This is a genomic window from Pantoea sp. KPR_PJ, from assembly GCF_041386365.1.
Lineage (GTDB): Bacteria > Pseudomonadota > Gammaproteobacteria > Enterobacterales > Enterobacteriaceae > Pantoea.
Genome location: NZ_JABMIK010000003.1, coordinates 284804 through 400146, shown reverse-complemented (window position 1 = coordinate 400146; position 115343 = coordinate 284804). Strand labels below are relative to the sequence as shown.

Genomic DNA, 115343 nt, shown 5'->3' with positions numbered 1-115343 from the left:
AGCTGGCGTTTGGTTTCCGGCACCGTGCCGCTTTCCACCACGCGCCAGACGCCATACAGCTGGTTATGGCTGTAAAGCGTCAGGCCGTTGGAGAAGTGCGTCAGCAGCGCTTTACCGCGCGTCTCGATCGCATTGACCTGCTCACCCACCAGCGCGGGCTCATAGGTTTTGAGTTCAGGAAAGGCAAACCAGACGTCCGTCAACGGTTTGCCCACAATGGCTTCTTCAAGCTGATCCGCCGCGCGGCGGATCTCCGGTCCTTCTGGCATAATTGTCCTCTTAGTGGGTCGCGCCACCCGCGATTTTCAGGTCAGTGTCACTCTCCAGCGAGACGCGGATCGCAATCTCCAGCGCCTGCATCACGTTATCGCGCGACATGCTCGGTGCGCCGGGATGCTGCGCCGCCTGCTCCGGCAAATAGGGAATATGCACAAAGCCGCCGCGCACGCGGTTGCCCTGGCTATGCAGCCGGTGCAGCAGGCCGTACATTACCCGATTGCAGGTAAAGGTACCGGCAGTCTGCGACACCGAAGCGGGAATGCCAGCCGCGCGCACCGCCGCGACAATCGCCTTAATCGGCAGCGTGGAGAAATAGCCTGCCGGGCCGTCCGCCACGATCGGCTCATCCACCGGCTGCTGCCCTGCGTTATCGGCGATGCGCGCGTCGTCGACGTTAATGCCGATGCGTTCGACGGTGATGTCACTGCGCCCGCCCGCCTGGCCGACCGACAGAATCAAATCGGGCTCGACCTCATCCATAGCGGCGTAGAGCACGCCCAGCACGTCGCTGAAGACCACCGGCAGCTGACGCGCCACGATGCGCGCGCCGCCAGTCTCCTTGCCCTCAAGCGCCCGTACCGCTTCCCACGAGGGATTAATGCTCTCGCCGCCAAATGGTTCGAACGCCGTCACTAATACCGTCTTCATACTGACCTCACCGGAACATCAGGAAATAGAGCAGAAATACGTTAACGATTAACAGTAGCACACCGGTTGGCACCTGGGCCTTGATCACCGCGTTGCGATCCGGCAGCTCCAGCAGCGCGGCCGGCACGATATTGAAGTTGGCCGCCATTGGCGTCATCAGCGTGCCGCAGTAGCCCGAGAACATGCCAATCGCCGCCATCACGGCGGGATCGCCATGGTGCTGCAGCACCAGAATCGGAATGCCGACGCCGGCGGTAATAATCGGGAACGCGGCGAAGGCGTTGCCCATTACCATGGTCAGCAGCGCCATGCCGACGGCGTAGACCGTGACGGCGACAAAGCGGTTGTCGACGGCCAGATAGTTCGCCGTCAGATGAGAAATGGCGCTGCCAACGCCGGCGCTGGTGAACAGCAGGCCGAGGGTGGCGAGAATTTGCGGCAGAATAAAGGCCCAGCCGATGGCATCCAGCAGACGGCGCGTCTCCTGCATCGACTGCACCGGCTTCTCGTGCGTCATTTTCAGCGCAATCAGCCAGCCCAGCAGACAGCCGATCATCATGGAGAACAGCGTGACCAGCGTCGCATGATTCCCTGCGCCAAATACCGCGTCCTGCAGGCCGGGGATATGGTTAAAGGCCAGTACGCCAATTACCGTTACCACCGGGATTGCCAGCGCGGGCAGGAAGAGCCGGTTGCCGAGGCGGCGGGCGCTGACCTGCTTCTCCTCGTCGCTGCGCTGATGGTAGCGGCCAAGGCGGACGCCGCCGCAGCCGGCGATCAGCGCCATCGCCACGACCAGCACGCCGACGCCAATATGCAGATAGCGCACGCCCAGTTCCGGCGTGCCGCTCAGCGCGCTTACCAGCTGCGTTGTCCAGTCGCCGACCAGAAATATCAGGCCGTAGAGCGCCCAGAACAGGCCGGTGGTAAAGCGGCGCGGGTTATGGCTGTCGCGCCAGGAAAGCACAGCGACCACCAGCAGAATCAGGCCCGCCAGCCACATCAGATATTGTTGCTGGAACATTAGCGGCCCCCTTTCGCTTTCAGCGCGGCGCCGTTCAGCGCCTGCAGCTCGCGCGCCAGCTGGCGGTCGAGCCGCACCATGCGCGCCGAATGGATAAGAAAGGCGGCCACGGCGGTGGGAATGCCCCAGACGGCAATATGCAGCGGCTCGGTCTGAATATTGGCCGACTCCAGCATAAAGTTGTGCATAAAGATAATCGCGCCAAAGGCGACAAAAATATCCTCGCCGAAAAACAGCCCGACGTTGTCCGTCGCGGCTGACATGGCACGCAGGCGATGGCGCACCGCTGGAGAGACCTCACCATAACGGTTCTCGGTGGCGCCCTCAGCCATCGGTGCCAGCAGCGGGCGCACCATCTGCGGATGTCCGCCGAGGCTGGTGAGGCCCAGCGCCGCCGTGATCTCACGTATAAAGAGATAGACAATCAGCAGGCGACCCGCCGTGGCGGTTTTGATCTGGGCAATCCAGGCCTGCGCCCGCTCTTTCAAGCCGTGCCGCTCCAGCAGACCGATAACTGCCAGCGGCAGCAGCAGGATCAGCGGCAGGTTACGCGTGTTGAGGAAGCCCGCCCCCAGCTTCTCCAGAATATCGCCCAGCGGCATTAGCGCGGCGAAGCCCGTAACGAAACCGGCGACGATGACCACCAGCACCGGATTAAAACGCAGCAAAAAGCCCACGATAATTGCCGCAATACCCAGAAGCGGCCAGAGGTTTATCACGTTATCCATGTTTACCCTTGATGTTGAAAAGCCCGGCTGCAAGGCCGGGCAAAAAATGAAAATTTACGCGCTGGTCACCGTTACCTTCTCGGCGGAAAAGCGCTCGCGCAGGCGCTGCGCAAACAGTAGCGCATGTGCTCCGTCGCCATGCAGGCAGACAGTCTCGGCATTGACCGCCACCCACTCGCCGCTGATGCTCTGCACCTTCCCCTCTTTTACCATCGTCAGGGTTTGCGCCATGGCGCGCTCTGCCTCCTCAATCATTGCGCCGGGCTGGCTACGCGGCACCAGCGCTCCGCTGCTGAGATAGCCGCGATCGGCAAACACCTCTTCGCGCGTGCGCAGCCCATGATGCACGGCGGCACGCACCAGCTCGCTCCCCGCCAGCCCTACCAGAATCAGATGCGGGTCAACCGCTTTTACTGCCCGGGCGATGGCATCCGCCAGGGTTGCGTCAGCCGCCGCCTGGTTATAGAGCATGCCGTGCGGCTTAACGTGCACCAGCTTTTCGCCTTCGCTCTCGGTCAGACTCTTCAGTGCACCGGTCTGATAGATCACCTGCGCATAGACCGTTTCTGGCGGCAGTTGCATGGCGGTACGGCCAAAGTTTTCCCGATCGGGAAAGCCTGGATGCGCGCCAATGGCGACGCCTGACGCCTTCGCCCAGCGCACCGATTGCAGCATGGTTTGTGCATCGCCTGCGTGAAAGCCGCAGGCGATATTGGCCGAACTGACCAGCTGCAACAGCGCGCGGTCGCTGCTGCTGCCTTCGCCCAGGTCAGCATTCAGATCAATTTTCATTGGCTAGTCCCCACGCCATATGGTCGAGCGCGCGCCGCTGATGCATGCGAGCCTGCATCGCGACCGGCAGCGACGTCTGGATAAAGTGAATCGGCTCGCCCAGGCGGATCTGCGCAAGCTGGTAAAGGTCAGCATCAATAACGCAGGCAATGCGCGGATAGCCGCCCGTGGTTTGCGCGTCAGCCATCAGCACAATCGGCTGTCCATTCGGCGGCACCTGCACTACGCCGGGTACCAGACCGTGCGACAGCAGTTCACGCGCGGTATCGCGCTTCAGCTCGGGCCCCTGCAGGCGATAGCCCATCCGGTTGCTTTGCGGGCTGAGCAGCCAGGGGGTGCGCCAGAAGGCCATCTGCGCCTCACGGCTGAACTCGTGATATTCAGGTCCCGGCAGCGCGCGGATGCGGTTGCTCCAGAGCAGCTGGCGTACTCCCGCTTTGCGGGTAAAGTTCAGGGTTGGCTTGCCGAGCGGTAAGCGATCCCCATCTTCCAGCTTGCGTCCCCTGAAGCCACCAAACCCGGCGTTCAAATCGGTGCTGACCGAGCCAAGCGTTGGCGCGATGTCGAAACCGCCGTGGATGGCCAGGTAGCTGCGCATGCCATGCACCGGCATCGACAGCGTCAGCACCTGCCCCCTCTTTACCGGCAGGCGCCAGCCGGTCCAGACCGGTTTATCGTCCAGCTCGGCATTGCAGGCTGCTCCCGTCAGGGCAAACCAGCCGTCGCGCATAAACTCCGCCTTGAACTGTCCCAGCACAATCTCCAGCACGGCGCTGTCGGGGTCGTTACCGACCAACAGATTCGCGGTACGCATGGCAGGCAGATCGAGTACACCGCCCACGCTGATACCGGACTGACGCCAGCCGGGTCGGCCGCTGTCCTGAAGGGTGGTCGACAGCCCTGCACGCAGAATTCTCAGCATACGCCCTCCTTTTGCGGCACAAAGCGCACGCTGTCACCGGGACGCAGCAGCGTCGGGGGCTGCTGCCGGGGATTAAAGAGTGCGACAGGCGTCTGACCGAGCAGCTGCCAGCCGCCTGGCGTAGCGAGTGGGTAAACGCCGGTCTGACTGCCACCAATGCCAACCGAACCGGCTGGCACGCTGACGCGTGGCTCTGCGCGGCGCGGCGTATGCAAACGGCTGTCAAGACCGCCAAGATAGGGAAAGCCCGGCTGAAAGCCGATAAAGTAGACGATGTAGTCCGTGCCGCTGTGCAGCTCGACAACCTGTTTCGGCGTCATACCTGCGTGATCAGCCACTACCTGGAGATCCGGACCGGCCTCATTGCCATAAATAACCGGGATTTCGACCAGACGGGAAGCAATCTCCAGCGTCTCACTCTCTTCCCACCAGCGCTGTAAGCGTTCGATGGCATCCAGCGGGCTCTGCTGCGGATCGCGCAGCAACAGCGTAATGTTGTTCATGCCCGGAATGACGTCTACCACCTGCTGATGCTGTTGCAGGCGCTGCGTTAACCCCCAAATGCGCTGCTGGCTTTGCAGCGATACCGGTGGTTCAAGCTCCAGCACCACTGCCTGTTCGCCAAGCAGATAACATCGTGCTCGTTGCAAATTCCACCTCCCGTTCCCGCAGTGCGAACTGCACGGCGGCTGACGTTTATCAGAATAAAACGAATAGTTATGCGAAAGTGTCGTAAAAGAGTCAACAGATTTGCGCCCGGCAGTGGGCGCAGAGAGGCAGAGTGATTAGGCAGGATTGGGAATATCGATAAAAGTCACGTCGAGATCATACTGTTCAGCCAGCCATTCACCCAGCGCTTTAATGCCGCCGCGCTCGGTAGCGTGGTGGCCCGCTGCAAAGAAATGGATGCCCTGCTCGCGGGCGCTGTGGATAGTCTGCTCAGAGACTTCGCCGGTGATATAGGCGTCAACACCAAAGGCCGCCGCGCTGTCGATAAAGCCCTGTCCCCCTCCGCTGCACCAGGCAACACGACGGATTTGCGCAGGGGCGTTGTCACCGCAGTGCAGCGGCGCGCGTCCGAGTTTTTCTTCAATACGCTGCGCCAGTGCTTCGCCGCTCAGCGGCGTAGCCAGTTCTCCCCATAACACCAGGGGTTCCACTTCCCCTTTGACTTCAATATCCAGCAGCTTCGCCAGCTGAGCGTTATTGCCCAGCACGGGATGGGCATCGAGCGGTAAATGCCAGCCGTAGAGGTTAATGTCGTTAGCCAGCAGTGCGCGCAGGCGGTTGCGTTTCATCCCTTTGATAACAGCAGGTTCGCTTTTCCAGAAATAGCCATGGTGCACCAGAATAGCATCGGCATTGCGCGCCACCGCCTCATCGACCAGCGCCTGGCTGGCCGTCACGCCAGCGATCAGCGTTTTTACCTGCGTTCGCCCCTCTACCTGCAATCCGTTTGGCGCATAGTCGCTGAAGGCGCTGCTGTTTAGCTGCTGGTTAACGATTTTTTCAAGTTCATAATGATTCATAACGGCTCCGTGCCGCCTCAGGCCGCGCGCTTTGCGCGCTCAAAGGCGTCTAATGTCTTTTTACGTGCCTGCTTATGTTCCACGATTGGCGACGGATAATCGAGTTTCTTGTGGTTTTTCTCCGCCCAGCGCTGCGGCTGATGAATGTCACTGTCTGGCACCTCTTTCAGCTCAGGCAGCCACTGGCGAATAAACTCGCCCTGCTTGTCAAAGCGCTCACCCTGCGTGGTGGGATTGAAAATGCGGAAGTACGGCACAGGATCGGTGCCGGTTGATGCCGCCCACTGCCAGCCACCGTTGTTGGCTGCCAGATCGCCATCAATCAGGTTTTGCATAAAATAGCGTTCGCCTTCATGCCAGTCGATCAGTAGATCTTTGACGAGAAAGCTGGCGGTGATCATCCGCAGACGGTTATGCATCCAGCCCAGCTCTCTCATCTGACGCATGGCGGCATCCACAATGGGATAGCCGGTTTTGCCCGCTTTCCAGGCGTCAAAATGCGCTTTATTGCGCTGCCAGTCGACATTGCGCGTCCACTCGACAAAGGGCTGATGCCGACACAGCGCAGGAAAGGCCACCATCAGATGACGGTAAAACTCACGCCAGATAAGCTCATTCAGCCAGGTGAACGTTTTTTCATTGTCCAGCGCGCGCGGATGCTCTTTCAGGACGCGATGCAGACACTGGCGCGGTGAGAGAACCCCGGTGGTGAGATAGACCGATAACCGACTGGTGCCGTCAACGGCGGGGGTGTCGCGCTGCTGGCTGTAATCCAGTACCGGCTGTCGGGCGAAATGCCGTAGCCGCTTTAACGCCGCAGTTTCGCCGGGAGGAAAGCGTTCGCGATCAAAATCGTCCATCGGATAGTCAAATCGCGGCACGCGCTTTTTAACCTTTACAGCCCCGCCGCTGCGCACCTTTGGTGCCGCAACACACTCCGGCAACGCCTGATGCAGGCGACGGACACAGGCTTTACTGAACGGGGTGTAGACCTTGTACATTTTGCCATCACCGGTCTGCACGCTTCCCGGAGCCAGCAGCAGGCTGTCATCAAATCCCTGACACACTATGTCTGCTTTATTAAGGCGTTTCTCCGCCTCCGCATCGCGTTTGCGCTCGTTCAGCTCGTACTGGTAGTTATAGAACAGCGCATCCACCTGCTCTTTTTTACAAACGTCCATCAGCACGTCGAGCGAAGCGGCAAAATCGTCACACTGCGCCGTATGCAGCACAATGCCACGCTCGGCCAGCGACTGCTGCAGCTCCAGCAGGCTTTCGTAAATAAAGGCAGCCTGCCTGGGAGCCATATCATGCTGGTGCCACTGCTTCGGCGTCGCTATGTAGAGTGCGATAACCTGCGCATCCGCATCGCGGCAGGCGGCGTTCAGCGCCAGGTTATCATGAATGCGCAGGTCGTTGCGCAGCCAGACCAGATGGGTACGCATATTACTGACCATAGCGCAGACGCAGCGCTTCCGGGTAAGGATCGAAATAGCGCTGCTGAGTCAGCCAGGGGTGCGGATATTGCGTCATATAGTGTTTCAGCATGGTGATCGGCGCCAGCAGCGGCTGAACGCCGCAGCGGTAGCGGTCGATCAGCTCCGCCAGCTCCTGACGCTGGGGCGAGCTAAGCTGACGACGGAAGTAGCCCTGCGCATGCATCAGCACGTTTGTGTGGTTGCGGCGCGTGGCAGGCTGCGAGAGCAGCGCCATCATGCGATTACGGTATTCAAAGGCGTACGCTTCCAGCGAGTCCCACTGGCTCATCGAGGCGACAAAGGGGCCAAGCTCGCGATATTTTTCCTGCGAGTGCGCCAGCATCAGCAGCTTATAGCGGCTGTGAAAGGCGATAAGCTGCGCGCGCGTCAGGCCACGCTTCCACATCTGGTTAAACTCATGCAGTGCACAGATGCGCCCGACGAAATTCTCGCGCAGCACCGGGTCATGCAGGCGTCCATCCTCTTCAATCGGCAGCCAGGGCATTTCCGCCTGCAGTTTTTCAGCAAACAGCCCCATGCCCGACTTACGGTTATTGTTTGTATCGGGTTCATAGACGCGCACGCGTTCCATACCGCAGCTGGGCGACTTAGCACAGAGGATATAGCCGCACAGGTGATGCAGAGATTTAACGCGCTCAGCCGACCAGTCACGCATCTGCTGCGTCATCTCCTGACCGCCATCTTTACTGAAACAGAGATGGATCTCTTCATCCTCCTGCTTAACCAGACGCAGCGCCGGACGCGGGGTCGGCAATCCTATCGCCATTTCGGGACACACCGGCTCGAAACGTACAAAGGGCGCAAGCTCGTTGACAGCAAAGGCGAGCCGTTTATGGCCACCATCAAAACGCACTTGTTCTCCCAGCAGGCAGGCACTGATACCCAGCGGAATTTTTACGCTCATACTTGTACAACCTCCGAAATCTTGTAGAGGTTTAAGTGTAGCTGAAAAACAGACGAATGACAGCCTCAGGCCAGCGATGGAAAGGGTTTTCTCTGTGACGATCTTCAGAAACAACAAAGCCCGCTTGAGAGAGCGGGCTTTGTTCTGCCTGGCAGGCGGGTTACCAGAAAACGCCGCCTGCTGATTCGGTCTGCGCCAGCCAGACCGGCTTTGCGCTGGTCTTGCACCAGATTCGGTGCAGATAGCTGTAGAAGCGCGCGCGATCTTTGCGAAACAGCATAACCGGCAAAGCAGTAACGCCAATGAAGATAACCAGCGCACGGCGCAGGATGATTTTATACAGCGGATAAGCCTGATACATATTCTGCCTCCCTGGAAGCGAGAAGTGGATAATGTGATCCTGGTCAGATATTACGCTGATGACTGTCGTTTTACTACTCATCAGACCACTATTTTTTGCTGGCGGGCCAGCCCACGCTCGACAGAGGAGAGTAAGTTACAGAAAAGTTAACAAGAGCACTTCTACTACGCTAATAGGGCTTCGGCAAAATTGCTGATAGAGTGACGACACGTTATCAGGCATGGAGCATCACGACGTGGCCACCGTATTGATCGTTGAAGACGAAAAAGAGATCCGCCGCTTTGTCCGCCTTGCGCTGGAGGGCGAAACGCTAAAGGTGTTTGACGCCGATACGTTACAGCGAGGATTAATTGAGGCAGCAACGCGCAAACCCGATCTGGTGATCCTGGATTTAGGATTGCCCGACGGTGACGGACGCGATTTTATTCGCGATCTGCGCCAGTGGAGCCGGGTTCCGGTAATCGTCCTGTCGGCGCGCGTAGATGAGCAGGATAAGATCGACGCGCTCGATGCCGGCGCAGACGACTACCTGACCAAACCTTTCGGTATTGGCGAACTGCTGGCACGCGTGCGTGTCGCCTTACGTCGCCATGCTGCACAGCAGCCTGAGCCGGTGATTGAGTTTGCGGATGTGACCATCGACCTGGCAGCGCGGCGCGTGGTACGCGACGGGCAGGAAGTCCATCTGACGCCCATCGAATTTCGCCTGTTAAGCCTGCTGTTAAATAATGTTGGCAAGGTGCTGACGCAGCGGCAGTTGCTGAGTCAGGTATGGGGGCCTAATGCGGTAGAACACAGCCACTATTTGCGCATCTATATGGCACACCTGCGACAGAAGCTGGAGACCGATCCGACGCAGCCACGTCATTTGCTGACGGAAACCGGCATTGGCTACCGTTTTATGCCATAAAAAAGCGCCCGAAGGCGCCTGATGCGTACAGTAAAACCGGTTTCCTGAAGGACTTGTGCTGAGCAGCAAAGGCGCTGGCGGGCTTCAACACGCCGCGCACGAGCGCCTTAACGCACGCCTCTCACAAGTGAAGTGCGTTCTGCCAGAAACGGCCCTGAGCGAAAATGTTATCAGCCCCTGACCGCTTTCAGACGCGCCTGTTCAGAAGAACCTGATACGCCACGCCAGCCCGACATTAATCAGGCGTTTTTCAGCACTTCGCTCACAATCTCTACCGCTTCTTTCTCAATCTGCGCACGATGTTCTGCACCCAGGAAGCTCTCGCAGTAAATTTTGTAGGCGTCTTCGGTGCCTGATGGACGCGCAGCGAACCAGCCGTTTTCCGTCATCACTTTCAGACCGCCAATCGATGCGCCATTGCCCGGTGCCGCCGTCAGACGAGCGGTAATGGGATCGCCCGCCAGCGTGTCGGCACTGACCATCTCAGGTGAGAGCTTAGAGAGCGCGGCTTTCTGGGCAGACGTTGCCGGTGCCTGCAAACGGTTGTAGCTCGGCGCGCCGAAGCGCTGTGCCAGCTCGTCGTAGTGCTGCTGCGGGTTCTTGCCGGTCACTGCGGTAATCTCCGCTGCCAGCAGGCAAAGGATGATACCATCTTTGTCGGTTGACCAGGCTGAGCCATCGAAACGCAGGAAAGAAGCGCCTGCACTCTCTTCGCCACCGAAGCCAAAGCTGCCGTCAAACAGGCCATCCACAAACCACTTGAAGCCAACCGGCACTTCTACCAGCTTGCGACCAATGTCGTTGACGACGCGATCTATCATTGCGCTGGAGACCAGTGTTTTACCTACAGCCACCTCTTTGCCCCACTGCGGGCGGTGCTGGAACAGGTAGTTGATGGCCACAGCCAGATAGTGGTTCGGGTTCATCAGGCCAGAAGGCGTAACGATGCCGTGACGGTCATAGTCGGGATCGTTACCGAAAGCCAGATCGAACTTATCTTTGTACGCCAGCAGACCCGCCATTGCGCACTCAGAAGAGCAGTCCATACGCACGACGCCATCTTTATCCAGATGCATAAAGCGGAAGGTCTGATCGACAGCGTCGTTCACGATGGTCAGATCGAGCTGATAATGCTCGGCAATGCGCTTCCAGTACTCGATCCCGGACCCTCCCAGCGGATCGACACCCAGCTTCAGGCCCGCTTTCTGGATAGCCGCAAAGTCGATCACCTGCGCCAGGCCTTCAACGTAAGGCTGGATCAGATCTTTTTCGACAATGCGACCGCTTGCCAGCGCCTGATCCAGCGGCAGGCGTTTGACGTCCTGCAGACCCGCTTTGATCAGCTGGTTAGCACGATCTTCTACCACTTTCGTCACGTTGGTATCAGCCGGGCCACCGTTCGGCGGATTGTATTTGATGCCGCCATCTTCTGGCGGGTTGTGCGACGGCGTAATGACGATGCCATCCGCCTGCGCTCCACCCTGCTTGTTGTGCTCCAGAATAGCGTTGGAGATCGCGGGCGTCGGGGTGTAGCCGTTGTCCTGCTGCACAATCACGTCTACGCCATTGGCGGCCAGGACTTCCAGCACAGAAAGGATCGCCGGCTCAGAGAGCGCATGCGTGTCTTTGCCAACGTAGCAAGGGCCGGTAACACCGTTTTTCTTGCGCTCTTCCGCGATAGCTTGCGCAATCGCCAGAATGTGATGTTCGTTAAAGCTCTGACGCCCTGCGCTGCCGCGATGACCGGAGGTGCCAAATTTCACCGCATGGTCCGGGTTCGCCACGTCGGGCTGCAGGACATAATACTGTGAGGTTAACTGTGCAACGTTAATCAAATCGCTCTGCTGGGCGGGTTGCCCGGCACGGGGGTGACTGGCCATTGGCGCTTCTCCCTGACGCTTCGGTTTAAATGGTGCCGCAAACTTTCTCAGCCAGTTCCTGCGGGAACTGCATTGAGACCATGATGTGTTCCACCATGCTGCATTTACGGCCGGTATTGGTGTTAGTGATCACCCAGTACGGCGTGCCGGGAACGTGCTTCGGCTTGGTATGGGTGCCATTTTGCAACAGCGTTTGCTCGTCGCCCGCAAAATAGACGCGGGTACGGCCCTGCAACGAAGCAGTGGCGTCGGCAAATGCTGAAGGATCAAGACGATAGAGGGTTGACAGAATCATCATAAAGCGATTAACCGCTTTCTTCTGTTCGGCGTACTCGTCGGACAGCAGCAGCTCACGCACCGCGCGCACACGATCCTGCGGACGGTTTTCCACACGCACTGGCTGAATGGCTTTTTGCGCCGTATCGCCTGCGGCTAACGGGGCCGCCGTGGTGGCAGAGGCGCTTTGACCGGCAGTAAATTTCAGCATCCGCCGTAAAATGTCAGAGGCACTTTCGCCGATGTGCTGCGTGTGGCTGGCGATATAGCGATAAAGGTCTTCGTCAACTTCGATCGTTTTCATCTTTTTCCGTACGGTTTCGACTCATGACAGAACCATGCCAGCCTGAAAAATGCCTGGGCACATTTCACGAATCCGCTGGCCGGACAGGTTCTAACATAAGGATTATAAAGTTAAATCCAGACGGGCTGATAGCATTCGCACGTTCTGACCGCAAAAGTCAGAATATGCCCTAAAGCCTGGCCTGTTGGCACGCCTGAAAAGGTGAAAGCATGATAACCTAAGCCGAGGTCCCCATCTTAAGAACTTTGCCATGATTTTAAATGCTCGTCTGCAAACTGACCAATCTGTTGCTGATTCCCTGCCCATCCTGCTTATTCACGGCCTGTTTGGCAGCCTTGATAACCTCGGCGTGCTGGCGCGAGGCCTGAAAGAGGCGCGTCCGCTCATTCAGGTCGATGTGCGTAACCATGGCCTGTCGCCACGTGCTGATGAGATGAGCTATCGCGCGATGGCACAGGATATGTTCGATACGCTGGATGCGCACCATATCGATCGCGTCGCCGTGATTGGTCATTCGATGGGCGGCAAGATTGCGATGGCCATGAGCGCGCTGGCTCCCGAGCGTCTTGAACGTCTGGTGCTGATTGACATCGCGCCCGTCGATTACCAGACGCGCCGCCATGATGAAATTTTTGCTGGCATTCGCGCCGTGAGCGAAGCGGGCGTGCGCCTGCGCAGCGAGGCGGCGCAGGTGATGCGTGCGCATATTCATGAAGAGGGCGTTATCCAGTTTATTCTTAAATCTTTCCAGGAAGGCGAATGGCGCTTCAACGTGCCTGCACTCTGGGAGAATTACGCTACACTCTCTGGCTGGGAAGAGGTACCCGCCTGGCCGCATCCGGCGCTCTTTATTCGCGGCGGCGATTCGCCCTATCTCGACAATCAGTACCGTGATGCGCTGCTGCGTCAGTTCCCGGCCGCCCATGCACACGTTATCACCGGTGCCGGTCACTGGGTGCATGCCGAGAAACCTGATGCCGTATTGCGCAGCGTTCGCCGTTTTTTTGCGCTTTAAAAGCAAAAGCTTGCCGTTCGCGGTTTAGCATTGGCGTCATCCCTCCGGCTGGAGTATGATGGCGCGCTAAATTTTGCCGCTGCCTGTTTTTGCTACGGCAATAGCCCATTTCGTTATAAACGCGCCTGTTCGCGCCTTCAGTTTTATTAAGCCATGGCAAAAGAACACACTGACCGCACTACGCTGGATCTGTTTGCAAATGAGCGTCGTCCCGGTCGACCGAAAACCAGTCCGCTATCGCGTGATGAACAGCTGCGCATCAATAAGCGCAATCAACTGAAACGTGACAAAGTGCGCGGGCTGCGCCGTGTCGAACTCAAAATGAGCAGCGAGGCTGTGGATGCCCTGAACACCCTGGCTGAGCAGCGCAATATCAGCCGCAGCGAACTGATTGAACAAATGCTGCTGGCGCAACTCAAACTGGACTGAATCGCGCAAAGCGCACGCAGAAGCAAATGTAGCGGCTTTTCAAGTTCCGCCCTTTTGCCCGCTCTGCTATCATTCGCTTAATTGTGCGCACCGCGCATGCATCTCATTATCAGGATTTAAGAGGTTATTTACCCCATGGCAATCGTAGGCATCTTCTTTGGCAGCGATACCGGCAACACCGAAAACATTGCAAAAATGATCCAGAAACAGCTGGGTAAAGACGTTGCGGAAGTTCATGACATTGCCAAAAGCACGAAAGAAGATCTGGAAGCATTCGACATTTTGCTGCTGGGCATTCCGACCTGGTACTATGGTGAAGCGCAGTGCGACTGGGATGACTTCTTCCCGACGCTGGAAGAGATTGATTTCAACGGCAAGCTGGTGGCCCTTTTTGGCTGCGGCGACCAGGAAGATTATGCCGAATATTTCTGCGACGCGATGGGCACTATCCGCGATATCATCGAGCCAAACGGCGCGGTTATCGTGGGGCACTGGCCGACCGAAGGCTATCATTTCGAAGCATCTAAAGGCCTGGCCGACGATAAACACTTCCTCGGTTTAGCGATCGACGAAGACCGCCAGCCTGAACTGACCAACGAGCGCGTTGATGCCTGGGTTAAGCAGATTTATGATGAGCTACAGCTGCAGGCCATCATCGAAGCGTAAGTGTCCGCTCCTCAATGTGGGCGCTGGCTCACATTGAGGGAGTGGTTTTTCCTATAGAAATAATAGCTACAGATTTTTAACTTTCATCTGCAATTCTGTACAATACCCACATCGGTTATCTGCTTATTTCTCCCGCGAGGTCAGGAAGTTAGCGAGATGATGACGAACCTCCTGCATTTTTCCACCCGGCGCCGTTATGTTTTCCCTGACAGCCCGTGTTGATTTCAGGCGTTTCCCTCGGTTTTCATTTCAAAGCTTCGCCTCTATAATGAGACGCAAATGAGAATAGACACCGAACGACATTCAAGGCAAGGCGCCTCAAGTAACCAGCAAAGTAACAGGACAATATCCGCATGACTGACAACAATACCGCATTAAAGAAGGCTGGCCTGAAAGTCACGCTGCCCAGACTCAAAATTCTGGAAGTGCTTCAGGAACCTCAGTGCCATCACGTCAGCGCGGAAGATCTGTATAAACGCCTGATTGATATGGGCGAAGAGATTGGTCTGGCTACCGTTTATCGTGTTCTTAATCAGTTTGATGATGCAGGCATCGTAACGCGTCACAACTTTGAAGGCGGGAAATCGGTTTTCGAACTGACCCAGCAGCATCATCACGATCACCTGATCTGCCTTGACTGCGGCAAAGTTATCGAATTTAGCGACGAGTCTATCGAAACGCGCCAGCGTGATATCGCTACCCGTCACGGTATTAAGCTGACTAACCACAGCCTTTACCTCTACGGTCACTGCGCGCTGGGCGATTGCCGCGAAGACGAAACGCTCCACGATCAGTAAAAACAGTGTGCTATGCAGTAATGCTAAAAGCCGGTACAGATACCGGCTTTTTTTATGGCTGTCAGGCGACGAGGGTTTCGTGCAGATAGCGCCAGCGAGGGATGGACGTACTGCAATCCAGGATAGCCAGTGAAATGCGCGTCTGATCCTGACCGTTCATCATTTGCAGTTCGCGATACTGAATGGTGATTTCATTCTTCTGCTGGGAAATAACAGCGTGCTCGCTGGTGGCAATACGCATTCCTTCACGCTTCCCCTGCAGCTGACGAAAGAGATCTTCAGTCTGGTTGAAATCAAGCAGTTTGCCCTGCGGCGTCACCATGCGGAAATCGGGGTGAAAATGCGAGAGGAGTAAATGGAAACTGTCATCTTCACCTGACGGCTGATTAAAGATACGTTCGATTAACTGATGCAAAACTACTACGCTGTGTCTTGCTTCCTGAGCGAGAGCTGTCATTTTATTTCCTTGTTATGCCCGCATAGCCTTTTTAAGAGCGAATAGCCTACCTCAAAATAACAAATTCACATCTGGAAATTGATTAAATTTAATTAACTCAGACAACTCTCAATGTGGTCCGACAAGTTAATATTATCCTCTGAAGAATAAAAACGTGTATAAGCGCAGATAACAGCCATAAAAAAGGGCGATTGCTCGCCCTGTTGTCATAAAGTGATGCGGTTAATGCAAAAATTTAATCGCCGATTTTTGCCCAGGTATCACGTAGTCCAACGGTGCGGTTAAACACCAGATGATTTGGACGAGAGTAGTGGCTGTCAGCGCAGAAGTAGCCTTCGCGTTCAAACTGATAAGGCGCTTCCGGCATGGCATTTTGCACGCCAGGCTCAACAAATCCCTGGCGGATCTCCAGCGAGCCGGGATTGATGGTCGTCAGAAAATCGTCTGCTGCGCCCGGATTCGGCACGCTGAACAGGCGATCGTAAAGGCGGAATTCTGCTGGCAGCGCATGGTCGGCTGAAACCCAGTGGATAACGCCTTTGACCTTGCGGCCGTCAGCGGGATCTTTGCTCAGGGTATCAACATCGCAGGTGCAGTAGATGCAGGTGATATTACCCGCTTCATCTTTCGCCACGCGTTCAGCGCGAATCACGTAGGCGTTACGCAAACGCACCTCTTTGCCCAGCACCAGTCGCTTGTACTGCTTGTTGGCTTCCTCACGGAAGTCGGCACGATCGATCCAGACTTCGCGACCAAACGGCACATCACGCGTGCCCATCTCCGGCTTGTTGGGGTGGTTTGGCATAGTGATGGTTTCATGATGGCCTGCTGGCAGGTTCTCAATCACCACCTTCAGCGGATCCAGCACGGCCATGGCACGCGGCGCGTTTTCGTTCAGATCGTCACGGATGCAGGACTCCAGCGACGCCATCTCAACCACGTTATCCTGTTTGGTTACGCCAATGCGGCGACAGAATTCACGAATAGAGGCTGCAGTATAGCCGCGACGGCGCAGGCCAGACACGGTCAGCATGCGTGGGTCATCCCAGCCTTCCACCACTTTTTCGCTCACCAGCTGCGTCAGCTTGCGCTTCGACATCACCGCGTATTCGAGGTTAAGGCGTGAAAACTCATACTGGCGCGGGTGTACCGGGATGGTAATGTTATCCAGCACCCAGTCATACAGGCGACGGTTATCCTGGAACTCCAGCGTGCAGAGCGAGTGAGTAATGTTTTCCAGCGCATCGGAGATGCAGTGGGTAAAATCGTACATCGGATAGATGCACCACTTGTTACCGGTCTGGTGATGTTCGGCAAACTTAATGCGATAGAGCACCGGGTCGCGCATCACGATGAAGCTGGACGCCATATCGATTTTTGCACGCAAACAGGCTTTGCCTTCAGCAAACTCACCGTTACGCATTTTTTCGAACAGCGCCAGGTTCTCTTCCACGCTGCGATCGCGATAGGGGCTGTTTTTACCCGGCGCGGTCAGCGTACCGCGATATTCGCGGATCTCTTCCGGCGTCAGTTCATCAACATAGGCCAGGCCTTTATTGATCAATTCAACCGCATAGAGATAAAGCTGATCGAAGTAATCTGAGGAATAACGAACGTTGCCACTCCACTCAAAGCCCAGCCATTGCACGTCGCGCTTGATGGATTCAACGAATTCCATGTCCTCTTTAACCGGGTTGGTATCGTCGAAACGCAGGTTGCACTGCCCCTGATAATCCTGAGCAATGCCGAAGTTCAGGCAGATGGATTTAGCATGGCCAATATGCAGGTAACCATTGGGCTCCGGCGGAAAACGGGTGTGCACGCTGTTGTGCTTGCCGCTCGCCAAATCTTCGTCAATGATCTGACGAATAAAGTTAGTTGGGCGGGCTTCAGCCTCACTCATCTCTCAATCCTCAATACGTATAGCGGGTGATTTGTACCACGAAGTAACGGAGTATGATCCACAAAGCGTCGAAGGGAAACAACCGGTTTGTTAAGGCGATAAAACGAAAAAGGCAGGAATCGCTTCCTGCCTGCTTTATTTTACACCGTGATAACGAAAGCCTCAGGCTTTTACCTCATAGAGCGGCGTTTCACCCGCTACAACCGAACCCGTTGCCAGCAGCGTAAGTCCGGCAAAGTCTTCACTGTTACTGACCACCACCGGGCTTATCATTGAGCGCGCACTGGCGTTCAGGTAATCGAGATCCATCTCCAGTACCGGCTCTCCGGCCGCAACGGTTGCGCCCTCCTCCGCCAGGCGGGTAAAGCCTTTGCCTTCCAGCGCCACGGTATCCAGCCCCATGTGCACCACAATCTCGACGCCGTTGCTGGTTTCCAGACAGAAGGCGTGATTCGTGGCAAAGATTTTTACCAGCGTACCCGCTATCGGCGCGACCACGGTTTTTCCGGTCGGCTTGATCGCCAGCCCCTCGCCCACCGCTTTGCTGGCGAAAGCTTCGTCAGGCACGCTCTCCAGCGCAACCACGTCACCGCTTACGGGTGCCACCAGCGTGGCGATCGCGCGTTTTTCGCTGTTGAGCACCGCCTGTGGTTTAGCCACAGGCGCAGCCGGTGCTGCCGTGGCACCACCCGCCGACGCGACAGGTCCTTTTGTTAAAACCTTTTTCATCGCCGACGCGATGCTCTCAGCCTGCGTGCCCACAATCACCTGCACGCTCTGTTTGTTAAGACGAATCACGCCTGAGGCGCCCAGACGTTTAGCGACCGACTCATTCACCTGCCCTGCATCTTTGACGTTAAGACGCAGACGGGTAATACAGGCGTCAATGCCGGTTAAATTGTCTGAGCCTCCTACGGCCCCAATATAACGCCGTGCCAGCGACTCTGTTTCGCTCTCGCCATCGCTGGTTTTATCGACATTGACGTCATATCCGTCGCTCTCATCCCCTGCCACCGCCAGCTCACGGCCCGGCGTCATCAGATTAAATTTCTGGATGGTAAAGCGAAATATCACATAGTAGAGCGCAAAGAACACGATGCCCTGCGGGATAAGCATCCACCAGTGTGTGGCCAGCGGGTTACGGCTCGACAGGACCATATCCACCAGCCCCGCACTGAAGCCGAAACCGGCAATCCACTGCATGCTGGCCGCGATAAAGACAGAGATACCCGTCAGCACGGCGTGAATCACATAAAGCACCGGTGCCACAAACATAAAGGAGAATTCCAGCGGCTCTGTAATCCCGGTGAAGAAAGCCGCAAATGCCGCAGCCAGCATGATGCCGCCCACTTTGGCACGGTTTTCCGGGCGGGCGCAGTGGTAAATGGCCAGTGCTGCGCCAGGCAGACCGAACATCATAATGGGGAAGAAGCCTGCCTGATAACGGCCAGTAATGCCCACAATGCCAGTGCCGTTAGCGATAGACTGCGCACCGCCAAGGAATTTAGGAATGTCGTTGATGCCCGCCACGTCAAACCAGAATACGGAGTTGAGCGCATGGTGCAGGCCAACCGGGATCAGCAGGCGGTTAAAGAAGGCGTAAATGCCCGCCCCGACAGAGCCCAGTTTCTGAATGTGTTCGCCAAAGTTAACCAGACCGTTAAAGATCACCGGCCAGACATACATCAGAATAAAGGCCACGATAATCATCAGAAAGGAGACGAGGATCGGAACAAGGCGTCGCCCGCTGAAGAAAGAGAGTGCCTTAGGCAGTTCAACATGGCTAAAGCGGTTATACACCTCAGCCGACAGGATACCGACCATAATGCCGACAAACTGGTTTTCAATTTTACCGAAGGCGGCGGGCACCTGATCAACCGGGATCTTCTGGATCATTGCCACCGCCGCTGGCGAGCAGAGCGTGGTGACCACCAGATAGCCGACAAAGCCGCTCAAGGCGGCTGCACCGTCTTTGTCTTTGGACAGGCCATAGGCGACGCCAATCGCGAACAGCACTGACATGTGTTCGATGATGGCTGCCCCTGACTTGATAAGCAGCGCCGCCAGCGCATTGCTTGCGCCCCACGCATTGGGATCGAGCCAGTAGCCGACCCCCATTAATATCGCTGCCGCTGGCAGGGTTGCAACCGGCACCATGAGCGCGCGGCCAACTTTTTGTAAGTAACCTAACATTTGCCCTTTCCCCCTATGAGACTGGCTTGTCGCCCTGCTGCCGCTTGCTTATTTTTGTCAGCCGCAGGGGTTTGAATGACACTACACTTCACGTTGCGCAGTGTAATGACAAATTAATTCGCCTCGCAAATTAAAAGCGTCTCTTCTGTGATACTTCTCACCAAAAAGCACTATTTTTAGCCGAGGCGTATGGCGATTGCTTGCCACTTATTTTAAGATGCAAAATATCAGGATGCAGTGTTGCCTAAGAACGTGTTTTAACCCGCCCTGCCAAGGGTGGCCACAAAGCGCACTGCATCACCCCTTTTCTTTTCTCAGAATGAGGTGAACTATGCGACTTATTCCTCTGGCTACCCCAACCCAGGTGGGCAAGTGGGCAGCCCGTCATATCGTCAATCGCATCAACGCTTTTAACCCTACAGCGGATCGCCCCTTTGTTTTAGGGTTGCCAACCGGAGGGACTCCGCTGGAGGCTTATAAGCATCTTATCGAGATGCACAAAGCGGGCCAGGTCAGCTTTAAGCACGTTGTCACTTTTAACATGGATGAGTATGTTGGCCTGCCGAAAGAGCACCCGGAAAGCTATCACAGCTTTATGTACCGAAACTTTTTTGATCATGTTGATATTCAACCAGAAAACATCAACCTTCTGAATGGTAATGCTGCCGATATTGACGCAGAATGTCGCCAGTATGAAGAAAAGATTCGCGCGCTGGGCAAAATTCATCTGTTTATGGGCGGCGTCGGTAACGATGGCCATATTGCCTTCAACGAACCCGCCTCTTCGCTGGCATCCCGCACCCGCATTAAAACACTGACGCACGATACGCGCGTGGCGAACTCCCGTTTTTTCAATGGCGATGTCGATCAGGTGCCAAAATATGCGCTGACTGTCGGGGTAGGCACGCTGCTTGATGCCGAAGAAGTGATGATTCTGGTGACGGGTCATGTTAAAGCGCAGGCGCTTCAGGCGGCGGTTGAAGGCAACGTTAACCATATGTGGACCATTAGTTGCCTGCAGCTGCATGCCAAATCGGTAGTGGTCTGCGATGAGCCCGCTACGATGGAACTGAAAGTGAAAACCGTCAAATATTTCCGCGAAATGGAAGCGGAAAATATGAAGGGTGTGTAAGACAATGTTGTAAATGCTCGCCATGATGTTCTGGCGGGCTTAGCCGGGAGAATGACAATGTACGCATTAGTAAACGGCCGTATTTATACCGGCCATGAAGTTCTGGATAACCATGCGGTGGTTATCAATGACGGGCGCATTGCACGCGTCTGTCCACGCGACGCGCTGCCTGCTGATATGACGCTAAACGATGTTTCAGGCGCGCTGATTGCTCCCGGCTTTATCGATTTACAACTGAATGGCTGTGGTGGCGTGCAGTTTAACGATGATATTGATGCGCTAAGCGTGGAAACGCTGGAGATTATGCAGCGCGCCAATGAAAAATCGGGCTGTACCAGCTTTCTTCCAACATTGATTACCAGCAGCGATGCACTGATGAAACGCGCCATTGAGACGATGCGCAGCTACAAGCTGAAACATCAGCATCAGGCGCTGGGTCTGCACCTGGAGGGGCCGTGGCTCAACAAAGCGAAAAAAGGCACGCATAACCCTGACCTGATTCGCCTGCCCGACCCGGCGCTGGTGCGCTACCTGTGCGACAACGCCGATGTGATTACCAAGGTCACGCTGGCACCGGAAAACGCCGGCGATGAGGTAATCCGTCAGCTGACGCAGGCGGGCATCATTGTCTCTGCGGGCCATTCCAGCGCAACCTATGACGAGGCCAAAGCGGGATTCCGCGCCGGCGTCACCTTCGCAACCCATCTCTATAATGCCATGCCTGCCTTTGCCGGGCGCGAACCGGGCCTAATCGGTGCGTTGTTTGATTCGCCTGATGTATACTGCGGCATCATTGCAGATGGTTTACACGTCCATTACGCTAATGTACGCAATGCGAAACGAATCAAAGGTAACAAACTGGTACTGGTTACCGATGCCACTGCACCGGCAGGTGCTGATATCGATAAATTTATTTTCGCAGGTAAAACAATATACTATCGCAATGGCCTGTGCGTTGATGAAAACGGAACGCTGAGCGGGTCGGCCATCACGATGATTGAATCGGTGCGCAATGCCGTCGAGCATGTTGGTATTGCGCTGGATGAAGCGCTGCGCATGGCGACGCTCTATCCGGCACAGGCAATGGGCGTGGATAAGCAGCTGGGTACGGTTGAAGCAGGAAAAGTCGCCAACCTCACTGTTTTTTCGCGTGACTTCACCATCATTAAGACGTTTGTCAACGGAGACGACGTCCTGAGCGAGTAAGCACTGAATGACCACTGGCGGCCAGACACAAATAGGAAATGTCGATCTTGTCAAGCAACTCAACAGCGCAGCCGTTTATCGGCTAATCGACCAGCAGGGTCCGATTTCACGCATACAGATTGCTGAACTCAGCCAGCTTGCGCCCGCCAGCGTTACCAAAATTACCCGTCAGCTTATTGAGCGCGGCCTGATCAAAGAGGTGGATCAGCAGGCATCCACCGGCGGTCGCCGCGCCATCTCCATCGTGACTGAAACCCGCAACTTCCATACTATTGGCGTCAGGCTTGGGCGCAACGATGCCACGCTGACGCTGTTTGATTTAGGTGGAAAGTCGCTGGCTCAGGAGGATTATGAGCTGCCGGAGCGCACCCAGGAGACGCTGGAGCATGCCCTTTTCGCCGCCATCGGCCGTTTTATCGAGGCCCACCAGCGTAAAATTCGCGAACTGATTGCTATCTCAGTGATCCTGCCTGGCCTGGTGGATCCGGTTAACGGGGTAATCCGCTATATGCCCCACATCGCCGTCAGCCACTGGCCACTGGTCGCTGCGTTACAAAATCGCTTTAACGTCACCAGCTTTGTGGGGCATGACATCCGCAGCCTGGCGCTGGCGGAGCACTACTTTGGTGCAAGCCGCGACTGCGCCGATTCCATTCTGGTGCGGCTCCATCGCGGCACTGGCGCAGGCATCATTGCCAACGGCCATATCTTCCTTGGAAGCAACGGTAACGTGGGTGAAATTGGGCATATCCAGGTCGATCCCCTGGGTGAGCGCTGCCACTGCGGTAACTTTGGCTGTCTGGAAACCATCGCCGCTAATGGCGCGATTGAAAACCGCGTGCGCCATCTGCTCAGCCAGGGTTATCCCAGCATCCTGACGCAGGACGCCTGTCAGATTACGCAGATTTGCAAAGCCGCTAATCAGGGCGATGCGCTGGCCTGCGAAGTGATTGAATATGTTGGACGCTATCTTGGCAAAGCCATTGCCATCGCGATTAACCTGTTCAATCCACAAAAAGTGGTGCTGGCAGGAGAGATCACCGATGCCGAGAAAGCACTTCTTCCGGCGATTGAAGGCTGTATCAACACGCAGGCACTCAACGCTTTCCGCAGAAATCTGCCGGTCGTGCGTTCCGAGCTCGATCATCGTTCAGCAATAGGTGCATTTGCACTGGCAAAACGCGCCATGCTTAATGGCATTCTGCTGCAACATTTACTGGAAGAGTCAACGCCCCAGGACTGACCCTATGACGATAAAAAGCGTAATTTGTGATATTGACGGCGTGTTGATGCATGACAACACTGCCGTGCCCGGTGCGCAGGAGTTTTTACAGCGCATTCTGCAAAAAGAGATGCCGCTGGTGGTCCTGACCAACTATCCGTCGCAGACGGCGCAGGATCTGGCAAACCGCTTTGCTAACGCCGGCATCGACGTGCCTGATTCGGTGTTTTATACCTCGGCAATGGCGACCGCCGATTTTCTACGCCGGCAGGAAGGCAAAAAAGCCTATGTGATTGGTGAGGGTGCACTGATTCATGAGCTCTATAAAGCGGGCTTTACCATCACCGACGTCAATCCAGATTTCGTTATCGTGGGCGAAACGCGATCGTTCAACTGGGAGATGATGCATAAGGCGGCCTTTTTTGTCGCCAGCGGTGCCCGCTTTATCGCCACCAATCCCGATACGCATGCTCGCGGTTTCGTTCCCGCCTGCGGCGCGCTCTGCGCCGGTATTGAGAAAATCTCTGGCCGTCGCCCGTTTTATGTCGGTAAACCCAGCCCCTACATTATGCGCGCCGCGCTGAATAAGATGCAGGCTCACTCCGAGCAGACGGTTATCGTCGGTGATAACCTGCGCACCGATATCCTTGCTGGTTTCCAGGCAGGGCTGGAAACCATTCTGGTGCTCTCAGGCGTTTCAACGTTAAGCGATATTGACGCGATGCCCTTCCGCCCCGACTGGATTTACCCTTCTGTAGCAGATATCGATCTGTTTTAATCCGCAGTTAGCGTCGTGCCGCCCGCTTCCGGGCGGCAGACGTTTCCTCTTACCCCGCTGCACCGTCGCTGCTTTTTTCACCTCAAATCGCCCTTTATTGAACATCCATCAATAAAACAGCGAAAAAATTAGATAAAATTCAAACTTTCAGCCATAGCAACAGGCTTTTTATCATTAAAAAGCAAATATGCTTGCATTGAATGTATGAAATAGCGCATTTTCTTATACATCACGCAGCCACGGGCTGCCGGACAAGGCAACGATAACATCGCCGACAGGCGAGCTCAGGAGTCAGAATATGTGTTCTATTTTTGGTGTGTTGGATCTGAAAAGCGATCCGGTTGAATTGCGTAAAAAAGCGCTGGAGAGTTCTCGCCTGATGCGTCACCGCGGACCAGACTGGTCGGGCGTGTACGCCGACGATAAAGCCATTCTCGCGCATGAGCGTCTTTCCATTGTTGACGTTAACAACGGCGCACAGCCGCTCTATAACGCCGACCACACCCATGTTCTGGCTGTAAACGGCGAAATTTATAACCATCAGGCGCTGCGCGCAGAGCTGAGCGATCGCTATCAGTTCCAGACCGGCTCGGACTGTGAAGTTATCCTCGCGCTCTATCAGGAAAAAGGCGTTGATTTCCTGGATGACCTGGAAGGCATGTTCGCCTTTATCCTGTGGGACAGCGTGAAGCAGCAGTACCTGATTGGTCGCGATCACATCGGCATTATTCCGCTCTACATGGGCAACGATGAGCACGGGAACCTGTTTGTCGCATCTGAGATGAAAGCACTGGTACCCGTTTGTCGCTCAATTAAAGAATTTCCGCCGGGAAGCTACCTTTCCAGCACCGATGGCGAAATCCGTCGTTACTGGCAGCGTGACTGGATGGAGTATGCCGCAGTCGAGCATAACACGACTGATGCCGCTGGCCTGAAACATGCGCTGGAAGAGTCGGTGAAAAGCCACCTGATGTCAGACGTGCCTTACGGCGTGCTGCTCTCTGGAGGCCTGGACTCCTCAATTATCTCAGCCGTGACCAAGCGCTTTGCCGCGAAACGCGTTGAAGACCAGGACAAAAGCGACGCCTGGTGGCCACAGCTGCACTCCTTTGCTGTGGGTCTGGAAGGCTCGCCCGATCTGAAAGCCGCGAAATCGGTCGCCGATCATCTGGGCACCGTGCATCATGAAATCCACTTCACCGTCCAGGAAGGGCTGGATGCGATTCGCGATGTGATTTATCACATTGAAACCTATGATGTCACAACCATCCGCGCTTCGACGCCGATGTACCTGATGTCGCGCAAGATTAAAGCGATGGGCATTAAAATGGTGCTCTCCGGCGAAGGCGCAGATGAAGTATTTGGTGGCTACCTCTACTTCCATAAGGCACCGAATGCCAAAGAGTTTCATGAAGAGAACGTGCGCAAACTGCTGGCGCTGCATATGTATGACTGCGCCCGCGCCAACAAGGCGATGTCTGCATGGGGTGTGGAAGCGCGCGTGCCTTTCCTTGATAAAAAATTCCTCGACGTGGCAATGCGTATCAACCCGCAGGACAAGATGTGTGGCAGCAACGGTAAAATGGAAAAGCACATTCTGCGTGAATGCTTCTCTTCTTACCTGCCAGAGAGCGTGGCCTGGCGTCAGAAAGAGCAGTTCTCAGACGGCGTAGGCTATAGCTGGATCGATACGCTGAAAGAGGTCGCGGCGAAGCAGGTCAGCGATCAGCAGCTGGCGACCGCGCACTTCCGCTTCCCGTACAACACACCTGCGTCGAAAGAAGCCTATCTCTATCGCGAGATCTTTGAAGAGCTGTTCCCGCTGCCGAGCGCAGCAGAGTGTGTGCCGGGTGGTCCTTCTGTGGCATGCTCGTCCGCGAAAGCGATTGAGTGGGACGAAGCGTTTAAGTCGATGGACGATCCATCAGGCCGCGCAGTTGGCGTCCACCAGTCCGCTTATAAATAAGTAAACTATGTCATAACAGAATGGGCCTTGCAGGGCCCATTTTTTTTAGCTTTGATGCGCTTACGATCAAAACCTGCCGAATTATTCATCAGCCTGGTCACAAGCCAGACAAACAGGCGCGTGAAGGCGAAAATCGACAAAAAATGTGTTGACGCTCCAGAGCTCAATACGCATAATGCGCCCCGCAACGCCGATGAAGGTACGCGAAAAAAAAGATGGCTACGTAGCTCAGCTGGTTAGAGCACATCACTCATAATGATGGGGTCACAGGTTCAAATCCCGTCGTAGCCACCATATTTTTTTCTGCGGGAGTGGCGAAATTGGTAGACGCACCAGATTTAGGTTCTGGCGCCGCAAGGTGTGCGAGTTCAAGTCTCGCCTCCCGCACCATATACGTCTTCGGCAGCCGGATGGGGTATCGCCAAGCGGTAAGGCACCGGTTTTTGATACCGGCATTCCCTGGTTCGAATCCAGGTACCCCAGCCAATCCGATGTATTCTCGTGGATACGAGATCGACAGATGGGATATCGCCAAGCGGTAAGGCACCGGTTTTTGATACCGGCATTCCCTGGTTCGAATCCAGGTATCCCAGCCATCATTGGAAGCAGTAAGCAGTATCTGGCTACGTAGCTCAGCTGGTTAGAGCACATCACTCATAATGATGGGGTCACAGGTTCAAATCCCGTCGTAGCCACCAAATTATTGGGGTATCGCCAAGCGGTAAGGCACCGGATTCTGATTCCGGCATTCCGAGGTTCGAATCCTCGTACCCCAGCCATACAAGACAATTTGACAAGACACTATTGGGGTGTCGCCAAGCGGTAAGGCACCGGATTCTGATTCCGGCATTCCGGGGTTCGAATCCCTGCACCCCAGCCAAATTGACAACAGGCCCGCTTTTGCGGGCTTTGTTGTTTTTGTCGTCTGGAAAAACCCGCTAAGCCCTCTTTCACTGTCGGTCGTCTGAGCCGCGCGTCCGGGATGCAAAGCCGCCCGCGCACTATCCTGCGCGGGCGGTCAGAAATGCCAACCGGCCGCGTTGCTGCTTATCCTGCACTGACTGCGCCTCCCGGTTAGCGCCACTCACGCAGGAACGCGGTAGCGGCGTCTCCTGTTTACAGCCCTAACGCGTAACGCAATACCTTGCGCTTCAGCACGCCTGAACGCTCTGCCGCCATCAGCGCCAGATTGCGCGCAAATTTTAGCGGCGGCAGACGGTTGCTGAAGGCGAAATAGAAGAGATCCATACCGCTCTGCATCAGCAGGTTGTCGCGGCGGCGCTGCGACTGATACCGACGCAGCACGCTTTCCGACGCCCAGTCCTGTGCCTGACTGCGCGCTTCTGTCACTACGTCTACCAGCGCATCAACGTCGCGGTAACCGAGGTTGACCCCCTGCCCCGCCAGCGGATTAATGGTGTGCGCGGCATCGCCAATCAAAGCCAGCCCCGGCAAAACATAGCGCTGGGCATGGCGACGCACCAGGGGAAAACCGCCGGCCGCGTGCGCCTTAAAGCGTCCCAGCCGCGCCGGGAAGGTAGCAGCAATCTCTTTTTCCAGCTGCGGCAGCGGCATCGCCTGCAGCTGGCGGATGCGTGCAGGCGCGTCATACCAGACCAGCGAGGCACGATTATCATACAGCGGCAAAAAAGCACGCGGCCCCTGCGGCGTAAACTGCTGCCAGGTGGAATCGCCCGCCGGATGCTCACAGGCTACGCTGATCAGCAAGCAGGACTGCGCATAGCTCCAGCCGTCAATACCAATGCCCGCCATCTGCCGCACCTGCGAATTTGCGCCATCAGCGCCCACCACCAGTCGCGTGTGTAACGTGCCGCCTTCGCTGAGATCGAGACGCCAGCCGCCATTCTCCGCCTCCAGCGTGGCCAGCGTTGCCGGGCAGCAGAGATGAATATTCAGCTGCTGCATTCGCTCCCACAGCGCGCGCTGCAACACACTGTTCTCCACCATAAAGCCCAGCTCGGGCAAGCCCAGCGAAGCGGCGTCAAAGCTGACGTGCGATGTCTGCCACTCCCAGGTCTCCAGCTTACGGTACGGCGCATAGCGCATCGCCTCGACACGCGGCCAGACGTCAAGTTGTTTCAACATACCTGCCGACGCGCTGCCAATCGCAGAGATACGCACATCGGGATCGCTGGCGGCGTCAAAAGGTGCAGGCTCTGCGCGCTCAACCACGGCAACGCGAAACTGCTGTAGTGCCAGACCACATGCCAGCGCCGCGCCGACCATGCCGCCCCCCACCACCACTACATCAAAGCGATTATCCTGCATTGCTCATCTCCTTCTGATCTCTCCGTCGTCAGAGACGGATCTACTGGCGCAAAGTGTACCGGAAAAACTGCTGCCCGGCAGAAAAGCCCGGCAAAGCGTGAGAGAATAGCCAGATGCGCTGCCTCATCCAGGGAAGTATGGCGGCTGTACGCTGGTCACAACAGCGTCAAAGCATTACAATACGCGCCCTGCACTCCACTGCACTGAATCAATGGCTAGTTCGACAATGAAAAAACTGCACATCAAAACCTGGGGCTGTCAGATGAACGAATACGATTCATCCAAGATGGCTGACCTGCTGAACAGTACTCATGGCTATACGCTGACTGAGGAAGCTGACGAGGCAGACGTACTGCTGCTCAACACCTGTTCCATTCGTGAGAAGGCGCAGGAGAAAGTTTTCCACCAGCTTGGCCGCTGGAAAACCCTGAAAGAGCGCAACCCTGATTTGATTATCGGTGTCGGCGGCTGCGTGGCGTCGCAGGAAGGGGACCATATTCGTCAGCGCGCCAGCTACGTTGATATCGTATTTGGCCCGCAAACCCTGCATCGCCTGCCGGAAATGATCAACAGCGTGCGCGGCAGTAAAAGCCCGATTGTCGATATCAGCTTCCCGGAAATCGAAAAGTTTGACCGCCTGCCGGAACCGCGCGCTGAAGGGCCTACCGCCTTTGTTTCTATCATGGAAGGCTGCAACAAATACTGCACCTTCTGCGTGGTGCCCTACACCCGCGGTGAAGAAGTCAGCCGCCCGTGCGACGACATCCTGCTGGAAATCGCGCAGCTGGCCGCGCAGGGCGTGCGTGAGGTCAACCTGCTGGGTCAGAACGTTAACGCCTACCGCGGCGCAACCTTTGACGGCGAGATCTGCACCTTTGCTGAGCTGCTGCGTCTGGTCGCGGCGATTGACGGCATCGACCGCATTCGCTTCACCACCAGCCATCCGATCGAATTCACCGACGATATCATCGATGTCTATCGCGACACGCCTGAGCTGGTGAGCTTCCTGCACCTGCCCGTTCAGAGCGGCGCGGATCGTATCCTGACGCTGATGAAGCGCGCGCATACTGCGCTGGAGTACAAAGCGATTATCCGCAAGCTGCGCGCTGCGCGCCCGGATATTCAGATCAGCTCCGACTTTATCATCGGCTTCCCTGGTGAAACCCAGCAGGATTTTGAGCAGACCATGAAGCTGATTGCCGATGTTAACTTCGACATGAGCTTCAGCTTTATCTACTCTGCTCGTCCGGGTACGCCAGCGGCCGATCTGCCGGATGATGTTACGGAGGAGGAGAAGAAGCAGCGTCTCTATATCCTGCAAGACCGTATCAACCAGCAGGCAATGGCCTGGAGCCGCCGTATGCTCGGCACCGTGCAGCGTATTCTGGTAGAGGGCACCTCACGTAAAAATGTGATGGAACTCTCTGGCCGCACCGAGAGCAACCGCGTGGTGAACTTCGAAGGGTCACCTGAGATGATTGGTAAGTTCGTTGACGTTGAAATCGTTGACGTTTATACCAACTCTCTGCGTGGCAAAGTGGTTCGCACCGAAGATGAAATGGGGCTGCGCATTGTTGAAAGCCCCGCGTCAGTCATTGCGCGCACGCGCAAAGAGAACGACATCGGCGTTGGCACTTTCCAGCCTTGATATTGCCTCTGAAGAGCGACAGCGCACGCTGTCGCTCTTTTCTCTCCCTGCCCTTGGTTTCTGGACGCGCTGCCCAAATATCTTTAGCTGCGCTTGCGCCCTGGCGACATGCCATAAATAATTCTTAGACATGCCGTCGTTAGCCAACCCGGCATCGGACACACATTCCAACTGGCCCTGAGTGACCCAAAGGATTCGTTTGAATATCGAAACTCGTGAAATCGCCCTTGAACCGGCTGATAACCGCCGTCTGATGAGCCTGTGCGGTCCGTTTGACGACAATGTAAAACAGCTTGAACGTCGTCTGGGTATTGAGATCAACCGTCGCGACAATCACTTCAAGCTGGTTGGCCGCGCGCTCTGTGTGAAGGCCGCAGAAGATATTCTGCGCACGCTCTATGTCGATACCGCGCCGGTGCGCGGCACCATACCCGATATTGAGCCAGAGCAGATCCACCTGGCGATCAAAGAGAGCCGTGTCCTGGAGCAGACCGCCGACAGCGTGCCCGATTATGGCAAAGCCGTGCATATTCAGACCAAGCGCGGCGTGATTAAGCCCCGCACGCCAAACCAGGCGCAATACATCGCCAATATTCTCGATCACGACATTACGTTCGGCATTGGGCCAGCGGGTACGGGTAAAACCTATCTGGCGGTCGCTGCGGCAGTCGATGCGCTGGAGCGCCAGGAAATTCGCCGTATTTTGCTGACGCGCCCGGCGGTGGAAGCGGGTGAGAAACTCGGCTTTCTGCCCGGCGACCTGAGTCAAAAGGTCGATCCTTACCTGCGTCCGCTTTACGATGCGCTGTTTGAAATGCTTGGCTTTGAGCGTGTTGAAAAGCTGATGGAGCGCAACGTCATTGAGGTGGCTCCCCTTGCCTATATGCGCGGACGCACGCTCAATGACGCCTTTATCATTCTCGATGAGAGTCAGAACACCACCATCGAACAGATGAAGATGTTCCTGACGCGTATCGGCTTTAACTCGAAAGCCGTAATCACCGGCGACGTTACGCAGATCGATCTACCGCGCAGCACCAAATCGGGCCTGCGCCATGCCATTGAAGTCCTCTCCGAGGTCGAAGAGCTCAGCTTTAATTTCTTCCAGAGCGAAGACGTAGTGCGTCACCCAGTGGTGGCACGCATTGTCACCGCCTATGAAGCCTGGGAAGAAGCCGATCAAAAACGCCGCGATAAACTGGCGGAAGAGCGTAAACGTGAAGCAATGGCAGCACAGACTGAGGCGCAGGAGAGTAAATGAGTGCGGTAATTCTTGACCTGCAGCTGGCCTGCGAAGAGACCAGCGGCCTGCCTGACGAGGCCGCTTTTCAGCGCTGGCTGGAGGCTGCGGTAACCCCTTTCCAGCCAGAAAGCGAAGTGACTGTTCGCCTGGTGGATGAGGCGGAGAGCCATGAGCTTAATCTGACTTATCGCGGCAAAGACAAACCCACGAACGTGCTGTCGTTTCCTTTTGAAGCACCGCCAGGCATTGAGCTCCCGCTGCTGGGCGACCTGATTATTTGTCGTCAGGTTGTTGAGCAAGAGGCAGACGAGCAAGGGAAAAGCGTTGAGGCGCACTGGGCTCATATGGTGGTGCACGGCACCCTGCATCTGCTTGGCTATGACCACATTGAAGACGATGAAGCTGAAGAGATGGAAGCCTTAGAGACAGAGATAATGCTTGCTCTCGGCTATCCCGATCCGTACATTTCGGAAAAAGAAGACGCCTGAGCCGCTGGCTCAGTTTATCCTGCTGTCGGCGCGGACGCTGACAGCGACCACTCCCTGAAAGAGAGATCTGTAAAAAAACGCCATGAGCGACGACCATTCTCAAAACAGCGATGCACCCAGTAGTAAAAAGGGATTTTTTTCCCTGCTTATCAACCAACTGTTTCACGGTGAACCTCAAAACCGTGATGAACTACTGGGGCTGATCCGCGACTCCGAGCAAAAAGATCTGATCGACGAAGATACCCGCGACATGCTTGAAGGGGTACTGGATATTGCCGATCAGCGCGTGCGCGACATCATGATCCCGCGCTCGCAAATGATTACCCTGAAGCGCAACCAGACGCTGGATGAGTGTCTGGATGTCATTATCGAGTCAGCGCACTCACGCTTCCCGGTGATCAGCGAAGATAAAGATCACGTTGAAGGTATTTTGATGGCAAAAGATCTGCTGCCCTTTATGAGCAGCGAATCTGAGCCGTTCAGCATGGAAAAAGTGCTGCGTCCGGCGGTGGTAGTGCCGGAGAGCAAGCGCGTTGACCGCATGCTGAAAGAGTTTCGTTCTCAGCGCTATCACATGGCCATCGTCATTGATGAGTTCGGCGGCGTCTCAGGCCTGGTCACTATCGAGGATATTCTCGAGCTGATCGTTGGTGAGATTGAAGACGAATATGATGATGAAGAAGATCGCGATATCCGTCAGCTGAACCGTCAGACCTACACGGTGCGCGCCCTGACCCCCATCGAAGATTTCAACGACATCTTCGGCACGCAGTTCAGCGATGAGGAAGTGGACACGATTGGCGGACTGGTCATGCAGGGATTTGGCCACCTCCCCGGACGGGGAGAGAGCATTGACATCGACGGGTATCATTTCAAGGTCGCTATGGCCGACAGCCGTCGAATCATCCAGGTGCATGTAAAAATTCCGGAAAATTCGCCGTTACCCCAGCTGGATGACGAATAACACTATGTCTTTTGCCTCACTTTACCCGCGCCAGCGGGTACGTTTGTTGCTGGCATTATTAACGGGTGCGCTTGGCACCCTCTCTTTCTCTCCCTATGATTTCTGGCCTGCTGCCCTGCTTTCACTGGGCGGGTTGCAGCTGCTGACGCTGGATCGTCGCAGCAGCCAGGCAACGGCCATCGGCTTTGCCTGGGGCTTTGGTTTGTTCGGCAGCGGCATTAACTGGGTCTACGTGAGCATCGCCACTTTTGGCGGTATGCCAGGTCCGGTTAACGTCTTTCTGGTGATCCTGCTGGCGGCCTACCTGTCGCTCTATCCCGCCCTGTTTGCTGGCGTGCTTAATCGCTTCTGGCCGCGCGCCACGCTCTGGCGCCTGGCACTGGCAGCGCCTGCCCTGTGGCAAATAAGTGAGTTTCTGCGCGGCTGGGTGCTGACCGGTTTTCCCTGGCTTCAGTTTGGCTACAGCCAGATTGACGGTCCGCTGAAAGGCCTGGCCCCGCTGGCGGGCGTGGAAACCCTGACGTTTATCCTGATGAGTGTGGCGGGCTTGCTGGCCTACGCTATTCACCAGCGCAGCGCCAGCAGTGCCCTCGTCGCGCTGCTACTGCTCGCCCTTCCCTGGCCGCTGCGCTATATCCACTGGACTCAACCGCAGCCAGCCCGCAGCCTTGACGTTGCGCTGGTGCAGGGCAATATCCCGCAGTCTATGAAGTGGGATCCGCAGCAGTTGATCAGCACGCTACGCGCCTATACGGGTCTGAGCCAGCCGCTAATGGGTAAAGCGCCGCTGATTATCTGGCCTGAATCGGCAATTACCGATCTTGAAAGCAATCAGCAGCCCTTTCTGCGTTCGCTGGATGGCCTGCTGCGTGAGCGCGGCAGTGCGCTGATTACCGGTATTGTTGATTCACGCCTTGAGCAGAACCGCTATCACGACTACAACTCGGTGATCGTGCTGGGCGGCAGCGAGCCTTACCGCTATCAAAGCATGAACCGCTATCAGAAAAACCATCTGGTGCCCTTTGGTGAGTTTGTCCCGCTGGAAAGTTTGCTGCGTCCGCTGGCTCCTTTCTTCGACCTGCCAATGTCGTCATTCAGCCGCGGCGACTATCTGCAACCGCAGCTGCGCGCGGCGGGCTATCGCCTGACTACGGCCATCTGCTATGAGATTGTGCTGGGCGAGCAGGTGCGCGCTAACTTTCATCCGGACACCGATTTCCTGCTGACCGTCTCCAACGATGCGTGGTTCGGCCACTCTATTGGCCCCTGGCAGCACTTCCAGATGGCGCGTATGCGTGCGCTGGAGCTGGGCCGTCCGCTGCTGCGCGGCACCAACAATGGTGTTACTGCCGTAGTGAATGCTCAGGGTGACGTCGAGAAGATCCTGCCGCAGTTTACTCGCGGCGTTCTGCTGTCCAGGGTGACCCCCACCACCGGCGCTACCCCCTATGCGCACGCGGGTCTGTGGCCGGTCTGGCTACTGACCCTGGGTGCTGCGCTGCTGGCGCTGTGGCGTCGTAAAGCCTGATGCACTGACGGGCGGCGAACTGTTTTTCGCCGCCCCCTCTCCCCCTGTTTCGTTCAGCTTTCTCCTTTCCTGCCCGATTTTCTGCTGATTCCATACGTTGGCACGCTGATTGCTTCCAGTTACCCGGTTTCCTGTAAACCCGGCGGTCTGACGTCATTACGCGAACTGGCCTGCACCGTTAAAAGGCAGTCCGACGCACCTCTGGCGCGCAACGGGCAAAATACGCCTCAATTTGGTGCGGAACACTTCGCAAAATAAGAAACTTTTTCGTTTCATAACGTTAACAATCCGCTATGTTAGTGAATATTCTTAGCGCCATGGCGCGGTGAGAAAACAAAAAAAGCAGCAGGAAATAGACACAACATCACACATCTGCGCAGTTTATATTCTGTGCAATATCTCTTGAAGGAGTTGGACCATGCAGATTCGCAAAGTGGCATTATCGCTTTTGCTGGCAGGCGTAGCAGCAGCGGGAGCAGCCCAGGCGGAAGATCTCAGCGGCACCCTGAAAAAAATCAGCGACAATGGCGTCATTGTTGTCGGGCACCGCGAGTCATCTGTTCCTTTTTCTTATTATGACAACCAGCAAAAAGTCGTGGGTTATTCACAGGCGTATTCCAACGCCATCGTTGATGCCATTAAAGCGAAGCTGAATAAGCCGGATCTCCAGATCAAGATGATCCCTATTACGTCGCAGAACCGCATCCCGCTGTTGCAGAACGGCACCTACGATTTCGAATGTGGCTCAACCACCAACAACCTTGAACGTCAGAAGCAGGCCGCCTTCTCCGATACCATTTTTGTTATCGGCACGCGCTTGCTGGTGAAAAAAGGCGGCGACATCAAAGATTTCGCCGATCTGAAAGGCAAAACGGTGGTGGTGACCTCCGGTACGACCTCCGAAGTACTGCTGCACAAGCTGAACGATGAGAAGAAAATGGAGATGCGCATTATCAGCGCCAAAGATCACGGCGACTCCTTCCGCACGCTGGAAACGGGCCGTGCCGTGGCCTTTATGATGGATGATGCGCTGCTGGCAGGTGAACGCGCCAAGGCGAAGAAGCCTGATAACTGGGAGATCGTCGGCACACCACAGTCGCAGGAAGCCTACGGCTGTATGCTGCGCAAAGATGACCCACAGTTCAAAACGCTGGTAGACGATACCATCGCGAAAGCCCAGACCTCAGGCGAAGCCGCGAAATGGTTCGACACCTGGTTTAAACAGCCGATTCCGCCGAAAAACCTGAACCTGAATTTCGATCTGTCAGCGGATATGCAGGCGCTGTTTAAGTCGCCAAACGACAAAGCACTGAACTAACAACGACAACAAGGGCAGCCCCGCTGCCCTCTCGATTGCTGAAAACCCGGCGCGGACAGACAAACTGCTCAGGTCGTTCCCCTGAAGCAGGCCATACAGACGCCGTTCATCAATCTTCAGGGTAGCTTAGCTACCCTTTTTTACCGGAGCTCGTTATGGGTATCGACTGGAACTGGGGCATCTTTCTTGAACAGGCCCCGTTCGGCAACACGACTTACCTCGGCTGGCTGTGGTCCGGATTTCAGGTGACCGTTGCGGTCTCCTGCTGCGCCTGGATTATCGCCTTCCTGGTAGGATCCTTTTTTGGCATTCTGCGTACCGTGCCTAATCGTCTGCTTTCGACGATCGGCACCTGCTACGTTGAGTTATTCCGCAATATTCCGCTGATTGTACAGTTTTTCTTCTGGTACCTGGTGGCGCCAGAACTGGTGGGCGAGAAGCTGGGCATGTGGTTTAAATCGGAGCTGGACCCTAATATCCAGTTTTTTACCGCCTCGGTAATCTGTCTCGGCCTGTTTACTGCCGCACGCGTCTGCGAGCAGGTGCGTGCCGCGATTCAGTCGCTGCCGCGCGGGCAGAAAAATGCGGGGCTGGCGATGGGCCTGACGCTGCCGCAGACCTACCGCTACGTGCTGCTGCCGAATGCATACCGCGTTATCGTGCCGCCGATGACCTCGGAAATGCTTAACCTGGTGAAGAACTCGGCCATCGCCTCAACCATCGGACTGGTGGATATGGCAGCGCAGGCTGGCAAACTGCTTGATTACTCAGCGCATGCTTACGAGTCCTTCACGGCCATTACGCTGGCCTATATTGCCATTAACCTGGTGATCATGCTGATTATGAGTCTGGTAGAGCGCAAGGTGCGTCTGCCGGGGAACCTGGGAGGCAAATGATGTACGAATTTGACTGGAGCTCTATTCCTCCCAGCCTGCCCTACCTGCTTAACGGTCTGGGGATTACGCTGAAGATTACCGTCACCGCCGTGATATTTGGCATTATCTGGGGCACCCTGCTGGCGGTGATGCGCCTCTCCACCTTTAAGCCGATCAGCTGGTTCGCCCGACTTTATGTCAACCTGTTCCGCTCGGTCCCCCTGGTGATGGTACTGCTGTGGTTCTATCTGGTGGTACCGAGCTTTTTGCAGCAGGTACTGGGACTGTCACCGAAAACGGATATTCGCCTGATTTCGGCCATGATCGCCTTCTCGCTGTTTGAAGCGGCCTACTACTCCGAGATTATTCGTGCCGGTATTCAGAGCATCTCACGCGGTCAGTCCAATGCCGCGCTGGCGCTGGGAATGACACAGTGGCAGTCAATGAAGTTGATTATTCTGCCGCAGGCGTTTCGCGCCATGGTGCCTCTGCTGCTGACGCAGGGCATCGTGCTGTTTCAGGATACCTCTCTGGTTTACGTGCTGAGCCTGGCGGACTTCTTCCGCACCGCCTCAACCATTGGTGAGCGTGACGGTACCCAGGTAGAAATGGTTCTCTTCGCCGGTCTGGTCTATTTTGCGATCAGCCTGAGCGCGTCGCTGTTGGTCAGCTATCTAAAAAGAAAAAGGACGGTTTAAATGATTAACCTGAAAAATGTTTCTAAGTGGTATGGTCACTTTCAGGTGCTGACCGACTGTACGACCGAGGTCCAGAAAGGCGAAGTCGTCGTTGTGTGCGGCCCCTCTGGCTCAGGTAAATCGACCCTGATCAAGACCGTCAACGGCCTGGAGCCGATTCAGCAGGGCAGCATTCTGGTGAACGGCACCGAGGTGAGCAACAAAAAAACTAACCTGGCGCAGCTGCGCAGCAAGGTCGGCATGGTGTTTCAGCACTTTGAGCTGTTTCCCCATCTCAGCATCGTGGATAACCTGGTGCTGGCGCAGGTGAAGGTGTTAAAGCGCGATAAAGCCGCTGCGCGTGAAAAAGGGCTAAAGCTGCTCAATCGCGTTGGCCTCTCTGCACATGCCGAGAAGTTTCCTGGTCAGCTGTCGGGCGGCCAGCAGCAGCGTGTGGCGATTGCACGCGCGCTCTGCATGGATCCTATCGCGATGTTGTTTGATGAGCCGACCTCAGCACTCGATCCCGAGATGATCAATGAAGTACTCGACGTAATGGTGGAACTGGCCAACGAAGGCATGACGATGATGGTCGTGACGCACGAGATGGGCTTCGCGCGGAAGGTTGCAAACCGCGTCATCTTTATGGATGAAGGCAAAATCATTGAAGACACGCGCAAAGATGACTTCTTTAATCATCCTCAGTCAGACCGCGCGAAGGATTTCCTGGCGAAGATTCTGCACTGATTAATGCGATGCGCACAGATAATGCCTGGCCTGGCCCACGCAAAGCGGTGGGGCGGACAGGCTGCATCAAGGCGCAAAACGTCAGACGGTTAACAGGCGCACCTCAGACGTGAGGTGCGTCTCAACGCGGGCCGTGAGGCGTAATGCACTTTTGCTGCGCTCGCGCAGTCACCGCTTTTACGGCTCAAACGGCTGCCGCTGGAACTGATCGTGACCACATTCAGGACAGCGCGTTAACGTCTCGGGCGTATAGATGGCACGCGTAAAATGACACTTCTCGCACACCAGATTGCCTAGCCCGACCACCTCTCCGCTCTGATAGACACCATGATGGTGCAGATCCTGAAACACTTCGCGCCACTCCAGCTGGCTTTTATCCGTAATGTCCGCCAGCTCTTTCCATAGACTCTCGCGGATGATGCGCATAAACAGTGAATCGTTAACGCTTTCGGGCTGGTGAACCTCCTGATAGCTGCGTGCAAACTCTGCTAAATCGCGTCGGACGGCGGTGAGCGCCTGGTCGATCTGGCCCGGCGTTGCGGACTCGCTGGCCATCAGTTCCTGACGTCGCGAGGCCACCAGTGCATCGATATCCCGATCGCCATGGCGCAGACGCTCAGTGAGCACGGCCAGAGATTCGCGATAAATGTGCGCCACTTTATTCATTTTATTCTCCTTTCTGCGCGAGTAAGTCAGCTTTAAGTTTAGCCGCTTTGTGCCGTTTGCCTTGCCGTTCAGGAAAGAGAATTGGAATAACCAGCGCAAGGCAACGTTGCGTGAGAAATCGCGGCAACAGGATGGCGAAGTGTTGTTGACCGGCAGCCATATGGGTATGCTATGCGGATCGTAAAGTAAGCTAAGCGTTATTCATTAAGGACCACAGGCTGCCATGCAAGAGCAATACCGCCCGGAAGAGATAGAATCCCGCGTCCAGCAACACTGGGACGAAAACCAAACGTTCAAAGTGACCGAAGATGAGAGCAAAGAGAAATATTACTGCCTCTCCATGCTGCCCTATCCTTCTGGCCGCCTACATATGGGCCACGTACGCAACTACACCATCGGCGATGTGATTGCCCGTTACCAGCGTATGCTTGGTAAAAATGTGCTGCAGCCGATTGGCTGGGATGCATTTGGCCTGCCCGCTGAAGGTGCTGCGGTTAAAAACAACACCGCGCCCGCGCCCTGGACCTACGACAATATCGAATACATGAAGAACCAGCTGAAATTGCTGGGCTTTGGCTATGACTGGAGCCGTGAGCTGGCCACCTGCAAACCAGAGTACTACCGCTGGGAACAGTGGTTCTTCACAAAGCTGTATGAAAAAGGGCTGGTTTATAAAAAAACCTCTGCGGTGAACTGGTGCCCAAACGATCAGACGGTGCTGGCAAACGAACAGGTTATTGACGGCTGCTGCTGGCGCTGTGATACCAAAGTTGAGCGCAAAGAGATCCCTCAGTGGTTTGTCAAAATCACCGATTATGCGGATGAACTGCTTAACGACCTCGACACGCTGGAGGACTGGCCTGAGCAGGTCAAGACCATGCAGCGTAACTGGATTGGCCGCTCTGAAGGTGTAGAGATCACTTTTGATGTCGCCGACAGCGAAGAAAAAGTAACCGTTTATACTACGCGTCCCGACACCTTCCTCGGCGCCACCTATGTTGCCGTTGCCGCAGGCCATCCGCTGGCTACGCAGGCCGCGATGGGCAATCCAGTACTGGCTGACTTTATTGCTGAATGCCGTAACACTAAAGTGGCAGAAGCCGATATGGCGACCATGGAGAAAAAGGGCATGGCCACTGGCCTGTTCGCTATTCATCCGCTGACGGGCGATAACGTGCCGGTCTGGGTCGCTAACTTCGTCCTGATGGAGTACGGCACCGGTGCGGTAATGGCGGTGCCGGCACACGACCAGCGCGACTGGGAATTTGCCACCAAATACAATCTGCCCATCCAGCCGGTTGTGCTGAACCTCGACGGCAGCGAACCGGACGTCAGCGAAGCCGCGATGACCGAGAAAGGCACGCTGTTCAACTCTGGCGAATTCAGTGGCCTGAGCCATGAAGCGGGCTTTAACGCTATCGCCGACGCGCTGGCTGCCAAAGGCGTTGGCGTCCGCAAAGTGAACTACCGCTTGCGCGACTGGGGTGTCTCCCGTCAGCGTTACTGGGGAGCCCCCATTCCGATGGTGACGCTGGAAGATGGCACCGTGATGCCTACGCCAGAAGATCAGCTGCCGGTGATCCTGCCAGAAGATGTGGTGATGGACGGCATTACCAGCCCCATCAAAGCTGATCCGGAGTGGGCGAAGACGACCGTCAACGGCCAGCCAGCGCTGCGCGAAACCGATACCTTTGACACCTTTATGGAGTCCTCCTGGTACTACGCACGTTATACCTGCGCCAACTATGATGAAGGTATGCTGGACCCGGCGGCAGCCAACTACTGGCTGCCGGTCGATCAATATGTGGGCGGTATCGAACACGCCATCATGCACCTGATGTATTTCCGCTTCTACCACAAGCTGCTGCGTGACGCGGGCCTGGTGAACTCAAACGAACCGGCGAAACGTCTGCTCTGTCAGGGTATGGTGCTGGCCGACGCATTCTACTACCTGGGCGCAAACGGCGAGCGTAACTGGGTGTCACCGGTAGACGTGACCGTTGAGCGCGACGAAAAAGGCCGCATCGTAAAAGCGACCGACACGCAGGGCCGCGAAGTGGTCTATGCGGGCATGAGTAAAATGTCGAAGTCGAAAAACAACGGCATTGACCCGCAGCTGATGGTGGAGCGTTACGGCGCAGATACGGTCCGTCTGTTTATGATGTTTGCCTCACCGGCCGAAATGACGCTGGAGTGGCAGGAATCTGGCGTTGAAGGGGCTAACCGCTTCCTGAAGCGCGTGTGGAAACTCGCCTATGAGCACACGGCAAAAGGTGCCACGGCCGCGCTGAACATTGACAGCCTCAACGATGAGCAGAAAGCGCTGCGTCGCGATCTGCACAAAACCATCGCAAAAGTTTCCGATGACATCGGCCGTCGTCAGACCTTTAACACCGCTATCGCTGCCATCATGGAGCTGATGAACAAGCTGGCGCGTGCTCCTCAGGAGAGCGAGCAGGATCGTGCGCTGATGCAGGAAGCGCTGCTGGCGGTGGTACGTATGCTCTACCCGTTCACCCCGCATGCCAGCTATGTGCTGTGGCAGGCGCTGGGCGGTGAAGGCAGCGTAGACAATGCCGTGTGGCCGGTGGCAGACGAGGCCGCAATGGTCGAAGACTCACTGCTGGTGGTGGTGCAGGTCAACGGTAAAGTACGTGGTAAAATTACCGTGGCTGCCGACGCAACGCAGGAGCAGGTTCAGGCTCGTGCAGCCCAGGAGCACCTGGTGGCGAAGTACCTTGACGGCGTCACTATCCGCAAAGTGATTTATGTACCTGGCAAACTGCTTAACCTGGTCGTAGGTTAAGTTCAGGAGGAACTGTGCGACATCTGATTATCAGGCTGTTTGTCCTGCTGGCGGTGACCCTCATCGCTGGCTGCGGTTTTCATCCACGCGGCACCACACAGGTGCCCAGTGAGCTGAAAACCCTGATTGTTAACAGCAGCGATCCTTATGGCCCACTGGCTCGCACGGTGCGCCAGCAGCTGCGTCTCAACAACGTCACCATCGTTGAAGATACGAAGCAAAATCGCACCGACATCCCGACGCTGCGCCTTGGCGCAGAAGTGCAGGGCCGTGATACCGCATCGGTGTTTATTAGCGGCACCACAGCGGAATATTCGCTGGTGATGAACGTGTCGGCACAGGTTCTGCTGCCGGGCAAAGGCATCTATCCGATTAGCACCGCGGTTTATCGTTCATTCTTCGATAACCCGAATGCGGCGCTGGCAAAAGATGCTGAGCAGGACATGATCGTGCAGGAGATGCGCCAGCGCGCCGCCGAACAGCTGGTGCGTAAACTTCTGTCCGTCCATGCTGCGCAGATGAACAGCAAAGAGACGCTGCCCGCCACAGCCAGCGACGCTGCGCTGCCTGCGGAACGCCCCTCCTCTTCCACTACTGGCCTGCAATGATCAGGATCTATCCTGAACAGCTTGGCGCGCAGCTCCGTGAGGGGCTGCGCGCTTGCTATTTGTTGGCCGGAAACGAACCGCTGCTGTTGCAGGAGAGCGCCGATGCCGTGCGCGCCGCCGCAACCGCACAAGGATTTGAAGAACACTTTAGTTTTACGCTGGATGCGCAAACTGACTGGGAGAGCCTGTTTGCCAGCTGCCAGTCGCTCAGCCTGTTTGCCCAGCGTCAGACCCTGACCCTGCTTTTCCCGGAAAACGGCCCCAGTGCGGCGATGGCTGAACAGCTGAGCAAACTGGCGGGGCTGTTGCACAGCGATATTCTGCTGGTCTGCCGTATGGCAAAGCTCACCAAAGCGCAGGAGAACAGTGCCTGGTTTAAGGCGCTTTCCGCGCATGGCGTGCTGGTACCCTGTCAGACGCCGGAACAGGCACAGCTGCCGCGCTGGGTGGCAACCCGCGCCAAAAGCATGAAGTTATCGGTAGACGATGCGGCTATCCAGCTGCTGTGCTACTGCTATGAAGGCAATCTGCTGGCGCTGGCACAGGCGCTTGAACGACTGTCGCTGCTCTGGCCGGACGGAAAGCTTACGCTGCCGCGTGTCGAAGAAGCGGTGAGTGACGCCGCACACTTTACGTCCTTCCACTGGGTGGATGCGCTGCTGGCAGGTAAAAGTAAACGTGCCCTGCATATTCTGCACCAGCTGGAAAAAGAGGATAGCGAGCCGGTGATCCTGCTGCGCACCCTGCAGCGCGATCTGATGACGCTGCTGCATTTACAGCGACATCAGGCGCAACAGCCACTGCGCACGTTAATGGATCAGCAGCGTATCTGGCAGAATCGTCGCGCACTGTTTACCGAGGCGCTAAAGCGGGTCGACGCCGCTCGTCTGCAACGCGCAGTGCACCTGCTGGCGCAAATTGAACTGACGTTAAAACAGGATTATGGACAGCGCATCTGGCCGCAGCTGGAGACGCTGTCGCTCATGCTGTGCCATCAACACTTCCCAACGAGTTTTGCCTGTGTCTGAGCTCCATGCCCTTCTCGGCGGCACCTTCGATCCGGTGCACTATGGCCACCTGCGCCCAGCCGAAGCACTGGCCCAGCAGATCGGGCTCAAGCGCGTGCTGCTGCTGCCAAATAACGTGCCGCCGCATCGTCCCCAGCCCGAAGCCAGCCCAAGGCAGCGCGTCGACATGCTGCGCTGCGCCATAAGCGATCGGCCACTGTTTGAGATTGACACCCGCGAGCTGATGCGCGAAACGCCCTCCTGGACCGTTGCCACGCTGGAGGCGCTGCGCGCCGAGCGCGGCCCGCAGCAGCCGCTGGGCTTTATTATCGGTCAGGACTCCCTGCTCTCCTTATCTGGCTGGCACCGCTGGCAGGAGCTTCTGTCGCTGTGCCATTTGCTGGTGTGCAAACGTCCGGGGTACGCGGCCGAAATGGAGTCGCCAGAGATGCAGTGCTGGCTTGAGGATCATCTTGCGGTCAGTGCGCAGCAGCTGCATCAGCAGCCCGCTGGCTTTATCTGGCTGGCCGACACGCCGCTGGTGGACATCTCCGCCACGGAAATTCGTCAGCGGCGTCACCAGAAATTGCCCTGTGACGACCTGCTGCCGCCTGCCGTGATCGACTATATCGACCGTACCGGCCTCTACCTGAAATAACCGCCATTCGGGCGTAGGATGCGCGCGAAAAGGCATGCTATACTGCGCGGCTCAATTTTTGGCTGCGGCATTCAGACCCACAGTCAGCCCGTCACCATCCACTATTAAAGGGGAACCTTTTGCAAGGCAAAGCACTCCAAGACTTCGTTATTGATAAGATTGACGATCTTAAAGGTCAGGATATCGTCGCACTCAACGTGCAGGGCAAATCCAGCATCACCGACTGCATGATTATCTGCACCGGTACCTCTACACGCCATGTCTCCTCCATTGCGGATCACGTGGTGCAGGAGTCGCGCGCGGCGGGTCTGATCCCCCTGGGCGTGGAAGGTAAAAACGCCGCAGACTGGGTGGTTGTCGATCTGGGTGATGTTATCGTTCACGTAATGCAGGAAGAGAGCCGCCAGCTGTATGAGCTGGAAAAGCTCTGGAGCTGACGGGTGAAACTGCAGCTTGTGGCCGTAGGCACGAAAATGCCCGACTGGGTACAGACCGGCTTTACCGAATATCTGCGTCGTTTTCCTAAAGATATGCCGCTGGAACTGGTGGAGGTGCCTGCTGGAAAACGCGGAAAGAACGCTGACATCAAACGCATTCTGGAAAAAGAGGGCGAAGCGATGCTGGCGGCAACAGGCAAAGGCAACCGCATTGTCACGCTCGATATACCCGGACAGCCGTGGGAAACGCCTCAGCTTGCGCAGCAGATGGAGCGCTGGAAGCTGGACGGGCGCGACGTCAGCCTGCTGATTGGCGGCCCGGAAGGCCTGGCACCGGCCTGCAAAGCGGCAGCCGAGCAGAGCTGGTCACTTTCGGCGCTGACGCTACCTCATCCGCTGGTGCGCGTGCTGGTCGCAGAGAGCCTCTATCGCGCCTGGAGCATCACCGCCAATCACCCTTATCATCGTGAATAAACGGTAAGGCTAACCCCGACATTTTAAGTAGCGGATGAAATTACAAAGCAACGCCTTTCGCGATTACACTGCCGAACAAAAACTTTTTGTCCGTCGGGCATTAATTGCTTTCGTTGGCATTCTGGTGCTCTCCAGCGTGCTGGTGATTAATCTTTACCATCTGCAAATCCTGCGCTTTGAAGATTACAGTACCCGCTCCAACGAAAACCGTATCAAGCTGGTGCCGGTGGCCCCGAGCCGCGGCATTATCTATGACCGCAACGGCACGGCGCTGGCGCTCAACCGCACCATCTATCAGGCTGAGCTGGTGCCGGAAAAAGTCGATAACCTGAAGCAAACGCTTAACGATCTGCGTCCGGTGCTGGATATCACCGATGAGGATATCGACGCCTTTGATAAAGAGCGCAAGCGCTCACGACGCTTTACCTCTATTCCGGTGAAGGTCGGTCTCAACGAGGTACAGGTGGCGCGCTTCGCCGTCAATCAGTACCGCTTTCCCGGCGTGGAAGTGAAAGGCTATCAGCGCCGCTACTATCCTTACGGCCCTACCCTGACGCACGTCGTCGGTTACGTGTCCAAAATCAACGATCGTGACGTGGCGCGCCTTGATAAAGAAGGTAAATGGCCAAACTACGCCGCAACGCATGATATCGGCAAGCTGGGCATTGAAAACTATTACGAAGATGTGCTGCACGGCATAACCGGTTATGAAGAGGTTGAGGTCAACAACCGCGGCCGCGTTATCCGTCAGCTGCACGAGCAGTCACCTCAGGCAGGGCGCGATATCTGGCTGACCATCGATCTCAAACTCCAGCAGTATATCGAAACGTTACTGACCGGCAGCCGCGCCGCCGTGGTGGTTAGCGATCCGCGCACCGGTGAGATTCTGGCGATGGTCTCCACACCCAGTTACGACCCGAATCTGTTTGTCGATGGTATTTCAGGTAAAGATTATCGCGGGTTACTTAACGACGAAAATCGTCCACTCTACAACCGCGCAATCCAGGCTTCCTATCCTCCCGCCTCGACGGTGAAGCCCTACGTGGCCGTTTCCGCGCTGAGCGCCGGCGTCATCAACCGTAATACCAGTCTGTTCGATCCGGGCTGGTGGCAGCTACCCGGCTCAGAGAAGCGCTATCGCGACTGGAAAAAGTGGGGGCACGGCCGACTGAACGTGACCCGCTCGCTGGAGGAATCTGCGGATACCTTCTTCTATCAGGTTGCGTATGACATGGGGATAGACCGCCTGTCGGAGTGGATGAATAAGTTTGGCTATGGCCACCGCACCGGCATCGATCTGCCGCAGGAGAGCGCAGGCAACATGCCAACGCGTGAGTGGAAACAGAAACGCTTTAAAAAACCCTGGTATCAGGGTGACACCATACCGGTCGGCATCGGCCAGGGCTACTGGACGGCCACGCCGTTGCAGATGAATAAGGCGCTAATGATCCTGATTAATGATGGCGTGGTAAAAGTGCCGCACCTGCTGCGTGCCACCCGTGAAGGCCGCACTATCGTGCCCTGGCGTCAGCCGCCCGGCGAGCCGATCGGTGATATCCATTCTGGCTACTGGGAAATTGCCAAAGACGGCATGTACGGCGTGGCAAATCGCCCGAACGGTACGGCGCACAAAAGCTTTGCCGATGCACCCTATAAAATCGCCGCGAAGTCCGGTACGGCACAGGTTTTTGGTCTGAAAGAGAACGAAACCTACAACGCTCACAAGATTGCCGAACGCCTGCGCGACCACAAACTGATGACCGCATTTGCGCCCTACGACAAGCCGCGCGTCGCCGTCACCATGATTCTGGAGAACGGCGGTGCGGGCCCTGCGGTAGGAACGGTAATGCGACAGATTCTCGACCACATTATGCTGGGCGACAACAATACGGCTCTGCCAGATGCAGCTCCCACGCCGCCTGGCTATGAAGGTGAATAGAGATGTCGATGAACGATAGTCCGCAAAAACGATCGATCTGGATGCGTATCCATATCGATCCGCTGTTTATGCTGGTGATTCTGGCCCTGCTGAGCTACAGCGCCATTGTCATCTGGAGCGCCAGCGGACAAGATCCGGGCATGATGGAACGCAAGATCGGCCAGATTGCAATGGGTCTGGTGATCATGCTGGTTCTGGCCCAGGTGCCGCCGCGCGTCTATGAGGGCTGGGCGCCCTACCTTTATATTATCTGCGTGATATTGCTGGTGGCGGTGGACGCTTTTGGTCATATCAGTAAGGGCGCACAGCGCTGGCTGGATCTCGGCGTAGTGCGCTTCCAGCCGTCAGAGATAGCTAAAATTGCTGTACCGCTGATGGTGGCGCGCTTTATCAACCGTGACGTCTGTCCACCCACGTTGAAAAATACCGGCATCGCGCTAATCCTGATCTTTATGCCAACGCTGCTGGTGGCGGCACAGCCCGACCTCGGCACCTCTATTCTGATTGCTGCATCGGGCCTCTTCGTGCTGTTCCTGTCAGGCATGAGCTGGAAACTGATCGGCGTTGCCGTCCTGCTGGTCGCGGCTTTTATCCCGATTCTGTGGTTCTTCCTGATGCACGACTATCAGCGCGATCGCGTGATGATGCTGCTCGATCCTGAGAGCGACCCGCTCGGTGCCGGCTACCATATTATTCAGTCAAAAATTGCTATCGGCTCTGGCGGGCTGCGCGGTAAAGGCTGGCTACACGGTACCCAGTCCCAGCTGGAGTTTTTGCCTGAACGCCATACGGACTTTATCTTCGCCGTTCTGGCTGAGGAGCTGGGCCTGGTTGGCGTTCTGATTCTGCTGGTACTCTACCTGTTGCTGATTCTGCGCGGGTTAATGATTGCCGCTCGCGCTCAGACCACTTTCGGCCGCGTGATGGCGGGCGGGTTAATGCTGATTTTGTTTGTATATGTTTTCGTTAACATTGGCATGGTAAGTGGTATCTTACCGGTGGTTGGCGTGCCGCTGCCGCTGGTCAGCTACGGTGGTTCAGCGTTGATCGTGCTTATGGCGGGATTTGGCATTGTGATGTCGATCCATACTCACAGAAAAATGTTATCTAAAAGCGTTTAAGAGGCTGCACATGCGTAAGGAATGGCCTGTCGTTGCTCTGGCACTGCTGGTTTTGACTGCCTGTACTACTCCCACAGAACCGCAAAACACCGCACCGCCGCAACCAGCCTATAACGGGCCGGTCGTGGAAATCCCGGGCGTCGAGCCGAAATATGAGCCCGTGAATCCCGGCACCAGCCAGGATTACAGTGCTAACGGCAAGTCTTATCGCATCGTCAAAGATCCATCGAACTTCAGCGAAATGGGTCTGGCAGCCTGGTACGGTGATGAGGCGCAGGGCAAGCGCACCGCCATCGGTGAAAGCTACGATCCCGACGCGCTGACGGCGGCCCATCCAACGCTGCCGCTCCCCAGCTACGTGCGCGTAACCAACCTCGCCAACGGCCGTCAGATTGTGGTACGCGTTAACGATCGCGGCCCCTATACCCCAGGGCGCATCATCGATCTGTCGCGGGCGGCAGGCGATCGCCTTAACATCTCAAACAACACGCGCGTGCGCGTTGACTTTATTCAGGTTGCGCCAGACGGCACACTGTCTGGTCCGGGCACCATCGGCACCACGGTGGCGAAGCAGAGCTATGCCCTGCCCGCCCGTCCCGATCTTGGCAGTAACGGCGTGATGAACGGCAGTAGCGTTCCTGCCGCTGCGCCCGTACCGGCGCAGGATATTCGCGCCGTTGACAACAGTACGCTGCAAAGCAACGGCAATCTCGGCGCGCCCGTCAGCAGTAGCGGCTTTCTCGGTGCGCCACAGCCTTTAGCGAACGGTGTGCTGGAGGGCAGCGAGCCAGAACCTCAACCGGCTGCCGCCCCGGCCGCGGCCCCTGCTCCGTCGGCTACCAGCACGGCGGCAGCGCCCGCGGCGGGCAGTTTTGTCGTCCAGGTTGGCGCAATCAACGATGCTGCTCGTGCTCAACAGCTGGCGCACAGCCTGGGACAAAAATATGGTGTCCCCGGCTCGGTGGAAAACGCGGGCAACAACGTCTATCGCATTCAGCTTGGCGGGTTTAACAGCCGCGCTGACGCTGCTGCGCTTCAGCAGCGTCTGAACGCAGAGGGTCAGGCTGCTTTTATTACCAATGCGCGCCGTTAATCTCTGTTAACAAGAGAATGACAAAGCAAGATGCCGGCAAAACAGGCATTTGCTATGATGAGCCACTTTTTTTTAACCTTAACCCACGGATGTTGTAGTCCATACATGAACACGCTGAAATCTGCTCGTTTTCTGAAACGCCTGACAGTGGGCTCACTGATCGCCTTTTCGCTCAGCCACGTTGCACTTGCTGACGACGTTAACCTCAAAACCATGATCCCCGGCGTACCCGATATTGACGCCGAAGCCTATATCCTTATCGACTACAACTCTGGCAAAGTGCTGGCTGAGAAAAACGCCGATGCGCGCCGCGATCCCGCCAGCCTGACCAAAATGATGACCAGCTATGTTATTGGCCAGGCCGTCAAAGCGGGCAAAATCCATCAGGATGACGTGGTTACCGTCGGTAAAGATGCGTGGGCAACCGGCAACCCGGTATTTAAGGGCTCTTCGCTGATGTTCCTGAAACCCGGCGATCGCGTGCCGGTGTCACAGCTGACGCGCGGCATCGTGCTTCAGTCAGGCAATGATGCCTGCGTGGCCATGGCGGACTATGTTGCCGGCAGCCAGGACGCCTTTGTGGGTCTGATGAACAACTACGTGAAGGCGCTGGGTCTGCAAAATACCCATTTCCAGACGGTGCACGGTCTGGATGCAGAAGGCCAGTACAGTTCAGCACGCGATATGGCGCTGATTGGTCAGTCGCTGATCCGCGACGTGCCGGATGAGTACTCGGTTTATAAGGAGAAAGAGTTCACCTTTAACAATATCCGTCAGACAAACCGCAATGGTCTGCTGTGGGATACCAGCCTCAACGTCGACGGTATTAAAACCGGCCATACGGCATCAGCAGGCTATAACATCGTCTCTTCAGCTACCGAAGGCCAGATGCGCCTGATCTCAGCGGTAATGGGCGGCCGTACCTTTAAAGGTCGTGAAGTTGAAAGTAAAAAATTGCTGACCTGGGGCTTCCGCTTCTTTGAAACCGTGGCACCGCTGAAGGCGGGCAAAGAGTTTGCCTCTGAGCCGGTCTGGTTCGGCAACAGCGATCGCGTACAGCTGGGCGTAGAGAAAGACGCTTATCTGACGATTCCGCGCGGCCGCATGAAAGATCTCAAAGCCAGCTACGTGCTGAACAACACCGAACTGCACGCCCCGCTGCAAAAAAATCAGGTCGTGGGCAGCATCAATTTCCAGCTTGACGGTAAAACGATTGAACAGCGTCCGCTGGTGGTGCTTAACGAAGTGCAGGAAGGCGGATTCTTCAGCCGCATCATCGACTATATCAAACTGATGTTCCATCACTGGTTCGGTTAAGCAAACTGGCGGTTGAAAAATCGCCACACTGTTCCCATATCTACGTTATGATAATGCTCCCGCTTCGGCGGGAGCCTGTTTTTTATGCACCGGAGTCAATATGAAAACCAAACTGAATGAACTGCTCGAATTCCCTACCCCTTTTACCTATAAAGTGATGGGTCTGGCGCAGCCGGAGCTGGTTGATCAAGTGGTTGAAGTGGTGCAACGCCATGCGCCCGGCGACTACTCTCCTGATATTAAGCCAAGCAGTAAAGGCAACTACCACTCGGTGTCGATCACCATCAATGCCACGCATATTGAACAGGTTGAGACCCTGTATGAAGAGCTGGGTAACATTGAGATCGTACGCATGGTGCTGTAAGTGCCCCTCTCGGCAAAGGGCCTTGGTCTTGCCCTTTGCCGACGTTATACTCACTCTTTCCTCCCTAACCGGACCACCGTTTTGTCAGTAGATACGCTTCTTATCCGCCAGCTCGGCCAGCGCGACTGGCAGCCCGTCTCCGATGCCATGCATCACTTCACCGATCGCCGTAACGGCGACAGCCGCGACGAAGTCTGGCTGGTAGAACATCATGCCGTTTTCACTCAGGGTCAGGCCGGTAAAGCTGAACATCTGTTGATGCCGGGCGATATTCCCGTAGTACAGAGCGATCGCGGTGGGCAGGTGACCTATCACGGACCAGGCCAGCAGGTCATGTATGTGCTGATCGATGTCAAACGCCGCAAAATCGGCGTGCGCCAGCTGGTCACTGCGCTGGAAGAGACGGTTATTGCGACGCTGGCACACTTTGGCGTTGAGGCACGTGCGCGTCCTGATGCGCCTGGCGTTTATGTTGGCGAAGAGAAAATTTGCTCACTGGGCCTGCGTATCCGAAAAGGCTGTTCGTTTCATGGCCTGGCGCTGAATGTGGCGATGGATCTTACGCCTTTTCTGCGCATCAACCCCTGCGGCTATGCTGGAATGCGTATGACGCAACTGAGCGCCTTCCAGCCTGGCGTCAGTCTGGCAGATGTGCAGCCGCTGCTGGTGTCGGCGTTTGCGCGCCTGCTGAACTTCAGCAATGTGGAATGGCTGGCCGCTGAAACCGCGCCGCTGCCTTAACGATGCATGCGAATTTACAAAATTGTAACTTTTCCCGCTGCCCGACGGCTGTTTCTGCCAGGCGGAACTGATATAATTTTTGAAATTTTATCAAATAAAGTTGAAAGCTCACTCGCTGACCTGAATGCGAAAGCTTTCACCGCGCAATCCGACCGGAACCTGCAGACTTATGAGTAAACCAATTCAGATGGAACGCGGCGTCAAATATCGTGACGCAGATAAAATGGCACTTATCCCGGTGAAAACCGTTGTGACTGAGCGTCAGGAACTGTTACGCAAGCCCGAATGGATGAAAATCAAGCTGCCTGCGGATTCCAGCCGAATCCAGGGCATCAAAGCCGCGATGCGTAAAAACGGCCTGCATTCCGTCTGTGAAGAGGCCTCCTGCCCTAACCTTGCCGAATGTTTTAACCACGGCACCGCTACGTTTATGATCCTTGGCGCTATCTGCACACGCCGCTGCCCGTTCTGCGACGTGGCGCACGGTCGCCCTAACGCACCGGATGCCGGTGAGCCGCTGAAACTGGCGCAGACCATTGCCGATATGGCGTTACGCTATGTCGTTATCACCTCTGTCGACCGCGACGATCTGCGCGACGGCGGCGCACAGCACTTTGCTGACTGTATTACCGCTATCCGCGAAAAAAGTCCGTCGATCAAAATTGAAACCCTGGTGCCCGATTTCCGTGGCCGCATGGATCGCGCGCTGGAGATCCTTAACGCTACGCCACCAGACGTATTTAACCACAACCTGGAGAACGTTCCGCGCGTCTACCGTCAGGTGCGTCCGGGTGCAAACTATGAGTGGTCATTGAAGCTGCTGGAGCGTTTCAAAGAAGCCCATCCGGAGATCCCAACCAAATCGGGCCTGATGGTCGGCCTGGGCGAAACCAATGCGGAAATTATCGAAGTGATGCGCGATCTGCGTCGCCATGGCGTCACTATGTTGACGCTGGGACAGTATCTGCAGCCAAGTCGCCATCATTTGCCGGTTCAGCGTTATGTCAGCCCTGCTGAGTTTGACGAGATGAAAGAAGAAGCGCTGGCGATGGGCTTTACTCACGCTGCATGCGGTCCCTTTGTGCGCTCCTCTTATCATGCGGATATGCAGGCAAAAGGACTGGAAGTGAAATAAGCCAGCCTGACGCCAGACAATAAAAAACCAGACAATAAAGCGTCTGGTTTTTTTATGCGTGAGACATAACTCGTTACATCTGCGCGCTGGCGATGACACCTTACTCTTTGTGAGTGACGCGCTCGGCCGGAATCTCTTCAGCAGTCGTTTTAGTTGCGGCGGGTTCTTCATCTTTCATGGCTTTTTTAAAGCCTTTGATTGCGGAGCCCAGATCGCCACCCAGTGAACGTAACTTGTTGGTGCCAAAAAGCAGTACGATGAGCGCACCGATGATCAGCAGTTTGGCAATACTGATACCTTCCATACTTTACCTTTCAACCTTAGCGAAAAACGAACAGCGCTATTTACGCGCAGTTTGGCGATAAGCTCAACTACAATCTGTAACAGAGTAAGATCTATTTAGCGGCGATTAAATAAAACGGCTAAGAAACGCCTGGGTACGCGGATGCTGTGGCCTGGCGATCACCTGCTCCGGAGGTCCCTGCTCGACAACTACACCCCCATCCATGAACACGACCCGATCGGCAGCTTCACGGGCAAAACCGATTTCGTGCGTTACTACAATCATGGTCAGCCCCTGATCGGCCAGGGTTCGCATGGTATTCAACACCTCGCCAACCAGCTCGGGATCAAGCGCCGACGTAGGCTCATCAAACAGCATCAGCGCGGGCTTAATGGCAAGCGCGCGAGCGATGGCAACGCGCTGCTGCTGTCCACCCGACAGATGACGCGGCCAGGCGTCCGCTTTATCGCTTAATCCGACCGTGTCTAATAGTGCCCTGGCGTGGGCAATGGCGTCGTGACGTGGAAATTTATGCACCCCTACCGGCGCTTCAATAATGTTTTGCAGAACCGTCATATGTGGATAGAGGTTGAACTGCTGAAACACCATGCCGATTTTCTGCCGCTGCCGCGCGATTTTACGTGGTGAGAGTCGGTGTAATATCCCTCGCTTCAGCTCATAGCCAATCTGCTCGTCGCCAACCATAATCGATCCCGCATTCATCTCCTCCAGATGGTTAATACAGCGCAGGAAAGTGGACTTACCGGATCCCGACGGGCCGAGGATCACCACCACTTCGCCGGGGTAGACATCCAGATCGATGCCTTTCAGCACTTCGTTGTGGCCATAACGTTTGTGTACGTTGCGCGCGCGGACCAGCGGTATGACGTGACTCATACTTCCTCCTTATGCACCAGACGAGTTTCGGGTCTGACCGCAGGCGATCGCGCTTTGACGTTTTCAACCGTACGACGCGAGCCGCGGGCATAGTAACGCTCAATAGCTGACTGACCGACATTCAACACAGAGGTAATTAACAGATACCAGATTACCGCCACCATCAGCATCGGGACGATCTCAAAGGTGCGGTTGTAAACCGCCTGAACGGAATAGAGCAGATCGCCCATCGCGATCACACTGACCAGCGAGGTCGCCTTGATCATGCTGATCAGCTGATTTCCGCTTGGCGGAATAATGGCGCGCATCGCCTGCGGAATAATAATGCGGCGCAGGGCGCGACTGCGACTCATGCCAAACGCCTGCGTGGTCTCCACCTGGCCATTGTCCACGGAGAGCAGCCCGGCACGGATGATTTCTGCCATATAGGCAGCCTCATTCAGCGCCAGTCCAGCGATCGCTGCCGTTAGCGGTGTGATCAGGTCATTGGTGTTCCAGCTGGCCCCGGTCAGTGAGGTCCAGGGCAACGTTAATGAGAGGGTCGGAAACAGCGTTGACAGGTTATACCAGAAGATCAGCTGTACCAGCAGGGGTGTGCCGCGAAAAAACCAGATGTAGAGACTGGCTATGCTGCTCAGCAGACGGTTTTCTGACAGCCGCCATACCGCCAGTAACAGCCCCAGCAGGGTGCCAAGCACCATTGAAACCAGCGTCAGACCGAGCGTCACTTTCAACCCTTGCAGCACCGACGCCTCGGTAAACCATTGCAGCACCACCTGCCACTCAAAGTTGGGATTGGTTGCCACTATCCAGAGAAAGTTTGAGGCAATAACCAGCACCACAATCCATGAGATCCAGCGTCCATAAGCGGGGGCGCTGCGGGCATATGCGACGTCGCGCTGCTGCACCTCTGCCCGCTCCGTGGCCCCTGTGTTGTGGGTAGAGGAGCTCATTTTGCCGCCCCTTGCGCCAGATTCAGGCCCGGCGCGCCAATCATATTGCCTTCCAGATGCCATTTTTTCATGATGGCAGCATAGGTACCGTTCTGGTAGAGCACCTTATAGGCGTCCAGCACCACTCTGCCCAGTTCAGAGCCTTTTGGTACCACCGTGCCCTGAAAGATATCGCCAAATCCATTTTTCTCGCCCTGACCGGAAAGTTCCAGCTGACCGTTGGCCTGATCGATAAACCAGGTAAGCGGAGCCTGTGAGGAGAAAAATGCGTCTGACCGTTTAGAGCGTACAGCCAGTATTGAGGAGGGTTGATCGGTAAAGGATTGTACGATCACCGCAGGTTTACCCGCCTTAACACAGGTGTCAGACTGCTTGCGGATCACCTGCTCTGCCGAGCCCGCCGCCATTACAGCAATGCGTTTGCCGCAGGTATCTTCCAGCCCGTTAATTTTCTGCGGGTTTCCTTTTTGCACGCCAAACACCACAAACTCCTGCACAAAATCGACAAAGTCGACTTTCTGCTGACGATCCGGGTAGTCACCAATGGGGCCGATCGCCAGCTGATAGCGACCTGAATTAATGCCTGACAACACGCCGGAAAGCCCACTGACCGTTGCATGCTCAATCTTTACGCCCAGCAGTTGCCCCAGCGCACTGCTGAGATCGGCCGAGGCACCGTCCATGGCATGGGGACCGTTGACGATTTCATAGGGTGGAAAAGAGCCGTTATTTACGGCGACCATTTTTCCCGCCTGTTTAACGGCGTCCGGCAGGCGATCGTGTAGCGCCTGATCGACCTGCTGTGTCGGAATGGCGTCTGCGGCATGGGCCAGCGAGATGCAGAGACCAAACGACAGCAGGATAGCGATTGCAGAATTTTTCACGGCTTTTCTCCCAGGCTTCTATTCTGTTTTCAATTCCGGGCGGGCAAAACGGCGGTTCTCCAGCACCGGCAACACGCTGCGCGCGTAGGCGATACGCTGCGGATCAAGATCGGCAAAAACCAGGGCGGCTGACTCCGGGGCTTTGGCAATCGCCACGCCGAGTGGGTCGATCACCAGGCTGTTGCCAATATTGCGCGGGCCACATTCGCCGACAGCTACCATATAGCAGGTATTTTCCAGCGCACGGGCCGTGGTAAGCAGCTCCCAGTGCATCTCTTTGAGCGGGCCTTTTACCCACGCGGCAGGTAGCACCAGCACCTCTGCGCCATCCAGAACCAGGCGGCGTGCCAGCTCAGGAAAGCGCACGTCATAACAGGTCATTAAGCCGACCTTCATTCCCGCCACCTCAACCAGCGGCGGGATCGTCTGGCCCGGGTTGACGCGCTGCGACTCCTGCATCGCAAAGGCGTCATAAAGATGCAGTTTTTCATAGGCGGCAATGATCTCGCCGTTGCGGATCGCAATCAGTACATTGAGCGCTTTGTTCTCTTCAGCGGGGACATGTACGCTCATCATGGTGGTCAGCGCGCTCCCCTGACTCTGTTGCAGCAGCTGGGTCAGAAAAGGACCGTCCAGCGGCTGGGCCGCTTTCAGGACCAGATCGGGGTCGGCAATGTCTCTTGCCAGTACGCCCTCCGGCAGAACCAGCAGATCGGCTCCGCCAGACTCGGCTCGCGTCATAAGATCAAGGCAGATAGTGGCGTTTTCCTGCCATTCACGGCTGACGGCAAACTGTCCCATAGCGACTTTCATTGTTGCACCCCGTTGCTCGCGGCCGGAAAAAGGGCTTCCGGCGTCAGATTCGTTGTAGTCAGACCCTGCTGATAAAGTTCTCTGGCAAAATCAGCGATCATCTTCTTGTTAACCCCAAAGCCGTTTTGATTCCAGCTGGCGGGTAATTCCTGCGCGGTGCGTCGCAAATCGTCCAGCAGCCAGGGCGTGGTATCAGCGTACTTTTCCCGCTTCTTCAGCCACACCTGGGCCGAGCGATCGATCAGTTCACTGAGTGCCTGCGGCAGCCAGGGATGCTGCTCAGCCAGCGCTGGCTTAAGGGCAAGAATGTGGATGCCGGGCACATAGCCGACGCGGTTGAAGTAATCACGCTCCGCCTGATAAAAATCGGGTTGTAACTGGCGCAGCCCCGACTGAGGCAGGAAAAAACCGTCCGGCATAAAAGGCGTAAAAACCGCATCCAGCTCCCCGGCTTTTAGCAGATCCAGCAGTGGTCGCTCCTCTGGCGCGGCTTCGATGCGGCCGGGCCGCCCAAATCCCGCCAGACGATCGGTCACGGGATGATCGCCGGTCAGACGACCAGCAAACCAGTAGGCATCGTCAATTTCGACGCCCGCTTCACGCAATATGGTGCGTGTCCAGGTATTGCCTGAATCCTGCCAGCCGGTCACGCCAATGCGCTTGCCTTTCAGCTGGGCAGGCGTGGTCAGAGGGCTGTGGGAAGTGGTGATGATGCAGCGCTGACGGAAGCCGCGCATCAGAAAATGCGGTAGCCCCAGTAGTCCCGTATCGCCACGGGCACGCCCTTGCGCATAGCGGCTGAAAGAGACTTCGCCGCCGTCATAATCTGGATGGGTGGCGAGGTTATCGACCAGGGTATTTACGCGATCGAGTATCACATCAAAACCTTCCGCCTTCAGATCCCCTAACGCCAGCGGTGTGAAATAGTCCCAGTCACGCACCGCCAGTCTGACGATTACTCTGCTCATGCTTGCCCCGTTATCTGATGGCGCTCCGTCGCGCCGACGATTAATTCACCAAATTGTGCTTGAATTTGATACTAGTTCGGGAATACTAAGCTGAACAATCATTAATTTGTTACTGAACAAACTTTTTTCTTATGACGCAAAAAATTGAGCTTGAATGGCTGTGCGAACAGATCACTGACACCTCCGTGAAAGGTATTGCGCTGGTCGCGTCCACGTTGATCCGTGAGGGGAAGATTGCTGTTGGGGTGCAGATGCCGGCGGTACGAGAACTGGCGGAGAAGCTGGGCGTCAGCCCTGCTACCGTATCAGCCGCCTGGGCACAGCTAAAAAAACAGAAAGTGCTGGCGGGAAAAGGACGCAGCGGCGTCTGGGTCGCGGGCACTACAACCATGCCGCGGCCGATTCGCTTCGAAAAAATTGGCAACTATGGCGACAACATTCGCGCTGACCTGTCGATAGCCTCACCCGATCTGGCGCTGCTGCCCGATTTACAACCTGCGCTGCAGGCGGCACTGCAGTCGCCACACCTTAACAGCTATGTTCGTGAGGCCATTTCACCTCCGCTGCTCGCGGCCATTAAGCCGCGCTGGCCCTATCCTGCTGAAGCCTTTCTGGCAACGGACGGCGGCTTTGACGCGATGAATCTGGTGGTGCAGACGCTGGTGTCGCCCGGCGATCGCGTTATCATTGAAGATCCAACGGCGACTCGCCTGCTGGATATACTGGATAATGTGGGGGCAGAAATTTTGCCATTAGCCTGTGATGATGAAGGCCCATTGCCGGAAAAACTGGCCGTGCTGCTGCAAAAATCGCCAGTCATGGTGATCTATCAACCGCGCACCCATTCGGCAACCGGCAACAGCGTCAGTACCACGCGTCAGGCAGCGCTGGCTGCGGTGCTGGCAGAGAGTGCGGCGCTGATTGTTGAGGACGACGGCATTGGCGATCTCTCTTCAGCCGCCGCCTGGAGCCTGGGTAATTTTTTCCCGGCGCGAACTCTCCATGTGCGTTCCTTTTCTAAAGCCTACGGCCCCGATCTGCGTCTCGCCGTGCTGTCCGCGACCGCAGAAATGGTGAAACGCATCCAGGCGTGGCGAAACTTCGGCGTAAGCTGGACCAGCCGCCTGTTGCAGGATAGCGTCGCCTGGCTGCTTGAGGATGAGGTAACCCAGCAGAAAATCAGCGCCGCGCGCGCGACATATCGCCAGCGACGAGAAAAAATGCTGGCCGCGCTGGCAGCACGCGGACTCTCGCTGCCGATGCGCGACGGGCTGAGCATCTGTATACCGGTCGCTTCGGAGCAGTACGCCATGATTACGCTGGCTGCGCGCGGCATTGCCGTACTGCCGGGCGAGCGCTGTCGCCTTGGACCGCTGCAGTTTATTCGCGTCAGTATTGCCAGCCTGCCAGAGGCTCAGCTGGAGATGGTTGCCAGCGCGCTGGCGATTGCATCGGGACGCGACGTTACGCTGAATGCAGATCTTTAATGTGGTAACGCGGCGACTCAACGTAGCCTTCGCGCAGATAGAACTGGTTCGCCTTAATTCGCGAGGCGTGGCAGTGCACTTCCATCCGATCACATCCACGCTGCACTGCCATCTCTTCAGCATGCAGTAAAAGCTGCTGGCCAACGCCTTTACTGCGTTCCCCTTCGGCAATGCAAAAATAACTGATGCGGGCGAAATCGCCCGCCAGCGCCAGCTGCGGGACAAAATGCATCGACAGGAATCCCAGTACCTGCGTGCCATGCTCCGCCACCAGCAACATTTCATCGGGATCGCTGATCAGCTGGGCAAGACGTTTATCAATAAAGCTTTCGGTACCGCCGTAGCCTAATTCTGCCAGCAGCGCGCTGAGCGCAAAGCTGTCTTTCGCCTGTGCCTGACGTATATTCATCCTGCCTCCTCAAGAAGATTATGCTGCCGCTCAGTTATATAGTGTTGGCAAGAAAAAAGCTGCAGGTAAGGATTGTTGCCATCATGTTACTGCGCTTTTATGTGATGCTTTCCGCAGATCGTCTGAGTCAGGGTGGGCCAGGCAGACATTCAGGCATAAAAAAACCCGCCAGACGGCGGGTTTTTGAAATTCTGACTGTTAACTTACAGGCTGATAACGTTAGCAGCAGATGGGCCTTTAGCGCCTTCGGTGATTTCAAACTCAACGCGCTGACCTTCAGCCAGAGTTTTGAAACCGTTGCTCTGGATAGCAGAGAAGTGTACGAACACGTCTTTGCTGCCATCTTCTGGAGTAATGAAACCGAATCCTTTAGATTCATTAAACCACTTAACGTTACCTTTGATCTTGGACATCTATATTACCTTTACATGAAAAATGGACACTAAACTGTGTCGGCATCTAGTACAGCAATTGCAGGGACATTTGTCCAGCGGCAATTGAATAAAAAGTGATAAATATCGCCTTTTTTTATCGTGGCTCGCCTTTCATGCCCCTCCCGTCGCCACAGCAAAAAGCGGGTTTCAGGTAAAACAGGGCCTTTTTTTTGCATAAACCGTTATAAATTATCGCATTTTCCCAACAGAATCGTCGTAACGCTGCTGCCACCTTATTTTGCTCAACGATTGAGTGAATCTCGTCTCGTTTATTGCATATTGCTATGCCTGTGGGGTCAGGTTGTCTCTGAGCGAACACTCCTCTGACCTGCTGCTCACCCTGCACAGGTAACGGTTCTGACAGGTAAGTTGCTATAGCCTGCTGGTCATCAGTTAAGAAAAATTACTCCGCTAAAAATCAGTGATTACTGACGAGCATGCACTGCCGAAAAACGAGGAGGCGAAATCTGATTACCGACTGGTCAACAGAGGTAAATCGCAGCGGTTGTGGCAAAAAGTCTTGACGACCTCTCAGGAAACAGATGCAGCACCCAGTTGCCATGAGTAACAATAACTCAATGTAATTGATAAAAATTTAATCTTCCATCCATAAAGATAACGCGCATTAATTGTTTAGGATTTTTGATAAATAGATAAGAAATGTTTGTTAGAATGGCTGCCGTTCTATTCGGACATGGAGGGCATAAATGTGGTGATGAAAATTCGCTGCACCGTCTGCGGCAGCGCAAAATTTATTTTTACGGGTGATCCTTTATCAGAGCCAAATTTTCATGGCGCGCGCTGCGGCAACTGTAATAAGCGGCTGACCGCGCGGGATCTGTTACCGAATACGTCACTGGATCCCATTACTCGCTGTCTGGTCTCGCGAGTAAAGAAGGATACGAATACGGGCACCTGAGCGGTGCCCGCGCTCATTCAGAAAATTAACTTAAATACCCCTGTTAGCGTCAGCAGCCCTACGATGAAAATGATGGCGATAATCCACAAAATTATTTTCATATCCTTGTTCCTCTGCCATTAAAAAAACGTTTCAGGATAAGAGTATAGCGTACTGCTGCGTTTCTGCCGGAGCGGCTGTTTGCGGCCGCTGCGAGAAGTTCCTTTTCCAGAAAAGTCTGTTTTATTTCTGAGACAGCGGCCACAGTCGCCGTTTTTTTAGCCGCTTTACGCTTCGTTTCCGCTCCTTTTTCTCACTAAACTTTGTGCGGCAAAGGCAGGCCTCTGCGAGTATGAATGTCAGACGAGTAGAAGGAGAGCGTATGAGCACCATAAATACCAGTATGGGACGATACAGCCTTAAAGCGAAAAACGCAGGCAATCACATTAAAGGATCTTTCGCTATCAATGACGAAGGTGGTACACAGCTCACCATGCAGGAATTTGATGAGCACTACCTTGATGATGTCGTTAACAACGTGATTTACCCGGTGACCGGTGGTAATCGCGAAATTACCCGCGCGTTGCGCGAGCAAATGGTTAAAGCCGGCTTTGAACAGCCGCATTAATCCCTCGCCAGGGCCACACGCTGTGGCCCTTTTCCTCTGCTGAAATCCTCACTTGCCATTGCTGTTTTTTGGGTCGCAGGATGCCATTTCCTCTCGAAAAAAGATGAGCAAGGCGGCCATTTTTATCGTAAACGCTGCGCCGCTACACCCGTTTATACAGGCAACCCGGTTCTGTGCGGGCTGTGAAAGAGAGGCGTGACTGGTCGCCGATCATCTGCCTGCGGTAAACCTGGCGGGACACAATTGCACAGCGTCGGCATGATCTCCAGCGCCAGGCGTTTCTCTGCTCAGGGGCATTGGCAGCTTAATTACTATCCGGTGCTGGAAAAAGAGGCTGGCGCGGTGCTGACCTTTCATGTCCCATCGGCCTTTGGTCGGATCGCGGCTTGTGAAACCACAGAGCAGGTTTCGCGGCCGATCAGCTGATGCTGAACGCCGGGCACAATGCCCGGCATGCTTAGGTTAAATCACCGAGGAAAGCAGCATACAGCCCACCAGACCACACACGGAAATGATCGTTTCCAGCGCGGACCAGGAGCGAATAGTCTCGCCAATTGTCAGGTTGAAATACTCTTTAAACAGCCAGAATCCGGGATCGTTAACGTGAGAGAAGATGACGCTACCCGAGCCGACCGCAATGACCATCAGCTCCGGACTGGCCCCGCTGCTGATAATCAACGGCGCAACGATGCCGCCGGCGGTAATCGCCGCTACGGTGGCAGAGCCAAGCGCAATGCGCAGGACTGCGGCAATTGACCAGGCCATAAAGATCGGTGAAACATTGCTCTCCTGCATCATCGCGGCAATGTATTTATCCACGCCGCTATCCACCAGCACCTGCTTAAACGCCCCCCCACCGCCGATAATCAGCAGCATCATGGCGATGATTTTAATTGAATCGGTGATGGTGCCCATCACCTCATCCATTGTGCGGCCGCGGTTCAGGCCAAAAGTAAAGATAGCGATTAACACGGCAATCAGCGTTGCCATCACCGGGTCACCAAAAAACTCGGCATAAGGCAGTAACGCGTGCCCTTTCGGCAGCACCATCTCCGCCAGCGCGCGCAGCGCCATCAGGACAACCGGTACCAGTGCGGTCCAGACGCTGACACCGAAACCCGGCATCTCTTCTTCGGTAAAGGTTTTCGGATTATAAAGCCCCTCAGGAATTGGCTTATCGATGCTTTTCAGAAAGCGGGCATAAACGGGGCCGGCCAGGATTACCGTTGGAATGCCAAGCAGCGTGCCCCACAGCAGGGTTTTGCCCATGTCGGCGTTAAACAGCGTGGCAATAGCGGTCGGGCCGGGATGAGGCGGCAGAAAGCCGTGCGTTACCGACAGCGCAGCTGCCATTGGCACGCCAACATACAGCAGCGGTACGCGCGCCGAGGCCGCAATACTGAACACCAGGGGCAGCATCAGCACAAATCCCACTTCGTAGAACAGCGCAAAGCCGACAGTGAAGCCGGTCAGCACCAGCGCCCACTGAATATACTGCTTGCCAAATTTTTCAATCAGCGTGGTAGCAATCCGCTGTGCGCCCCCGCAGTCGGCGAGCAGTTTGCCCAGCATGGCCCCAAAGCCCATGATCAGCGCCAGGCTGCCCAGCGTGCCGCCGACGCCATTTTTAATAGAAAGTATGACTTTATTGACCGGCATGCCCTGCATCATGCCGACCACCAGCGCCACCAGAATCAAAGCGATAAATCCATTGAGTTTGAAGCGAATCATCAGCAGCAGCAGTAACGCCACGCCAATCGCCACAATAAGTAATGGCATAGGTTTTCTCCACCTTGCAGACCAGCCAGTGGTCAGCAGCATTTTGTTATCATGGGTCCGAAATGGACGTTGGGTACAGCATCAGAAAAACGAGCTAACAGTCGGACACAACCTGTTACCAGTAACATGTTAAGGGTAACACCATGATGAAAACAGCTCCCCTTCGGGGTTGAATTTCTGTTTTGCGAAGGTGATCAACTTTTCATTCTGGCGTATCCGGAAAGTTCGCTGCAGCCCCCGTTGAGGTTTTCGTTACACTCACCTTTTCCCTGTAAACCTGAGGATAGTGTGGTGAGTGAGAACCTGATTGAGCTGTACAGTAATCAACGAACCCTGTCTGGACGCGGCAGTATCAATAAGCTGATCCCATTGCTGAGCGCTGAACCTCAGCCTACGCTGCTGTTCTGCGGCCGTTCTTTTCTTAATGGGCCAGTTTTCGCGCGCCTGAAGGCCGGATTAAACGATCTTATTATCGGTTATGAAATCGTCACGCATGAAGCGTCACCCGCAGAGATTGATGCCTGGGTCACACGCTGGCGTGGCCATGTCGACCGTGTGGTCGCCATCGGCGGCGGCAGCGTGCTGGATGCGGCTAAAGCCTTCAGCGCCATGATGCAGCATCCTTTACCTGTCGCGCGCTATCTGGAAAAGGTGGGTGATACGCCACTTCAGGCGGTCACCCTGCCGCTGATTGCGGTGCCCACCACCGCCGGTACCGGTAGTGAAGCAACCCAGAACGCCGTAGTGACCGACCAGCATGACATCAGGGTTAAAGCGTCGTTACGCCATCCGGTTTTTGTTCCTCCGGTCGCCATTCTGGATGCCGATCTGCTTAAGGGCGCGTCGGACAAGGTGCTGGCAACCTGCGGCATTGACGCCTTTACCCACCTGTTTGAAGCCTTTCTCTCCAGCAAAGGCAATCTCTTTACCCAACAGCTGGCACTCACCGGACTGCGCCAGTTTGTGCAGGCGTGGCCTGCTCTGAATCGTAGCGACGCAGAAGGCGATGCGGCGCGTGAAGCCATGATGATGGCGTCATGGCTGGGTGGCGTCTGCCTGAGCAGCGCCGGTCTGGGCGTGATTCATGGTCTGGCGGGCGAACTGGGCGCAATCAAACCCTGGCATCATGGCGAAGTGTGCGGCCGCCTGCTTTTTCCCTTCCTCGATCTGCTGGCAGAGAGCCAGCATCCCACACAGCAGCGACTCATGCAGGAGCTTCAGCAGCAGCTGTTTGGCGAGCAGGCTGGCCAGCCAGCACCTGTTCTGAAGACGTGGCTACAGCAGCAGGCTATCACCGCTTTCTGGCAGGAAACACAGACGCTCAGCCATGCCGAGGCTGAATGGATTCTGGCGCGCGCTAACAGTAAGAATTCGCTGGTGAACTATAGTGAGCAAGAAATGCGCACGATGCTGATGCAGGCGTGGCAGTTCACCCCAGCATAGCGGTAACGGGCAGCGTCGCTGCCCGTTAAGGGATGATTCAGGCAAACGGCGGCTCGCCCGCCAGCATTTTCTCAATAATCTGCAAGACGCCCGCGTCATTATTGGCAGGTGCGGCAAAGCGTGCGGCTTCTTTTACCCGCTGTGGCGCATTCGCCATCGCAAAACTGAACCCGGATTGTTTCAGCATCTCCAGATCGTTACCGCCATCGCCAAATGCCAGCACCTGCGGGTGTTCAATGCCCCAGCGCTGCGCCAGAATAGCCAATCCGTTAGCCTTGTGATGGCCGGGCACAATCAGATCAACAGAACCGTGTCCGCTTGAGGTTGCATCCGCCGCCCCTGCGTGCAGTCGCTGGATATCGGCCATTAACGGCGCAACATAGTCGTCGGAGAGATTGAGCGCAAATTTAAATAGCCGGTCATTGTTGGTCTCGTCCAGTGACGTAATCGCCTTCAGACGATGGCAGTAGTGACGCATTTTCGTCAGCCACTGCTCTTCAACCCCGTCAAAGTAATAGGCGCTTTCGCGGCCGCACAGAATGTAGCGCAGTCCCGGATAGGTGCCGTTTTCGAGCGTATCCAGCACCGACTGAATATCCTCGCGGGAAAAGGCACCGCAGAACAGCTCCTCATCCCCGTCCAGAACCCAGGCACCGTTCTCAGCCACAAACGCGATCTCGCTGGCGATGTCAGGAAAAAAGGATTTCAGCTGATAGTACTGATTACCGCTGGCGACGACAAACCGGATGCCACGCGCCTTCATCTCCTCATAACAGCGCATAAAACGCTGGCGATCGTACTGTTTCTGGTCATTAAGAAAGGTGCCATCCATATCAACTGCCACCATTTTTACCGCTGTCATCTCGACTCCTTTATCAGGCGAAAGGGAACAGTGTGGAAGCAAAGCATAGCCTGGTACAGGTGACAAAAAGAGGAAGAGCTGCACGCGTGGACAGCCGGTTTTCACGGAAAGCGCATAAAAGGGCAGCCTGGGCCGCCCTTTTCAGTGACTCAGTTAAACGCGTTGCTCAGAACCAGCGAGGTAATGATGCCGGTTGCTGCGGCAATTAGCACATAGTTGCCGTCGATGTCAGACCAGTACTCACCACGAGGAGGTTCAGGTAAGCGATGCGCTCGCCAGTCGTCAATACGGTAGTGAGGACCGCGATACTCACGCGGCATTGGGTGACCGCGACGGAAATCGTGTCCGTTCCAGGCAAAGTGATCGCGATCGCCGCGATGAGGGTCGCGCGGCCCTTCGGCAAAGCGGTCATGCCGCGGGCCACGATCCGGCCCCGGTCCGTGCGGGCCGTGTCCACGATCGTCGTGACGATCGCCGTCATGCGGGTGCCATTGCTGGCCATGGTGATCGCCCGGACCATCAGCCCAGGAAACCGTAGAAATCAGCGAGCTGCATGCAATAAAAGTTGCGATAACGCGTAATGTGATTTTTTTCATTATAACCTCCAGTGGCAACAGCGAGAGTTGCGCCGTTAACCGCTAATATCGACTATCTGCCGGCCGGAATAAATCTCTAAAACTCTTAAATATCTGTAACTTACAGACTATTACTCTGTTTAGCAGTTCCTTAACAGTCTGGAGAGATTATGGAGAAGAGTTGATGTGAGGCCGTCGCACAGAAAAGTCGCTAAGGGATTTCTGACCCTGGCCAGGCCGCTTTACAGCGCTATTTTTCAGACGCAAGGGATAAGAAAAGGAAATGAAAAACCCGATCGAAACCGACCGGGGGAATGACTATTCCTGAATACCGAATACCGGCTAATCCTTGCCAAACCAAGGGAATAAACTGAAAGGTACAACACCACATCACTAGCGTTGAGCAATAATAATAACACTCTTGTTTCAAATTAAGGATATATAAAAGCAACAATTAAGATATTTCTTTATCCTTTTCTGCAGCCGCATACTTATTTTGCACTAAAAATAAGGCGCTCGCGCAATATAACCTCCCAGCCAGCGTCCGCGCCCTGCAAACAGGTCTGAGGTCTGAACACATTGCCCTTTTAAATAATGCGTTTATCGGTTCGATAACCCCCGGAGTGCTCCTTTTACTCGTCGTCATCGTGATTTATCGGCCGACAACAAACGGGTATGCATTGCAGTATCGCTCGCAGCGCGCGCCTGTAGCGTCTGCCCCTCTCTCTTTCGCCACCTCTTTTCACTTTCCTGACGTTTTATTCCCGCTTTTCTTACGCCCGCTAAATAAATTAAAAAAGAAACGTGACGGGACAAAGGCATGACATTTTTTAAGCCTGCGAACAGCGTTAACGCAGACTCATCCCGCTCTTTTCAGGGGAGCATACGAAAAGCGGGCACTTCTAGTCCAGATATCGCGGTAGCTCATCGAGCGCCAGCGAAGAGAAATAATAGCCCTGAAGTCCAAAAAGCGGTATATGCTCCAGCGCCGCTAAATCCTCTTTATTCTCTACACCTTCCACAATAATTTGCGGGCAATAACGTTGAATATTCTTCATTAACACCGGAAATATCGATTTATCTTTTTGCTCCCAGAAAAATCGTTTGTCAATTTTCACCGCCTCAAACAGCCCGGTATAGAGCGCCTCCAGATTGGCGAAGCCGGTGCCGAGATCGTCGAGGATAAAACGGAGACCACGGCGTTTAAGATGTTGCAGCGTCTGACGCGCCGCGCGATCGCGCAAAAAATCGATATTCTCTGAAACCTCCAGCCAAATCACGCTGGAGCAGCTGAACAACCAGCTCAACCGGGCATCGTCCTCCAGCAACTGCACCATATCGCGGTCGATATTAATACTGATGAACAGGCTGCGTTGTTCCAGCAGCGAGACGACCGTAGACAATGCAGTGAGCTGCTCAAACAGCAGATGACTTTTTTCCTCGTGTGGCATGTTCTCAATTACCATAAAGGGATTGCGCGACTTGCCTGCTTCAGAGGTATAGCGCGTCAAGAGTTCAAACCCGATAAAGGTACCGGCCGGAGACATGACCGGCTCGAGGATAAATTTTTTATTCAGCGTTGAAGCCAAAGAGTGTGTAGTCATAAACACCTCGGGCAAAGCCCAAATGGCAGCGGTGAGATACCCGGGATCGTTAACAGCCTCCCAGTGGTAGTAAACGCTCGCCAGGTTAATGGTCTGTCGCGCACTCCCTGTTGCGTCGTTTATCCCGCACGGGGCGAAATAAGCGCGCGAATTTCAGCATTTTTTTGGGTTTTGGCAAGCTTTTTCAGCTGGTGGCGTCAAAGACACATGTGAAACAAAGGTTATTGTCAGATAAAAACAGGGCTGGTTTAAGGGTAGCGAAAAAAAGCATGACGGAAAGGGTAAACAGCCGCACGTATACGCGCGGCATAACCCATCAGGGATAGCTTAGCGTGACGGGCGCATCCGGCAGTCGGGTAAAACGCGTCACCAGAGTATGATAATCCGCTGTGGGATTCAGGCTGGCAAACTGGGCTGGATAGAGATCCTTTGCCAGAATCTCCATGCCAATAATGTTGTAAGGATGATTATAAAAATGGTGATAGACACCGTAGACGCGGCCACGCTGCACCGGTGCAATCTGCTTCAGCCCGGTGCGGTTTAACAATCCGCTAAAGGTGGCAGAAACCTCTGCGGCAGTGGTGTTGTAGCCAAACGGCAGCACGCCCGCATTGGGACGTTTAGAGCCGGTCATAATATAGACGTCCGGCTTCATGGCGATGATCTTCTCCAGCGAGACGAAGCCAGCGTTGCCGGGCAACAGCGCAGAACCGATGTTTTTACCGCCGACCGCCTCGACCAGCCCTCCCCAGCCGTTGTGCCCATGAGTAAAGCAGCAATTGTCACTGTTACCCGCAATCGGCTCGATAAATACCGTGGGTTTCCGGGCAATTTTGCTAATAGTGGTATCAAGCTGCTGCAAGCGCTGCTGATAAAAACCGGTGTATTCCGCTGCCTCTTTCTCACGATTGAGCACGCTACCCAGTAGCGTCACGCTGCGCGCGGTATTCTCTTTCGGATGGAGTTCATAATCGATAAACAGCACCGGAATATTGAGGCCTTTCAGCGTGTCCAGCACGCCGGACTGCTGTAGCGCAGATTTTGCGCGCAGCTGCGCAATCATCAGATCGGGTTTCTGCGCCAGGACGCTCTCCAGGTTAACCTGCCCCTGATCGTTAAAGCCCATATCGACAATGTTTGTCGCCTGCGGCCAGCGCTGTTTAAGTAGATCCCAGGTCTGCGTATCCTGCTTTTTCGGCAGGTTATTCCACGCCACGACGCGTTTGAAGGGATTGTCGCGATCCAGCAGCGCCAGCGCCAGCACATCGCGTCCATCCTGCAGGATGACATGCTGTGGCTCATGGTCGAGCCTGATGGTTTTGCCATCCAGGTCGGTCACCTGCAACGGATAGGTGGTTGCGCCACAGGCCGTCGATGCCAGCATTCCCGCCAGCAGAAATCCCTTTTTCATTGTTTACTACCTCAGTAACTAATAATTATTCTCAATAAAGCTAACATGTTGCCTGGTGAGAAAGCTACTCCGACGCGACAGGCCCGCCGAGAGCGGGCGCGTAGGGTTTAGTTAAACAGGGAATAGAAGATAGCGGAGATTGCCACCAGCCCTGTCAGCACCACAAACAGGTTGCTGATGTGACCACTGTATTTGCGCATTGCGGGGACTTTATGAATGGCATACATCGGCATCAGGAACAGGATCACCGCAATAACCGGCCCGCCAAGCGTTTCAATCATGTCGAGGATGCTCGGGTTCCAGCTTGCTACCAGCCAGGTGCTGAGCAGCATAAACAGCGCCGTAATGCGGTTAAGTCTGGCAGGCGCTACGGTTTTGCCACGGCTTTGCAGCGTTTTATTGACCAGACCGTTGAACCCTTCGCGCGCGCCCAGATAGTGGCCGAGGAAGGATTTGGTGATCGCCACAATAGCGATGACCGGGCCGAGCCAGGCAATAACCGGTACGTTAAAGTGATTAGCCAGGTAGGAGAGAATCGAGATGTTTTGCGCTTTTGCCGCGGCCAGATCCTCTGGCGACAGGCTAAGCACACAGCTGAACACGAAAAACATCACCGTGGCAACCATCATCAGGTGGGAACAGGCCAGGATACGTGAGCATTTGCGCTCCGCCTTGTCACCATACTCAGCGCGTTTAGCCACGGCAAACGAAGAGATGATCGGCGAGTGGTTAAAGGAGAAGACCATCACTGGAATGGCCAGCCACAGCGTCATCCAGAGACTATTGCCCCCCTCATGGTGCCAGGAGAGCGTTTGCAGCGCCGCTCCGTGCCAGTGGGGAATGAGATAGACCGCCAGCAGCATCAGCACGGCAACAAACGGGAACACCAGAATACTCATCGCTTTCACAATCATCTGTTCCCCGAAGCGCACCACCGTCATCAGACCGATAATCAGGATCAGCGACAACAGTACGCGCGGCGGCGATACCAGACCCAGCTGATGTTCAATAAAGCTCTCAACGGTGTTAGTGATCGCTACGCTGTACATCAGCAGGATAGGAAAGATAGCGAAGAAGTAGAGCAGCGTAATGACCTTACCCGCCCCGGCCCCGAAGTGCTCCTCCACGACATCGGTAATATCCTCGCCCGCGTGCTTACCCGAAAGCACAAAGCGGGTCAGCGCACGGTGGGAGAAGTAAGTCAGAGGAAAGGCGAGTATTGCCATGATGATCAGCGGCAGTAATCCACCTACGCCAGCATTGATGGGCAGAAACAGTACGCCTGCGCCGATAGCCGTGCCGTAGAGTCCCAGCATCCAGGTGGTGTCGGATTTGCGCCAGCCACGGTCTGCGCGCGTCTCAGCGGCAGCGGTAAGCGTGCCGGTTTGTGTGGTTTTCATCTGCCTGTCCTGTCCTCATAACATCAATGCCACCGACGACAGGTGTGCGTCGGCAGCCACATTGCCGCCCAGCCCTCCACGCCCGCTGGTTGAGAGCGTGGAGAGAGGCGCTGCAACAAAAACAATCGCCTGACCGTCAAGTGAGTAAACGATTGCGCAGGATTTTTACACACCTTGACGACAGGCTTCAACCGCCATGCATTAATCATGCATATTTAGGGCAGATATTGCCGTTCGCAAGCTCTGCGCCGCAACCTGCTCCCTGCGTGCCGCCTGAATTTTTAAACGAAACCACTAAGAGGCATTACAAACCCCGCCGCGCGTTCTATAGTTCATCCGCAACACTTAACCCTGAGGTTTATGCATGCGTGTTAAAGGATTAAATATCGGTTTCTTTATCGTGATTCTGGCGATTGTGACCGTGGCTTTTTTTGATGTACTGGCCCCCTATTTTTCCCCCATTCTCTGGGCAGCCATCCTGGCAGTGATTTTTGCGCCGCTCAAAACCTGGCTGCGGCGCAAGATGGGCGATCGCAATGGGCTGGCATCATTAATTACCCTGTTGGTCATCTGCCTGATCGTCTTTACGCCACTGGCGATTATTGCCTCGTCGCTGGTGGTCGAGATCAATACCGTCTATCTCAAACTGCAGAGTAATTCGGCGCAGTTTCCAACGGTATTTGCCGATCTGCTTCAGCACCTGCCTGACTGGCTACGTAATTTTCTTTCGGAGCACCAGCTTAACAATGCCACGCAGATCCAGCAGAAGCTTTCAGGCTTCGCGCTGAAGGGTGGGCAGTATATGGCGGGCAGCGTTTTCCTGATCGGCAAAGGCACCTTTACCTTTACCGTCGGCTTTGGCGTCATGCTCTACCTGCTCTTTTTCCTGCTGAAGGATGGCTCCTACCTGGTGCACCTGATTCTGGAGGCGCTGCCGCTCTCAACCTATGTCAAACATCATCTGTTTATGAAGTTTGCAGCGGTGTCACGCGCCACGGTAAAAGGCACGGTGGTGGTCGGCGTTGTGCAGGGGATCCTGGGCGGCCTGGCATTCTGGTTTGTCGACATTGATGGCAGCCTGCTATGGGGCGCACTGATGGCTTTTCTGTCACTGATCCCTGCGGTGGGCTCGGCGATTATCTGGGTGCCAGCAGCGGTATTCTTCTTTGCGACAGGTGCGCTGTGGAAAGGGCTGTTCCTGGTCGGTTTTTTCGTGGTCGTTGTCGGGCTGGTGGACAATATTTTACGTCCGCTGCTGGTGGGGAAAGATACCAAGATGCCTGACTACCTGATCCTGATCGCTACCCTGGGCGGTATGGAGATTTACGGCATTAACGGTTTCGTGATCGGCCCGCTGATCGCCGCCCTCTTTATCGCCTGCTGGAACCTGCTGTCCGGCAAGGACAACCGTGATAACGTCGAAGAGATTGACGAAGAGTTTATCGAGGAAGGCAAAAAGCTCTCGGACGATGCCGCCATCGAGAACCAGCGTCTCTAGGGCTTGTGGCAGGAAAGCGTTGTCTCGCGTTGCGCCTTCCTGCCCGCCCGTTTCGCCTCAATACGCCCCCTTCCCGAGGGCGCAGGTTACGGGCCCGTCGGCAAACAACAGGGCGGCCTATTTACAGCCCTTCAGACCCTCAGTGAATGGCGCTGGTATTGCCGTGCCAGTGGTTATAGAGGCGCAGCGCTGCGGGCTGAATCTCATCGGTGCTTTGCAGGTAGGCAATTTCATCCATGCTGTCGAGCTTCTCAACCTCATCGATATCACCATGCAGCGCAATCGCCTGGAGTGATGGCTGTAGCGCGGCAGGCAGTTCAGGCCACTCGGCCAGCGCCACGCCGGTCATGTAGCCAAAGCACCACTCTTCCACCACCAGCAGCTCCCGACCGTCCATTTCCCGGTAGCCGAACAGTGGCTCAAACTGCTCCGGATAGAGGCTGAGACGCTCGGCAATGTCGTTCATCATCTGCGCGGCCAGCGTATTGAAGCGCTGTTCATCGGCGGGATCTTCCCAGTCCGGCGGCGTTTCCCCCCAGATTACCGGCTTCATTGCATCCAGCGACAGCGGTGACGGGCTGGAGAGCGCCGCAGTGAAAAGTCCATCCAGCTCGCTGATGTCCATCAGGCCATCTTCGCTATCGTGCTCCATCAACACGTCCTCCATCCACTCGATTTCGTCTGCGTTCAGTGGGCCAGTAGCCATGGTAATTCCTCTTATGGTGTTTCGAAGACAGGGGGGTCACGCCATCGGGCTGACCCACAGCCAGTATGATGAGAGACAGGCCCTCATTACGGGGTAAGTTTAGCTGCGGCTAGTGTGCCTGAGCGCGAAGGCGAAGCCAACAAAGCGTTGGATCAGCGCAGGCGGAGAAAAAATGCCGTGTACTCTTTTTCGCCAGCTTGAAGCCGATCACGGATTCGATAACCCATGATGACGCCTTGCCTGGCTGTTCCCCCTGTTGCCGTATGGGGTCAGCCGGGAAAAGCGCCTGATTGATGCATAATACACATTAATCCATACGTTAATTGCACTTATTCAAATGCCATTCCTGATCCAGTCTTCATTCACAACAAAGTAATGAATCATTAACATTACACCTACGCTGGAGCTTTTAATGCATATGACCTCTGACTCTTCAACTACGATCCGTCATCGGGCAGGCGCGATTTTTCGCGTTACCTCGGGCAACTTTCTTGAGCAGTTCGATTTTTTCCTGTTTGGCTTTTATGCCACCTATATCGCACATACTTTTTTTCCGGCCAGCAGTGAATTCGCTTCGCTGATGATGACATTTGCGGTGTTTGGCGCAGGTTTTCTGATGCGCCCCATCGGCGCAGTGGTACTGGGTGCCTATATTGATAAAGTGGGCAGACGCAAAGGACTGATTGTCACCCTGTCAATCATGGCGCTGGGCACCTTTCTTATCGTATTTATTCCCTCTTACCAGGCCATTGGCTACTGGGCACCGCTGATTGTATTAGCGGGTCGTTTACTACAGGGCTTTTCTGCAGGGGCAGAACTGGGCGGCGTTTCTGTCTATCTCTCTGAGATTGCCACGCCAGGAAAAAAAGGCTTCTACACCAGCTGGCAGTCAGGTAGCCAGCAGGTCGCGATTATGGTTGCGGCGGCGATGGGCTTCGCGCTGAATGCGCTAATGGAAGAGAGTGCGATTCGCGACTGGGGATGGCGTATTCCTTTCCTGTTTGGCTGCCTGATCGTGCCCTTTATTTTCTTTCTGCGACGTAACCTGGAAGAGACACAGGAGTTCAGCGCACGCCGCCAGCATCCGGAAATGCAGCAGGTATTTAAAACGCTGCTGGGTAACTGGAGAATCGTTATTGCCGGTATGCTGATGGTAGCCATGACCACCACCGCCTTCTATCTCATCACCGTCTATGCCCCTACCTTTGGCAAAAAAGTGTTGATGCTGAGCGCCTCGGACAGCCTGCTGGTCACCCTGCTGGTGGCCGTCTCCAACTTTATCTGGCTACCGATCGGCGGGGCAATATCAGATCGCTATGGCCGTAAACCGGTGCTGATCACCATGGCCCTTATCGCCATCGCAACCGCCTATCCTGCGCTTAAATTTCTGGCGGCCAACGCGAGCTTTTACAGCATGCTGGGTACGCTACTGTGGCTCTCCTTTATCTATGGCCTTTACAACGGCGCGATGATACCGGCGCTGACAGAGATCATGCCGGTTTCTGTCCGGGTCGCGGGCTTCTCGCTGGCCTATAGCCTGGCCACGGCGCTGTTTGGTGGCTTTACCCCCGCCATTTCGACGGCGCTGATTGAACTCACCGGTGATAAAGCTGCTCCCGGCTTGTGGATGAGTTTCGCCGCCGCCTGTGCACTGCTGGCAACCCTGTTTCTCTACAAGCAGGAGGCTGCCCATCCTCATATGGCGAAGAAAAGCCTGGGCTAAGGTATGCCACCGCTCTGGCGCGAGTTCACCTGACGCTAAGGGGTATTGGCCACAATAATCATCTGTTCCAGCTCACCGGCAAGATGAGAGAGTTCTTGTCCGGTGCGCTTCACAATCCCCACCGTGCGGCGCACCGCAGGCTCTGTCAGCATCAGCACGGATAAATACGGGTGATCCGACTTTGGCATCGCCATCGCGGGTACCGCTGCAATACCCAGCCCCGCCTCCACCATCCCGAGTAAAGTGGTAACATGACGCGTCTCACAGACGCCGGGTCGCTCCGGGACAATTCCGGCCAGCGCCTGGTCAAGCACATTACGGTTGCCTGACGTTTTATCGAGGCCGACATAGGGATGCTGATAAAACTCCTGCCAGGTCAGACTGCGTCTGGCTGCCAGCGGATGGTCATGCGGGCAGACCGCCACATACGCCTCATCCACCAGCGGCAGAAACCTGACTTCGGGCTGCGGCGCGCCGGTAAAACTCAAGCCAAAATCGGCCTGCCCGGTGACCACAGCGTCGTAAACTTCTCCGGCGCTGGCGTCGATCAGTTTGATACGCACGCGTGGATAGAGCGTCTGGAACTGCGCAATGACCTTCGGCATAAAGTAGTAGGCGGCGGAAGGCACGCAGGCGACCGTGACCAGGCCGGTGCGGCTGGCATTCATGTCGCCGATTTCAGCCACGGCGCACTCCAGATCCTTCAATAACTGCTGCGCACGCGGGGCAAAATTGCGTCCGGCCATGGTCAGGCTGACCCGACGCGTGGTTCTTTCAAAAAGTTTTACGCCAAGAGAGGTTTCCAGCTTATCAATCCGGCGGCTGAGCGCTGGTTGAGAAATATGGATCGCCTCCGCGGCCGTTTTAAAGCTTTTGAAGGTGGCCAGTGCCTGAAAAGCATAGAGATCGGTAAGGTCAAAATTCAATGCCATCGGCTTCATATTACAGTCAGTTCCAGGTTGCTCATCCAGAGGTCACCATTCTACAGCTATGCGCTACCGTTGCGGGGATCTTTGCACCCGTGACGTTTTTTCGGGTTCGGGGCGACAGGCGTGCATTGCCGTCAGCCGTCAGGTATAAAAAGCGTTCAGCGCATGGCTGCATACTCAGGAGATAACGTGATGGTAAGCAATGAAAGCTGCATTACGAGCGAAGCGGAACTGGAACAGATTTATGGTGCCGTGGCGAAGCCCTCTATAACCAAAGAGACCGACCATCTCCACCCCGCCTATCGCCCCTTTATTGAGGCCGCCACGTTTGTCGCGCTCGCCACGTCCGGGCCGGGTGGTCTTGACGTTTCGCCGAGAGGCGATCCGGCGGGTTTTGTTCAGGTTGAGGATGCAAAGACGCTGCTGTTGCCCGATCGGCGCGGCAATAACCGGCTCGACAGCCTGCGTAATATCCTGCACGACAACCGCGTGGCGCTGCTTTTTCTTATCCCCGGCATTGGTGAAACGCTGCGCGTTAACGGCACCGCGGTAATAACCACTCAGCCAGATTTGCTCAACCGCTTCGCCCTGAATAATCAACCGCCTAAAACAGTGCTGTGCATTACCGTCGACAGCGTGTTTTTTCAGTGCAGTCGCGCCATGATTCGCTCGAAGCTCTGGGATCCCACCAGCCAGATTGCGCGTGATAAACTTCCCAGCCCAGGTCAGATTCTGCATCAGCTTTCTCACGCTGAGATTGACGGCGAGGCGTACGACCAGTCACTGCCTGAGCGGTTAAAAAACACACTGTACTGATATGACTCGCTGTGACGCCCTGACCGCGTCAGGGCTTACTCCCCTCTCCTGCCTGCCTTTTCCGCCATCCCTGTCTGCGCCCGCGCCGCTTATTCATTTTTTTTGATGGTTTAAAGCAATTTTGTCTGCTTTCAACAGCCGACAGACAGGCGCATGATGACCACATCGAGGCAAATCGCCTCACTCAACCTCTAAACACCTAAGGAACCGACCATGAAAACCATCAAAAATTTCGTTTTAATTTCCGCTCTGTCACTGGCGACTTTTGGCAGCTTTGCACAAACCATTACGGCTTCAGCCTCTACGCTTGATGCCGCAGAGGCAAAAATTGCTGCGCAGGCGCACCAGGCGGGCGCATCCTATAAAATCATCGGCGCACGCTTTGACAACGGTGCCTATGTTTCAGCCGAGCTGACAAAATAAGTGTTTCAGAGGCCGCACCTTGCGGCCTTTGGTCTTAAACCTGCCTTCTGATTTGCCTGCTGGTATCTTGCCGCTGACCCCCTTTGCTCTTCCCGCGGCCTTGCCCACGTGCCCGTGCCCGGTGCAGCCTCTTTTTTAGCAAACGGCTGGCCATCCCCGCTGCGCGCTACTTTTTGTCATTCACCGACGGCATAAACAGTGACTGCGTATTTTGAATAAAACGCATCAGGTCGGGGTTATTGCGGCCCTCCTTCCAGCAAAGATAGAGCGAGGTGGTCACGGCAGTGTCGGTAATATCTGACACCGCCACATCCTGACGCAGAAAATCACGCTGCGATGACGGTATAAAGGTGATCCCCATCCCCATCGCCGTCAGATTAATGGCGGTGTTAACGTCACCCGCCCGCACAATTTTTGCCGGGACCAGATCGGCTTCGGTATAGAGACGAAGTACGGCACCGCCCAGCCCGACACCGTCAGGATCCTGCTGGACGATCAGGGTGTGATCCGCCAGATCGCGCAGGCCGATCTGCCTCTCTCTGGCACGGGGATGGTTATCGGGGATCACCACGCTGAGTGCCGTCTGGTGGATCTCCCGACAGGTGATAAAGCGGAAGTCGGGTAGCGGCCCGCGCAGGATCCCTGCATCCAGCTCGCCACTCTTTAACAGGCTAATCTGCTGATTGACGTTATATTCTGTCGGCTCCAGCCGTATCGTCGGGAACTGACGTCTGAAACTGCGCAGCGCGCTGACCAGCAGCGGCTCCAGCACCGCCGTACCGACATAGCCAAGCCGCAGCACCCCCCGGCTACCTGACGCCACCTCTTTGACGGTCGCGCGCAGGTTTTCCAGCCGCTGCACTGTGCGTTCGGCCTCATCAAGTAATAACTGTCCCTCTACCGTCAGGCTGACCTGGCGCTTGTTGCGCTCGAAAAGCTTTACCCCCCAGTTCTGCTCCAGCGACTGAATATGCTGACTCAGCGCAGGCTGCGTCAGACTGACCTCGGCAGCCGCGCGGGCAAAATGGAGGGTGCGCGCCAGCGTAATGAACGATCGAAGTTTAGGGTATTCCACGGGCCACCTGATAATGAAAGCTTATTAATAAAAGCATAATAGCAATTAGATCCTTATTAGTCTGGGCAGTATCTTCTTTTTATCCAGAGAGCCTGCCGGTGCGGACAGGCCCTTCTTCACGCGACATCAGGAGGCTGCATGAGAATTATTGTCGGCATCACCGGTGCGACGGGCGCGCCGCTCGCCGTTACGCTGCTGCGCAAGCTGGCTGCTCTCCCCCATGTAGAGACGCATCTGATCGTCTCGCGCTGGGGGAAAACGACTATCGAACACGAGACGGGATGGCATCTTAACGATGTGAAAGCGCTGGCGGACGTTTACCACAGCGCGGGCGATCAGGCCGCGACGCTCTCTTCGGGCTCCTTTGTAACGGACGGGATGATTATCGTTCCCTGCAGCATGAAAACGCTGGCGGGCATTCGCAGCGGTTATGCTGAAGGGTTGATTGGTCGCGCGGCGGATGTCGTGCTGAAAGAGCAGCGCAAGCTGGTTCTGGTGGCGCGGGAGACGCCGCTTAATACCATCCATCTTGAAAATATGCTCGCCCTCTCGCGCATGGGCGTCAGCATCATTCCCCCTGTGCCCGCCTGGTACAACCATCCCGAAACGATCGCAGATGTGGAAAACCATATTGCCGGTCGCGTGCTTGACCAGTTTGGGCTGGACACCCCGGGATCCACACGCTGGCAGGGTCTTGCCCGCTAAGCGCCTGGCTGAACGTTAATTTGTTTCAGGAGAAAAACTATGACAGACACATCGCCTCACGTCGCAGACGGCAAGAGCTTCAACCTCCGCGACGCCATCAGCCTGTTACAGCAGTACGACGGCGAATACATTGAAACCAGCGAACCGGTTGATCCCGCAGCGGAGCTGTCGGGCGTTTATCGCTACATCGGCGCAGGCGGGACGGTTATGCGCCCGACGCGTACCGGACCGGCGATGGTGTTCAATAACGTAAAAGGCTACGCGGATTTTCGCGTCCTGATTGGGTTGCTGGCATCACGTCAGCGAGTCGCGCGCCTGCTGGGCGTACCGAAAGAAGCGCTGGCGCAGCGTCTGCGCGACGCTGTGCATCAGGCCATTGCGCCGGTAGTCATTCCCCGTGAGAAAGCCCTCTGCCAGGAAGTGGTTCATCTGGCGTCTGATGACGGCTTTGATATTCGCACCCTGCTGCCTGCGCCGACCAATACGCCCGAAGATGCAGGCCCCTACTTTACGCTCGGCATGTGTTACGCCGCCGATCCAGAAACGGGAGAGCATGACGTGACTATTCATCGCCTCTGCGTGCAGGGTAAAGATGAGATCTCCATGTATTTCGTTCCAGGTCGCCACCTTGACCAGTTTCGCATCAAAGCAGAGCAGGCTGGCAAGGCGCTGCCGATTACTGTCAGCATCGGCGTCGATCCGGCGATTGAAATTGGTGCCTGTTTTGAACCGCCTACGACGCCGCTGGGCTTTGACGAACTGTCGATTGCTGGCGGATTACGCGGACATGCAGTGGAGCTGGTACAGGGCGTCGCGGTCAATGCACGCGCTATTGCTAATGCGGAGATTGTCATTGAGGGCGAGCTGATGCCGGATTATCGCGTGCAGGAAGATCAGCATACGCACAGCGGCAAAGCGATGCCGGAATTTCCAGGTTATACCGGTGAAGCGCAGGCGGCGGTGCCGGTCATCAAAGTTAAAGCCGTTACGCACCGTAAAAATCCGATTCTGCAAACCTGCATTGGTCCCAGCGATGAGCATACCAATCTCGCCGGTATTCCCACGGAGGCGAGTATCCTGGATATGGTCGAGCGCGCGCTGCCGGGATTAGTGAAAAATGTCCACTGCCCCTCTCCCGGCACCGGCAAATATATGGCCGTGTTGCAGATCAACAAGCGCGGCCCGCAGGATGAAGGCCGTCAGCGCCAGGCGGCACTGCTGGCTTTCTCCGCCTTCTCAGAGCTTAAGCATGTCTTCCTGGTGGATGAAGATGTCGATATTTTCGACCTCAGCGATGTGATCTGGGCCATGACTACCCGCTATCAGGCCGATGTGGATACGGTATTCATCCCCGGCGTGCGCTGCCATCCGCTCGATCCGTCGCAGGACCCCGCTTTCAGCCCTTCTATCCGGGCACCGGGGATCACCTGCAAAACCATTTATGATTGCACCGTGCCATGGGATCTAAAAGGTCACTTCCAGCGCTCTCAGTTTATGGAGGTGGATGTGAATCGCTTTGTTCCCGGCTTTACGGAAAGCATGAAATAAAAGCAGGGGAGCGCGCCTCCCTTCCTGCCTGGCCGGATAGCGTTATCCGGCCACGAGGATCAGTCCAGCTGAACAATGCTGATCACCACGCGCCGGTTCAGGTGACTTTCCGGTTCAGCCCCCCAGCAAAAACCCGCCCAGTGCTCGCAAAACTCGTCCCATCCCCTTACGCGCTCCAGCTTTCGGTCCTGCCAGGCAGCGTTGTAGACGTAAACAAAGTGTCCCGGATCGCGCAGCGCCCATGCAATCATGCCTTCCCACATTACACGCGCTGCATTCGTTTGCGCGCTGTCCGTAATAATCACCGAGTATGTTTGCAGAAAGTAGCGGAAGAAACGACGGGCAATGCCGTGCACCGCCTGTTCATGTTCAGGCTGGCGGGTGCGCCACACCATGACCTGAATACAGGCGCGCTCCGGCGAGGTGAAATCCTGAGTCTCATCCAGCCTGACGGCATAGACCGTTTCCGGCTCAGCCTCACAGGTTACCATCCGGTACTGCTTTTCATCGGGACAGCTGACCAGCCGGTAGCCAAACGGCAGCGTGAAGCCGGGTAACATAAAATCGACGTAGCGACGTGAAAGAAAATCCCGCGTATTAATTTTATTCGTGGTTTCAGGACTCAGGACCTGATTAAAACTGGTGTCGGGGATAATGATTGGCATCTCATCGTCTGCTGTGGATTTCTTCACGGGCTCTCCTCTGGTGCCGGAGCGTTTAGGGAACGTCCAGAAGTGTAGACGAAATTTTAGCTCTCTCCCTCTTTGAGTCCGCATCAGGGCCAGCGAAGAGGCTGGCTCTGCTGTGGGCCTTGCCGCAGGAAAAGCCGTTCTGCAACGATGGTAAATCAGCGTATGGCGCTAAAAAGCAGAGAATTCCTCTGCCTTATGACTCTGGCCAGATATTTCATTTTGTTACTGACTTGACCGAACCGGGATGTAGTGACCAGGCTTAAAGCGTACCGAAACACATCAGACGATGCGTTTCAAACACCGTAACCAGGATGGAGGCAAGATGGTAAACAAATCAGAAATTTTGGATCATGCTCAGGTTGTAGACGTTAACGGCGAACACGTTGGTATCGTTGACCATTTTGAAGGCGAAGACAAAATCAAGCTTGCTAAAAGCGACCCGGAAGCGGGTGGAAAACACCACATCATTCCTTTTAGCTGGGTGAAAGAGGTGGACGATAACAAAGTTATCCTGTCCAAATCAAAAGCAGATGTGGAAAACGAGTGGCAGTCTGCATAAGTTATGCAATCTGGCCGCGACCTCAGCGTCGCGGCTCTGCTGCTGGCATTTAACGCTAAGCGCAAGCCATCAGGGCACCAGCCGGTTTAATGCGCGCTAAAGCGATGCCAGCCACTTTTCTTATGCATCGGGTATCGCCTTGATACAGCCGTTTCATCGGCTCCCTCACCCTGTCGCCCCTCCTTTTCCTTGCTATCTTCTGTGCCAGTAAAGCCTGTAATGCCTTTGTCCGGTTCTTTTCATCGCTCTGCTTTTAAAAAAAAGCGTGACCTGCTACTCCTCCCTGAGTCGCCTTGATGATTATCTCATCCTGAAAACAACACCCCAACAACTTACATAACAAAAAAACACCTTTTCGTTACATCTTTGTATGAAAAGCATCCGGTTTCACATAGCGAAACGGTGTTGTACTGTGTAAAATTGCGCAGCTACCCCCCGATCGTTTTTAAAAACAGCTATCAGAGCGGCGATCTCTGTGCGGATCAGGGCTGTGCAAATAAATCATTGAGATTGTTTACTATTCCCTTGAGTAATTAAGGGGTGAGCAAGGAAAACGGGCACAGAGCAACAGGCCTTTGTGCTGAGGACAGACTAGATGAAATCTAAAGAGCATCAGGTAAAAACATCCAGAAGAACCTTTCTGCGGAAAGCGTTTTCAGTTATTCCCGTTACCGCTATTGCAGGAACAACGGCCGTCAGCGCCATTGCGTCTGCCACATCCGTAAAAGAAACCAGCGAGACATTTCATTACGTTCCCGTTTTTTTTAATAACGACGAGTGGCGCTTTATTTTATCCGCTACCGATCGGCTCATCCCTGAAGACGAACTGGGTCCCGGTGCGGTAAGTGAAGGCGTTCCCGTTTATATCGATAAGCAAATGGAACTGCCCTATGGCCATGGCTCTCTCTGGTATATGCAGCCCCCTTTCCAGGCGTCCATTCCTGAAATGGGCTACCAGACCAACCTGGTTCCCCGCGATATTTACCGCAGAGGCATTGCCAGCCTGAATAAATATTGCATGGAAAACCATCAGGCCAGCTTTGCCGATCTCGATAAAGAAAAACAGGACGCCATTCTGCATGGTTTAGAGTCAGGCGAAATAAAACTGGCGTCCGTATCAGGTCAGTTATTTTTCTCTCAGCTGCTTCAGAACACTAAAGAGGGATATTTAGCTGACCCGGTTCACGGTGGAAACCAGACGATGGCCTCCTGGAAACTCATTGGCTTCCCTGGCGCACGTGCGGACTTTATTCAGGTAATGGAGAATCCCGATACGCCTTATCCGTTAGGTCCCGTAAGTATTTCTGGTAAGTATGGTGCATAAAATGACGATTAAAAAAGAACCTGTTGATGTTGTAATTGTAGGATTTGGCTGGACTGGCTCACTGATGGCAATGGAACTGGCATCCACGGGGTTGAAGATTGTTGCGCTTGAGCGTGGCGAGCAGCGTGATACCTACCCTGACTTTGCCTATCCGCGCATTATTGATGAGCTGAACTACGGCGTGCGCCTGAAGCTTTTCCAGAATATTTCCAAAGAGACGGTTACCGTCAGGCACACCTCAAAAGATACCGCTTTACCCTATCGCCGTATGGGTTCTTTTCTGCCAGGAGATGGTGTTGGCGGGGCGGGCGTCCACTGGAACGGGTTACTCTGGCGTCCACTGGAAGCAGACCTTAAGCTGAAAACCGTGGTGACAGAAAAATATGGCGCTGGCTTTATTCCTGACGGCATGACGCTTCAGGATTATCCTTTCACCTACAGTGAAATAGAGCCCTACTTCGATAAATTCGAAAAGATCTGTGGTACCTCAGGCCAGGCGGGCAATATCAACGGGAAAATCATAGAGGGTGGCAACCCGTTTGAGGCTCCGCGCGCTAATCCTTATCCCACCAAGCCTCTGCTTTACCAGTACTCTGCCATGCTGTTTGAGAAGAAGGTAAAAGAGCTGGGTTATAATCCTTTCCCTGGCCCGGCAGCAATATGCACTGAGTCCTATACCAACCCCTATGGTGTTGCCATGGGCGTCTGCAACTATTGCGGCTTCTGTGAAAAATTTGGTTGCTATAACTATTCCAAAGCCTCGCCACAAACCAGCGTAATGCCTGCCCTCAGGCAGTACGCTAATTTTGAACTGCGCTGTAAATCGCATGTTTTACGCGTCAATAAAGACAGCACCGGCAAACTGGCCACAGGGGTCACGTATATTGATGAAAATGGCAGTGAGGTAGAACAGCCGGCCTCAATTGTGATCCTCAGTGCCTTCCAGCTGCATAATGTCCGTCTGCTTTTACTCTCTAAAATTGGCAAGCCGTATAACCCGGAAACCGGCGAAGGCGTCGTTGGCCGAAATTACGCTTATCAAATGCTCGGCGGCGCAAAACTCTTCTTCAATAAAGAGACCTATTTTAACCACTTTGCCGCGACCGGGGCCTCAGGGGCCTATATCGATAACTATAACAGCGAGAATTTCGATCACTCTGCTTTAGGATTTATTGGAGGCAGCACGGTCTCCGCGCACGTTACGGGTGCCAGACCGATTGAACAGACGGTCACCCCTAAAAACGCACCTAAATGGGGAAGTGGCTGGAAAAAGTCGATCAGAGACAGCTATTTACACAACATGAGCATTGGCGTTAGCTCATCCGTGATGCCTTATAAGCAGTGTTACCTGGATCTTGACCCGACCTATACCGATGGCTACGGGCTGCCCCTGCTAAGGATGACGTTCGACTGGCAGCAAAATGAACTGAAGATGACCCAGTTCATGGCGGGCAAATCGGAAGAGATCGTCAAGGCTCTGGGACCCGATTCGTATGATATGGGCTTCAAAACCCTCTCCACGCATTACGATGTTCGCCCCTATCAGTCTACCCACACCACGGGTGGGGCCGTAATGGGTGACAGCCCGGAAACCAGTGTGGTTAACAAATATTTGCAATGCTGGGATGCCCACAACGTTTTTGTTGCAGGCGCAAGTTGCTTCCCACAAAACCATGCCTATAACCCCACGGGAATCGTTGGCGCAACCACGCTGTTTGCTGCTAACGCCATCAAAACGATCTACCTGAAGAACCCGGCTCCGATGGTGCAGGCATAGGATGAACAGGAAAATGAAGATAACCTTGGTTAATTTTCTGCCGTCGCTGGCATTATTTTTTTCTTTCGCCGCTGCGGCGGAAACGGCCTCGCCGGAAATGCTCGAACAGGGCAAGTATATCGCCACCGCGGGAGACTGCGTGGCCTGCCACTCCATTGCCGGCAAAGCGCCCTTTACGGGGGGACTGAAAATGATGACCCCGGTGGGGGCTATCTACTCAACCAATATCACGCCGGATAAGGAAACCGGTATTGGTGAATATAGCTACGATGATTTTGCCCGGGCGTTGCGGGAAGGGGTGGCGAAAGATGGTCATCATCTCTATCCGGCGATGCCCTACACCGCCTATGCCAAAATCAATGATGATGATATGCATGCGCTGTATGCCTATATCATGCAGGGCGTGAAGGCCGTTCATCAGGAAAACAGAAAAAGCGATATTCCCTGGCCGCTTAATATGCGCTGGCCCCTTGCCCTCTGGAACACCGCTTTCCATGACGATAAACCCTACGTCGCTGATGCCACCCAAAGTGCCGAGTGGAACCGGGGGGCGTATCTTGTGCAGGGATTGGGTCACTGTGGTACGTGTCACACGCCGCGCGGCATAGGTTATCAGGAGAAGTCGCTGGACCAGCACGGCGAGCATTTCCTGACGGGAGGAACGTTAGAAGGATGGCATGCCCCGGATCTGACCGGTAATAACAAAACGGGTCTGGGTGGATGGTCAGCCGAAGAGATTGCGCTGTTTCTGAAAACCGGCCGGACTGATAAGTCCGCCGCCTTCGGCTCAATGACTGATGTGATTGAACACAGTACGCAATACCTGAGTGACGCCGATCTCACTGCCGTGGCGACCTATCTGAAGTCGCTTCACCCCGCTGCTGCGGATGTCGCGACTACACCGCCGGTGGATGCCACCACGGCGGCGCTGATAAAAGGTGACATCAGCACGCCGGGTTCAAGGTTGTATATGGACAACTGCTCAGGCTGCCACCGTCTCGACGGCAAAGGATATGCGAAGACCTTCCCTTCCCTCGCCGGTAACTCCGCCGTCCTGAGTGACGATCCCTCTTCGGTCATTAGCATTATTTTACGAGGGGGAAAAATGGCGGTGACACGGGATGCGGTGACGGGACTGGCGATGCCTGACTTTGCCTGGCGTCTCAGCGACGCGGATGTCGCCGATCTGGCCACCTTTATTCGCAACAGCTGGGGTAACAAAGCGCCTGCTGTTAAAGCTGAAGAGGTCAAGGAACTGCGTAAAGCGTTGCCCACCCCCACGGAAAAAGATCAGGAATAGATCGACATCAACGTAATGCGTTAAGCGCCCTGCCAGGGCGCTTTTTTTATATCCACCACGCCCGTCAGGGCGTTGCCCGGTCCCCTCATCGGCACCCAGCCAGGCTTTACGCCCATCCAGGATCCCGTCGCCCCGGCTGACCGCGCCAGCAGGCTGTGCGCTACGGATTCGCGTTATGACTGCCTGTCGCAGAGGCGCTGTCAGAGAACAGACTTTGTGATTTGCGACAGTCGCGCGGGCTGCACCCAAACCAGCGTCGGAAGGCGCGAGAAAAAGCGCTGACCTCAGAATAACCCAGTAACAGGGCCATTTCAGACACGGGCAAATGGGGCTGCTTCAGATAATGGGTTGCCATCTCTTTGCGTACGCTATCGACCAGCGCAGAAAAGCTGGTTTGCTCCTCGCGCAGTCGCCGCTGGAGCGACCAGGCTGACAGTCCCTGTTTTTCAGCAATCGCGTCCAGCGACGGTTCGCCGCTGAGCAACTGGAGATGAATATCGGTGCGGGTTTGATTAACGGTGTCCTGACTGATAACTGGCGGACTGAGTCGACGGATCGCATCCTGCATCACCAGCAGCAGCATGGGATCGTGATCCGGCATTTTGCGGTTCAGATCCGCTTTGGCGATGATCATGGAGTTAAAGGGTTGATCGAAATAAACCGGGGCATCAAATACCTTACAGTGCTCATGCCAGTGCTCAGGCCGCGGGTGTTCAAAATGGACTTCGCGCGGTGCCCAGAGCCGCCCGGCTGCGTGGCGGATCAGGTTGAGAAACATGCCCAGGGTTAATTCCGCATCCTGGCGGCGCAGCAGAATGGCGCCGTGACGCACCTGGTAGTCAAGCTGCCAGTAATCGCTGTGCTCCGTCAGGCGGACGCAGGTATTGTGCTGGTGCCAGGGAAAGGCGTTGACCACATTGCGCAGCGCCTGCTCCAGCGTTGCCGAACACAAACCAATATAGCCAATCAGCCCCAGCGACTGCGGTCGAAACTGATGGCCATACTGCAAGCCGAAATTGTCCACCCCGGCCTGGCTGGCTGCCTCCTCCAGCACCCGGCAATAATTCACCAGATCCAGACTCAGCGTCGGGCAGGCGAGCGTTTCAGGATCGATGCCGCTGATGCCGAAAATGCGATCCACATCCCCGCCCTGCGCGTTGATGAAATCACCGAGTCCTGTCGCGGCGGCCGACAGGACACCGTGGTGACGGCTGCCTGCGCTGGACATGGCCGTCAGCGCGGCCTCTGGAAATCTGCTGGTCATGATGTTTTTCGCCTGAAACTGAACATCCTTAACTTCTGCAAAAAACATACCAGCTAACGGGTACAAAGTTACAGCCACTTAGCGCCGTCGCCACGAAGCGTGCACCGCGATCACCCATTCAGGCACCGTCAGAGTGCGCTACACGCCAATCGGCAAACGGGCTCCTTCAAGATAACGGTGGCACAGGCGTACAGTATCATTAGCCCAGCCGCTACCCAGACTGCGGGCCATCTCTGTTTCCCGATGAGACGCGACCCAGGCCGTCAGCTGAATGCGGCGCTGAATCAGCATAGACGGGATCATCGCCAGCTCCTGATCCCCGACGTGTGCCACCTGTTCGTAGCCGTTTAACCAGTTTTCTACCCAGTGCGGGGCGTTGGGATGATGCTCGACAAAGCTAATCGCGGCAGCCAGATCGTGCAGGTACCAGCCCATTCCGCAGTCGTCGAAATCAATCACCCGCGTCTCGCCTTTGTGAATCAGCAGATTGGTCAGGCGCAGGTCAGCGTGGATCAGGCCGTAGCGTTCAGGCGACTGACCAAATGCCGCCATCTGGCGGTTCACATGGGCCAGCGTCTCCTCGATGACCGCATGCTGAGACGGCGCCAGACCAGCCACATCGCGCCAGTCGCCCCAGTGTCCGGTGGGCGAAACCATGGTGTGATGATCCCAGACGATACGGCGAAATGTTTGCGGCTTCTGCCAGTGTCGGCTGTGGTGATGCAGTTGTGCGGTGATGCGTCCTAACTGGCGAAAGGCCGCGGGATCAACAGCATCCGTGAGCATTTCGCCCTCAATCCAGTGGAACAATACCGCATAACGCTCACCAGCTTCAGGCAAAGCCAGCGTCTGAATGCGGTTACCCTGCCCGTCGTGAACGGCAACCGGCACGCAAATATCTGCGGCCTGAAGGGCGTCCAGCCAGTGAAGCTCACTCTCAATGTCCTGCTTAGCGTGGTAGTCGCCCCGATGAATACGCAGCGCATAGCGCCCCTGCGGGATGCTGACCGACAGGGTGGCGTTCTCGGAACGGCACAGCAGTTTCACCTCGGCATGCAGACAGGCGGGATAGGCCTGTAGCGCCTGATGCGCAAGCTGAAGAATCGTGTCGTTACTTAAGGTGTCATATTGCTTATTGCTCATCTCTGGCTCCCTCGCTCTGCGTGTGGAGTCAGCATGGCGCTGAACCTCTTCTGTATGCTTGACCCGAGAGCAGGCAAAAATTGACTTCAGCAGAGCGATGCCCCCCTGAACTGAGGCGATTTGACCCCAGCCGACCGGTTTCTGTTTTCTGCGGTCAAGTTTTTCTGTGGCCGCTGTGTCCATCATCTAACCGTTAGCTTTTAGGCATCGCTTTTTCACTTTACGCAGACGGGGAACGCCGTGATGAAAGAGAAACTGAAACCCACCCTGGGCACCCTGCAACTCTGGGGTATTGCCGTGGGGCTGGTTATATCGGGAGAGTATTTCGGCTGGAGCTATGGCTGGGGGGCCGCGGGCACGCTGGGCTTTTTGGTCACGACATGTTTTGTCGCCGCCATGTACACCTGTTTTATCTTCAGCTTTACCGAACTGACGACCGCCATTCCGCAGGCTGGCGGGCCCTTTGCCTACAGCCGCCGCGCCTTTGGTGACACCGGCGGACTGATTGCGGGCATTGCCACTTTAATTGAGTTTGTCTTCGCGCCTCCGGCCATCGCGATGGCAATTGGCGCCTATCTCAACGTGCAGTTTCCGGAAGTGAACCCCAAACTTATCGCGGTCTGTGCCTACCTGATCTTTATGGGGCTTAACATTGTCGGCGTCAGCATTGCGGCAACCTTTGAACTGCTGGTGACGCTGCTGGCCGTTATTGAGCTGCTGGTCTTTATGGGCGTCGTGGCACCGGGCTTCAGCCTGACGAACTTTGTGGCGCACGGCTGGGCGGGACAGGAGAGTTTCTCCCTGGCATCGGTCTCCGGCATGTTTGCCGCTATTCCGTTTGCCATCTGGTTTTTCCTGGCCATCGAAGGGGTCGCGATGGCGGCTGAAGAGGCAAAAGCGCCACGCCGCACTATCCCTCGCGCCTATATCAGCGGCGTATTAACCCTGGTAGTGCTGGCGATTGGCGTCATGGTGTTTGCCGGTGGCGCAGGCGACTGGCGCACGCTGTCCGGCATTAACGATCCGCTGCCGCAGGCGATGAAAATGCTGGTCGGTAACGATTCACGCTGGATGCACATGCTGGTCTGGATTGGTCTGTTCGGCCTGATTGCCAGTTTTCACGGCATCATCATGGGTTATTCCCGCCAGTTTTTCGCGCTGGCACGCGAAGGCTATCTGCCGCCGTCGCTGGCCAGACTGTCGCGCTTTAACACGCCGCACCGCGCCATTCTGGCAGGCGGTGCGGTCGGTATCCTTGCCATTTTCTCTGACGGCATCAGCTTTCAGGGCATGAGCCTGACCGCCGCGATGATCACCATGTCCGTGTTTGGCGCCATCGTCATGTACATCATGAGCATGCTGAGCCTGTTTAAACTGCGTCGTACTGCGCCAACGCTGACGCGCAGCTACCGGGCGCCGGGTTATCCGGTAATCCCAGCCATTGCCCTGTGCGGCGCCATTCTCTGCCTGATCGCCATGCTGTGGTTTAACCCGGAGATCGGCGCGCTGTTTATCGGCCTGATGGTGGCAGGCTACCTCTACTTCCTGACAACACACTCCCGCCGCGGGGCGATTTCGCAGACCGCGGTGGCCGCAGAAACCGATTAACGCTTATACCCGCCCTGCGGCGCGTAGTCTGCTGCAGGGCAGCAAAGACCAAGGAGTTACAATGACGGTACGCTCAACCATTATGGATACCAACAGCTTCCGGGCTGAACATGCGGAAACGCTGGCACCGGATATTCGCCAGCTGACCGATAAGCGCAGCCGGGTGCTGGGCGAATCTTATCGCCTGTTTTACCGTAACCCGGTACATCTGGTGCGCGGAAAGGGCCAGTATTTATGGGACAAGGCCGGCAACCAGTACCTGGATATGTATAACAACGTTGCCAGCATTGGTCACTGTCATCCGGCGGTGGTCGAGGCTGTGCATCAGCAGATGATGCAGCTGAATACCCATACGCGCTATCTGCATGAGTCGATTCTGGCCTACAGCGATCGCATTCTGGCCACCCTGCCCGCTGAAATCGATCGGGCGATGTACATGTGTACCGGCTCCGAAGCGAACGATCTGGCTATCCGCATTGCCCAGTGCTGGAGCGGTGGCACGGGGATCATCGTCTCTAAAGAAGCCTATCACGGTACCAGTGCGCTCACCTCTGGCGTCTCCCCTGCGCTGGGCAGCGGTCAGCCGCTTTCCCCACATACCCGCCTGGTGGCACCGCCCGATTTCTACCGCATTCAGACGGCGGATCAGGGTGCCTGGTTCGCGCAGGAAATTCAGAAGCAGATTGATGATATGGCGGCGCACGGTATCAGGTTTGCCGGTTTTCTTGCCGACTCAATCTTTTCGTCAGACGGCGTATTACCCGGCCAGCCCGGTTTTTTAAAGCAGGCGATCGATGTCGTACATCAAAACGGCGGTATTTTTATCGCCGACGAAGTGCAGCCGGGCTTTGCCCGCACCGGCGAGGCTTTCTGGGGCTTTGCCCGACATGGCGTGGTTCCTGATGTCGTGACCACCGGCAAGCCAATGGGCAACGGCATTCCGGTATCGGGACTGATGGCGAAAGCGCCGGTAATGGCGGCATTCAGTGATGCGCTGCCTTACTTTAATACCTTTGGCGGCAACCCTGTCTCTATGGCGGCGGCGCATGCGGTAATGGACGTTATCGAGCAGGAGGCGCTTCAGGCGCACAGTCTGAAAACCGGTCGCGCGCTTCAGGCCGCCCTGCAATCCCTTCAGGCGGTTTACCCCTGTATTGGTGAAGTTCGCGGCGCGGGCCTGTTTATCGGGTTTGAACTGGTGAAGGACAGAGAGAGTAAGCAGCCTGATAAACGTCTGGCACTCGACCTGGTGGAAGCGCTGCGCGAGGAGTATGTGCTGACCTCCGTCGCCGGGCCCTACGGTAACGTGCTGAAAATCCGACCACCGCTTTGCTTCCAGATGCAGGATATCGACTGGGTGGTCGGGGCAATGGATCGCTGCCTGAAAAAATTGCAGCCTTAAAGATGACGCCAGTCGTGGCGAGCATTGCGCCCTGCCCGGCATCCGTCGGACAGGGCGGGCTTCTCTTTTGCCGCTCACTCACCCGTTGCAAGGGGCTGTCGACAGCGTCCGGCCAGCGTGCTCCCCGCTTTATCCCCCTTCGCAAGATGCGCCCCCTTTACGAAAGTCCACCAGGACCTGACCGCCCTTTTCCTTTTTCACCCCTCTCGTTTGTGCGAGCACAAGCTTCAGCCACTGAATTGTGATTCACATCTTGTTTACATCAAAAATTAAGTTTTAACAGTAGCGAGGTAGAATTTAACACGGCTATAGTGGTTTTATTAAGTACAACGACGTTGTACAGGGTAAAACATGCGAGGAGTTACCATGCCAAACGTAGACAACACTTTTATCAAACGTGACATTACCCGCGTTTCACCAGAGCTGGTTACGCAGGCGGCGGAATTTCAGGCGGCCATTCTGGCAGATGTCGCCGGACGTCGCGGCACGCTGCACGGTCGCGTTAAACCCCTCGCGGCCTCAATGAAAGTCGCTGGTCCTGCCATTACCGTTGAGGTTCGTCCCGGTGATAACCTGGCGATCCACGCAGCCCTGGCTATTGCTCAGCCCGGCGACGTTATCGTCGTTGATGGCAAAGGGGACATCAGCTGCGCCCTGATTGGCGAAATCATGTCCACGCAGGCCAAGGCCTCCGGTATTGCCGGCATTATCATTGACGGTGCCGTGCGCGATGCGGATGCAATCTGCGAAAGTGCCTTTCCGGTCTTCTCTGCCGGTCTGAACCCTTGCGGCCCAACCAAATCGATTGCTGGCCGCGTCAATTTTCCCACCTCGGTTGCCGGGGCCGCAATCGAGCCGGGCGACCTTATCGTTGCCGATGCTGATGGCGTGGTGGTGTTACCCCGTGAAGCGGTGCCTGCCCTGCTTGTTCAGGCGCAGAAAAAACTGGATGGCGAAAATAAACGCCTTGCGGGTATCCGGGAAGGTGACATTCGTGCGCCCTGGCTGGAGAACGCGCTGCGTGCTGCCGGTATGCTCTCAGAAGGGGAGAATCTGTAATGTCTGCATCTCAGCCTGTTATTCTGGTTACCGGTAGCGATATCGCTCCGGAAGCCCTCGATTTGCTCACCAACTATGAGATCGTCTTTGCCGGCCAGCGCCCCACTGAAGATGATTTATGCCAGCTGTGCGAAAAGCACGATCCCGTCGCCATTATCGTTCGCTACGGTAAGATCAACGCACGCATCATGGATGCCGCTCCGCACCTGCGCGTTATCTCCAAGCACGGCAGCGGTATCGACGTTATCGATCAAAAAGCAGCGGCTGAACGTCATATCAGCGTGCAGTCTGCTCCCGGCGCTAACGCGGCGGCAGTAGCGGAACACGCCTGGGCGATGATTCTGGCCTGCGCAAAATCAGTGGTCCCGCTCGATCAGCGCATGCGTCAGGGGCACTGGGATAAGTCCACGCATAAGTCAGTTGAGCTGGAAGGCAAAACGCTGGGACTGATTGGGCTCGGTGCCATTGGCGCGCGCGTCGCCCGCATTGGTAACGCCTTTGGCATGAATGTGATTGCCTACGATCCTTATGCCAAAACCCTGCCGGACGGATGTCACGCCGCCTCTCTTGACGCATTGCTGCACAATGCGGATGTGATTTCCTTGCACTGTCCTCTGACTGACGACACGCGCAATATGATCAACCGTGACACGCTGGCTTTGTGCAAAAAAGGCGCGATCTTGGTCAATACCGCACGCGGCGGGCTGATTGAGGATGATGACCTGCTGCGCGCGCTTGATGATGGCACGATCAGCTGGGCAGCCCTGGACAGCTTTCCCGTCGAGCCTCTGACGGCTCCGCACGTCTGGCAGCACGTCAACAACGTGATTCTTTCACCTCATATTGGCGGCGTCAGCAGTACCTCCTTCGTTAAAATGGGCACGGCCGCCGCCCGCAATGTGCTGAAGGTCCTGGCTGAACCGATGGAAAGTGCAGGTGCGTTACCATGATTTTTTTGAGCCAGCCAGAGGTACGCGCCGCGACCCTTTTTACCCGTCTTCCTGATGCGTTTCGTCAGCCAGACAAAAATAACGCATGGGCGCAGGCTAACCGGGGCGGTCAACCCGTTGACTCGTTCCTGGAAGGCCCGGTATGGCATCCGGAAGGATGCCTCTATCTCACCGATATTCCCTACGGCCGCATTTTCAAAGTGGATATGCAGGGCAACTGGGAGCTGATCGTTCAGTATGAGGGTGAGCCGAACGGTATGAAGCTGATATCAGCGGATACGCTGCTGATCACCGATTACCGACACGGCCTGATGAAACTGTCGCTGAACGATCGCACCGTTCGCCCGTGGCTGGCTCGGCGAAACAGCGAAAGCTTTCGTGGCGTCAACGATCTGACGCCCGACAGTCAGGGTAACATCTACTTCACCGATCAGGGACAAACGGGGCTGCACGATCCTACCGGCCGCGTCTACCGTTTGTCTCCGGCGGGAAAACTCGACCTGCTGCTGGATAACTGTCCCAGTCCTAATGGACTGGTGCTGTCACCAGACGAAAAAATCCTGTATGTCGCCATGACGCGCGGTAATTCAGTCTGGCGCTGTCCGCTACAGCCTGATGGCTCTGTCAGCAAAGTCAGTCAGTTTTTTACTTCATATGGTCCCAGCGGGCCCGACGGGCTGACCATCAATGCCGATGGTGAACTGTTGATTGCCAATCCGGGACTGGGTCGCATCTGGCATTTAAATGAGCTGGCGGAGCCGATTGAGATCCTCACCAGCCCGGCGGGACGCTCAACCACCAACCTCTGCTACGGCGGTGACGATCTGCGCCAGCTCTACATCACCGAATCCGTATCCGGTTCGATTCTGACCTGCTCAATGGCGACACCAGGCAACCCTTACGCTGTCCCGTCAGCGAGGGTTACCAGATAAAACGTTGTGCCCTGAAAAGCACAGGAGATCGTGATGGCCCAGATTACCTCTACTGAACATCAGGCGACACCGTCGCCTGGCGTAACTGAGCACGAGTTTATGCTCAGTGAAGCCACCGCTAAAAAAGCCTTCAGGCGAATACTGCCCTTTATCTTTATCTGCTATGTCGTCAGTTATCTTGACAGAACAAACGTGAGCTTTGCCGCGCTGGGCATGAATGCTGACCTGGGGATCACCGCCGAACAGTTTGGCTTTGGTGCCGGCATGTTCTTTATTGGCTATTTCCTGTTTGAAATTCCCAGCAACCTGATTATGCAAAAAGTCGGTGCCCGCGTCTGGATAGCGCGCATCATGATCTCATGGGGCCTGATTTCCATGGCCACGGCATTTATCACCGGCCCGGTCAGTTTTGCTATTGCGCGCTTCTTTCTGGGTGTTGCGGAAGCGGGTTTTACGCCCGGCATCTACCTCTTTTTTACCTACTGGTTTCCAGGAACGTGGCGAGCCAAAATTACCGCCGCCTTTTTGGTCGGGATCCCGGTCGCGAATATCATTGGCGCACCGCTTTCAGGGGCACTGATGCAAATCACGCATCATGAGCATATCCGCAACTGGCAGTGGCTGCTGTTAATCGAGGGTGCCCCGGCGGTTATTCTGGGCATCATGTGTCTGTTTTTCCTGAGCGACAAACCTGCAAAGGCGAAATGGCTCGATGACAATGAAAAAGCCGTGCTGACCCGTCGCCTGGAGTCTGAACAGAAAAAAATCGCAGCTTCACACGGTTCAAGCCTGAAGGATGCGTTAAAGAATCCGCTGCTCTATCTGCTGGCCTTCATCAATTTCTGCGGAATTGTGGGATCGATAGGGGTCGGGCTGTGGATGCCGCAGATCATTAAGCAACTTGGTGTCAGCCATACTCAGACCGGCTTTCTCACCGCTGTGCCCTATCTGTGTGGCGCAATTACAATGCTGCTGTGGGCACAACGCGCAAACCGTGCACAGAACCGCATTATCTGGATTAGCGGTGCGCTGTTAATGGCTTCAGTTGCGCTCGCCGCCAGTGCGCTTATCGACGATCCCATGCTAAAAATGATCGCCCTCTGTTTTACCGTGAGTGGCATTCTCGCATTTCAGGCCTCTTTCTGGGCGTTGCCGTCAGGTTTTCTTACCGGCAGTGCGGCTGCGGGTGGGCTGGCGATGATTGTCTCTGTCGGTAATCTGGGTGGCTTTTTTGGGCCTTCGCTGATCGGCTATATCAAGCAGATGACGGGCAGCTTTATGTACCCGCTGCTGGCTGTTTCTGCTGTCCTGCTTATTGGAGCCTTTGCTGTCGCTCTGGTGAAAGATCCCTATCGTCACGACTGATCGCCCGGTGTCAGTATAACGTCGTATACTGACACTGTTCCTCTCCGCTTCTCCCATCGCCCTTCCCGGCTGCACTTTTTATTTCGATCGCTTCGCGCGACGAGCGCCTCGCCCCTGGCCCGCCAGCAACAACAGGTCGGGCAGATGCCCCGCCATGCGCTCTGAAATAGAGAAGTGGCTACCGGCCCGTTTACGGCCTGTGGCAGCGGCTTTACCACAGCCAGACTACCAGCGCAGGTAAGATATGACCTCCCTCACACATTTGTTAAATCGTTGCAAAAAAAACTCCATTTTGTTTTACCAGGAAAAACCAGGGTGTACACAGTAAAATAACAAGCGTGTAAACTCGCTTTATGCCTGGGGTCGTTACGGGGTGGCTTGTCGTCATCGGCCGGGGTTACAGAGTGAGTTTCAGCAGAGCCCCGCCAGAGCCCCTCTTATCCCGCCGGAAAGAGGCCACATTGCCAGGCAGCAGGCGCGATCTGAAGCTCTTGCGACGTCGCATAGCCGGAAACCGCTTAATTCATCTGCAACGATAAACAAGACGGAGTGGTGCAATGCAGACTCAAGAAAAGATCGGTGAATATTTGCAGCGACTGGGTATCGAACGGCCGCAATCGGTGATCCACAATCCCGACTACGCCAGTCTGTTTGCAGCAGAAAAACAGGCCGGTTTAAGTGGCTATGAGCGGGCGCAGCTGACCTCATCCGGTGCCATAGCGGTTGACACCGGTATGTTCACTGGCCGCTCACCGAAAGACAAATATTTTGTTTATGACGACGTCACTGCCGAAACGCTATGGTGGAATGACAACCAGCGTAATAAAAACGACAACAAGCCGATCACGCCAGCGGTCTGGCAGCATCTGAAATCACTGGTGGTGCAGCAGTTATCCGGCAAGACGTTATACATTGTGGATGCCTGGTGCGGTGCCAATAAAGAATCACGCATTGGCGTAAGGTTTATTACCGAAGTGGCCTGGCAAGCGCACTTTGTTACCAATATGTTTATCCCGCTCAGCGCCGCGGAGCGGGCAGATTTTGCGCCTGACTTTACGGTGCTTAACGGTTCAAAATGCACCAACGCTGACTGGGAGCGTCAGGGCCTCAACTCCGAAAACTTTGTGGCCTTCAACTTAACCGAAAATATCCAGCTTATTGGCGGCACCTGGTATGGCGGTGAGATGAAGAAAGGCCTGTTTTCCGTGATGAACTACCTGATGCCGCGCCGCGGTATTGCCTCCATGCACTGCTCCGCTAACGTGGGCAGTCACCACGATGTGGCGCTCTTCTTTGGCCTGTCCGGTACCGGAAAAACCACGCTTTCAACCAATCCTGAGCGCAAACTTATCGGAGATGATGAGCACGGCTGGGATGATGCGGGCGTGTTTAACTATGAAGGCGGCTGCTACGCAAAAACGATTCATCTGAGCGCGAAAAACGAGCCTGAAATTTATCAGGCTATACGCCGCGATGCCCTGCTGGAGAACGTGGTGGTGCGGGCTGACGGCAGCGTCGATTATGATGACGCCAGCAAAACCGAAAACACCCGGGTTTCCTATCCGCTGTCGCACATCGAAAACAGCGTCATGCCTCCCTCCCGTGCCGGTCATCCGCGTAAAATTATCTTTCTGACCGCCGACGCTTTTGGCGTATTGCCCCCCGTCAGTCGGCTTACGGAAGCGCAGATGCAATATCATTTCCTCTCTGGTTTTACAGCCAAACTGGCGGGCACCGAGCGCGGCGTCACCCAGCCACAGCCGACCTTCTCTGCCTGTTTTGGTGCCGCGTTCCTGACGCTGCACCCGACACAGTATGCGGATATTTTACTTAAAAGAGTTAGAGAGGCGGGAGCCGAAGCCTGGCTGGTCAACACGGGCTGGAACGGACAAAACCAGAGAATGTCGCTTGCCCATACGCGTAGCATCATTAACGCCATTTTAAATGACGATCTGACCGAGACGCCCGTCAATATTCTGCCTGTGTTTACTCTCGCCGTTCCCGCTCATGTTGCAGGCGTGCCGGATGAGGTGCTGGATCCGCGAACGTCGTGGGAAACGCCCGCACGGTGGCAGGCCAAAGCGGAGGAGCTTGGCGCGATGTTCAGAGCCAATTTCGCGCGTTTCGCCGACACAGAGACGGGACAGGCGTTACAGTCCGCCGGACCGGTAATAGCCTGACAATATATAAATGAGAACGCCGTACCAGACAGGGCGGCGTTCTCCGATAAACGCTTCAAATCATCTCGCTTTCAGACAACATTCAGGTTCTTATGAAAAAAGATCGTCAGAGTCAGGCGATTGCGCATTTTGCATGGTGTGCGCTTATCGCCCTGCATATCGCCAGAAAAGAGGGCGCGATAGATACCCTGCATGCAGAGCATGTTTTTCTTCTGAAGTGGTTTGGGAATGCACTCAGGCAGCACACATTCAATGAATGCACGGAAGCTGAAATAAGATGGTTGCTTCATCAGGCTCTGATGTTTGGCCAGCCGTTTAATCTGCCCGGCAAGCTCAATCTGTTATGGAATGCCAGCAGCGGCGCGATAGAAGAGGGATCTGATTTGCTTCATCTGACCCAGGCGGTTGAAAACATAAAGGCCGCCGGGTGGGACTATGCGCTACTGACGGCGGAGGAATGGCAGACCAGTATCCGTCACCGCGCGGAATATCACAGAAACGCGCTGCTGTTACTGAGAAGTAGCGTCGACAACGCCTTTGACCAGACGGGAAAGCAGAAAGCGGAAATCATGGCCATTGCATCCGGCCAGTTAAAATGGTTGAAAACGATGTTAGAGGCGTGTGGCTGGAGCGGCATCAGGGTCGACAACAGCAACATCATCAGGATTACCGTTAAGAGGTAAAGCACGCCGTCGGCAGATAAAAAAGTACGACCGGTCTGGTCGTACTTTTTTTATCTCATGTCCGCCAGGAGCTGACGAACGCATTACTGTAGTTTCACGCCTTTGGTTTCCGGCGCCAGCCAGACCACACACATCGCTGCAATAAACGCCACCACGGTGGTGGCGAGGCCGGCAGTGAATCCGCCCATACTGGCCACAAAACCAATCAGCAGCGGCGCGATAAATCCGCCTAAACGCCCGCCGTTATAGGCAAGCCCCATGAGAAAGCCGCGCGACTGCGTGTCGCCAATAATCTCCGCAAGGAAGGGGCCGGAACCGGCAAAAATACCGTTGACGCCAAAGCCTGCCATAAAAATCGCTGCCATCAGGATCAGCGGCTGGGTTGTGATCAGGTAGAGGGCAACTGCCACTGCACCGATTAACAGATAAAGCAGGAACATCGGCCTGCGGCCCCATTTATCGGCCAGCAGAGAGAAAACCAGGAAGCCGGCAATGGCCCCGGTCTGCAGCGCCAGCACAAATTTCAGGCTGTGCAGAAAATCGAGGTGCTTAACTTCGCGCAGGTAGGTTGGGGTCCAGGTGAAGACACCCCAGAAGAGATACTGGATAAAGAAGATAAAGGTAAACGCCAGCAGCAGCCCCTTGAGGTTGGTTTTACCGGTTCCGGCTGTTTGAGTGCGGCTGGCCGCGCGTTGCTGACGGCGCGCCAGCCAGACGGGCGATTCCGGTGTGATAAAAGCGATGGCCATCATGATAAACACCGGCAGTGCACCAATCATAAAGAGATAGCGCCAGCCACCGTTTTCCAGTCCGCCCGTCATGGCGGTGACCAGCGCTGTCAGGGCAATCGCCAGAATCGCGCCAACCGGCAATCCCATCTGCATCAGCGCCCCTCCGCGCGCGCGTCGCTCTGGTCGCCAGGTTTCAGCGATAAGGGCCGCACCGGATGTCCACATACCGCCCATGCCCAGCGCGCCGCAGAATCGCAGCACAGCAAACGTCTCTGTGTCGTGGGTGAAAGCCAGCAGGCCGGAGAACGTAGAATAGATGGCAATGCAGATCACTGCCGATTTCACCCTGCCAATTTTGTCAGCCACCAGCCCAAACAGGATCCCGCCAATAATCTGCCCACCCGCGGTGGTGCTGATAAAGACGCCAAGCTCAGTTTTGCTGATGCCAAATACCAGCCCCAGCACCGGCAACAAGAGCGACAGCAGGAAGGAGTCATAGCTTTCGAAGGTCCATCCCAGCCCGCCCAGTGCAAGGGTCCTTTTTTCTGCCGTGGTATAAGGGAGCGTAGCGTTAACGCTCTCCTGCTCTACCGGGTGCACCTCATGCACTCTTGATTTCGTATTCATCAGTGTTCTCCAGAGAGGATAAGCGATAGCGTGCTGCTGCGGTGCGCCAGAAGAGATTTTCCCGTTCGGCTAACGACGCGTGACCGGCCAGCCGTTTACAGGCATTCCAGAAAACGCCATAGCTGAACATTCCTTTATCGACGGGGAAGTTACTGGCAAACATACAGCGGTCGCTCCCGAACGCGTCCACCAGCGTGTCAAACAGCGGCTGCCAGGCCTGAGAAAGGGTCAGAGAATTGGGGGGGGTAGCGGACTGGGCAAAGGGATAGCCCATTACGGTCATGCCAAAACCGCTGATTTTAACGCTCACGTTGGGCAACGCGGCCAGGGCAGTAATGGATGTTTTCCACGCCTGAAAGACCTGCTGTTTTTTATCCGCAAAGGGCCCGGTGCCTATCGGTCCGCCGCAGTGGTCCACAATAATGTGAAGATCGGGCAGCGCCCGCGCCAGCTCAGCGATTTCATCAAGCTGGGTATGGTAAACCCATACGTCCAGCGAGAGTCCAGCCCGGGCAAGGCAGGCTGCACCGCGCCTGAATGCCGGACTGGCCGCCAGGCCGGCCGGAGGCGTCACCGGACTTGACACTACGCGGGGATCCGGATGCCATGCCAGCGGGTTACGCATACCGCGTAGCCGGCCTCCTGAACGCTGCATCATCAGTTCAATAACCGGCAGCAGTTCATCCCCGGCCAGCAGGCTGGCACCGCCAACGATCGCTTCGCAACCTGCGGTCTGGCCATAATGACCGCTGTCGAACATAGCGGCGACACCACTGGCAAACTCAATCTCCCCAATGGGCCTGAACGCCTCAGGCCCGTCACGACGCAGCATTGACCGGCACTGAATATAAACCGAAGAGCGTACCTGATGCCCCGACCGCTGGATGTCACGGCTGAATTCCGACGTCAGATAGACGCCTGACTGGCGATCCCACAAATGATGGTGAGCATCGACTATCGGTAGCTCGGGCATCAGGGCGGTTTCCTGATGATGTTCAAGCCACTCTTCTCTGACAGCCAGATGCGGTGCGTTTACAATCTCCATTAACAATCCCCTCAAATCCTGCCTTTATCAAAGCCTGCCTGAAACAGCAGCGTGCGGCGTATCGACAAAGCTGATAACCGCCGCAAGTTGTATCCAGTACAACCCTATTTCACAGAGTAAATTGACTATAGGATTGCCGCACAAAGATTAGCCACTAAAAAAATGTTGTTAATTATGTAAACAGGAAGTTAATCACAAAATGCGGCCTCACCTTTACAATCAGGAGCCAGGACAACCACATCGCGGCTTCACGGCAGCAAAATGAATGGCTGTCCCTGCCCTGTCAGGTGCAGAATGGTCAATGGTTGAGAAACGTCCGCAGGCCCTGACCGCTCTGCGACGTCAGGCTAAAAGAGAAAGGGTTGCAGTAAAACTCACTATCATCAGGATGGAGATGAAATGAAGGGATCGTGTTTATGCGGGGCCGTTGTTTTTGCACTGACTAAAACGCCCGCCCTGTTTTATCGTTGCCACTGCTCGCTGTGCAGAAAGCAGAGTGGTGTGGGCTACAATCTTGCCACACTGGTAAAAAGCGACAATTTTCGCTGGATCACGGGAGAGGATTGCATCGCCTCATGGTCGAAGCCGTCAGGCTATCGTACCGACTTTTGCACCGCCTGCGGCTCAACAGTGCCTAATCGTCTGCGTGACCTGCCCTGGGTCTGGATCCCGGTTGGTTTACTGGATGAGCGTCTGGACATGCAGTGCGCGGGAGACTTCTGCACCGATGATGCCATGCCCTGGGATAAGACCCGCGGCCATTATCACCATGCCGGGCCGATTGAGTCGCTGGCGTCCCTGTTGACATGCCTGAAGCTGACTGCCTGAAGCGCCGCCATTCACACCGCGTCGGCCTCTCTCCCTGCCGCGCTGCTGGCAGCGCCTCCAGGCACCCAGTCGCCGCGCGTTACCACAGGCAGACAGCGAACCTGAAACAGGCCAGTTCAGCAATGGCGAACTGGCCTGTTACGGCACCAGGCTAATCAAAAAGGCGCTGCGGCAGCGGTGCCGCGCCTCAGCGCTTTCCTTTCGCGAGGTACTGCAGCATCTCTTTCTCAGGCACCATCCCGCCACCGGTCGCCCAGACCAGATGGGTAGCATGGGCCATGGAGGTCGCGGTCAGCCCAAGATGACGCTGGTAAGCGCCATTTGACGAGACGTGCAGTGGTCCTTTCATACCGGCCAGTGCGGAGGGTTCAAGGCGCAGGCCTTCTGTCCGGTCCAGCATCACGAGCAGGTCATACATCGACTCATCGCTCAGCGTATAGCAGCCATCAATAAGCTGCTCCATTGCCCGGCCTACAAAACCGGAAGCTCGCCCAACCGCGAGACCATCGGCTGCCGTCCTGTTATCAATGCCGATATCCTGTACGCATATGGCATCGTGCAGACCGGTGCTCATGCCCAGCAGCATACAGGGGGAATGGGTTGGCTCCGCAAAGAAGCAGTGTACATGATCGCCAAAGGCGAGCTTCAGACCGAACGCCACCCCGCCGGGTCCACCGCCTACGCCACAGGGCAGATAAACAAACAGCGGATGAGTGGCGTCTACCAGAATGCCCTTCTCTTCCAGCTGCCTGCGCAGACGCAGTCCCGCAACGGAATAGCCGAGAAACAGCGTGCGGGAGTTTTCGTCATCAATAAAAAAGCAGGCGGGATCGGACGCTGCCGCCCTGCGTCCCTGCTGAACGGCAACGCTGTAATCCTGCTCATACTCCATGACCTCCACCCCGTGTAAGCGGAGCTTCTCTTTTTTCCACTGACGCGCATCGGCAGACATATGCACGGTCACATGGAAGCCGAGCCTGGCGCTCATGATGCCAATAGCGAGTCCGAGGTTGCCCGTAGAGCCTACGGCGATCTTATGCTGGCTGAAAAACTGCCGTAACTCAGCCGAGAGCAGCACGCTATAGTCATCCGCAGTGGTGAGCAGACCCGCTTCGATAGCCAGTTTTTCAGCGTGAGCGAGAACCTCATAAATGCCGCCCCGCGCCTTGATTGAGCCAGAAACAGGCAGGTGACTGTCTTTTTTAATCCAGAGGTTACCCTGTATCGGAGCGGCCTTCTCCAGCTCCGCCTGCATATGCGGCAGCGGAATGGCGTCAGACTCAATGATGCCGCCCATCGCAGCCGTCTCAGGAAAGGCTTTTGCCAGCAGTGGCGCAAAACGTTGCAGGCGGGCTTCGGCATCGTCGGCATCAGCGCGTGTCAGGCCAACACGCTTAAGGCCCGCTTCGGCCGTGGTGACGCCGGGGTTTAGCCAGAGTGTTTCACGCAGGGACTGCAGTTCGGTCACGACAGGCAATGAAAGCGTGTCTTTAATGCGTTCGATCATGGTGCACTCTCAACAGAGGTTCAGGTACGAGGCTGCGGTGCGGGTTTAAAGGCACACGCTTTCCTTTTGTTTAGCAGACGCAATAACTGTTCCGGCCGCAATTTAATAACATCCTGCAATCCACTGACAAACGATAGATTTTCATCTTCACGTGAGCGCATTTAACCCAGGGCAATCAACGCTAAATAAGGTGTAACTTTAGGGTGATAAGGTTCTGTCAAAGATGAGTATTAACCTTTCATCAGGTTACACTTGCTCCTTCCAGCCACACTCGGGCAGGCCTGTTATCGATGGGAACGCAATTGCATGAAATTAACGGCGGTCAGCTGAGCAGACTTTATACTTTTGAGGTCGCAGCCAGATATGGCTCCTTCTCAGCAGCCGCAGACGAACTCTCCCTGACGCCAGGTGCCATCAGCCACCGAATAAGCCAGCTTGAAAATGAGCTGGGTATACGGCTGTTTAACCGTTCGCATCGTAAAGTTGAACTGACTGCCGAAGGCGAACGTATTTTTGCCGCCATGAGCATGTCGCTGGACTATCTGAACAAGGCGTTGCAGGGCATCAAAAACGAGGGGCATAGCGGCCGCCTCACCGTTTACTGTCGCCCCTCCTTCGCGCATGCGTGGCTTAGCCCCGCCGTGGCCTCCTTTCTGGAAGCCTATCCGCTTATTGACCTGGTGATTTACACGGGAAACGACGATATCGATTTGCACCGGATGGGGGTAGATCTCTCTGTCAGCTTTGACGATGCCAGCCAGGGTCAGTTTTATCAGGAGCACCTGATGGACGAAAGCATCATTCCCGTATGCAGCCCGGAGTATGCGCGGCGCTGGCAGCTTGTAGGGCGGGCAGAAAACCTGGCCTCCTGTCGCCTGCTTCACGATCGGAAAGCCTGGAGCACCGACTCGGGTGATGACGAATGGAAACTCTGGGCGCAACATTTTGCCGTGGATATTTCTCAGGCAGCGGGCACTCAGTTCGACCAGGCCGAGCTGGCGATCACCGCTGCGGTCAGCCATGCGGGGGTGGCACTCGGGCGCAAGCGGCTAATCAGGCAGAGGCTGGAGAAAGGAGATCTGATTGCGCCTTTTCCGGAACTCGAGCTGAAATGCAGCCAGCACTACTATATCAGCACGCATGCCGACAGGCGGTGGCCCAAGGTTAAGGCGTTTATTCACTGGCTAAAGGCCACGGCAGAGGCTGAGCCAGGTTGCTGAGCGCGCGCGTCAGAGCAAAGCCGCATAACCGAGTTTTATTCCTCTGACCACGGGCGCGCTTTTAGCCACCGGGTTGACAGTTGAAGGCGACCTTCACTTTCCTTGTCCTCTGCCTGATTCAGCCGACAAGTTTTTACTTCAGCAGACGCTGATTCAGATAAAAAGCGGTTTCCCGGTGGGATTGAAGGGGTTCAGAACAGGGTAATAAGGGAGAGAATGGCACCCCTGCAGGATTGGATAATATATCGTATACGCATGTTTTATATATACAATCCATCATTTCAAAATCGAACATACCCCCAAAAATACCCCCAAAAAATTTTTTATGCCTTATCACGGCTGTTTTTAGGTGGATGTTGAGAGTAAGTTTAGATTTTTGAACCGCCGCAATTTTAGGCCATAAACACCACTCCGCTCATCAAGCAGTCCTCGGTGTGATGAGATTTTCACTTCTAAGGCACTGTCCAGTACAGAATTGAAAGCGCGACGGCGTTGAAGGATTATTCGTAATTAAGCTCACCAAATAAGCCGAACATTAAATCACCGTCCAGAATTTCAAAAGGAAGCTCGAGATACTCATCTTTATGTCTCGGAAGAGCTTTACCGTCATTTGGAGCATTTTTGGTATAGCCTTTAACGTACTCACCGTTTTCCTTGGTATACGGAAGGACAACAATCCGACCATGATTTTTGGAAATGATCGTTCCAGCCTTCCAGATTGCATTGCCCTTAGAGGTTATCTCGCTATCGTTGATTTCTTTAACGCTCCAGCCTACTTGATTCTTGTCCTCGTACCAGAAAACGTAGCAGCCTAATACGAGTACTTTTTTGCCGCTACTTTTGGCTTCATCCAACATGCGTTTTACGCTAGCTAGTTGTAGCAACTGGTTTGCTCGTGGGAGTAGCATTGAGCGAATAGCTGATTTGGTTTTACCCCAATGTGCCCCACCAGGCAAACCAAAACCCCTAGCGATACATTCCTGGTAGCAGATTTTAGCCGCTTTTGATGTGATGTTGTTCGACCATTCCCAAGTGTTATGGTCAACAAGTCGAAGGCAAACCTTAAAATTAGGGAGAAAAACGTAACGTAGATAAGGCATTTCATTCAGAGTGTCGAGCAGAGACTGGCGTATATTCTCATTTTCAGGTTTTAGAATTAATTCCTCTGATGGAATGCGCAGATCGTTGACATGTCTTTTGACGGCTTCTTTGAGCATCATCTGCTCTTCATCCATTAGCCGAGTTTTAGCGGTGAGCGCCTTTTCAACTTTTAAACGTAAAGACTCTTTTTCTTTTAGAGATTGCGAAAGTTTATCAATGTCAAAGTCGACGTTTTTGTTCAGCTCTACAGCTGCTTTCCGCGCTTCAGCATAATCATCATAGTTGTCAACGAATGCGCGGCCGGGCATACCGCGATCCACATAGCGCCGATACCAGACCAAGGTTCCATCGGTTCGAAGTTTTAGGCTGTACATCCACCAACTGCTTCTTTCGTACCAAGGCTGCGGCCAGAAAGCAAGCTCAGTGAGGCCATATCCGGGAAGGCGGTTCAAGCGCATAATGACGATACCTAAGGTTATTAAAAGTCGATTTTAACACGTTCAGCTTTGGCAGAAATATTCACATAATAATGATTTGAGAATAAATTAAAATTCGATGACCTTTTACACATGAACCTACTTATCGCGATGTAAGCAACGTCCGCTTTTGGTACAAAAAAACAAGCGAAGCTCGTTGTTTGGTATGTCTTTAAAACAACTTTCGATGTACAAGCGTTGCTTTATAACTGGCATGGATGACTGATTCAGATGTTTTGATATGTCTTATAGCTATTGAAAGCTCTGGATCACCAAAAAGGCAAAAACATGCTGAGTCGTCGATTCGCGCTCGCGTTATATATAAACAACAACATGTCGTTCAGTTAGTTCAGTTGGTTCAGTTTGTAAAGATGTTTGTTTTTTAATGATTATTTTCTGAAAAGTGAACCAACATAACCTCGAATTGAACCAACAACGGGGCAGTCTGAACCAACACTTTTCCATGTCTTACACTGTCTTACAGTGCTAAAATACTCCCTTCTCCCCTGGTGCTGGTGGCCTATGAGCAAATCCCTTTCCGTGACATTCCGTGTTCCTGCTGAGTTAAGCGAGGCTTTTACCGATGCTGTTGGCACTGCTGGTGGTGATAAAACCGCATGGCTGGTAGATGCCATCCGACAGAAACTGAACCAGCCAGATAGCAATTCTGACGCTCGGATGATGGCGCTAGTGGAACGAATGGAGGCAGCGGCTGCGGCTTTGATTGGCGGAAAGCAGGGCATTCCCCCTTTGCCATACGATGAACAGATGGTGATTAGTGTGGTGGAAGAAACAATCGCACGAGGCTTTGATAATGGCCGAATCATAGCTGAAAGGCTTAATGAGGCTGGGTTACAGACTAAAGCTGGCAAGGCGTGGGATAAAGATATCTATAGTGCATGGAAAAGGCAGGCTAAAAGGCGTTGATGTTCAGATTTCTAATTAATTCGTATCGGTGTCGTTGTCCATATCATTAGAGCGACTTTTAAACTTCTCAAAAGTGTTCACGTTAAATAATGATAAGGATTCGATTTGATCAAAAGGCAGGACATGTCTGAATTGGTACACAGAAAGCGGTTGAGAGGTCAGGGTAATGCCTTCTTCTTGATAGTGTTGGGCATAGTTATTTTCCATCACAAACGTGAGCGTGTCTTTGTGTCGATATCCGCTCATTAATGGAATTATTACGATAGTGTCAGTATCAAGGTGGTGAAACCTTGCTTCGTCAACCATACCAACATAAACCTTGCGAGATTTTAGAGTTATAAGCAACAAGAGGCCTGATTCGATGGCTTCGAAAATGACAGACTCAGTGGCGCTGTTACTCGCAATCTCTCTTAAAATGGCGTTTCTCTGTGATGGGTCTCTAAATTTTTTTTCAGCGTTTTTAGCCGCGCCAATACTAATCAAGATGGTGAAACCTAAAGTGGCTGCGCTGAAAAAGCTCAACCCGAATATGCGTATTTTAAGTATGTCATAAGCGAATGTGAATTTATGGCTTGTCCAGTCAAAGAGCCATGGAATGTTAAACAGGCACATTATCACCCATGCCGTTAACCAAAGCGCGATTGTTAAGAAGAGTCCGCTGCCAAGGAAAAGACCGCCTTGAACTGCCACGTCAAAGTAAGCGTTCCACCCAACAGCCTTTTGCTGTTTGAACTTAGATGGCAAATGTCTGTTGGTATACAGATATCCACATGCTAAAACCACTAAGACGATGGCAGCCCACATTAAGATTTAAGCCTTTTTATGACTGAGAACCTTAACATTGTTGCGAAAGGCCGCTTGGATGTCAGCGTTCATTGGGTTGACGGAAATCGTTCCCGATCTGTCCATTTGATACTTCTGAGAGTTATCAACGGGGAGATCTGAGCCGCCGCCCACAAGCTTTATGATTACTTTCTGAGGCGCGATCAGAGCGTAACCCATCTGTTTTAAAATGTTAGACATGCTACCTCCTACCGTAGTCGATTAGATTAGGGGACAAAAAAACCACCCAGACAGTGAAGTCCTAAGGCGGTAATGCGTAGTGTCACCAATCTGGTAACGCTGAGTGTATTACCAGTAGTAGAACCCTGCAACCCGATTTTTTGCATCTGCTGCAAACCCCTTTCACACTACTACCCTGAAGATAACCTCGGCGAAACCGTAAGAAACTTTAGCGTTTCAGCATGAATTAGTAACGTCCCTGTTGCTCTGTTTCTTCTTGTTGAGCGCCATGTAGTCATCATTCATGGCAGCTACTACTCCGCTTAATGTTCGTACTTCGCTGTTTCAGTAGCTCATCTAATCGTTTGGCTGCGTTATTTTTGTTTGTGTTGCTGGATGCTGGGGGAGTTGAGTTTGCTAGTGATATGGGATTGGTTTGCTGTAATGGCGGTTGGTACATTTGATCATGCTTCAGCGCGTCTATGCAGTCTTCGCGGGTGAAGAGATAACGTGACTTTTCTTTTTCGCTGATTTTGATAGCCCGCAACCTCCCGCTTTTGACCCATTGGGTAACGGTGGCGGTTGAAATGCCTAAGATTGCTGCGGCTTCTTTTCTGGTCAGGGTTAGTTTTTCCATAGGGTATCTCCCACTGGTTCACATGAAGATAGAGACTGATGCCGTATCGTCACATAAAGGCGAAATATACACATGTATATTTCATGAAAGCGTGACGTTATCTCTTACCTGTTGGCTTCTTCCAATGATAATCAGGAGAGGTCATCCTCTGTCGATGGCGCTCTTTGGCCTGAAGTGCTTGTGCCACGCCGGTGCGGATCGTATAGGCGATATGCCTATCCACCGGCTCACTATTCTGGCGGGCAATCTGTAGCAGCATTATCTCAATCGTCTGTCGGTCAATCATTCCGCCATGCCTGTTTACAGTGAACGTTTAGACATCCTTTATGCTGAATGCGGCTGGTGGCGTCAAATCTATAAAGTAAATAAATACTGATCATTTATCAGGCTATCAAAACTCCTAATTCTGATTATGCTCATAAGCTGACAACAACGGACTGAAAAGGAAGTTCCCGGTGGCTAAAACTTATTTAGAGATAGAGGTGCCTTCAGAACTCATACGCGAATTTCGCAGCGTCCTTCATGAGCATAAGGTAAAACATGTGCCTGTTATTGAGGGATCGAAACCCAGTTTAAGCCCCGGTGATGCTCAGGATGCGATCATTTGGTTTAAGTTGGCCGTGGAAATTGTCAGGTCAGAGGCATTCTGGGGTACTCTAGGCGCTGCCATACTGGCTTACTCGCGAAGGCATACCAAAAAGACCATCTCCCTTGAGATAGATGGCTTCAAATTCAAAGCAACTGGGATGAGCCAAGAGGAACTATGCAAGTCCTTGGAAAGAGCAACTAAGTTAACCTTAACAAGTAAGAAAGATGACGCTGACCAATAAATCTAGCGTTGGGCTAAGCGGCTTTAACGAGTTTCCTGACTTTTTGCTCAAAATAGTCATCAGCGACTTTATCTTACTCGTAGCGCGTGAACCCTTTTGGATAAGGCTATTTGGCCGCTAACGGCATGGTGAACTCAGTCATGGTTAGTTAGAAACCTTCAGCTTTAGCAATCTCTTCAGCCACCTGCTCCAGTGGCTTGCCAAAAACTTGAATGCTCCAGTGATCAACAGCAGTCCTGTAGTCAACATGGTCAAAAGTGCCATTCTCGCGCACGTAGTCCGCTCTGACGGGTGGCTGTGGGCCATCTATAGCTTTGCTACCTCTGTCTCGCGCTATCTTCTCCAGCGCAGCCAGGCGAGCTTTAATGTTCATCGTTACCGCCCAACAGCAACACTCTCAGTTCTGGTGACCGCGGGAAGTTATGCCCGCGCAGTGACAGGCGCTCTATGGCCCTCTCATACGCTCCTGCAGGGGCATTGCCTGCTAACTCATCCATCAGGGCTGAAATCAACTGTATATCGCCATCCTTAGGCGTCATGGCCTTTTCCAGCCGGTTCAGTCGCGCCAGCAGGCTACCCATGATGATCCCCCTGCAGGATAAGCTGATTATGTCGCTGTGCTTCTTCAGCTGTGGCGTTGCGGAAAAGCCCTTCATCCTTGACCCAGCCGCCTCCACACTCGCGGGAACCGTCAGGGCTGACGCCAATCAGCCAGATTTCATCGGGTCCGTTGCTGGTGGTCTGAGCGCCGCTAGTGGCCTCCAATGCTTCAATTCGTCTTAACAGGCTCAATGTCCGCTCTCCTGTGCCTTCTCCAGCTCAGCAACGCGCTCAGCCAGTTCTGTAATTTCGATAATCTTCGCCATGTTCGCCAGTCCATCCAGAATCATCTTCCCTTGGTCGGCGGGTAGTTCACCTGCGGCAATCGCCTTAATCACAGAACGGGCCGCTGCAGGTAAATCGCTGTCGTCCAGTTCGAAAGATACCGGCTGATAAACCGGCTTACTCGGCGGGACAACTCTGTCCAGGATGAGGCGGCAGGCGGCCATATCACCTCCTTTAGCCGCTTCCATGATGGTTTTCACAGCATCATCAGCGCCACCTTCCAGCACACGCCTCAGTTCAGCCGCTCTGCTGCTGCGACCTCCGGGATTTCCCGATGCGCCTTTCTTCCATTTGCCGCCTTTGTCACGGCTGGCCTGTTCTTTCGTGCTGTCAGGCATCTGTCGGCCACCTCTCGCTATAACTCATAACTGTCGCTATCACTTGACCAAACTCAACAGGATCGCGTCCCTGCGACCGTTCAGACTACTTCTTGTGGAGCGCCCCACCCGGGCGCTGCGCGTTCTTGATGGTCTCAATGGTCAGTTCGCGCACCAGCTTTGCCAGTTCTTCTGGCGCTGTCTGCTGTGATTTGATTTCAGCTAACTCAGCCTCTAATGCTGCTAATTTCTGCTCTACGTTCATGTGTATCTCCTGATTTATTTTGGAATCTGCTCATACATCGCAGTTGGTTAGTAAATATTGCCGCCCAGTAAAGTGATTCAGGCTGGCTATTGGCTTATCGTTTTCTGGGAAGAGTTCCCCCTGGCCTTTGCTGGTCTTGGATGGCGCGAAGTGATTGCTCATATGCGATTTTTGCCATCTGATTAGCGATTTCCTTCGGGTCTCCAGTGCTGGATTGAATGGTGAAGTAGTTGTGCTGCTGAATAGCTGCTCCTGAGCCACCAGTGCCGGACAAATCCCGATTGCTAATAACAGAACCGTTATCACCTGGGATCATGTACTGGCTGCCGTTGCTGGCTTTGAAGATTTCCGGCTTGCCACCCTCGCCGACGCGGTACATTGAATTACCTTGGACGGGGCCGCCATGCTCACGAGCGCCGGCAACAGCCGGGGTTAAAAAAGAAGCTGACGCCATGGCGGCGTTATAAGAAAGCGACCCGATAGCTGCGGCTTTACCTTGAGTGGCAATAGAGGCTGCCATAGCCGCTGGCGCCCATGCAGTAGCAAGTGTGCTGGCTTCAATGGCTGATGACGTGGTATTGGCTCTGGACATTGCCTGCCCTATCAGGGCGTTTTTGACGTACTGCAAGCCAACCTCTACCAGGCTGCTGACAACGCTATTGAGGATTGTGCTACCGATATTTGCAAATGCCTCACTGAGGCTTTGTGTGCCGTTCAGAAGGCCGGTGATAGCATTTGTTGCGCCGCCCTGTAGAGAATCAATTGCGGATGCTAGAAGCTCATTTGCTTCGCTCTGGCTCCGATATATCTCCCATTGTGCCGCAATACGCTGTTGCTCATACTGCGTGTTGGCAGCATTCATCAGCGCCAGCCCATTGAGGGTGACTTGTCCCTTGGCAGATTCAAACTCCTGTATTAACGCGAGCTTTTTGGCATTCTCATTAGCCAGTGCCTGAACAGGATCTATAGCGCCTTGTGCTTCCTGCAGTGGGCTAATCCCAGCGTTCTGCGTCGCCCTGATTTTGGCTAAGTTCACCTGGTGTTGCTGCTCCATCTGCTCGGCGGCTGCGTCATGCTGCTGCTGAGTGATGGTCTTTTGCTCCAGCGCGATTTTGAGATCGGCAACATCTTGTTTGTATCGAGTGTTCTCTGCCTGCTCCGGGATTAGCTTCATAGCCGCTGCCTGAGCACGTATTGCGGCGGCTTTATCCCACGCTGCGCCAGCATCCTTCTCTACCTGCGCTATTTGAGCTGGTGTAGGATTTACCAGTTTCTGACGTGCCTGAAGAACTGCCTGAGCACGGGATAGTCCATCAACCGAATCAGCAGAAAGCTCGGCCTTTTGCCGATACTGTTCCAGCACCTGAGCATTACGGGATGCCTGGCCGGCTGATTTCTTCTGCTCAGAGTTGAGCTGCTTCGTCGCTTCTAAATTTTTATAAGTGGCGACCGCATCATCTTCCATCTTTTTGGCGTGAGGATCGTCTTTAGCAAACCCTGCATCTTCAGCAGCATATTGGGCTGCAAGTCGGGCGCGAGCTTCTCCCTGAAGTTTTGACAGTGAGAGGTTTCTTTCTGCCTGCTTTAACAGGTTTTTCTGACCATCAGTGAGGTTGTCAGTGGTGCGCTTGAGGCTATCGACATTGAATTTTGCATTCGCAGCTTCACGAGCTAAATCTACTAACTTTCCAGCCAGAGCGGTTATCTGCGCCTGTCCATCCTTACTGGATGAAGTCATATCCTGCAGGCGAAGAGCTAAGGCTTGGAGGGCTTGAGGAGAAGGGTTTTTACTTAGATCATTCAACTGCTTTGCCAGTTCAAAAGCAGCCTGATCAGTAATACCCAACCGGGAGGATAATGCCCCAACGGTGTTCGTAAATGTTGATATGGTCGCTTCGTTCGCAATGCTGCTTTTGCTTACCTGATTAAAAGCATCGGTGAAGCTGTTCGTTTTGACTTCAGCGGCGTCCAGAATAGTGCTAAGCAATTTAACACTGACTGTGCCACCAGACAGCGCAGCTTTGGCTGTATCGCCGAAAGAGAAAAATTCGCTGGTGGTATCAGATATGGTCTTTGAAACTTTCGTCATTGCCTGGTTGTATTCCAACAGCACCTGATTTCTCATCAGCGAGGCAACTTCTGCGTTAACCCTTGCAAGGTTTGCATACTTATCTGACAGGGCGGCCACACCATTTTGAGAAATGGTGATCACCTTATCCATGGCATCAGCAGCTTCTCTGAGAGCATCCATTGCGTTTTTACCGCCGCTTAGAGCAGTAATTAACGTGCCGGCGATTACTGTACCTAAAGCAATCACCGCGCCTACAATCGCACCGCCTGGGCCAAATGCTCCCGCCAACTGAGAACCCTGCTGACTGAAAGCGACTAGTGCAGATTGTCCGCCCTGAACCTGCACGATGAAGTCCTGAATCTGGTAACCAGCCTGCTGAAACTGGCTGCGGAAAGCGCCCCCTGCTTTTGTGGCCTGATTTACCGCTGTGGCGGTGGTTTTTGCCTGTGTCTCAAGCGCTTTGATGCCGCCAGTAGAATTTTTAGCACTATCACCTAATGCTTTCAGCTCTCGTTTGAGCTGTTCGCTGTCTTCAAGTGCCTTCTTCAGCTCAATATCGACTTCGTAATAAATTCCACCAGCGTTATATGACTCGGCCATCTCACGCCCCTCAATGATTAATGCGAGTCGCGGCTTTTTTGAGCGCGATACGGTGCATATTGTCGATGAGAATTAGGCCATGGTTGGTTACTTGATGTTCTCTGCCATCCAGAGAGATCATTTCCATTAACATCCGGTAGGCTTCACGTTCATAATCGGCCCTACCGAGGCGGCGGGCAGCATAAACGCAGTTATCCACCAGCCCGGACGCCAGTAAATTACGGCGAACTTCACCTGTTTTTCCGTCATGCGAAAACTGAGTGTTCCCATGCTCTCGGAGCCGATTACGGAGGTAAGCATCCGCAACAGCTTCGGCTAGGCGTTGTAATTGTTCCATTATGCCTCCTGAGCAAGTTGAGCTAATGCTTTGTCCATCAGGCCACGAGCGATAACGTGAATGGTTGGGGCAACACCTAAAGGAGATTTTGCTCGTTCTTTTTCCTGTAATTTACGCAGTTCTTCATACTGCTCGACTTTGATAAGGACTGTTTTTACCGTGCACTTTTGCATAATCACCTCCTGATAAACATACAGTAATTATAATTGCAGAAAGTGAAATGATCTCTAATTGTGTGCCGATTTATGAAATGATGATTTGATCGTTTTGATCGAATATTTTGTTCATAAAAAAACCTCGCCGGAGCGAGGTTGCGTTGCTTAGGGCTAAATCAATTCGTGTTAAAGTTTTTGAGCACTCTAAAGGTTATTGATTGGTTGTTGGCATCCATAATTTCAACAATAGCCCCTTTGTACCGAATAGTTTTAGACTCAGCTAAATCATATTCGACTTCGTTAGAGAAGGCTGCCCTGGCTAATCCTCCCTGAAATTCTCGATAACCTATATTGATTTTTTGACCCACCTTGCCGTTGTAGATAAGCGTCTGCTGGAAGGAGGATTCGCGTTCGGTGTTAACTTTTTTCTTGCTGTAAACCACGTTGGAAGAGCACTTAGTCCCTCCATAGATGGAAACTACACAGACCTCTTTGCCCGATTTAGAGACCTGAATGCTTTGCGGGGGATCATTAACCATCACTCGGAAAGGCACTGGAGTTCCGGTCGTTCGCTCGGTTGAAAGAAAGTATTCTGATTTAGCGTCATCACCTGTTTTTACGTAGTCTCCAGCTGGGATGGTATAGGTTCCCAATGACCCAATTTCGGTTGGTGAATCAAAGTGAAGAACCTCCATACTGGCATCCACGCCTTGTCTAATCATGTCCTCACCAACATACGTGTTTGTGACGGTATTGAGTTTCGGGATGCTAAATGATTTTACTTGAGGAATGTAATTATGAGCAGGAGTAGTACACCCAGCCAGAAACAGAGAACCTAATGCCAATGTGATAATTTTTTTCATTTTCATTTCCTTTGATTGCAATCGGAAACATCCTATCAATGAGTTTTAGTATTGCAATCTTTTGATTAATTCTCGCTCAGATAGGTATTCACGCTTACTTTCTATTTAGTTTTAAGTCGGAACGCCTCATCGCCCGATCTGGCCAATCCCATGCGGCGCTGTGTATCGGCTGCGGCCTTGGTTACATCTCCAAAGGTGTCGATAAGCACAGTGGGGCGAACACGCTTCGCCAGACACTGATTGCGGCGGGATCTGATCCACTCTCGGCCGGCTTCTGAGTCGCAATTGTCGAACACCTCCAGCCAGCGATAGGCTGCTCTTCTGTAAAGGCCTTTCGCCTCAAGTTCTTCTGCTTTTTTGTCGCTTACCATGTGTGCTGCCCTGAAAAATAATATTTTTATGCTGAGTATGTTGGTTCAAAACAGCTCCTTGTTGGTTCAGTGTTGGTTCAGAATTGGAGATTATTTCTTTATAAATCAAAGTTAATAAACAATTGAACCAACTGAACTAACTGAACCAACACTAAAATCCTCACATGTGAGGCTTACTCTTCCTGAGCCTCATCCTCTGGCCGGTACTGGATTACATAGACGTTGTACTGACGTTTGTTAATACGCGGAGACTTACGCTGGAATCCTCTGCCGCTGGCCGGCGGCGTCAGCATCCCGCTTTCAACCAGCACTCGGGCGAACTGCTTGGGGTTAAATCCGCTGGCGATCTCCTGCTCAAACGTAGACGGGAAGGTGTAGAACACAATCGGGTCATCGTCATGACTGCCGCTGGCGCGATAACCTGCCATATCCCGGACAGGAAGCGACTGAGGGTCATATGGGAATGGCGCAAACCGGCTGTAGCCATTGGCATTCAGAAACGCTTCACACTGGGCGATGATCTGCTGATGTTCTTTGTTGCCAGTACCAAACTCTCTCACCCATGCGTTATAGCTATGCTGAACGGCGTCGCGGCATGTCTGCTCGTCCCATCCAGTAATAACGCGGCCCAGTAGTAGCGCAGCCTCAAGAGTGGCGAAACGTGCGCCTACGCGATGAACCTGCTCGCCATATTCTGCCGGTATTAGTGCACGCCAGCGTGCCTCAGCCTCTCTGACAGCCTCTGCGGCCTGCTGCTGATTGCTGGCTAACCATTTAATCCACTCACGCCCCGCTGCGCCATGATGGCTCTGATAGGCATCCTTTAGGGCATCGGCATGTTGCTTGCCGTTCTCATGTTGGTGGAACCGCATAGCCTTACTCAGTGGGATATTCAACAGCCTGACCAACTGACCGGCTTTGGCCTTTCTTCCCGCCTGAGCGATGAACGTTTCTAAATCCACTTCTCCGGTGCTGATCGCCACGGTGCGCCAGCGCTTCAGGTCACGGTTACCGCCTTCTTTGGCTCCCTGCAGTTTTCCCACGCCGTTAAAGAGCGCATAGGCTGACTGCGAGACGCTAACTGGATCAGCGCCTTGTCCCACCTCATCCAGCGGCATCAGAGCATCATTATGGGCGGCAGCTTCGTTAGCCAGGCCTAATGCGGTGCCGTACCACGTCAGACGCAGCTGGTCAGG

General features: G+C 54.7%; 114 protein-coding genes and 7 tRNA genes (2 of these 121 running past the window's edge). 64 read left to right on the top strand and 57 right to left on the bottom strand.

The genetic code is table 11. From position 1 onward, the window contains the following. From nei to HP564_RS10390, 11 genes are all read right to left on the bottom strand, one after another. Positions 1-269 carry the beginning of an endonuclease VIII gene (gene nei / locus HP564_RS10440; RefSeq protein ID WP_371242690.1) on the bottom strand. The gene continues 520 nt to the left of window position 1, outside the view, so only the first 269 of its 789 coding nucleotides appear in the window; it begins with the start codon at positions 267-269; its stop codon lies beyond the left edge, outside the window. Between the two features lie 10 nt (positions 270-279). Next, on the bottom strand, positions 280-927 hold the full coding sequence (gene pcp / locus HP564_RS10435; RefSeq protein ID WP_371242688.1) for a pyroglutamyl-peptidase I: 648 nt from the start codon (positions 925-927) through the stop codon (positions 280-282). 7 nt (positions 928-934) lie between these two features. Beyond that, entirely contained in the window at positions 935-1951 is a 1017-nt protein-coding gene (locus tag HP564_RS10430) for a DUF979 domain-containing protein (RefSeq protein ID WP_371242687.1), read from the bottom strand. After that, the gene (locus HP564_RS10425; RefSeq protein ID WP_371242685.1) at positions 1951-2679 is read right to left on the bottom strand and encodes a DUF969 domain-containing protein; all 729 of its coding nucleotides are present in this window, start codon (positions 2677-2679) and stop codon (positions 1951-1953) included. The genes HP564_RS10430 and HP564_RS10425 overlap by 1 nt, the downstream gene beginning before the upstream one ends. 54 nt (positions 2680-2733) lie before the next feature. After that, the gene (pxpA, locus tag HP564_RS10420; protein WP_371242683.1) at positions 2734-3471 is read right to left on the bottom strand and encodes a 5-oxoprolinase subunit PxpA; all 738 of its coding nucleotides are present in this window, start codon (positions 3469-3471) and stop codon (positions 2734-2736) included. Continuing rightward, positions 3461-4393, bottom strand: coding sequence for a 5-oxoprolinase subunit PxpC (gene pxpC, locus HP564_RS10415; protein WP_371242681.1), 933 nt, complete (start codon positions 4391-4393; stop codon positions 3461-3463). Before pxpC ends, pxpA begins: the two co-directional genes overlap by 11 nt. Next, the gene (gene pxpB / locus HP564_RS10410) at positions 4387-5043 is read right to left on the bottom strand and encodes a 5-oxoprolinase subunit PxpB (protein ID WP_371242679.1); all 657 of its coding nucleotides are present in this window, start codon (positions 5041-5043) and stop codon (positions 4387-4389) included. The genes pxpC and pxpB overlap by 7 nt, the downstream gene beginning before the upstream one ends. A 135-nt stretch (positions 5044-5178) precedes the next feature. Continuing rightward, the gene (locus tag HP564_RS10405) at positions 5179-5922 is read right to left on the bottom strand and encodes a type 2 GTP cyclohydrolase I (RefSeq protein ID WP_371242677.1); all 744 of its coding nucleotides are present in this window, start codon (positions 5920-5922) and stop codon (positions 5179-5181) included. A gap of 17 nt (positions 5923-5939) precedes the next feature. Next, entirely contained in the window at positions 5940-7367 is a 1428-nt protein-coding gene (gene phrB / locus HP564_RS10400) for a deoxyribodipyrimidine photo-lyase (protein ID WP_371242675.1), read from the bottom strand. Position 7368: 1 nt separating this feature from the next. Then, positions 7369-8325 (bottom strand): YbgA family protein, encoded by a 957-nt coding sequence (locus HP564_RS10395; protein WP_371242673.1) that lies wholly within the window; start codon positions 8323-8325, stop codon positions 7369-7371. A gap of 160 nt (positions 8326-8485) precedes the next feature. Next, a complete protein-coding gene (locus tag HP564_RS10390; RefSeq protein WP_371242671.1) occupies positions 8486-8686 on the bottom strand; it encodes a YbfA family protein in 201 nt (66 codons plus the stop codon). A 235-nt stretch (positions 8687-8921) separates the two neighbouring features. Between HP564_RS10390 and kdpE the strand changes: the two genes are divergently transcribed. Beyond that, positions 8922-9596, top strand: coding sequence for a two-component system response regulator KdpE (kdpE, locus tag HP564_RS10385; protein ID WP_371242758.1), 675 nt, complete (start codon positions 8922-8924; stop codon positions 9594-9596). Positions 9597-9835: 239 nt separating this feature from the next. Here the strand turns inward: kdpE and pgm are convergent, their stop codons facing one another. Then, the gene (gene pgm, locus HP564_RS10380; RefSeq protein WP_371242670.1) at positions 9836-11476 is read right to left on the bottom strand and encodes a phosphoglucomutase (alpha-D-glucose-1,6-bisphosphate-dependent); all 1641 of its coding nucleotides are present in this window, start codon (positions 11474-11476) and stop codon (positions 9836-9838) included. A 25-nt stretch (positions 11477-11501) separates the two neighbouring features. After that, positions 11502-12056, bottom strand: coding sequence for a replication initiation negative regulator SeqA (seqA, locus tag HP564_RS10375; RefSeq protein ID WP_371242668.1), 555 nt, complete (start codon positions 12054-12056; stop codon positions 11502-11504). A gap of 250 nt (positions 12057-12306) precedes the next feature. On the opposite strand from seqA, the gene ybfF reads away from it, so the two are divergent. The 4 genes from ybfF (at position 12307) to fur (ending at position 14963) form a co-directional block, all read left to right on the top strand. Then, positions 12307-13071 (top strand): esterase, encoded by a 765-nt coding sequence (ybfF, locus tag HP564_RS10370; protein ID WP_371242666.1) that lies wholly within the window; start codon positions 12307-12309, stop codon positions 13069-13071. 153 nt (positions 13072-13224) lie between these two features. Next, the gene (gene ybfE, locus HP564_RS10365; protein ID WP_371242665.1) at positions 13225-13500 is read left to right on the top strand and encodes a LexA regulated protein; all 276 of its coding nucleotides are present in this window, start codon (positions 13225-13227) and stop codon (positions 13498-13500) included. Positions 13501-13635: 135 nt separating this feature from the next. Then, positions 13636-14166, top strand: coding sequence for a flavodoxin FldA (gene fldA, locus HP564_RS10360; RefSeq protein WP_371242663.1), 531 nt, complete (start codon positions 13636-13638; stop codon positions 14164-14166). A 353-nt stretch (positions 14167-14519) separates the two neighbouring features. Further along, the gene (gene fur, locus HP564_RS10355; protein ID WP_371242661.1) at positions 14520-14963 is read left to right on the top strand and encodes a ferric iron uptake transcriptional regulator; all 444 of its coding nucleotides are present in this window, start codon (positions 14520-14522) and stop codon (positions 14961-14963) included. A gap of 61 nt (positions 14964-15024) precedes the next feature. Here fur and HP564_RS10350 read toward each other — a convergent pair whose 3' ends face one another. The 3 genes from HP564_RS10350 to nagE all read right to left on the bottom strand — a co-directional run bounded on the left by HP564_RS10350 (position 15025) and on the right by nagE (position 19516). Continuing rightward, a complete protein-coding gene (locus tag HP564_RS10350; RefSeq protein WP_371242660.1) occupies positions 15025-15420 on the bottom strand; it encodes a hypothetical protein in 396 nt (131 codons plus the stop codon). A gap of 235 nt (positions 15421-15655) precedes the next feature. Beyond that, positions 15656-17323 (bottom strand): glutamine--tRNA ligase, encoded by a 1668-nt coding sequence (gene glnS, locus HP564_RS10345; RefSeq protein WP_371242659.1) that lies wholly within the window; start codon positions 17321-17323, stop codon positions 15656-15658. Positions 17324-17485: 162 nt separating this feature from the next. Further along, positions 17486-19516 carry an N-acetylglucosamine-specific PTS transporter subunit IIBC gene (gene nagE, locus HP564_RS10340; protein WP_371242657.1) on the bottom strand — a complete coding sequence of 677 codons (2031 nt, stop codon included), beginning with the start codon at positions 19514-19516 and terminating at the stop codon, positions 17486-17488. 331 nt (positions 19517-19847) lie between these two features. On the opposite strand from nagE, the gene nagB reads away from it, so the two are divergent. The 12 genes from nagB to HP564_RS10280 all read left to right on the top strand — a co-directional run bounded on the left by nagB (position 19848) and on the right by HP564_RS10280 (position 26700). Then, positions 19848-20648, top strand: coding sequence for a glucosamine-6-phosphate deaminase (nagB, locus tag HP564_RS10335; RefSeq protein ID WP_371242656.1), 801 nt, complete (start codon positions 19848-19850; stop codon positions 20646-20648). Positions 20649-20705: 57 nt separating this feature from the next. Continuing rightward, positions 20706-21854, top strand: a complete 1149-nt coding sequence (gene nagA / locus HP564_RS10330) for an N-acetylglucosamine-6-phosphate deacetylase (RefSeq protein ID WP_371242655.1) — start codon at positions 20706-20708, stop codon at positions 21852-21854. Positions 21855-21861: 7 nt separating this feature from the next. Next, positions 21862-23097 carry an N-acetylglucosamine repressor gene (locus HP564_RS10325; protein ID WP_371242654.1) on the top strand — a complete coding sequence of 412 codons (1236 nt, stop codon included), beginning with the start codon at positions 21862-21864 and terminating at the stop codon, positions 23095-23097. Positions 23098-23101: 4 nt separating this feature from the next. Further along, on the top strand, positions 23102-23854 hold the full coding sequence (locus HP564_RS10320; RefSeq protein WP_371242652.1) for an HAD-IIA family hydrolase: 753 nt from the start codon (positions 23102-23104) through the stop codon (positions 23852-23854). Positions 23855-24152: 298 nt separating this feature from the next. After that, positions 24153-25820: an asparagine synthase B gene (asnB, locus tag HP564_RS10315; RefSeq protein WP_371242651.1), complete on the top strand. Its 1668-nt coding sequence runs from the start codon at positions 24153-24155 to the stop codon at positions 25818-25820. Between the two features lie 217 nt (positions 25821-26037). Continuing rightward, positions 26038-26114 (top strand) — tRNA-Met (locus HP564_RS10310). Positions 26115-26125: 11 nt separating this feature from the next. Continuing rightward, a tRNA-Leu gene (locus tag HP564_RS10305) sits at positions 26126-26210 on the top strand. 21 nt (positions 26211-26231) lie between these two features. Further along, positions 26232-26306: transfer RNA gene (locus HP564_RS10300), tRNA-Gln, on the top strand. A gap of 35 nt (positions 26307-26341) precedes the next feature. Beyond that, positions 26342-26416 (top strand) — tRNA-Gln (locus tag HP564_RS10295). Positions 26417-26441: 25 nt separating this feature from the next. After that, positions 26442-26518: transfer RNA gene (locus tag HP564_RS10290), tRNA-Met, on the top strand. Between the two features lie 6 nt (positions 26519-26524). After that, a tRNA-Gln gene (locus HP564_RS10285) sits at positions 26525-26599 on the top strand. 26 nt (positions 26600-26625) lie between these two features. Further along, a tRNA-Gln gene (locus tag HP564_RS10280) sits at positions 26626-26700 on the top strand. A gap of 236 nt (positions 26701-26936) precedes the next feature. Here the strand turns inward: HP564_RS10280 and ubiF are convergent. After that, positions 26937-28109: a 3-demethoxyubiquinol 3-hydroxylase gene (gene ubiF / locus HP564_RS10275; RefSeq protein WP_371242649.1), complete on the bottom strand. Its 1173-nt coding sequence runs from the start codon at positions 28107-28109 to the stop codon at positions 26937-26939. A gap of 226 nt (positions 28110-28335) precedes the next feature. On the opposite strand from ubiF, the gene miaB reads away from it, so the two are divergent. From miaB to HP564_RS10230, 9 genes are all read left to right on the top strand, one after another. Then, complete coding sequence (gene miaB, locus HP564_RS10270) at positions 28336-29757, top strand: tRNA (N6-isopentenyl adenosine(37)-C2)-methylthiotransferase MiaB (RefSeq protein ID WP_371242648.1); 1422 nt, start codon at positions 28336-28338, stop codon at positions 29755-29757. 199 nt (positions 29758-29956) lie between these two features. Continuing rightward, the gene (locus tag HP564_RS10265) at positions 29957-31018 is read left to right on the top strand and encodes a PhoH family protein (RefSeq protein WP_371242647.1); all 1062 of its coding nucleotides are present in this window, start codon (positions 29957-29959) and stop codon (positions 31016-31018) included. Further along, a complete protein-coding gene (gene ybeY, locus HP564_RS10260; protein WP_371242646.1) occupies positions 31015-31488 on the top strand; it encodes an rRNA maturation RNase YbeY in 474 nt (157 codons plus the stop codon). Before HP564_RS10265 ends, ybeY begins: the two co-directional genes overlap by 4 nt. An 82-nt stretch (positions 31489-31570) precedes the next feature. Beyond that, positions 31571-32452 (top strand): CNNM family magnesium/cobalt transport protein CorC, encoded by an 882-nt coding sequence (gene corC / locus HP564_RS10255; RefSeq protein ID WP_371242644.1) that lies wholly within the window; start codon positions 31571-31573, stop codon positions 32450-32452. 4 nt (positions 32453-32456) lie between these two features. Then, the gene (gene lnt / locus HP564_RS10250; protein WP_371242643.1) at positions 32457-33980 is read left to right on the top strand and encodes an apolipoprotein N-acyltransferase; all 1524 of its coding nucleotides are present in this window, start codon (positions 32457-32459) and stop codon (positions 33978-33980) included. 418 nt (positions 33981-34398) lie between these two features. Next, positions 34399-35298, top strand: coding sequence for an amino acid ABC transporter substrate-binding protein (locus HP564_RS10245; protein ID WP_371242641.1), 900 nt, complete (start codon positions 34399-34401; stop codon positions 35296-35298). A gap of 155 nt (positions 35299-35453) precedes the next feature. Next, a complete protein-coding gene (locus HP564_RS10240) occupies positions 35454-36194 on the top strand; it encodes an amino acid ABC transporter permease (RefSeq protein WP_371242640.1) in 741 nt (246 codons plus the stop codon). Beyond that, positions 36194-36871: a glutamate/aspartate ABC transporter permease GltK gene (gene gltK / locus HP564_RS10235; protein ID WP_371242756.1), complete on the top strand. Its 678-nt coding sequence runs from the start codon at positions 36194-36196 to the stop codon at positions 36869-36871. The genes HP564_RS10240 and gltK overlap by 1 nt, the downstream gene beginning before the upstream one ends. Next, on the top strand, positions 36872-37597 hold the full coding sequence (locus HP564_RS10230) for an amino acid ABC transporter ATP-binding protein (protein ID WP_371242639.1): 726 nt from the start codon (positions 36872-36874) through the stop codon (positions 37595-37597). A gap of 177 nt (positions 37598-37774) precedes the next feature. Here the strand turns inward: HP564_RS10230 and HP564_RS10225 are convergent, their stop codons facing one another. Then, positions 37775-38263 carry a zinc ribbon-containing protein gene (locus tag HP564_RS10225; RefSeq protein WP_371242638.1) on the bottom strand — a complete coding sequence of 163 codons (489 nt, stop codon included), beginning with the start codon at positions 38261-38263 and terminating at the stop codon, positions 37775-37777. Between the two features lie 223 nt (positions 38264-38486). On the opposite strand from HP564_RS10225, the gene leuS reads away from it, so the two are divergent. The 13 genes from leuS to lipA all read left to right on the top strand — a co-directional run bounded on the left by leuS (position 38487) and on the right by lipA (position 51963). Then, positions 38487-41069, top strand: coding sequence for a leucine--tRNA ligase (gene leuS / locus HP564_RS10220; protein ID WP_371242636.1), 2583 nt, complete (start codon positions 38487-38489; stop codon positions 41067-41069). Between the two features lie 14 nt (positions 41070-41083). Next, positions 41084-41677 carry an LPS assembly lipoprotein LptE gene (lptE, locus tag HP564_RS10215; RefSeq protein ID WP_371242635.1) on the top strand — a complete coding sequence of 198 codons (594 nt, stop codon included), beginning with the start codon at positions 41084-41086 and terminating at the stop codon, positions 41675-41677. Continuing rightward, positions 41674-42705: a DNA polymerase III subunit delta gene (gene holA, locus HP564_RS10210; RefSeq protein ID WP_371242634.1), complete on the top strand. Its 1032-nt coding sequence runs from the start codon at positions 41674-41676 to the stop codon at positions 42703-42705. Before lptE ends, holA begins: the two co-directional genes overlap by 4 nt. Continuing rightward, positions 42698-43342: a nicotinate-nucleotide adenylyltransferase gene (nadD, locus tag HP564_RS10205; RefSeq protein WP_371242632.1), complete on the top strand. Its 645-nt coding sequence runs from the start codon at positions 42698-42700 to the stop codon at positions 43340-43342. The genes holA and nadD overlap by 8 nt, the downstream gene beginning before the upstream one ends. A gap of 119 nt (positions 43343-43461) precedes the next feature. Next, positions 43462-43779 (top strand): ribosome silencing factor, encoded by a 318-nt coding sequence (rsfS, locus tag HP564_RS10200; protein WP_371242630.1) that lies wholly within the window; start codon positions 43462-43464, stop codon positions 43777-43779. 3 nt (positions 43780-43782) lie between these two features. After that, entirely contained in the window at positions 43783-44253 is a 471-nt protein-coding gene (rlmH, locus tag HP564_RS10195) for a 23S rRNA (pseudouridine(1915)-N(3))-methyltransferase RlmH (RefSeq protein WP_371242628.1), read from the top strand. 34 nt (positions 44254-44287) lie between these two features. Then, positions 44288-46192 (top strand): peptidoglycan DD-transpeptidase MrdA, encoded by a 1905-nt coding sequence (mrdA, locus tag HP564_RS10190; RefSeq protein WP_371242626.1) that lies wholly within the window; start codon positions 44288-44290, stop codon positions 46190-46192. An 8-nt stretch (positions 46193-46200) separates the two neighbouring features. Beyond that, positions 46201-47313: a peptidoglycan glycosyltransferase MrdB gene (gene mrdB, locus HP564_RS10185; RefSeq protein WP_371242754.1), complete on the top strand. Its 1113-nt coding sequence runs from the start codon at positions 46201-46203 to the stop codon at positions 47311-47313. Positions 47314-47323: 10 nt separating this feature from the next. Then, on the top strand, positions 47324-48406 hold the full coding sequence (gene rlpA, locus HP564_RS10180) for an endolytic peptidoglycan transglycosylase RlpA (protein ID WP_371242624.1): 1083 nt from the start codon (positions 47324-47326) through the stop codon (positions 48404-48406). Positions 48407-48511: 105 nt separating this feature from the next. Next, positions 48512-49723, top strand: a complete 1212-nt coding sequence (gene dacA / locus HP564_RS10175) for a D-alanyl-D-alanine carboxypeptidase DacA (protein WP_371242622.1) — start codon at positions 48512-48514, stop codon at positions 49721-49723. A 100-nt stretch (positions 49724-49823) separates the two neighbouring features. After that, the gene (gene ybeD / locus HP564_RS10170; RefSeq protein ID WP_371242620.1) at positions 49824-50087 is read left to right on the top strand and encodes a DUF493 family protein YbeD; all 264 of its coding nucleotides are present in this window, start codon (positions 49824-49826) and stop codon (positions 50085-50087) included. 81 nt (positions 50088-50168) lie between these two features. Further along, complete coding sequence (gene lipB / locus HP564_RS10165; RefSeq protein WP_371242618.1) at positions 50169-50828, top strand: lipoyl(octanoyl) transferase LipB; 660 nt, start codon at positions 50169-50171, stop codon at positions 50826-50828. 169 nt (positions 50829-50997) lie between these two features. After that, positions 50998-51963, top strand: a complete 966-nt coding sequence (gene lipA / locus HP564_RS10160) for a lipoyl synthase (protein WP_120451382.1) — start codon at positions 50998-51000, stop codon at positions 51961-51963. Between the two features lie 100 nt (positions 51964-52063). On the opposite strand, the gene tatE is transcribed toward lipA, so the two are convergent. From tatE to HP564_RS10130, 6 genes are all read right to left on the bottom strand, one after another. Then, positions 52064-52267, bottom strand: coding sequence for a twin-arginine translocase subunit TatE (gene tatE / locus HP564_RS10155; RefSeq protein ID WP_371242615.1), 204 nt, complete (start codon positions 52265-52267; stop codon positions 52064-52066). A 105-nt stretch (positions 52268-52372) separates the two neighbouring features. Then, positions 52373-53143 carry an amino acid ABC transporter ATP-binding protein gene (locus tag HP564_RS10150; protein WP_371242613.1) on the bottom strand — a complete coding sequence of 257 codons (771 nt, stop codon included), beginning with the start codon at positions 53141-53143 and terminating at the stop codon, positions 52373-52375. Further along, on the bottom strand, positions 53140-54096 hold the full coding sequence (locus tag HP564_RS10145) for an amino acid ABC transporter permease (RefSeq protein ID WP_371242611.1): 957 nt from the start codon (positions 54094-54096) through the stop codon (positions 53140-53142). The genes HP564_RS10150 and HP564_RS10145 overlap by 4 nt, the downstream gene beginning before the upstream one ends. Further along, positions 54093-54980, bottom strand: coding sequence for an ABC transporter substrate-binding protein (locus HP564_RS10140; RefSeq protein ID WP_371242609.1), 888 nt, complete (start codon positions 54978-54980; stop codon positions 54093-54095). The genes HP564_RS10145 and HP564_RS10140 overlap by 4 nt, the downstream gene beginning before the upstream one ends. Before the next feature lie 18 nt (positions 54981-54998). Then, positions 54999-55793 carry a deaminated glutathione amidase gene (locus tag HP564_RS10135; RefSeq protein WP_371242607.1) on the bottom strand — a complete coding sequence of 265 codons (795 nt, stop codon included), beginning with the start codon at positions 55791-55793 and terminating at the stop codon, positions 54999-55001. Further along, entirely contained in the window at positions 55790-56761 is a 972-nt protein-coding gene (locus tag HP564_RS10130; RefSeq protein WP_371242605.1) for a nitrate ABC transporter substrate-binding protein, read from the bottom strand. Before HP564_RS10130 ends, HP564_RS10135 begins: the two co-directional genes overlap by 4 nt. 131 nt (positions 56762-56892) lie before the next feature. On the opposite strand from HP564_RS10130, the gene HP564_RS10125 reads away from it, so the two are divergent. Further along, positions 56893-58248, top strand: a complete 1356-nt coding sequence (locus HP564_RS10125) for an aminotransferase class I/II-fold pyridoxal phosphate-dependent enzyme (protein WP_371242603.1) — start codon at positions 56893-56895, stop codon at positions 58246-58248. Here the strand turns inward: HP564_RS10125 and HP564_RS10120 are convergent. Together HP564_RS10120 and cspE are read right to left on the bottom strand one after the other, a co-directional pair. Beyond that, on the bottom strand, positions 58226-58657 hold the full coding sequence (locus tag HP564_RS10120; protein ID WP_371242601.1) for an N-acetyltransferase family protein: 432 nt from the start codon (positions 58655-58657) through the stop codon (positions 58226-58228). The genes HP564_RS10125 and HP564_RS10120 overlap by 23 nt on opposite strands. Positions 58658-58860: 203 nt before the next feature. Then, on the bottom strand, positions 58861-59070 hold the full coding sequence (gene cspE / locus HP564_RS10115) for a transcription antiterminator/RNA stability regulator CspE (RefSeq protein ID WP_033751857.1): 210 nt from the start codon (positions 59068-59070) through the stop codon (positions 58861-58863). 1301 nt (positions 59071-60371) lie between these two features. On the opposite strand from cspE, the gene HP564_RS10110 reads away from it, so the two are divergent. Continuing rightward, a complete protein-coding gene (locus tag HP564_RS10110; protein WP_371242599.1) occupies positions 60372-60617 on the top strand; it encodes a hypothetical protein in 246 nt (81 codons plus the stop codon). 462 nt (positions 60618-61079) lie between these two features. Here the strand turns inward: HP564_RS10110 and gntT are convergent, their stop codons facing one another. Then, entirely contained in the window at positions 61080-62396 is a 1317-nt protein-coding gene (gene gntT, locus HP564_RS10105; protein ID WP_371242597.1) for a gluconate transporter, read from the bottom strand. Positions 62397-62687: 291 nt separating this feature from the next. On the opposite strand from gntT, the gene HP564_RS10100 reads away from it, so the two are divergent. Continuing rightward, complete coding sequence (locus HP564_RS10100; protein WP_371242595.1) at positions 62688-63839, top strand: iron-containing alcohol dehydrogenase; 1152 nt, start codon at positions 62688-62690, stop codon at positions 63837-63839. Positions 63840-63876: 37 nt separating this feature from the next. On the opposite strand, the gene HP564_RS10095 is transcribed toward HP564_RS10100, so the two are convergent. From HP564_RS10095 to HP564_RS10075, 5 genes are all read right to left on the bottom strand, one after another. Continuing rightward, complete coding sequence (locus HP564_RS10095) at positions 63877-64701, bottom strand: Cof-type HAD-IIB family hydrolase (protein WP_371242593.1); 825 nt, start codon at positions 64699-64701, stop codon at positions 63877-63879. Positions 64702-64850: 149 nt separating this feature from the next. Further along, a complete protein-coding gene (locus tag HP564_RS10090) occupies positions 64851-65297 on the bottom strand; it encodes an RcnB family protein (protein ID WP_371242592.1) in 447 nt (148 codons plus the stop codon). Positions 65298-66178: 881 nt separating this feature from the next. Continuing rightward, a complete protein-coding gene (locus HP564_RS10085) occupies positions 66179-66880 on the bottom strand; it encodes an EAL domain-containing protein (RefSeq protein ID WP_371242591.1) in 702 nt (233 codons plus the stop codon). Between the two features lie 316 nt (positions 66881-67196). Further along, positions 67197-68291 carry an ABC transporter substrate-binding protein gene (locus HP564_RS10080; RefSeq protein ID WP_371242589.1) on the bottom strand — a complete coding sequence of 365 codons (1095 nt, stop codon included), beginning with the start codon at positions 68289-68291 and terminating at the stop codon, positions 67197-67199. 107 nt (positions 68292-68398) lie between these two features. Then, a complete protein-coding gene (locus tag HP564_RS10075) occupies positions 68399-69691 on the bottom strand; it encodes an HAAAP family serine/threonine permease (protein ID WP_371242588.1) in 1293 nt (430 codons plus the stop codon). A gap of 364 nt (positions 69692-70055) precedes the next feature. On the opposite strand from HP564_RS10075, the gene HP564_RS10070 reads away from it, so the two are divergent. Further along, positions 70056-71189 (top strand): AI-2E family transporter, encoded by a 1134-nt coding sequence (locus HP564_RS10070; RefSeq protein WP_371242587.1) that lies wholly within the window; start codon positions 70056-70058, stop codon positions 71187-71189. Between the two features lie 139 nt (positions 71190-71328). On the opposite strand, the gene HP564_RS10065 is transcribed toward HP564_RS10070, so the two are convergent. Beyond that, positions 71329-71895: a UPF0149 family protein gene (locus HP564_RS10065; RefSeq protein ID WP_371242585.1), complete on the bottom strand. Its 567-nt coding sequence runs from the start codon at positions 71893-71895 to the stop codon at positions 71329-71331. A 418-nt stretch (positions 71896-72313) separates the two neighbouring features. Between HP564_RS10065 and HP564_RS10060 the strand changes: the two genes are divergently transcribed. Then, positions 72314-73618: an MFS transporter gene (locus tag HP564_RS10060; RefSeq protein ID WP_371242752.1), complete on the top strand. Its 1305-nt coding sequence runs from the start codon at positions 72314-72316 to the stop codon at positions 73616-73618. Between the two features lie 35 nt (positions 73619-73653). Here the strand turns inward: HP564_RS10060 and HP564_RS10055 are convergent, their stop codons facing one another. Continuing rightward, entirely contained in the window at positions 73654-74550 is an 897-nt protein-coding gene (locus HP564_RS10055; protein ID WP_371242749.1) for a LysR substrate-binding domain-containing protein, read from the bottom strand. Positions 74551-74739: 189 nt separating this feature from the next. Here HP564_RS10055 and HP564_RS10050 point away from each other — a divergent pair, with 189 nt between their 5' ends. Both HP564_RS10050 and HP564_RS10045 read left to right on the top strand, forming a co-directional pair. Then, entirely contained in the window at positions 74740-75363 is a 624-nt protein-coding gene (locus tag HP564_RS10050; RefSeq protein WP_371242747.1) for a pyridoxamine 5'-phosphate oxidase family protein, read from the top strand. Between the two features lie 213 nt (positions 75364-75576). Beyond that, entirely contained in the window at positions 75577-75786 is a 210-nt protein-coding gene (locus HP564_RS10045) for a DUF1471 domain-containing protein (RefSeq protein ID WP_371242584.1), read from the top strand. Between the two features lie 166 nt (positions 75787-75952). Here HP564_RS10045 and HP564_RS10040 read toward each other — a convergent pair whose 3' ends face one another. Continuing rightward, positions 75953-76861, bottom strand: coding sequence for a LysR family transcriptional regulator (locus HP564_RS10040; protein WP_371242583.1), 909 nt, complete (start codon positions 76859-76861; stop codon positions 75953-75955). 138 nt (positions 76862-76999) lie between these two features. Between HP564_RS10040 and HP564_RS10035 the strand changes: the two genes are divergently transcribed. Further along, positions 77000-77566 (top strand): UbiX family flavin prenyltransferase, encoded by a 567-nt coding sequence (locus tag HP564_RS10035; RefSeq protein WP_371242581.1) that lies wholly within the window; start codon positions 77000-77002, stop codon positions 77564-77566. 39 nt (positions 77567-77605) lie between these two features. Beyond that, entirely contained in the window at positions 77606-79114 is a 1509-nt protein-coding gene (locus tag HP564_RS10030) for a UbiD family decarboxylase (RefSeq protein ID WP_371242579.1), read from the top strand. A 59-nt stretch (positions 79115-79173) separates the two neighbouring features. On the opposite strand, the gene HP564_RS10025 is transcribed toward HP564_RS10030, so the two are convergent. Further along, the gene (locus tag HP564_RS10025) at positions 79174-79806 is read right to left on the bottom strand and encodes a hypothetical protein (RefSeq protein ID WP_371242577.1); all 633 of its coding nucleotides are present in this window, start codon (positions 79804-79806) and stop codon (positions 79174-79176) included. A 322-nt stretch (positions 79807-80128) separates the two neighbouring features. On the opposite strand from HP564_RS10025, the gene HP564_RS10020 reads away from it, so the two are divergent. The 4 genes from HP564_RS10020 to HP564_RS10005 all read left to right on the top strand — a co-directional run bounded on the left by HP564_RS10020 (position 80129) and on the right by HP564_RS10005 (position 84766). Continuing rightward, positions 80129-80365, top strand: a complete 237-nt coding sequence (locus tag HP564_RS10020; protein ID WP_371242575.1) for a DUF2171 domain-containing protein — start codon at positions 80129-80131, stop codon at positions 80363-80365. A 595-nt stretch (positions 80366-80960) separates the two neighbouring features. After that, positions 80961-81689, top strand: a complete 729-nt coding sequence (locus HP564_RS10015; protein ID WP_371242573.1) for a gluconate 2-dehydrogenase subunit 3 family protein — start codon at positions 80961-80963, stop codon at positions 81687-81689. A 1-nt stretch (position 81690) separates the two neighbouring features. Beyond that, complete coding sequence (locus HP564_RS10010) at positions 81691-83466, top strand: GMC family oxidoreductase (RefSeq protein WP_371242571.1); 1776 nt, start codon at positions 81691-81693, stop codon at positions 83464-83466. A gap of 13 nt (positions 83467-83479) precedes the next feature. Next, a complete protein-coding gene (locus HP564_RS10005; RefSeq protein ID WP_371242569.1) occupies positions 83480-84766 on the top strand; it encodes a cytochrome c in 1287 nt (428 codons plus the stop codon). Positions 84767-84926: 160 nt separating this feature from the next. Here the strand turns inward: HP564_RS10005 and HP564_RS10000 are convergent, their stop codons facing one another. Together HP564_RS10000 and HP564_RS09995 are read right to left on the bottom strand one after the other, a co-directional pair. Next, entirely contained in the window at positions 84927-86030 is a 1104-nt protein-coding gene (locus HP564_RS10000; RefSeq protein ID WP_371242567.1) for an AraC family transcriptional regulator, read from the bottom strand. A gap of 138 nt (positions 86031-86168) precedes the next feature. Beyond that, positions 86169-87173: a phosphotransferase enzyme family protein gene (locus HP564_RS09995; RefSeq protein WP_371242565.1), complete on the bottom strand. Its 1005-nt coding sequence runs from the start codon at positions 87171-87173 to the stop codon at positions 86169-86171. A gap of 243 nt (positions 87174-87416) precedes the next feature. On the opposite strand from HP564_RS09995, the gene eat reads away from it, so the two are divergent. From eat to HP564_RS09955, 8 genes are all read left to right on the top strand, one after another. Further along, on the top strand, positions 87417-88781 hold the full coding sequence (gene eat, locus HP564_RS09990; protein WP_371242563.1) for an ethanolamine permease: 1365 nt from the start codon (positions 87417-87419) through the stop codon (positions 88779-88781). 61 nt (positions 88782-88842) lie between these two features. After that, positions 88843-90183 carry an aspartate aminotransferase family protein gene (locus HP564_RS09985; protein WP_371242562.1) on the top strand — a complete coding sequence of 447 codons (1341 nt, stop codon included), beginning with the start codon at positions 88843-88845 and terminating at the stop codon, positions 90181-90183. A gap of 366 nt (positions 90184-90549) precedes the next feature. Then, positions 90550-91242, top strand: coding sequence for an RraA family protein (locus HP564_RS09980; protein WP_371242561.1), 693 nt, complete (start codon positions 90550-90552; stop codon positions 91240-91242). Continuing rightward, positions 91242-92192, top strand: coding sequence for an NAD(P)-dependent oxidoreductase (locus HP564_RS09975; protein WP_371242559.1), 951 nt, complete (start codon positions 91242-91244; stop codon positions 92190-92192). The genes HP564_RS09980 and HP564_RS09975 overlap by 1 nt, the downstream gene beginning before the upstream one ends. Beyond that, the gene (locus tag HP564_RS09970) at positions 92189-93124 is read left to right on the top strand and encodes an SMP-30/gluconolactonase/LRE family protein (protein ID WP_371242557.1); all 936 of its coding nucleotides are present in this window, start codon (positions 92189-92191) and stop codon (positions 93122-93124) included. Before HP564_RS09975 ends, HP564_RS09970 begins: the two co-directional genes overlap by 4 nt. Before the next feature lie 99 nt (positions 93125-93223). Beyond that, entirely contained in the window at positions 93224-94489 is a 1266-nt protein-coding gene (locus HP564_RS09965; protein WP_371242745.1) for an MFS transporter, read from the top strand. A gap of 557 nt (positions 94490-95046) precedes the next feature. Further along, complete coding sequence (gene pckA, locus HP564_RS09960; protein WP_371242556.1) at positions 95047-96669, top strand: phosphoenolpyruvate carboxykinase (ATP); 1623 nt, start codon at positions 95047-95049, stop codon at positions 96667-96669. Between the two features lie 92 nt (positions 96670-96761). Then, positions 96762-97352 carry a DUF2913 family protein gene (locus HP564_RS09955; RefSeq protein ID WP_371242554.1) on the top strand — a complete coding sequence of 197 codons (591 nt, stop codon included), beginning with the start codon at positions 96762-96764 and terminating at the stop codon, positions 97350-97352. Between the two features lie 83 nt (positions 97353-97435). Here HP564_RS09955 and HP564_RS09950 read toward each other — a convergent pair whose 3' ends face one another. Both HP564_RS09950 and HP564_RS09945 read right to left on the bottom strand, forming a co-directional pair. After that, on the bottom strand, positions 97436-98710 hold the full coding sequence (locus tag HP564_RS09950) for an MFS transporter (RefSeq protein ID WP_371242552.1): 1275 nt from the start codon (positions 98708-98710) through the stop codon (positions 97436-97438). After that, a complete protein-coding gene (locus HP564_RS09945) occupies positions 98685-99755 on the bottom strand; it encodes an amidohydrolase (protein ID WP_371242550.1) in 1071 nt (356 codons plus the stop codon). The genes HP564_RS09950 and HP564_RS09945 overlap by 26 nt, the downstream gene beginning before the upstream one ends. Before the next feature lie 399 nt (positions 99756-100154). Here HP564_RS09945 and HP564_RS09940 point away from each other — a divergent pair, with 399 nt between their 5' ends. After that, positions 100155-100583, top strand: coding sequence for a GFA family protein (locus HP564_RS09940; RefSeq protein ID WP_371242548.1), 429 nt, complete (start codon positions 100155-100157; stop codon positions 100581-100583). 187 nt (positions 100584-100770) lie between these two features. Here HP564_RS09940 and HP564_RS09935 read toward each other — a convergent pair whose 3' ends face one another. After that, positions 100771-102090 (bottom strand): D-serine ammonia-lyase, encoded by a 1320-nt coding sequence (locus tag HP564_RS09935; RefSeq protein WP_371242546.1) that lies wholly within the window; start codon positions 102088-102090, stop codon positions 100771-100773. A 290-nt stretch (positions 102091-102380) separates the two neighbouring features. Here HP564_RS09935 and dsdC point away from each other — a divergent pair, with 290 nt between their 5' ends. Next, positions 102381-103310 carry a DNA-binding transcriptional regulator DsdC gene (gene dsdC / locus HP564_RS09930; protein WP_371242544.1) on the top strand — a complete coding sequence of 310 codons (930 nt, stop codon included), beginning with the start codon at positions 102381-102383 and terminating at the stop codon, positions 103308-103310. 500 nt (positions 103311-103810) lie between these two features. Here the strand turns inward: dsdC and HP564_RS09925 are convergent, their stop codons facing one another. Continuing rightward, positions 103811-104869, bottom strand: a complete 1059-nt coding sequence (locus tag HP564_RS09925) for a hypothetical protein (RefSeq protein ID WP_371242542.1) — start codon at positions 104867-104869, stop codon at positions 103811-103813. 540 nt (positions 104870-105409) lie between these two features. On the opposite strand from HP564_RS09925, the gene HP564_RS09920 reads away from it, so the two are divergent. Beyond that, positions 105410-105814 (top strand): hypothetical protein, encoded by a 405-nt coding sequence (locus tag HP564_RS09920; RefSeq protein WP_371242540.1) that lies wholly within the window; start codon positions 105410-105412, stop codon positions 105812-105814. 15 nt (positions 105815-105829) lie between these two features. Here the strand turns inward: HP564_RS09920 and HP564_RS09915 are convergent, their stop codons facing one another. The 4 genes from HP564_RS09915 to HP564_RS09900 all read right to left on the bottom strand — a co-directional run bounded on the left by HP564_RS09915 (position 105830) and on the right by HP564_RS09900 (position 107739). Beyond that, positions 105830-106618, bottom strand: coding sequence for a hypothetical protein (locus tag HP564_RS09915; protein WP_371242538.1), 789 nt, complete (start codon positions 106616-106618; stop codon positions 105830-105832). A 6-nt stretch (positions 106619-106624) separates the two neighbouring features. Continuing rightward, entirely contained in the window at positions 106625-106837 is a 213-nt protein-coding gene (locus HP564_RS09910; RefSeq protein WP_371242536.1) for a hypothetical protein, read from the bottom strand. A 277-nt stretch (positions 106838-107114) separates the two neighbouring features. Next, positions 107115-107453 carry a helix-turn-helix domain-containing protein gene (locus HP564_RS09905; protein ID WP_371242534.1) on the bottom strand — a complete coding sequence of 113 codons (339 nt, stop codon included), beginning with the start codon at positions 107451-107453 and terminating at the stop codon, positions 107115-107117. 97 nt (positions 107454-107550) lie between these two features. Beyond that, positions 107551-107739, bottom strand: a complete 189-nt coding sequence (locus tag HP564_RS09900) for a hypothetical protein (RefSeq protein WP_371242532.1) — start codon at positions 107737-107739, stop codon at positions 107551-107553. 169 nt (positions 107740-107908) lie between these two features. On the opposite strand from HP564_RS09900, the gene HP564_RS09895 reads away from it, so the two are divergent. Then, the gene (locus HP564_RS09895; protein WP_316552057.1) at positions 107909-108283 is read left to right on the top strand and encodes a hypothetical protein; all 375 of its coding nucleotides are present in this window, start codon (positions 107909-107911) and stop codon (positions 108281-108283) included. Between the two features lie 148 nt (positions 108284-108431). Here HP564_RS09895 and HP564_RS09890 read toward each other — a convergent pair whose 3' ends face one another. The 11 genes from HP564_RS09890 to HP564_RS09840 form a co-directional block, all read right to left on the bottom strand. After that, positions 108432-108656 carry a hypothetical protein gene (locus HP564_RS09890; RefSeq protein WP_316552056.1) on the bottom strand — a complete coding sequence of 75 codons (225 nt, stop codon included), beginning with the start codon at positions 108654-108656 and terminating at the stop codon, positions 108432-108434. Further along, on the bottom strand, positions 108646-108864 hold the full coding sequence (locus tag HP564_RS09885; RefSeq protein WP_371242529.1) for a hypothetical protein: 219 nt from the start codon (positions 108862-108864) through the stop codon (positions 108646-108648). The genes HP564_RS09890 and HP564_RS09885 overlap by 11 nt, the downstream gene beginning before the upstream one ends. Further along, the gene (locus HP564_RS09880) at positions 108857-109048 is read right to left on the bottom strand and encodes a hypothetical protein (protein ID WP_371242528.1); all 192 of its coding nucleotides are present in this window, start codon (positions 109046-109048) and stop codon (positions 108857-108859) included. Before HP564_RS09880 ends, HP564_RS09885 begins: the two co-directional genes overlap by 8 nt. A gap of 23 nt (positions 109049-109071) precedes the next feature. Beyond that, positions 109072-109506: a hypothetical protein gene (locus HP564_RS09875; protein WP_371242526.1), complete on the bottom strand. Its 435-nt coding sequence runs from the start codon at positions 109504-109506 to the stop codon at positions 109072-109074. 85 nt (positions 109507-109591) lie between these two features. After that, on the bottom strand, positions 109592-109750 hold the full coding sequence (locus HP564_RS09870; RefSeq protein ID WP_371242524.1) for a hypothetical protein: 159 nt from the start codon (positions 109748-109750) through the stop codon (positions 109592-109594). A 94-nt stretch (positions 109751-109844) separates the two neighbouring features. Beyond that, positions 109845-112421 (bottom strand): tail protein (tape measure), encoded by a 2577-nt coding sequence (locus HP564_RS09865; protein ID WP_371242522.1) that lies wholly within the window; start codon positions 112419-112421, stop codon positions 109845-109847. A gap of 10 nt (positions 112422-112431) precedes the next feature. Further along, on the bottom strand, positions 112432-112758 hold the full coding sequence (locus HP564_RS09860) for a hypothetical protein (protein ID WP_371242520.1): 327 nt from the start codon (positions 112756-112758) through the stop codon (positions 112432-112434). Continuing rightward, on the bottom strand, positions 112758-112931 hold the full coding sequence (locus tag HP564_RS09855; protein ID WP_167626699.1) for a hypothetical protein: 174 nt from the start codon (positions 112929-112931) through the stop codon (positions 112758-112760). The genes HP564_RS09860 and HP564_RS09855 overlap by 1 nt, the downstream gene beginning before the upstream one ends. A gap of 158 nt (positions 112932-113089) precedes the next feature. Continuing rightward, on the bottom strand, positions 113090-113776 hold the full coding sequence (locus HP564_RS09850; protein ID WP_371242518.1) for a hypothetical protein: 687 nt from the start codon (positions 113774-113776) through the stop codon (positions 113090-113092). A gap of 101 nt (positions 113777-113877) precedes the next feature. Next, positions 113878-114147, bottom strand: a complete 270-nt coding sequence (locus HP564_RS09845; protein ID WP_371242516.1) for a PerC family transcriptional regulator — start codon at positions 114145-114147, stop codon at positions 113878-113880. A gap of 173 nt (positions 114148-114320) precedes the next feature. Further along, positions 114321-115343, bottom strand: partial view of a DUF927 domain-containing protein gene (locus HP564_RS09840; protein ID WP_371242515.1) — the end only. 1761 nt of this gene lie beyond the right edge of the window; only the last 1023 of its 2784 coding nucleotides appear in the window; the start codon falls outside the window, past its right edge — the gene reads right to left on this strand; its stop codon occupies positions 114321-114323.

Coding starts and splice junctions, on each gene's coding strand:
- HP564_RS10110 (WP_371242599.1), top strand. CDS start 60,372: ATGAGCACCATAAATACCAGTATGGGACGATACAGCCTTAAAGCGAAA.
- HP564_RS09845 (WP_371242516.1), bottom strand. CDS start 114,147: ATGGTAAGCGACAAAAAAGCAGAAGAACTTGAGGCGAAAGGCCTTTAC.
- HP564_RS09850 (WP_371242518.1), bottom strand. CDS start 113,776: ATGAAAAAAATTATCACATTGGCATTAGGTTCTCTGTTTCTGGCTGGG.
- HP564_RS09950 (WP_371242552.1), bottom strand. CDS start 98,710: ATGAATACGAAATCAAGAGTGCATGAGGTGCACCCGGTAGAGCAGGAG.
- HP564_RS09890 (WP_316552056.1), bottom strand. CDS start 108,656: ATGAACATTAAAGCTCGCCTGGCTGCGCTGGAGAAGATAGCGCGAGAC.
- HP564_RS09875 (WP_371242526.1), bottom strand. CDS start 109,506: ATGCCTGACAGCACGAAAGAACAGGCCAGCCGTGACAAAGGCGGCAAA.
- HP564_RS09995 (WP_371242565.1), bottom strand. CDS start 87,173: ATGAGCAATAAGCAATATGACACCTTAAGTAACGACACGATTCTTCAG.
- seqA (WP_371242668.1), bottom strand. CDS start 12,056: ATGAAAACGATCGAAGTTGACGAAGACCTTTATCGCTATATCGCCAGC.
- dsdC (WP_371242544.1), top strand. CDS start 102,381: ATGGGAACGCAATTGCATGAAATTAACGGCGGTCAGCTGAGCAGACTT.
- pxpA (WP_371242683.1), bottom strand. CDS start 3,471: ATGAAAATTGATCTGAATGCTGACCTGGGCGAAGGCAGCAGCAGCGAC.
- ybeD (WP_371242620.1), top strand. CDS start 49,824: ATGAAAACCAAACTGAATGAACTGCTCGAATTCCCTACCCCTTTTACC.
- HP564_RS10030 (WP_371242579.1), top strand. CDS start 77,606: ATGACAGACACATCGCCTCACGTCGCAGACGGCAAGAGCTTCAACCTC.
- pckA (WP_371242556.1), top strand. CDS start 95,047: ATGCAGACTCAAGAAAAGATCGGTGAATATTTGCAGCGACTGGGTATC.
- lipA (WP_120451382.1), top strand. CDS start 50,998: ATGAGTAAACCAATTCAGATGGAACGCGGCGTCAAATATCGTGACGCA.
- pgm (WP_371242670.1), bottom strand. CDS start 11,476: ATGGCCAGTCACCCCCGTGCCGGGCAACCCGCCCAGCAGAGCGATTTG.
- gltK (WP_371242756.1), top strand. CDS start 36,194: ATGTACGAATTTGACTGGAGCTCTATTCCTCCCAGCCTGCCCTACCTG.
- cspE (WP_033751857.1), bottom strand. CDS start 59,070: ATGTCCAAGATCAAAGGTAACGTTAAGTGGTTTAATGAATCTAAAGGA.
- HP564_RS10010 (WP_371242571.1), top strand. CDS start 81,691: ATGACGATTAAAAAAGAACCTGTTGATGTTGTAATTGTAGGATTTGGC.
- nagB (WP_371242656.1), top strand. CDS start 19,848: ATGCGACTTATTCCTCTGGCTACCCCAACCCAGGTGGGCAAGTGGGCA.
- fldA (WP_371242663.1), top strand. CDS start 13,636: ATGGCAATCGTAGGCATCTTCTTTGGCAGCGATACCGGCAACACCGAA.
- rlpA (WP_371242624.1), top strand. CDS start 47,324: ATGCGTAAGGAATGGCCTGTCGTTGCTCTGGCACTGCTGGTTTTGACT.
- HP564_RS10145 (WP_371242611.1), bottom strand. CDS start 54,096: ATGAGCTCCTCTACCCACAACACAGGGGCCACGGAGCGGGCAGAGGTG.
- nagE (WP_371242657.1), bottom strand. CDS start 19,516: ATGTTAGGTTACTTACAAAAAGTTGGCCGCGCGCTCATGGTGCCGGTT.
- fur (WP_371242661.1), top strand. CDS start 14,520: ATGACTGACAACAATACCGCATTAAAGAAGGCTGGCCTGAAAGTCACG.
- HP564_RS10045 (WP_371242584.1), top strand. CDS start 75,577: ATGAAAACCATCAAAAATTTCGTTTTAATTTCCGCTCTGTCACTGGCG.
- HP564_RS09975 (WP_371242559.1), top strand. CDS start 91,242: ATGTCTGCATCTCAGCCTGTTATTCTGGTTACCGGTAGCGATATCGCT.
- HP564_RS10135 (WP_371242607.1), bottom strand. CDS start 55,793: ATGAAAGTCGCTATGGGACAGTTTGCCGTCAGCCGTGAATGGCAGGAA.
- HP564_RS10075 (WP_371242588.1), bottom strand. CDS start 69,691: ATGAAAACCACACAAACCGGCACGCTTACCGCTGCCGCTGAGACGCGC.
- holA (WP_371242634.1), top strand. CDS start 41,674: ATGATCAGGATCTATCCTGAACAGCTTGGCGCGCAGCTCCGTGAGGGG.
- eat (WP_371242563.1), top strand. CDS start 87,417: ATGAAAGAGAAACTGAAACCCACCCTGGGCACCCTGCAACTCTGGGGT.
- miaB (WP_371242648.1), top strand. CDS start 28,336: ATGAAAAAACTGCACATCAAAACCTGGGGCTGTCAGATGAACGAATAC.
- HP564_RS10080 (WP_371242589.1), bottom strand. CDS start 68,291: ATGAAAAAGGGATTTCTGCTGGCGGGAATGCTGGCATCGACGGCCTGT.
- HP564_RS10130 (WP_371242605.1), bottom strand. CDS start 56,761: ATGAGCAGAGTAATCGTCAGACTGGCGGTGCGTGACTGGGACTATTTC.
- ybeY (WP_371242646.1), top strand. CDS start 31,015: ATGAGTGCGGTAATTCTTGACCTGCAGCTGGCCTGCGAAGAGACCAGC.
- HP564_RS10085 (WP_371242591.1), bottom strand. CDS start 66,880: ATGACTACACACTCTTTGGCTTCAACGCTGAATAAAAAATTTATCCTC.
- HP564_RS10060 (WP_371242752.1), top strand. CDS start 72,314: ATGACCTCTGACTCTTCAACTACGATCCGTCATCGGGCAGGCGCGATT.
- gntT (WP_371242597.1), bottom strand. CDS start 62,396: ATGCCATTACTTATTGTGGCGATTGGCGTGGCGTTACTGCTGCTGCTG.
- HP564_RS10395 (WP_371242673.1), bottom strand. CDS start 8,325: ATGAGCGTAAAAATTCCGCTGGGTATCAGTGCCTGCCTGCTGGGAGAA.
- glnS (WP_371242659.1), bottom strand. CDS start 17,323: ATGAGTGAGGCTGAAGCCCGCCCAACTAACTTTATTCGTCAGATCATT.
- HP564_RS10350 (WP_371242660.1), bottom strand. CDS start 15,420: ATGACAGCTCTCGCTCAGGAAGCAAGACACAGCGTAGTAGTTTTGCAT.
- HP564_RS09965 (WP_371242745.1), top strand. CDS start 93,224: ATGCTCAGTGAAGCCACCGCTAAAAAAGCCTTCAGGCGAATACTGCCC.
- ubiF (WP_371242649.1), bottom strand. CDS start 28,109: ATGCAGGATAATCGCTTTGATGTAGTGGTGGTGGGGGGCGGCATGGTC.
- lnt (WP_371242643.1), top strand. CDS start 32,457: ATGTCTTTTGCCTCACTTTACCCGCGCCAGCGGGTACGTTTGTTGCTG.
- HP564_RS09925 (WP_371242542.1), bottom strand. CDS start 104,869: ATGCGCTTGAACCGCCTTCCCGGATATGGCCTCACTGAGCTTGCTTTC.
- HP564_RS09980 (WP_371242561.1), top strand. CDS start 90,550: ATGCCAAACGTAGACAACACTTTTATCAAACGTGACATTACCCGCGTT.
- asnB (WP_371242651.1), top strand. CDS start 24,153: ATGTGTTCTATTTTTGGTGTGTTGGATCTGAAAAGCGATCCGGTTGAA.
- mrdB (WP_371242754.1), top strand. CDS start 46,201: ATGAACGATAGTCCGCAAAAACGATCGATCTGGATGCGTATCCATATC.
- HP564_RS09935 (WP_371242546.1), bottom strand. CDS start 102,090: ATGATCGAACGCATTAAAGACACGCTTTCATTGCCTGTCGTGACCGAA.
- HP564_RS09885 (WP_371242529.1), bottom strand. CDS start 108,864: ATGGGTAGCCTGCTGGCGCGACTGAACCGGCTGGAAAAGGCCATGACG.
- HP564_RS10390 (WP_371242671.1), bottom strand. CDS start 8,686: ATGTATCAGGCTTATCCGCTGTATAAAATCATCCTGCGCCGTGCGCTG.
- HP564_RS09945 (WP_371242550.1), bottom strand. CDS start 99,755: ATGGAGATTGTAAACGCACCGCATCTGGCTGTCAGAGAAGAGTGGCTT.
- HP564_RS10015 (WP_371242573.1), top strand. CDS start 80,961: ATGAAATCTAAAGAGCATCAGGTAAAAACATCCAGAAGAACCTTTCTG.
- HP564_RS09910 (WP_371242536.1), bottom strand. CDS start 106,837: ATGTCTAACATTTTAAAACAGATGGGTTACGCTCTGATCGCGCCTCAG.
- tatE (WP_371242615.1), bottom strand. CDS start 52,267: ATGGAAGGTATCAGTATTGCCAAACTGCTGATCATCGGTGCGCTCATC.
- HP564_RS10055 (WP_371242749.1), bottom strand. CDS start 74,550: ATGGCATTGAATTTTGACCTTACCGATCTCTATGCTTTTCAGGCACTG.
- corC (WP_371242644.1), top strand. CDS start 31,571: ATGAGCGACGACCATTCTCAAAACAGCGATGCACCCAGTAGTAAAAAG.
- HP564_RS10320 (WP_371242652.1), top strand. CDS start 23,102: ATGACGATAAAAAGCGTAATTTGTGATATTGACGGCGTGTTGATGCAT.
- HP564_RS09920 (WP_371242540.1), top strand. CDS start 105,410: ATGAGCAAATCCCTTTCCGTGACATTCCGTGTTCCTGCTGAGTTAAGC.
- HP564_RS10120 (WP_371242601.1), bottom strand. CDS start 58,657: ATGAATATACGTCAGGCACAGGCGAAAGACAGCTTTGCGCTCAGCGCG.
- ybfE (WP_371242665.1), top strand. CDS start 13,225: ATGGCAAAAGAACACACTGACCGCACTACGCTGGATCTGTTTGCAAAT.
- HP564_RS09915 (WP_371242538.1), bottom strand. CDS start 106,618: ATGTGGGCTGCCATCGTCTTAGTGGTTTTAGCATGTGGATATCTGTAT.
- HP564_RS09865 (WP_371242522.1), bottom strand. CDS start 112,421: ATGGCCGAGTCATATAACGCTGGTGGAATTTATTACGAAGTCGATATT.
- pxpC (WP_371242681.1), bottom strand. CDS start 4,393: ATGCTGAGAATTCTGCGTGCAGGGCTGTCGACCACCCTTCAGGACAGC.
- HP564_RS10065 (WP_371242585.1), bottom strand. CDS start 71,895: ATGGCTACTGGCCCACTGAACGCAGACGAAATCGAGTGGATGGAGGAC.
- HP564_RS09855 (WP_167626699.1), bottom strand. CDS start 112,931: ATGCAAAAGTGCACGGTAAAAACAGTCCTTATCAAAGTCGAGCAGTAT.
- dacA (WP_371242622.1), top strand. CDS start 48,512: ATGAACACGCTGAAATCTGCTCGTTTTCTGAAACGCCTGACAGTGGGC.
- HP564_RS10070 (WP_371242587.1), top strand. CDS start 70,056: ATGCGTGTTAAAGGATTAAATATCGGTTTCTTTATCGTGATTCTGGCG.
- HP564_RS10095 (WP_371242593.1), bottom strand. CDS start 64,701: ATGACAGCGGTAAAAATGGTGGCAGTTGATATGGATGGCACCTTTCTT.
- HP564_RS09985 (WP_371242562.1), top strand. CDS start 88,843: ATGACGGTACGCTCAACCATTATGGATACCAACAGCTTCCGGGCTGAA.
- HP564_RS10405 (WP_371242677.1), bottom strand. CDS start 5,922: ATGAATCATTATGAACTTGAAAAAATCGTTAACCAGCAGCTAAACAGC.
- pcp (WP_371242688.1), bottom strand. CDS start 927: ATGAAGACGGTATTAGTGACGGCGTTCGAACCATTTGGCGGCGAGAGC.
- HP564_RS10425 (WP_371242685.1), bottom strand. CDS start 2,679: ATGGATAACGTGATAAACCTCTGGCCGCTTCTGGGTATTGCGGCAATT.
- HP564_RS09870 (WP_371242524.1), bottom strand. CDS start 109,750: ATGAACGTAGAGCAGAAATTAGCAGCATTAGAGGCTGAGTTAGCTGAA.
- HP564_RS10020 (WP_371242575.1), top strand. CDS start 80,129: ATGGTAAACAAATCAGAAATTTTGGATCATGCTCAGGTTGTAGACGTT.
- HP564_RS10005 (WP_371242569.1), top strand. CDS start 83,480: ATGAAGATAACCTTGGTTAATTTTCTGCCGTCGCTGGCATTATTTTTT.
- leuS (WP_371242636.1), top strand. CDS start 38,487: ATGCAAGAGCAATACCGCCCGGAAGAGATAGAATCCCGCGTCCAGCAA.
- HP564_RS10230 (WP_371242639.1), top strand. CDS start 36,872: ATGATTAACCTGAAAAATGTTTCTAAGTGGTATGGTCACTTTCAGGTG.
- HP564_RS10430 (WP_371242687.1), bottom strand. CDS start 1,951: ATGTTCCAGCAACAATATCTGATGTGGCTGGCGGGCCTGATTCTGCTG.
- HP564_RS10000 (WP_371242567.1), bottom strand. CDS start 86,030: ATGACCAGCAGATTTCCAGAGGCCGCGCTGACGGCCATGTCCAGCGCA.
- HP564_RS10245 (WP_371242641.1), top strand. CDS start 34,399: ATGCAGATTCGCAAAGTGGCATTATCGCTTTTGCTGGCAGGCGTAGCA.
- HP564_RS10325 (WP_371242654.1), top strand. CDS start 21,862: ATGACCACTGGCGGCCAGACACAAATAGGAAATGTCGATCTTGTCAAG.
- HP564_RS10035 (WP_371242581.1), top strand. CDS start 77,000: ATGAGAATTATTGTCGGCATCACCGGTGCGACGGGCGCGCCGCTCGCC.
- HP564_RS10050 (WP_371242747.1), top strand. CDS start 74,740: ATGGTAAGCAATGAAAGCTGCATTACGAGCGAAGCGGAACTGGAACAG.
- HP564_RS10090 (WP_371242592.1), bottom strand. CDS start 65,297: ATGAAAAAAATCACATTACGCGTTATCGCAACTTTTATTGCATGCAGC.
- nagA (WP_371242655.1), top strand. CDS start 20,706: ATGTACGCATTAGTAAACGGCCGTATTTATACCGGCCATGAAGTTCTG.
- HP564_RS09900 (WP_371242532.1), bottom strand. CDS start 107,739: ATGATTGACCGACAGACGATTGAGATAATGCTGCTACAGATTGCCCGC.
- HP564_RS09955 (WP_371242554.1), top strand. CDS start 96,762: ATGAAAAAAGATCGTCAGAGTCAGGCGATTGCGCATTTTGCATGGTGT.
- phrB (WP_371242675.1), bottom strand. CDS start 7,367: ATGCGTACCCATCTGGTCTGGCTGCGCAACGACCTGCGCATTCATGAT.
- HP564_RS10125 (WP_371242603.1), top strand. CDS start 56,893: ATGACGCAAAAAATTGAGCTTGAATGGCTGTGCGAACAGATCACTGAC.
- ybfF (WP_371242666.1), top strand. CDS start 12,307: ATGATTTTAAATGCTCGTCTGCAAACTGACCAATCTGTTGCTGATTCC.
- HP564_RS10240 (WP_371242640.1), top strand. CDS start 35,454: ATGGGTATCGACTGGAACTGGGGCATCTTTCTTGAACAGGCCCCGTTC.
- HP564_RS09940 (WP_371242548.1), top strand. CDS start 100,155: ATGAAGGGATCGTGTTTATGCGGGGCCGTTGTTTTTGCACTGACTAAA.
- HP564_RS10150 (WP_371242613.1), bottom strand. CDS start 53,143: ATGAGTCACGTCATACCGCTGGTCCGCGCGCGCAACGTACACAAACGT.
- mrdA (WP_371242626.1), top strand. CDS start 44,288: ATGAAATTACAAAGCAACGCCTTTCGCGATTACACTGCCGAACAAAAA.
- HP564_RS09905 (WP_371242534.1), bottom strand. CDS start 107,453: ATGGAAAAACTAACCCTGACCAGAAAAGAAGCCGCAGCAATCTTAGGC.
- HP564_RS10225 (WP_371242638.1), bottom strand. CDS start 38,263: ATGAATAAAGTGGCGCACATTTATCGCGAATCTCTGGCCGTGCTCACT.
- HP564_RS09970 (WP_371242557.1), top strand. CDS start 92,189: ATGATTTTTTTGAGCCAGCCAGAGGTACGCGCCGCGACCCTTTTTACC.
- HP564_RS09860 (WP_371242520.1), bottom strand. CDS start 112,758: ATGGAACAATTACAACGCCTAGCCGAAGCTGTTGCGGATGCTTACCTC.